Raw genomic sequence first — 115,343 nt, 5'->3', positions numbered from 1 at the left:
AATTAGCACTACGTTCTTTAGAGCCAATCAAGCCCAAGTTATCAAGCAGCAACGTGAGTGACCAACCAAAGGCTGGGTTAACCAATGCTGAAGCAAATACTACGATAGCAGCAGACTGCGTGGTTTTACCTTCACGCGTCATCTCCATACCAGCTTCTAGCAATGGAATAAACACCCCAACGATCAAGGCCACACACATCACTGGCTGCCAAATGGCCAAATCCATCGGATAGCCCCAAACCCCTGCGATAATACAGAATAGAGCTGTCAATAAAGCACCGGCAGGAATCGGACGTTTAGCAATCGCTGCAGGAACAATATACGTTCCCCACGATGACGCAAAGTTGGCACCGCCCAATACAGAGCCAACTACCTGACGAAATGAAGCACTGGTCATCGTGTCATCAATATCCATAAGCACTTTTTCAGTACGCTTAGGATAGCTGATTTTTTGGAATACCTGATGGCCCAAGAAATCTGGTGACCACATCGCCACAGCCAAAATAGCAAACGGCAATACTACAATGAAGCTTTCAATCGTCGGCAGACCTAGCATCCAACCTGTATTTTCGCCCCACCAATACATTGGATTCATGTTTGGTAGACCTGGTGCTGTTTTGAACTCAAAAGGTGCTCCCAATGCAAAGGCAAGACCACCACCCAACACACAGCTTAGCGGAACCGCGAGCCAGCGTTTTTGCCAATGCTCAAGCAATGCATACAGCAGGATAGTCGCCAGAATAATAAAGAAAGCGATATGCGACATGCCAATCCCTTCTGCCCAAGCAAAGAGATTTTTGACCTGCGAGGTGGTTCCGATAAAGCCCAAGTAAATCAAGAGGCCACCGCACACACCTTTACTGGTTAAGTTGGCTAGTAGACTTCCTCCTTTACTAATCGCAAGGAGCAGACCAAAAGCACCGATAAGCAAACCAAAGGCCATCGGGTGCCCACCAGCTGCTACCACAATAGGAATCAGAGGGATTAATGGGCCGTGAGTACCAGCAAGGTTGGCAGTCGGCAATAAAAAGCCCGAAAATAAAATAATAAAGAAGGAGACAATCAATAGCTCGTAGCGCACGTTTTCTAAGACAAACGCATCACCTAAGCCGAGTGGACCTGCAAAGGTTGCTGCAATGGCGCCCACCATAACAACTTTACCGATGGTCGCGGCCATTGCTGGAATAGTATCTTCGTATTCAAAACGGTAATCACGGAATGGTAAATTAGGACGCCAGCGTTTCGGCTGCATGATTTGTAATTCATGGTTTAAATAAGCATCACGACTGTCAAAACTAGAACTGGGCTTATGCAAATCTACATAACTGCCTTGTACTTGACTGTCGTGGTTTACGTTCGAGGTCGGCGTATTAGACCCTGAAGAGGGGGTCTGAGGGTTACTCATCACATTTCCTTGTGTCGATTACGTCTTTGATTGACTACACACGCTCTGCTCTAATGTCATAGACCAAAGCGCCTATTACAAACTGCGAACTATTGTATGCCAAGACTTGATGAAATGCGAACCTAAAACCATTTAAAGATACTATGTATCTCATTATAATATATAAACTAAAGTTTCTATTTGAGACAAAACTGACCTTAATAGAAAACCATGAGGAAAAAATCTCTCTTTTATAGACTTTGAATTAGAATAAGCGACCGTTTTATTGATAATGATTTACATCTAGATGATTTTTTATCACATAGATGAATAGCAAAGATAGTTATAATAAATAACGATCGTTACCTATAAGCGAGCATAAATATGTCATTTCGGTTACGCTTTAGAGCTAGCAGGCTGAGTACTTTTTAATTATGATAAATACTTTTTATCGATTTATTTCTCAGTAATACTGTGTAAAACCGCATTATTGATACAATCAAAAAATTGAGAAAAGGCAATAGGACAAGTTTATGAGTGTATTACCTACCAACCTTGAGACTTTGAAACGTCGGGCCAAGCAAAGCATCATGCCATTGCTGACACCGCATTTATTAAAGCTGCGCCTTAATACTTATGCACCATATATTGGCGCAGGTATCAAAATCGATCACATCAGTCTCGATCAGGGTTTGTGCGTAGTAAGCATGGGACTAAACACTCTGAACAAAAATATCGTCGGTACTCAGTTCGGTGGTAGCTTATATTCGATGGTTGACCCTTTTTATATGCTCATGCTGATGCATCAACTGGGTAGCAATTACGTAGTGTGGGACAAAAGCTCACATATTGATTTTGTTGCGCCTGGCAACAGCAAAGTAACTGCACGCATGAAAATACCTAGCTCTGAAATTATTACTATTCAAGAACTGGCAAAAAAGGGCGAAGCGGTATTTCGTGAATATAAAGTCGACATTGTGGATGAGCAGCAAAAGCTCATTGCGACCGTTACCAAGACTTTATACATTAGACTGCGCAAATACAGTAAGTCCAAAGAGCAAGTCAACCGCATCGATACGTTTGATGCTCAATAAGCTTTAGCTTATAACTAATAACTGATAACTGATAACTGATAACTGATAACTGATAGTATTAGAGCTGATAAAACTTAAATTATTAATGCTATACATACAAAAACCCCAATCTAGCTTTCGCATAGATTGGGGTTTCGTCTTTTTTGGTATGGCCCGCTTATTTATAAATAAACCTATGAATAAGGGCTTGTATCTACTATTACCTTGTCTTGAGCCAATCCTAACATTATAGGACTAACTCAAAACGGCAAACTTGTGCTTAGATACCAGGTGCAGTATCAACTGCATCAGGTACGCCAGCGTCAGTTTTTTTCTTAGCAACTGGACGAGCACCAAGTTTTTCGCGGATACGTGCTGATTTACCAGAGCGCTCACGTAAGTAGTATAGTTTCGCACGGCGAACAGCACCGCGACGCTTCACTTCGATGCTCTCGATGATTGGTGAATGCAATTGGAATGCACGCTCAACGCCAACGCCGCTTGAGATTTTACGTACGGTAAACGCTGAGTTTAAACCGCGGTTACGCTTAGCAATTACAACGCCTTCAAAAGCCTGTAAACGCTCACGCTCACCTTCACGTACTTTTACTTGTACCACAACGGTATCGCCGGGTGCAAAGCTTGGGCGCTCAAGCAATTGAGCGTTTTCGATGACCTGAACCAATGGATGCTTGTTGCTCATGAGAGTTATCTCCTCACATTAGATAATAGAGGCTTGACGCATATCACCTGTTTGTAATAATTAATCGCATCTCTTTATAGTGAGACACAACGTAAATGGGTTATAACCAACGGCCACTATGCTATGACTCGTTTTATTATTGCTCAAAATTCTGTTTCTTAACTGTTTATCAAACTTGCTAACGATAAAATTAGATTTTAAAAATCTACTTTTTATCTGCTTTGGCCAATGCTTTCAACCACTTTGCTTGCTCTACCGTTGGGGTAAACGCTTGCCATAAGTCTGGACGACGCGTTTGCGTACGACTGACTTGCTGACTAAAACGCCACTTGGCGATATTGGCATGGTGACCTGAGAGTAATACCTCAGGAACTGCCATACCCGCAAACTCATGCGGCTTAGTATAGTGTGGACAGTCAAGCAAGCCATCGACAAAAGAGTCTTGCTCCGCTGACTTGTCATCACCCATGATATCGGGCAGACGACGTATCACACTATCCATCAGCACCATTGCTGGCAACTCGCCACCAGTCAACACGTAATCACCTAACGATACTTCCATATCGACATATTGTGATAGTAAACGCTCGTCAATACCTTCATAACGACCGCATAATAAAATCATGCCATCGTAATCAGTCATATTGACTACGCTACTCTCACTAAGCGTCTGTCCTTGCGGCGACATATAAATCACCGGACAGTGCTCACTATCGACACGGCAACCATGCTGACTGGCACGCAATCGTGCATCCTCAATGGCTTTCGATAATGGCTCAGCCATCATCACCATCCCAGGACCACCCCCATAAGGGCGCTCATCAATACGGCGATAGTTATCGGTGGTATAATCACGTGGATTAATGCATTCAATCGTAACTTGCTCTTGAGTCACTGCTCGGCCCGTGATTCCAAATTCACGAATCGTGGCAAACATCTCAGGAAAAATACTAATTACGGCAAAATACATCTGATGTCTACTTGCGTTAAGGCTAAAACAATCGGTGTAAGTACTAACAACGTCTGACTAAAAAGCCAGAAACGCTATCAGTAATCACTCGGCCATGCCACAAGCACTGTTTTTTCAGTCATATTGACCTCTATCACAGTCTGCTTATGCCATGGAATCAGGCGTTCTTCATTGTCTAAACTGTCTGAATTTGCCGTTACGCGCATGATGTCATGGGCACCGGTTTCAAACATTTCAGTGATATTACCTAGATACTCATCCTGCTCGTTCATCACGCGCAGACTGACCAAATCCGACCAATAATATTCGTCTTCAGCTGTTTCAGGTAGGACGTTTTCTTCGACCCAAACGGTAACACCGTTCATCGTCTCAGCAACATTACGATCAGGAATCTGCTCAAATTGAGCCACAATTCCTGTTCCTTGCTCACGCCAAGCCTTCACAGTCAAAGGTTTCATGCCAGTGGCAGTTTTCATCCACCATGGCTTCATGTCGAATATCGCTGTACGGTCATCTGTATCACTGAATACCCAAAGCCAGCCTTTAATGCCGTAAGGCTTCTTAAGCTGACCAATTTTCATAAGGGCACTAGCGTTTGGAACAGATGACATAGCAGCTAACCTAACAATGATTAAAACAGCAATTGCAAAAACAATTGCGTCAAAAGCGATAAACAGTTAATGGCGCACCCTGGTCAGACCAGTTACGCTATGTATTCTAAAGTCTACTGAGTCATGTCATAGTTTTGCTACGAACGTCTCAGTAACAACCAAAACTTAAGCAGTTGCTTCAGTTTGAGCTGCAGACTTGTTGTAAGCTTTTGCTAATGAAGCAACGCGATCTGAAGGTTGTGCACCTTTTGCGATCCACGCATTGTACGCTTCCATGTTTAGGCGTACTGCTTCTTCAGACTCTTTAGCGAGTGGGTTAAAAAAGCCGATGTTTTCAATATAGCGACCGTCACGCGCGCGGCGTTGATCAGCAACAACTACTTGATAAAATGGGCGTTTCTTGGCACCGCCCCGTGCTAAACGAATAACAACCATGTGAATTCTCTCTTTCGCAGGTATACCAAAAAGGGCATAATTATATCACAGTCTTTATTTGTTGAAAACATAAACTGTGCATGTTTAATTATTTATTAACAATAGCTTAAATGACGACCTAAGTAAAATATAACTGATGATAATGGCTTATTTTTAAAGTTTTTTTTTAGATTCTATAGATTACTATCGCTCTCTCTGAAAAACAGATGATTGCTAAATATATTTATCCTTAAGCTTAACTTTATATCTATTCCAATAACTATCTCGCTCGCTCGTCGATTGCATACTGTATCAGTACTATTTATTGATTATGCTATTCTATGATATACCGCTATAAATTGATGCACGGACTAGCTTTAAGGCAATCGCAATTAGAGAGCTACACGCTATATCACACTAACTTTTCTTTTACTCTGTTGGACACATATGATCTCTCCGAACCCAAAGCCGCGTCGTAAAGGTTGGCTGCCACGCTCTTATTCCAACACTTGGCTAACGACCTTGATGGTTGCCTTTATCGTGCTTATCAGTGTGAGCTTATCAATTTTGTTCTTTTGGCGTAGTCTGTATCTGCCAGAGTTAAAAAACCATGCGCGCTATTTAACGAGTGAATTGCAGCTGATCAATAGTGTCAATAAAGACTGGCAAGGTCGTCCCGAAGTACGCCAATGGATCTACCAACACTCTCATGTCGTCGTGGTAAATAATCCGAGTGATTTCCCAGAGGTCGCTGATAAGCCATTCGTAAGCTTTTTTACTGACGTACTACAGCGTGAAATCGGTGCGCAGCTTGGTCGTCCTGTAGAGGTCTATTTTAAATTTAAGCCAACGCCGCAGCTATGGGTACAAGATAGCCGTGATGACAGTTTTTGGGTGCGTGAGCCTGTAGTTTACTATTCACAATATAGCCCAACGTTATTGGTGCTATTTTTGATCGGACTGCCTATCCTATCGCTACTCACAATTATTCTATTAGCGCGTCAGTTAAATCGCCCACTACGCTACCTACAACGTGCAGCTACTAACTATATTCGTCTTGGTCATGCAACCACACTGCCAACTCAGAAAGGCCCCACAGAAATACGTCAAGTTAATATGGCGTTTAACCGACTGTTTACGACCTTAAACCAAGCGCAAAAAGAGCGGACCATCATGCTCGCAGGCATTTCACACGATCTGCGGACACCGTTGACCCGTATGCGTTTGACCGCAGAAATGCTACCAGATGATTTTTTCCGTGAAGGGCTGATTTACGATATTGAGGATATGGATGCTATTTTGGAGCAGTTCATCTCATTTATGAAAGACGGTTCTGATGAGCCAGTCAGCTTGACCAACCTAGACACTATATTTAATGAAATTATGGTGCAGTTTGCGCCAATGAAGTTTGTATATGAGTCAGAATGCGACAAGGTCGTTCCCGTACGTCCATTATCCATCAAACGTCTGATTATCAACTTGGTCAATAATGCCAATCGTTATGGAAAACCACCTATTTATTTATCGGCAACGGTTGTACCGACATTTATAGAAACTGTCGAAGACGAAGATACGGATGTGGTCAGCGAAAATGTGGTGAACAAAGAAGCTCAAGAACAGCTAGTGATTTGTGTACGAGACTGCGGTGATGGCGTCGCTGACGATCAATTAGAGCGAATTATGCAACCGTTTGAACGTGGAGAGACGGCACGGACTACTCAAGGTAGCGGACTAGGTCTTGCGATTGTTGATCGTATTGCACGATTACATCATGGTACTGTTGAAGCCATCAACCACCCTGAAGGTGGGCTACAAGTATGCGTACGTATTCCCCTACTCTCTAAAGTCGCTGGAGATACTACGTTAGCGGCTGACGTAAAAGAGGTATCTGAGGTAGACAGTACAGCGCCAAATTTAAAATAGTGATAAGACTTCAATCTGAATAAGCAAAGATATCAAAGCTAGTCTTTGCTACCAATAGCCGGCGGGATATACTCAGCACTGTTAGTAAAAGCTAATGGCTGGGTAATTTCAGCCTGAGCTGCTTGTAGTGTTTGGGTCGTTGACGGCTGTTTTAAAAATAAATAATAGCCTAGTGTAATCGCATTCAACACTACCAAGCCACCAAATAAATATGGCATCCTATGCCCTCCTATGACATTGTCCAACTGTCTTAAAAATAGCGACAAGCGCGTCACCTAGCTATAAAGCGCTATCGTGTTATACCGTTAAGATGACGCCGATTATCTTTAGTATCATAACTAATAATTATGGCTTAGCCCTATAACTTGGTTTAGTCTGACAACTTAGTATCGAAGTCGCGCTCGCTTTTCTCTTGCGTCAATTCATCAGCAGCAAGAATCTGAGTCAATGGTTTGATAGGCCATGTCATCACAAACCTTGCGCCGCCTAACTCACGACTCTCATCTACTTTCATACTACCATTAAACCAAAAGGCAATGCGCGATACAATAGACAAGCCTAAACCATAGCCACCTGACGCGCGTGTACGACTATCATCTAAGCGTGAGAATGGAATGAATACTTTTTCGCGATCTGCCTCAGGAATACCATGTCCATCATCTTCAACACTAACGAAGGCATTACCTTTTTTGACACCTGCACTAATAATAATGGTTGTTTCTGCATAGCGTAACGCATTACCTGCAAGGTTCTGAATCACACGGTGTAAGTAGCGTCTATCTGCAACTGCCGTTACTTTGGCATTTGGCAAACTGGTTACTATTTTGATGGGTTTACCTAGCGCATTGGTTTCGCGCTCGATCTGCTCTAACAGCTCTCTTAAGTTTACTGGCTCTAAGTCTAACTTTGGTGACCCTTCCTCAAGCTTAGCATAGGTCAAAATCTCATCAATCAAACCATTAAGCGATTCAATATCTTCATCAATATAGTCACGCTGCATAAAACGTGAGTCTTCGTCATCCGTATCAGCAAGCATATCTACCGCAAATCGAATACGAGCCACTGGCGTACGCAGCTCATGTGAGACCGCTCGGGTAAGCTCTCGCTGTGATTCAATCAAACGCTTAATATGCGAGGTCATGGCATTAAAAGTCGCTGATAAACGCGCTATTTCATCTTGACCAATAACCTGTACTTGAATATCAAGGTTACCTTGGCTGACCTCATTTACACCTACCTGAATCAGTTGTAGCTTACGTTCAAGCGGGAAGATGAGCGCATACACACCCAAGCTAATTAAGAACATGCTGATAAGAATCATACTAATAATTAAGTTAAGCGGGAACCAGTTAAATAACGGTATAGGCCCAATCAAAATTGCCATATCATTGATTTCAGAGGGTACTATTACCCTAATCGCAGAGTTACTCGTACTACTGTTAGTATCTTGCAACGATATGACGACTTCGTCACGGCGCAGACGAGCCATCTGATCTGAATCTAACTCAAGCGTATTAACTGCTTTAAACGCTAAAGGAAAAGAAAACTTTTTCTCCAATTCAGCCAAACGTGCGCGCTTGTCCGATAGCGTCATGTGATAAGACAAATCATCTAATAAAAAGACCGCAATTGCTCGTACTTGCTGCTCGGTAACTTGAGAGATTCTCGCTGTTAACACACTCTTGTTGTCCGGCAAACGATAGTAAACATCTGCATATACAGGCTGGTTGAAATAACGTACAACGGTATTATCATTTTTAAAGCGTCGTAGCTCACTGGCACTAAAGTCTACTTCGTCAATAGGCAAGACTTTAAAAGTAGTACCAAACAAACTACTCGCATCTGATAACCAATATTCACGCTCTTCCTCGCTATTTTGGTGAGCAATTCCTTCACTCACCAAATGGAACGCCCCCATTGCCATATTTTCACGATAGGACTGCACACGCTCCTTATTAATGGTATCCATCAATAACTGCGCAAACAATGCCACACACAAGCAGACTATAAGTAGCCCGGCATAGATACGAACAAAAATACTGTGTTTTAAAGAAGAGACTAATGACATACGTGCCGTGACCAACTTAATAAATAGAGATTGTTAATATCATCAAACATATAGATAGTGCTATGTGTTTGATGGTATCGAGCATGATCGAATAGAGATAGACTTTAACTTTGAATTTTAATTACCGCATTTTAATTCATATGTGGCAATCATCCAAAGACTTATATGTATGACATATATTTAGTCAGCGTCTATAATAATGGGTTAATTAAACCACATAACACTGCATTTAAGTTTAAAAATTAGAATTTAGCCACAAAAAAACCAGCATCATTGCTGGTTTTTTCGAATAGTGATTAATAATTAATCAACCTATAGAAGCAACAATATTAGTTGCCTTCTTTTACGAATAGATAGCCTTTACTACGTACTGTCTTGATACGTTTTGGATTTTCTGGATCATCACCGATTTTTGGACGAATACGTGAGATACGCACATCGATTGAACGATCTTGACCATCATATTCGATACCACGTAGACGCTCAAAGATATCTTCACGAGATAGGATACGACCTGCATTAGAAGCAAGCAACCATAGTAAATCGTATTCAGCACTGGTGAAATCAACCAACTCATCACCTAGGTTAACTGAACGACCACCGTTATCAATTACTAACTCGCCAAACTCTAGACGTTGTGGCACATCTTCTGATGGTGCATTTTCTGAGCGGCGCAGTAGCGCACGAATACGGGCAAGCAATACACGTGGCTGAGCAGGCTTGGCAACATAATCGTCAGCACCCATCTCAAGACCCAATACCTGATCCATGTCTTCAGTACGTGCAGTCAACATCAAAATTGGATTTTGATAATGCGGGCGTACTTCACGGCATACGGTCAAACCATCGCTACCAGGTAGCATAACATCAAGTACAACCATATCTGGCTGCTCATTGACGATACGGCGAATAGCACGATTACCATCAGTTTCAATTGCCACTTCTAAACCATTTTTGACCAAGTAATCTTGAGTCAGCATGGCCAGACGCTCATCATCTTCAACAATCAAGATTCGGGGGGTGTTGTCTTCTTCATTCGTTGTCATTGTTATATCCTCTAATACATCTAATTTAAAAGCAGTAAAAGTAAGAGCGGTAAAATTAATAGCACCATATAGTGGCACAATTGATGTTCGTATAGCTGTTACAAACTTGGTAGCACAGTATACTATTAAATTATCAGCTTCCTATACTATAGCTGATAGTCGGTAACAAAACCTATAAACTACCCCTGTCAAAACTTTAGTTTGCGTCCAGAAATTACGTCAATTACTTCGTTAGTACATCGCAATTTGTATTATCTATCGGTTGCTAATTACCCAAACCATCGAGCCAACGTTATCGCGTACAGTTACTGCTCGTTGCTTCTAATACGTTATGTCTAATATAACCATATATTAACGTTGTCGCCAGTGTCTTTTTAAGAAAATTCCAATAGGCGATGATTCATTGATAATAAAAGATTTTTCTTGAGAATAGATTGAACTGCCATAAATAATAGACAAGTCATAACTATGCGTATTTACTGCAGAACAGTTAATTTCATAATGAATAGACATAAAAAAACAGCCCATATAATGGACTGTCTTTTTATTATTACTTTTAGCGATAACCCTAAATGATTAGCTAGAGCTATCAGTAATAAACTATGCGCGGTTTTTGTACTTACGAATAGTCTGTAATTGTCCTACTGACTCTGCAAGTGAGGCCAAAGCCGCATTGGTTTGTAGCGTATCAGACTGGTTAACTAGCATTTGCTCAGCTTTTTTACGTGCTTCGACGATTTTACTTTCGTCAAGATTGTGTGCACGCATAGCTGTATCAGCCAATACCGTAACCATCTTAGGCTGTACTTCTAATACACCACCTGAGACGTAAATTACTTCTTCTTCACCGTTTGGTGTTTGCACTCGCATTGCACCTGGCTTTAGCAAAGTAATAAGCGGTGTGTGACCTGGCAATACACCAATCTCGCCTTCGGTACCAGTAGCTATTAACATGCTAATTTCGCCTGAATACAACTCTTCACGAGCACTTACGACGCGACATTGTAACGTTGCCATACTTAATTCCTTACCATCAAAGCGCGATCAAAAAACAGTAAAACTGCGATGCGTTACTGAAGAGTAGATACAAGATTTATATTATATCTACTCGTTAGCTTATGCTCATACAACTTACGCTGACTTAGACTTCATTTTTTCAGCTTTAGCGACTACTTCATCGATGCTACCAGCCATGTAGAACGCCTGCTCTGGTAGGTCATCGTATTCACCAGCGATGATTGCTTTAAAGCTAGCAATAGTATCGCGTAATGGTACGTATTTACCAGGTGCACCAGTGAAGACTTCAGCTACGTGGAATGGCTGAGACAAGAAGCGCTGAATCTTACGAGCACGATAAACAACCAGTTTATCTTCTTCTGATAACTCATCCATGCCCAAGATAGCGATGATGTCTTTAAGCTCTTTATAACGCTGTAGAACTTCCTGAACACCACGAGCAACATTGTAATGATCTTCGCCGATTACTTGTGGATCTAACTGACGCGACGTTGAATCCAATGGATCAACCGCAGGATAGATACCTTGTGATGCGATATCACGGCTTAGTACAACTGTTGCATCCAAATGAGCAAACGTCGTAGCAGGTGATGGATCGGTCAAATCATCCGCAGGTACGTATACCGCCTGAACTGAAGTAATAGAGCCTGACTGAGTTGACGTAATACGTTCTTGTAGTAAGCCCATCTCTTCAGCTAGTGTTGGCTGATAACCAACCGCTGACGGCATACGACCAAGTAGTGCTGATACTTCTGTACCCGCTAGCGTATAACGGTAGATGTTATCGACAAACAATAGTACGTCACGACCTTTACCAGTAACAGGATCTTTGGTATCACGGAAGTACTCAGCCATGGTCAAACCAGACAGTGCAACACGTAAACGGTTACCCGGTGGCTCATTCATCTGGCCATATACCATTGCTACTTTAGACTTACTGAAGTCTTCAGTGTTTACAACGCCAGCTTCCTGCATTTCGTGATAGAAATCGTTACCTTCACGAGTACGCTCACCAACACCAGCAAATACTGACAAACCTTCATGTTTTAGAGCGATGTTGTTAATCAGCTCCATCATGTTAACGGTTTTACCAACACCAGCACCGCCAAACAGACCAACTTTACCACCTTTAGCGAACGGGCAAAGTAGATCGATAACTTTAATACCAGTTTCTAGTAGCTCAGTGCTGTTTGACTGATCCGCGTAGCTTGGCGCTTCACGGTGGATAGACCATTTTTCGTCAGCAACAACAGGACCTTCTTCATCGATAGGACGACCAAGAACATCCATGATGCGACCTAGCGTACCAGTACCAACAGGCACAGAGATAGGTGCGCCAGTATTAGTAACAGGTAGGTTACGCTTTAAACCTTCAGTTGAACCCATTGCAATAGTACGTACAATACCGTCACCCAGCTGTTGCTGTACTTCTAGGGTAGTTTCGGTACCGTCTACTTGCAAGGCATCAAAAATTTGAGGAACTTCATTACGGTTGAACTCAACGTCAAGAACCGCGCCAATAATCTGTACAATACGACCGCTACTCATTGCGTTCTCCTTGAACTTCTATATATAGGTGTAGTCAATTATGAAACAGCAGCAGCACCGCCAACGATTTCCGAGATTTCTCGGGTAATCGCCGCTTGACGCAGCTTGTTATAAACCAACTGTAAATCGTTAATAAGGTCACCAGCATTATCTGTTGCCGCTTTCATCGCAACCATACGTGAAGACTGCTCAGAGGCAATGTTTTCCATTACCGCTTGATAAACAATCGACTCAATATAGCGACCAAGCAATTCATCAATTAACGTCTTGATGTCAGGCTCGTAGATATAATCCCAGCTAAGTTCTGTCTGTAGACCACTGTCTTCATCATCAAATGACTGCTCTGGTAGAGGAACCAACTGATTGACTGTTGGTTTCTGAGTCATCGCATTGACGAATCGGTTATAGACCACATAGATACGGTCAATATTACCGTTACTATAGTCTTCAAGCATCGCTTGAACCGGTGCATTTAATTGTTCAAACGTTGGTTTGTCGCCATAATCGGTCACAGCCGATGTAACTTTACCACCAAAGTTTTTGAAGAAACTCACACCTTTGGCACCGATGACTGCAAACTCAGCTTGTACAGACTGATCTTGATAATCTTGGATACTTTTAGTTAGGGCTTTGAATAAGTTAATATTCAAACCACCCGCTAGGCCACGGTCAGAGGTAATGACAATATAGCCAACCTTATTGACTGGACGCGATACCATATACGGATGTTTGTAGTCTGATGAGGCATGCACCAAATGTGAAATAACCCGGCGCATACTATCAGCATACGGGCGACCCACTTCCATGCGCTCTTGTGCACGACGCATTTTACTTGCCGCTACCATTTGCATAGCACGAGTAATTTTCTGGGTGCTTTTAATACTGGTGACTTTGGCACGTATCTCTTTTAAGCTTGCCATAATGATTCCAATATAAGAGGGTTAAAAAGCATTGGCGCATGCGACAATCGTTTGATATACAACATCAATCCTACAGAATAACATTTTATATCTTGTGGCATTACGCGATCTAATACCGGTAATGGTTAAAACAGTGGCGCAAATATCTGGTCAGACAACGCGCCACTTTATCAGCTCTAAGCTACAGTTATAACCAATTCGGCTTAACCCGTTAAATTAATAACTGTGATTTTGTTTAAAGGTCTCTAGAGATGACTTTAAACGACCTGCGATATCATCATTGTAGTTCGCAGTGTCATCAATCTCACGCATCAATTCACTTTGCTCATCATGCATATAACGTAGGTACGCTTCTTCGAAAGAACCAATCTTTTCGACAGGTACGTCAGCTAAGAAGCCTTCGTTTGAAGCATAGATAACGGCTGCTTGCTCAGAGATTGACATCGGCTGATACTGCTTCTGCTTCATCAATTCAGTCACACGCTCACCATGATCAAGCTGCTCGCGAGTTGCGTCATCAAGATCTGATGCAAACTGAGCGAATGCTGCTAGTTCACGATACTGAGCTAGAGCGGTACGAATACCACCAGATAGCTTTTTGATGATCTTAGTCTGAGCGGCACCACCAACACGAGATACCGAGATACCAGCGTTTACTGCTGGACGGATACCTGAGGCGAATAAGCTAGACTCTAGGAAGATCTGACCATCCGTGATCGAAATCACGTTAGTTGGTACGAATGCAGATACGTCACCAGCTTGTGTTTCAATGATTGGTAGAGCGGTTAAAGAACCAGTTTTACCTTTCACTTCACCATTAGTGAACTTTTCTACATAATCAGCATTTACACGTGATGCACGCTCAAGTAGGCGTGAATGTAAATAGAATACGTCACCAGGATAAGCTTCACGACCTGGCGGACGACGTAATAGTAGTGAAATCTGACGATAAGCGACTGCTTGCTTTGATAAGTCATCAAATACAATCAGTGCATCTTCGCCGCGGTCACGGAAGTATTCGCCCATCGTACAACCTGAGTACGGTGCGATATACTGAAGTGCTGCAGGCTCTGATGCTGAAGCAACCACAACAGTGGTATATTCTAGTGCGCCAGTTTGCTCAAGCTTACGTACGACGTTAGCGATAGTCGAACGTTTTTGTCCGATAGCCACGTATACACATTTAATACCTGACGCTTTCTGTGCGATGATCGCATCGATAGCCATCGCTGTTTTACCAGTCTGACGGTCACCAATGATAAGCTCGCGCTGACCACGACCGATTGGAATCATGGTATCAACGGCTTTATAACCAGTCATTACTGGTTGATCTACTGATTGACGGTCGATAACGCCTGGAGCGATCTTTTCGACTTTATCAGTCATCTTGGCATCGATAGGACCTTTGCCATCAATAGGATTACCCAAAGCATCAACAACACGGCCTAACAGCTCAGGACCTACTGGTACTTCAAGAATACGACCAGTACAATAGGCTTTTTGACCTTCTTGCAGCTTTAGGTAATCACCAAGTACTACCGCGCCAACAGAATCACGCTCTAAGTTTAGAGCCATTCCGTAGATTTCGCCTTCAAACTCAATCATTTCGCCGTACATGGCATCTTCAAGACCATGAATCTGCACGATACCGTCAGATACTTTGACAATCGTGCCTTCATTCTTTGCAGTTGCACCCGCATCAAGGTCTTGAATACGCTGCTTAATCAGGTTACTGATTTCCGCTGGATTCAATTGTTGCATTGCCTTGTTTCCTTTAATTTATGATAACCCGCCCACTGACTTAATTGCTCTTATAATCATACAGTCAATATTTGACTGTATTGATGATTGGCATTAGGCAGTTAGCTGTGTTTTTAACTGTTGTAACTTGCCGCGCATCGAATCATCAATGACTTTGTCACCGACTTTGATTGTAGCGCCTGCCAATAGACTTGGATCAACTGATTCGTGAATCACTACACTAGCATTTAGCGAGGCAGCAAGACGCGTTTGTAGCGTTTGACGCTGTTCATCAGTCAATGGGTAGGCAGAGGTCACATATGCGTCAAGCTGCTTTAAGCTTATTGCCTTGTGACGGCGATAATGCTCATAAACTTCAGGAAGCAGCGCCAGACGCTCTTGTTCTGATAACTGTTTAACGAAGTTACTAAGTGCTACTGATACTTTTGGATAGCTTACGTTACTGTCAAGGCTAGTCCCTTGAGCTTCGCTTAATAACTGCTTAAAAGCAGAATCATTAGCGCTAGCTACTTGCGTATCATAAAGATCGACCAAAGCAGCTGACTTATGCTCAGCAGAAACAGCTGGATTGTCTAGCCAAGTACTGAACGACTTGTCATTGACAACAGTGCTAGCAACAAGTAAGAAGTTTTCCCACTCGTTGACTGCGCCGTTTTCGTTGGCATAGTCAAACGCGGCTTTAGCGTACGGTCGTGCTAAGGTTGATAAGTCAGCCATTATATCCTCACAATTACAGCTTCGCCGCCAGTTGGTCTAACATACTGGCATGTTTTTGCACATCGACTTTGTCTTGCAAAATCTTCTCTGCACCAAGTACAGCCAGTTCAGCAACTTGGGCACGCAATGATTCACGCGCTTGATTGATTTCTTGATCGATAGATGCTTGCGCTTGTTGACGAATGCGCTCGCCTTCCGCTTGGGCTTGCGATTTTGCATCTTCGACGAGCTGATTGGCACTCTTGTTCGCTTGCTCGATTAAAGCGGCAGCCTTGGTCTTTGCAAGATCAAGTTCCTGCTGGACATTTTGCTCCGCGGTCGCCAAATCTGCTTTTGCTTTTTCTGCGGCATTCAGACCTTCAGCAATTTTACGCTGACGCTCATTGATGGCACCGATAAGTGGTGGCCACACGAATTTCATGCAAAAAATCACAAATATTGCAAAAGCAATGGCTTGACCGACGAGGGTAAAATTGATATTCACGTGATCACCTCTTTGTTAATGAAAAATCAGTTTCATTGATCATGTTTGGTAGTCAAATCTTGACTATATTTGATAGAAAGTCTCCGAATACCAAACATTTACAACTGAGCTTTCGGATTAACCTGCTAGAGGGTTAGCGAACAACAATAGCATAGCAATACCAACACCGATCATCGGAATAGCATCAAGAAGACCTGCTACGATGAACATACGAGTTTGCAATTGTGAGCCAAGCTCTGGTTGACGCGCAACGCCTTCTAAGAATTTTCCACCTAGAATAGCAAAACCAATACCTGTGCCAAGTGCGCCAAGACCGATAAGTAGTGCTACTGCGATAACTGTGTAACCACCTAATACTGGATCCATTGATGTATCCTCATTTACCTATTGAATGTCTAATTAATGTTCAGTTGATGATGCAAGCGACATGTAAACTATCGTCAGCATCATGAATACGAACGCTTGAAGTGTAATAACTAAGATGTGGAAGATAGCCCACGGTACCGATAACGCCCATTGAATCCAAAACGGCATTAGAGCAATCAGTATGAAAATCAATTCCCCAGCATACATGTTGCCGAATAGACGCAAACCAAGTGATACAGGTTTGGCTATTAGAGTAACTGCTTCTAGGATGAAGTTGATGGGAATCAAAATCGCTTGTACGATTGGGTTTTTGGCGCCAAACGGATGCAGTGTTAACTCACCGATAAAGCCGCCCAAACCTTTTTCTTTAATGCTATAAAAGATAATCAGTGCAAAGACAGAGAACGACATGCCAAGCGTGATGTTAGGATCAGTCGTTGGAACAATCTTAAAGAAAACATGATGTGGATCATGGCCCATAGCGGCACCGATTTGCCCAGCAATACCTGGAATGAAATCAACAGGTATCAAATCCATCAAGTTCATCAAAAAGATCCAGACAAAAATGGTCAACGCCAATGGCGCAATCAGTTTTGATGTACCACTGTATGAATCACGAACGTTGTTATCAACAAACTCAACGATCATCTCAACTGCTGCCTGAGTTTTTCCTGGCACGCCTGAAGTGACTTTTTTGGCAACCATCCAAAAGACGGCGCAAAATAAGATACCTAGACCAATCGACCATAGCATAGAATCAAGATGGATAGCGTTAAAGCCCATTGCCCCTGCTTCTTCAGCAGTATGAGCAACTTTCCAACCTTCGCCCGGCAGATAGCCATACGTCCAATTCGTTAAGTGGTGAGAGATATATTCTGATGATGTTTGCTCGGATGCCATAATGTAAGCTTCTTATTAATCAACGATTTAATCAACTACCAAAAATATGGTTGTCATCTGATGAGGTGTAGTATGGATATCTATCTTGCTATTAAGCAGACAAATAAACCGTACTAAATCACTCATGTAACCAACAACATCCAACCCATAGTTCTATTACTAATATGCAATATTTGATAGCGTGAGATAAATTTTAGCTATCAAAAAAGGGCTTATGATAACTCAGTAATAGCCCTTGCATTTTTATACGCAAAATTATTATATATGTGCTTGCCCACTGACCGTTTTTTTACGATCGGCGCTTAATGTAGCGCTTATAAGCAAAATATTTAGCCGCCTATATTAATGCAGCGTTGTATTCGTGTAAAGTCAATTGTGATTTTTTTATCCACTGTATGAATAAGTTAGCCACCAGTTTTACTTGCTAATATAGCCACTAACCATAATCAGATAACAATACTCTAATTATCAGCAATACAGATAGTTGAATAACCCCTACCCTCTCACTGCATACTACGTCTAACATTGAGACTCATAGTGCGGTCTTTACAATCACTGGTGCTATCCTAAGACAGCGTTGTGCTTCGACTTTTCGAACTAGTCATAGAGAAGCTGGACGGCAGGGTGACTTGCCAGTACTATTAATAAACCATCTGTTTAGCGATCATTTATTAGCGCTAGCGTATATGCCACAACATCCAACTGTGACTAATTTGCATTACCATAAAACCGATAAACAGCGCTGGCGCAGATAGGGGTTGTACGGTAATAAAAATTAGTGCAAAACCAAACACGGTCAATAACCATTTTGACATTTGACCCCGATATAGCTGGCTAACGATGTGTTGGCGCGCGCGATATCCGGTGTACCAAAAAATAAAAAACGCAAATACTGCTTGAGTGATAAAACTTAGTAGCGCACCAATTGCAGCGCTTTTTGCTATCGTAAGCTCACTATGTAGCCAAATAGTATCTACTAACCAAGCAATGATAATAAGGATAAATAGTATCCATGCTTGTCGTTTAATATAGATGCCAATCTTGTCTTTTTGCGTGCGTTTGGCAGGCTTGGTCATCGGTATTCCTATAGCCCTTACAGCATTGGGACAATATATCATACTTATGATAATTTTATCCGTGAATGACTTACTCTACAGGCATTACCTTTCGGCCAAAATAAAACGCTACTTATTATAGGTAGAGCGTAACTATTAAGCAAGTAAAATATGACTTTTATCAGTCACCTAACGCATTTTGCTAAGATTATTATATTATTTAGTCTGTAATAAATGCTTGAAGCGAAGCTATACAACCAACTTAAACAATCCTAGCAAATTGCTGTTTTTGACTACATTAAGAGATACATTGATATATCTGTTTGGCCATACTCTGCCAACCGCTGATAAAATCATCGCTACTACTCATATCTTCTGGCTGTACCGTACTTTCCACTGGTTGTAACTTCGCAAGTAAGCCTTTCGCTGGCTCACTTGGACTAATCAAACACATTTGCTTGGCTGGGCGCTGCTCATTCAACCAACGGAGTTGGCTTGCTTTGGGTGATAGATGATGATCCACGCTAAGGCTACCGACGAGCGTTAAGTGTAAACTATCTTCGATATATTGATACGCATCATGATAAGCCCAATAAGGTCGTGTTTTTGAGGCACTCTGAATAGAGCTTTGCTCAAATGCAGTAACTTCTTTGTCTAGTTGCTGTGCAAAATTTTTCGCGTTGGCTTGGTATAGATCTTTATATTGTGGATTGGCATGGCTATGAATCACAGCCAATGCACGGGTAATGGCTTTGGCATTTTCAGGGTCTAACCAAATATGTGGATCTAGTGTACCCGCGATAGTATCGCCCTTTACGTCACGCAATGGATGGCGATTGAATGCATCAAACTCAAATAAAGCAATGGCATTTGGGGCTGTTTTTAGACTTGCTGCTAGATTGTTTTCTAGCGGCTCACCGAACCATACGACGAACTTGCTGTCTTTGATTGCCTTGATATCACCTGGGCTGATACTACCATGATGACCCACCTCCCCCGCTTGCAATAGTCGATTGGCTGATGGCGCACCTTCCGTTACCGCTTCACTTAACAAGAATAGCGGATAATTACTAACACTGACCGTTGCAGCTTGTGCATTCAGTGTGAAAGACCCTAGAACTATCAGTCCTGTCATTAGCAAGCGCTGTAATGTGATAAGCGAACGTACGGAGTAAGTAAAAACAGCGTTCATAGTAAGCTCTTTTATTGTTAGATAGCAATGTTGGATAACGAACGTATAAGTAATAGTGTCCTGCCCCACTCCTATGAAAAAGGTAGATATACAAGACTACTATAAGACAATTCACTCAGTTCTTATTTTAGTATGTTATACTATAACAATAAAAAACGCTATCATAAAAAACGTCATGCGATTACCATGCTATTTTTAGGAGCTTGTACCATGTCTATTACTTCATCGATCTGCGAACATTTGCATGATGTGCAAGATCTGACTCCGCATGATGTTCATGAACGCTTAGCAGCAGCTAAAGAGCATTGCCGTCTAAATGGCGCGCGCTTTACTCCTTTGCGTCAGCAGATATACCAATTGGTCTTAGAGGCAGATCAGCCGGTCGGCGCTTACGACCTAATCACTCAGTTGCAGCAAATGCGATTGTCTATACCTGATGATAGCGATACTCAAAAAGTAGCGAGCTCACCGACACTGTCAGTGGACACTAAGACAACCAAAAAACGCGCGCCGAAAAATGTCGCGCCACCGACGGTTTATCGCAGTTTAGAATTTTTGCTAAGTGAAGGGTTGATTCATCAATTAACCTCTATTAATGCTTATGTTCCTTGTTGTCATCCTCGCGCCCAGCATACAGCCGCCTTCTTGATCTGCGATCAGTGTCAACGAGTGCAAGAATGCAGCAGCCTGCCCGTTCAGGAAATGATGAGCTTCGCCGAGCAAGATGTGGGGTTTGTGGTTGAGCGTAGTGTCATTGAGCTTAGCGGTCGTTGCCAAGCTTGCCAGTAAAATTAAAGCTACTATGGTTTTTGTGAGCGTTTTAAGCATGTCTCGTCGATTGTCTATTTACCTATACGTTGTCATATTATGAATACCTCTACCCTACCTTCTAATCAGTCAAATACTGCTGTTGCGAATAGCAGTACTGTGAGTAATGCTGACAAATTATTGAGCTTAAACAATATCAGTTACCATATCGGGCCTCAACGCCTGATCTCTCACATAGATATCGACATTGCTGTTAATGAGACGGTCAGCCTTATCGGTCCCAATGGCGCTGGTAAGTCAACACTAGTCAAACTCATCTTAGGTTTGATTGAGTCAACTGATGGCTCTATGACAGCACATCAGCCGCTACAGCTTGGCTACGTACCGCAGCGATTTGCTGTGCCACCGATATTGCCATTGCGCGTTTGCGACTTGTTGGCGCAAGCAGATAAAAAACGTTTAACCCCTGAACAACGACAGTTTATCTTCGATAATTTATCATTAACGCATTTACTGTCACGGCAAATGTTGCATTTATCAGGTGGTGAGACGCAGCGCGTACTATTGGCCAGAGCGCTATTAGACAAACCCAACTTGCTTATTTTAGATGAGCCGATGCAGGGTCTCGATCCTGATACTGAAGTTTGGCTATATCAGTTTATTGATGAGCTGCCTGATTTCTTACGTTGCGCCATGCTAGTGGTGTCTCATGATTTACACTGGGTCATGAAAGGCAGCCGCCGCGTCATTTGTTTGAATAAGCATATTTGCTGTGAAGGACAACCAAGCGAGCTAGCTATTAGTACTGAATTTCAAAAGCTATTTGGTCATCATTATGAGCAGCCATACGTGCATCAGCCTCATGCCTGTGAACACCATGCTCCAAGCGAGCTATAGAATTAGTAATCAAAGCTCGAAATCGTCGAAATCCAGCTCATTAAAGCCGAAACTATTAAACATATAAATAATACGGCTCTACTCTATTTATAAAATTTTTACGGACATTCATTATGACTGCTTGGTTAGCCATCATTGCGCCTGCTTGGATCGCTGGCAGTATATTAGCATTATTATCAGCGCCGTTAGGTTGCTTGGTATTGTGGCGGCGCATGGCATTTTTCGCCGATGCCTTAGCCCATGGCACGTTATTAGGTGTAGCTTTGGCTGTATGGTGGCAATTGCCAATGGGTATCGGCATTGCATTAGTCAGTGTCATGGTCGTGCTAGGACTGGTCTTGATTGATGATGAGCGTTTGCCAGTGGATGCTGTATTGGCAGTCGTGTCGGTTTCACTCTTGTGCCTAGGCTTACTGGCTTTGACCCAATTGACTGACCAACAGGCCAATGTGCTCGGATTTTTATTTGGCAACTTGCTAGACCTTGATTGGGCAGATTTGCCTTTGCTTGCTGGTAGCGTATTAGCTGGCTTGGGACTGCTTATCTATATTTGGCCTGCGCAAATCAAGCTTGCAACACATGAAGCATTGGCACGTATTCAAGGTATCAACCCAACACGGCAACGACTGTTCTTTATGGGTGTACTGGCAGGGTTTTGTGCGATTGCACTACAAGCGGTTGGAAGTCTATTAATTAGCGGATTATTAGTGCTACCTGCACTGACCGCACGTCTATGGTCAGCATCGCCAAAACAAATGGTGATTATAGCGTTGATAATCGCTCAACTGGGTGTGACACTTGGTGTGTGGGGTAGTATCTGGCTAGATATTCAAACAGGTCTTTCTATCGTCTTGATATTAGCTGCTTTATTTTTTGCTGCACTCATTTTTTCAAAGCTAATAAAGATAAAACTTTAGTTAGCGTCACTGTAAATACGTTATAATAAATAAAACATGACTGTTTTTCGCTATCTTTTTGTTCGACTTTATTTTATTAATATAATGAATACTTTAGCTCAATAATACTATAAGTCGGCTCTAACTTTAAATTTGCTATTGCTAGTTGATAGTATAAATATCGTTGATTAGAATCAAAGTAAGCTCTAGGCAAACACTGTGCTCTTCTATAGTAGATTCATGATAATTATAAATACCCAGTGAAAAATAGTAGCTCATTTATCCATACTCGCGCTAACAATACTTATTGTTGTGATTCGATAAGGGACTGAACCAATGCCAAACTATCCTGCCAATAAGTTAAGCACCTCTGACCAAACGATAAATATCTTACAAATTACTGATTTGCATTTATCGACGCCTGTCTTTGTTGATGAGAATAATATCTATAGTGATGACGTGAATTGTCAGCGTAGCTTTGAAGCCGTACTTCAGCAGGCACTTAGTGAAGATATTCGCTGTGATTTGATTATTGTGACCGGCGACTTGGTTAATCGAGTAAAGTCCTCAATTTATGATCATATTTTTGATGTATTACAAGCGACTCAGATTCCTTTTGCTTGTATTGCTGGTAATCATGATGTGACGGACGAGAATGATAAAGACTTGCCGTTTTTTCAACGAGAGCTTGTCGCTCAGCCTGCTGACTCACGTTTGTTAAGTCGTCATGTCATTGAGACTGAATACTGGCAGCTGTTGTTATTAGACTCCTCCATTTCTGGTAAGGTCGCAGGCGAGATCACGCCCACTGATATCAATTGGTTATGTGAGAGACTCAGCACCTGTGATAAGCCCGCACTAATCGCCCTACACCACCATATTGTTCCAGTTGATTCTGACTGGATTGATACCCATATGGCAGAAAACACTGAGAGTTTTTGGCAGCATATGGCACCATTTGAACAGCTACAAGTGGTGATCAGTGGACATACTCACCAAGAGCAAGTTCGACTGCGCCAAGGCGTCACGGTATATAGCACGCCATCTACCTGCTATCAGTTCAAACCTTATGAAGATGATTTTTCTTATGATGAGCATGCTTTACCAGGATATCGCTGGTTGCAATTAGCCAACAATGGAACAGTTGCAAGCTGGGTTGAAAGACTGGATACTTGATGCCCAGAATTATTGGGAATAGTATAACCCTTAGCCCTTTATACTTATAGCTTTCGTCAATAATTCCTAATGAAAAATTCAGTGATGAACAAATAAAATATGCATTCAATATAAAAAATCACTTCATTATTATTACAAACAATGATACAACTTATGAAATAAAGCAAGGGTGGCCCAATATCTAATATGAAGCCACTGCACGATAGCTAGGATGGCCCATTAACCACAAGCTCAGTTTTCACAATCAATGACCTACGGCATGCTTTAGACAGTATTATTAAAACCGAAGTTTATATAACAACCTATCTAACAATCGGTATATAACTGTCAAAATATTAAGTCTACGATATTATTTGATCAGCTGTGTTACTTGTATTACCAAGTGGTGAAACGTTTGATAAAAGGACAAATTGTAGCGTTTGTAGCATTAATAACGTCTTGTCTTTTGATACGTCGTTTTATTGAATTAATTTGAAAAAGTAGGATACCCATATGAGCACCCTGACCACGAATCCGAGTGAAGTTAAATTTACTCCTTATGTGCCGGCCGAAGACGAAGAGTATATGTCTGATGCGCAGTTGGAGCACTTTAAGGCTATTTTATTGGATTGGAAAAACCAACTGATTGGCGAAGCGGATCGTACCAAAAACTACATCCAAGATGAGTCAAGCGCCATGCCAGACATCAATGACCGTGCCACTCAAGAAGAAGAGTTTGCATTGGCATTACGTACTCGTGACCGTGAGCGCAAACTTATCCGTAAAATCGACAAATCTATGTTAGAAATCGAAAATGATGACTATGGATTTTGCGAGACTTGTGGTGTAGAGATTGGATTACGTCGCCTTGAGGCACGTCCAACCGCTACCCAATGTATCGACTGCAAAACCTTATCTGAAATCAAAGAACGTCAAAACCAAGGCGCTTAGATCAGATATTGCAGATATAAATGTAAGCATAAGCGACCTTATAATAGGTCGCTTTTTGTATTTTAGACTGTCACTATTTTGCTGTATTACTAATTTTGCTCTGTAAAACACAATCGCTTGAATAATGACATGACTAACAAAACAATCTCATTTAATGAATATCTTTTGATACTTATATTTATTATTCTATCTTTATTACCTTTTATAGACAGCCATTTATTTTGAAAACAATGCCTACCGTCATGCCAACTCAAACGTTACCATCACAGCCCATTGGCCGCTTTGCGCCCTCACCAACGGGTGAGTTACATCTTGGCTCTCTAACCACTGCGCTTGCCAGCTTTTGCCATATCAAATCAATCGGTGGTAAATGGCTGTTGCGTATGGAAGATACCGATACTGAACGCTGTGACAGGCAGTTCACTGAGCAAATTTTGATGGATCTTGAGGCACTTGGATTGCATTGGGATGGTGATGTCATTTATCAGTCTGAGCGCATTGATATCTATAACGATTATCTATCATCATATCTGCGGCCGTTGACCTATGGCTGCCAATGCTCTCGTAAAGACTTAGAACAGTACTGGGCGCAAGAAGAGATAAGTAGAAATCATAGTCTTGCTAGCTTAGCTGCGCTGACCGACCAGACATCGTTAGACGAACAAATTTCACCAATTGATCAAGTACATTCAAATCGGCAGCGCTATCCGCGTCGCTGTGTGGCAACTAACCTTGATAGACAGCAGCATAAGCTACGTATTCAACTACCAGACTATCGGATTGGGTTCAATGATGGTATCCAAGGACTACAATGGGATAATCCGCAGCAGACATTAGGCGATATGGTCGCTCGTCGCCAAGATGGTATGATCAATTACATACTGGCAGCCAGTCTCGATGATGGTCTACAGCAGGTTACTCATATCATGCGTGGCCTTGATATTCTACCTATGACGACTGCACAGATCGGCATTATGCAAGCCGCCCGCCTACCCACTATTGACCAATGGTATCATTTGCCATTGATTAATAATGCTGACGGTCAAAAACTCTCTAAACAAAACCTTGCTCAACCAATCGACACATCAGATCCGAGTCAACTTATTGCTGAAGCCTTATCGCTATTACATCAAGCAAAGGTCGATGTCGATACCCCAGAAAACATGCTCAAACAAGCCATTGCTCAATGGGACAATACCCCACTACAAGGCAAGCAACAGTTAAACCTGTCCTATTAATAGGAGTTCAAAAGCTATAAGTAGACAATAAAAAGCGCCACTATGAGTGACGCTTTTATTGCAATAATGCTAGACACTATTTACCGAAACTCTGAATCTATGCAGAGACTGTTATATATAGAGCCTATTAGTAATAACGGCATTGGCTTTTTTCTATTTCAGGGCTTTCTTTATATATCTTCAATAATAGCGCGACCATAACCAAGCTAATCAACATAGACGAACCGCCATAACTAAAGAACGGCATAGTCAGACCTTTGGTTGGAATGGCGCCCATATTCATTGCAGCGTTAATAATCGTCTGGGCAATAAATACTACACCGATTCCGAAAGCGGTATAGCTCATACGCATTTGACGGCGTTTCAGCGCGTTGTAACTGATACGCATCGCACTACCGATGATCAACGCTTCAAGTATCAGCACCATGCTGACACCGACGAACCCTAACTCTTCACCCGTAATGGCTAATAAGAAATCCGTATGCGCCTCAGGCAAATGCGACAGTTTCTGTACACTTTCGCCATAGCCAACACCCGTGAACTGCCCACGACCAAAGGCGATCAAACTACGTGCCAGCTGATAATCAGTATCCTGCACATCGTCAAATGGATCCATAAACGACATCACACGCACCAGTCGGTACTCTGCCGTAGTCACCATCAATACAGCTCCGCCAACAGCAGCAGCACCCAATGCTAAGAAATGCTTATAAGGTGCCCCAGCGATATAAAAAATCGCGAACAGCGTACCAATAATGACGACAAAAGAACCAAAATCCGGCTGCGACAATAACAGTATCGTTATCAGTGCCACTACCAGCATAATTCGTAAGAAACCGTCTAGGCCATTACGAACTTCAAAAGATCGGCGCACCACAAAGTCAGATACAAACACAATCATGACCAGTTTGGCTAACTCGGCTACCTGAAAGTTAAAACCACCTACCGTAAGCCAGCGTTTGGAACCATTGATTGGTGTGCTAAACAACGTGGCAACAAGCAGTAGCCCTGTGATGCCTAACAAAGCAAACTGGGTCTCGGTCTTATATAGGGTGCGTAAAGACACGCCATAATAAGGAATGACCGCAACGATTAAACCAATCGTCATATACAACAGCTGATTTTTGAAAAAATACAGCTCTGTCATACCGCGGCTAAGCGCAAAAGGAATAGAAGCAGAAGCAACCATCAGCAGACTAAGCACCATCATACAGCCGACGCTTGATAATAAAATTGCGCGCGCTGATGGCATAGACAGAACACCATCTGAGCCAGAGGCTTGCTTGGTTTGGGGCGAGGAACGAAAAAAAGAAGAGAGCGCCATAATTTTATATACACTAACAAACGAAAAAACACGGCGTCTATGAAACGCCACCGTTTAAAAAATCATAAAATAAATCGTACTAAATAGATGGTGATAGAAAACCTGTAACCATCGGCAAACGCCTTAGCTAGCACCTATTTCAGTAATCAGGATTATATGCTTGACAGTAGCAGCAATCTATAAGCAAAACAATCATTTATCCAGAAAATACTGGCTGTTGCTAGAGAAGAGACATCTGCTATGCCAATCTATATAGCTGCTTAATATATTCGACTACCTATCGAGCTTCTGATTGTGCGGTATCTAATTGATTGACCAGTTGGCTAAAGTGGTCACCGCGAGCCGCATAACCACTATATTGGTCAAAGCTGGCACAGGCAGGTGACAACAATACAGCCTGCACTTGCGATAAGCTACTGGTAGTGACTTGTTGGATAGTCGCAAAGGCATTCTCTAACGTCTGACACTGATGTAGTGCGACATCATCACTCAATTTTGCAGCTCTGAGATGTTGTTCAATCTGCTGACCATCTTCACCAATAAACAAGACTTGGCTCACATATTGATTGATAAAAGGAGTCAATTCACCAAACTGTTGCCCTTTGCCTTGCCCACCTAAGATCAATAATAGCTTACCGTCTTTTGGCGCATAGACTGCACCCAAGCCTTCGATAGCGGCCATGGTCGAACCAATATTGGTGCCTTTAGAATCATTGAAATAATCAATACCAGCAGCATTAGCCACATATTGGCAACGGTGTTCAAGGCCTGAGAACTGCTGCAAAGTGGTCAGCATACTCTCTAGCGGTAATCCTGCCAGCTCACCAAGTGCCAGAGCCGCTTGCGCATTCAGTAGATTATGACGACCTTTAATCAACAGTTTGTCTGCCGACAGTAATCGTTCTGTACCACGAGCAAGATAAGTTTGGCCTTCTGTGTCGGTAATAAGACCATACTGACCTTTATCAGGAGCATGAATACCTGTACTAATTCTCGGTAGATTGTCCGCGACCAATGGACGAGTGAGCGCATCTTCACGGTTAATCATCACCGACTTGGCACCTTGGAATATACGGTGTTTGGCTTGATGGTAGCCAAGCATGTCTCCATGACGATCTAAATGATCAGGCGACATATTGAGCACAGTCGCTACTTTTGCGCCCAAGTTAGTGACGGTTTCTAATTGGAAACTAGACAGCTCAAGCACTGCAAGCTCCATATCAGAATTATCTAGCAATGTTAAAGCTGGCACACCGATATTGCCGCCGACACCCACATTAACGCCAGCATCAACCGCCATTTGGCCGACTAACGTAGTGACCGTACTTTTAGCGTTAGAACCTGTAATCGCTACGATGGGTGCGGTACACGCTTCGCAGAACAGTTGAATATCACTAACTACAGGAATATTGGCTTGGCGAGCAGCAGCCACAGCGGCAGTCTCAAGAGAAATACCTGGGCTAATAATAATACGTGCCGCTTGCTGCAATAAATCGGCATCTATCGCACCAAACTGACGAATCTCTATCTCGGCTGGCAACTGATCGGCCAATTTAGGGGTAACTTGAGCATCAGTGACTGCGACTTGATAGCCTTGCTTAGCCAGATAATGCGCGACGGACAATCCAGACTGCCCCAAACCGACCACGACTTGTAGACCACTACCCTTATGAAGTAAGGCTTCTGTTGCTGTATTAGTGGTCATATCTATTCCTTCTATTAAACGAGAAAAATTGCATCAAATAAGTATGCTATATAGCGACTCTAATCGACACCGCTAAGATGTCCAGCATCTTAACGCCATCGTTCAGATTTCGGTACTGATTTTTTATGACTTTATGCTATTATTCGCCTGTTTTTATATTAAGTGGCTAATGCTATAATAGTCAGCTTGATTAATATTTATCAGTATTTTGCTGAGCACATTGCTCAAGCATTTTAGTTTAGCATGTTGTCACATTTATCGCGCTATTGTCACGCCTCCTCATCAACGATTATTGTTGTAATAAGGGTGTATCAGACAATTTTGATAATTTGACGTGTGATATATCACCTTCTACTGCAGCAAGTGATTGCTGACTCTATATATTATTGTAGGTACATCTATCTAGTTGCCTATTTTAAGCAATCTTTTAAAAAATATTTTTAGGTAATTTACTGCCCTTATCATCGTATTGATTATTGATGAGCGTATTTTTGATACCAAAAAAATCAGTAGATACCTCGGTTGTTAGTTAGATATCTTGATTATTAGTTTCTCACAATCCAACACAGCAACATGACCTAGTGCATGTTGAAGTAAAAGAAAAATGAATAGCTATTATTAGCAACGCGATCATTTTATAAATGAGTAATGATTACTTTTTTTGCCTCTAACCCTATGTAGTTTACTTATGACATCTTTTATTGATAACTTGCGTGACGAGTGGTTTTCCAATGTTCGCGGTGACGTTTTATCGGGTTTGGTTGTAGCCCTAGCCCTTATACCAGAAGCCATTGCCTTTTCTATTATCGCTGGTGTTGATCCAAAAGTTGGCTTATACGCCTCATTTTGTATCGCGGTAGTGATCAGTTTTGTCGGTGGTCGTCCAGGTATGATTTCGGCGGCGACTGGCGCTATGGCACTGGTCATGGTCGACTTGGTTGCTGACCATGGTCTGCAATATTTGCTTGCCGCAACTTTGCTTTGCGGTGCCATTCAGGTCGTGATGGGCATTCTAAAGCTTGGTAATCTGATGCGCTTTGTCTCTCGCTCAGTGGTTATCGGTTTCGTCAACGCTCTAGCAATATTAATTTTTGCCGCGCAATTACCAGAATTGAACCCGATGACTGAGCGTGTTGGCATGACCGTTTATATCATGACGGCAGCTGGTTTGGCGATTATTTATCTGTTTCCACTTATTCCTAAAATCGGTCGCATCGTTCCTTCACCGCTTATTTGTATTGTAGGTTTGACCGCTGTTGCAATGTATATGAATCTCGATATTCGCAATGTTGGCAGCATGGGTGATTTGCCAGATTCATTGCCAGTATTCTTGTTACCTGATATTCCGTTAAACCTAAATACCTTGCTGATTATTGCGCCATACTCTATCGCGCTTGCCATCGTCGGTCTTTTAGAATCTATGATGACAGCGACGATCGTCGATGAATTGACCGATACACCAAGTGATAAAAACAAAGAGTGTCGTGGTCAAGGTATGGCCAACGTTGTGTCAGGTTTCTTTGGTGGTATGGCAGGCTGTGCGATGATTGGCCAATCAATGATCAACGTCAAATCGGGTGGTCGTACGCGCTTGTCTACTTTGATGGCCGGTGTCGTCCTTCTGATTATGGTCGTGTTCTTAAGTGAATGGGTCAGTCAAATTCCAATGGCAGCCTTGGTTGCAGTCATGATTATGGTATCGATTGGTACGTTTAACTGGCAATCTATTCGCGAATTTAAGACACACCCAATGTCGTTCAATATCGTCATGCTAGCGACTGTATTGACTACCGTCTTTACTCACAACTTAGCTTACGGTGTCGGCGTAGGTGTCTTACTATCTGCTTTGGCATTTGCCAATAAAATTGGTCAGTTCCTAACCATCTTTAGTGAATATGATGACAGCAGCAACACTCGCTACTATTATGTTCAAGGACAGGTATTCTTTGCCTCTACTACCCAGTTCTTACATAGTTTTGATACCAAAGAGGCTGTAGATAGTATTCAGATTGATGTAAGCCAAGCACATTTTTGGGATGTTAGCGCTGTTGATACCTTGGACAAACTAGTGATGCGCTTGCAACGTGAAGGCATTGATGTCAAAGTGGTAGGACTCAACAATGCGAGTCGAACACTGATTGATCGCTTCTCTGTTCATGACCGCCGAGACATTGGCTTGTTAGACTAAGCGAAACTGCTAAGCGAATCTACGCGGTTGCCATGTGGCTATATTATTAGTCTATGGCTAATATATCGGATATTAATAGACAGTTATATTGGTAAAAGGGTTGGATGTATTTTGCATACGCCAACCCTAAACTGAGATAGCCGATTTTTATTATTAAAATGATGTGGTCGTTTTATGAGTAATTTAAAACCAGATAGTGTGATTGCTTGCTTGGACTGTCCTGATCATGTTCAAGCGGTACTAGAAGCTAGTATGTGGGCTTCTATTCGCCTGCGCGCGCCTGTTGGCTTATTGCACTCGATGCCAAGCTTGCAGCAAAAAGCCGCTATTAATTATTCTGGTTGCCTCAATATTGATGACGAAAACGCTTTGCTCGAACAGTTCACATCCAAAGAGCATCTGAGTAACTGTGAGCTAAAAGCACAGGGCCGACTGTTACTATCTCAAGCGACCTCGTATTGTGAGCAACAACGCCATAAGCTAAAGACATATACACTACATCGTCATGAGAACCTCAACCAAAGCATTGATTACGTCGATGACCAAGCACAATTGATTGTTATAGGTCATCATGTCACCTGTAAATCAACGCTGAGCCAACTCATTCGAGTCAGTCACTGCCCCATTTTGGTGACACATGCACCATTTTTGCCCCCTACTACCGCTTTATTTGCGTTTGATAACAGTCCAACGTGCCATAAACTACTAAATTGGCTGTGTAAAACGCCACTGGTGCGTGCACTAACAGTTCATATTGTGATGGTTGGCAAGGAAACTTCTGATAACTGTGATGCGTTGCGTGAAGCCTATGCCAAGCTCAAACAGGCGGGTATCAAATCCAAAAAGACATTGCTTGACTGCCGTGATGTCGCGGCAGCTTTGAACTACTATCAAAACCAACATGATATCGGTTTACTTATGACTGGGGCTTTTGGCCAATCTCGTCTACGCGAATTACTACAAGGTAGCGACACTAAAAAGCTATTGGTCAGCACAAAAACCCCTTATCTACTATTTCCTAAAGCCTAACGACATATATATAAACAAGCCCAAACCCTTTATCTACCTAAGCGCCGGGGTCTGACTACTATGTTAGGCTCTGCCGCTTATCTCTATTTTCTCTCTACCTTTCCGCCATTCATCTTTGATACGCTTGCATGAAACGGCCAAGCTAACGACCAAACTCAAGTTAGCAAATCGTCACATGAAATAAAGGGATAGCTTCCCCAAGCACTCAAAAAGTTGGTTATAATAAAGTTTTCGTTAACCAAACGCTAAAGATTGATTCACCTTTATTATGCTTGTAGCAATGGCTCTAATCGTTGCATCGTAGCCCATACTCTATATTACTACTGTCATTACTTTTTAATGAACAACGCCAATTCTACCTCCCCCCTTGAGTAGGTTGGCACGGTTCTTGAATAACTTATAGTAAGCAAGGCAGAGATATGATGATGCACCATAGTACTTCTATCAATCTGCGGCATCACACAAATAAGGAATTTTTTATGAAGCTAATCACTGCGATCTTAAAACCGTTTAAGCTCGACGACGTGCGTGAAGCGCTTTCCGACATCGGTGTTAAAGGTGTCACTGTCACTGAAGTCAAAGGTTTCGGTCGTCAAAAAGGTCATACAGAGCTCTATCGCGGCGCAGAATACGTGGTGGACTTTTTACCTAAAGTAAAAGTCGAAGTCGCTGTGATCGACGAGATGGTTGAGCCCGCTATCGAGGCAATCACTCGTATCGCTAGCACTGGTAAGATTGGTGATGGCAAGATTTTCGTCACTGCACTTGAGCAAGTTATCCGCATCCGTACGGGTGAAACAGGACCTGACGCTATCTAAATTTGAAGACCTACCTACGGGCATAAACTTATAGGTACAGACTCTTACAGCATTTTTATCTATCGGTAATGCCGATATCTATATTATAAATTCAAGGGGGAATTTAAATGGAAAGTCAAATCTTTGAGCTCCAATATGCGCTCGATACGTTTTACTTTTTGATATGTGGTGCGTTGGTCATGTGGATGGCAGCAGGCTTCACTATGTTAGAGGCCGGACTGGTCCGATCAAAAAATACAGTCGAAATCTTAACCAAAAACGTCGCACTATTTGCAACGGCTAGTATCATGTATATGGTATGCGGCTATGCGATTATGTATGGTGGCGATTTATTCTTAAGCGGAATTGCAGGCGGTGATACGTTAGTAGAAGACGCCTTAGCAGCCTCTGCTGAAAATGGCTTCGGTGGCGACTCCGTCTACTCTGCCGCATCAGACTTTTTCTTCCAAGTGGTCTTCGTAGCGACCTGTATGTCAATCGTATCAGGTGCTGTTGCTGAGCGTATGAAACTGTGGTCATTCTTGTTGTTTGCTGTGGTCATGACTGGTGTTATCTACCCACTAGAAGGTAGCTGGACATGGGGCGGCAACGATGTCTTTGGCCTATTCAACCTAGGCGACATGGGCTTCTCTGACTTTGCAGGCTCTGGCATCGTGCATATGGCAGGTGCAGCAGCAGCTCTAGCAGGTGTATTGCTCTTAGGCTCACGTAAAGGTAAATATGGCCCTAATGGAGAGATACGCGCTATTCCTGGTGCTAACCTACCGTTGGCAGCACTCGGTACACTAATCTTGTGGATGGGTTGGTTCGGTTTCAACGGTGGTTCAGTGCTTAAATTAGGCGACATCGCTAGTGCTAATGCTGTTGCAATGGTATTTTTGAACACTAATGCTGCTGCTGCTGGTGGTGCTGTCGGTGCCTTAATCTTAGCTCGCATCATCTTTGGTAAAGCGGATCTAACCATGCTCCTAAACGGTGCATTAGCAGGTCTAGTTGCCATTACGGCTGAGCCTTCAACCCCTTCTGCATTACAAGCTACTATCTTTGGTGTTATTGCCGGTATCATTGTAGTGTTATCAATCTTAGCCTTAGACAAAATCAAGATTGATGATCCAGTGGGTGCAATCTCAGTTCATGGTGTGGTCGGTCTATTTGGTCTGCTAATTGTACCTATCACTAACCCAGCATCTACCTTTATCGGTCAGATTGTGGGCGCTGCAACCATCTTTGCTTGGGTATTCATTGCCAGCCTAGTGGTTTGGTCTATCATCAAGCTGGTTATCGGTCTACGTATCTCTGAAGAAGACGAGTACGAAGGTGCTGATATTGCAGAATGTGGTATGGAAGCTTACCCAGAATTTATAAGATAAGCTCCTTTTAAGTAAGCTAAAGATTGCTGTTAAATGCGCTGATACTACCTCCTGTAGTATCGGCGCTTATAATTTTAGTGTTTAGAAATCTCCCCTGTTGAAGCCATAAGCTTAAATCTAAAACGTAAAAAACCCGCGAGACCTTTCGGTAACGCGGGTTTTTTATGTATTACGCTGAAACTAGTCTTTTAGTTTATTTCTTTTTCCACTCTTGGCTACGAGAGAATGGGCCGATATAGCCTTTTAGCTTCAATGTGTTGCCACTTAAGCTTGCAGTCATACGATAGTCTTTACCTTTTGCTGGATCAGTAATCGTACCACCACTATATTTACCACCACCGTCAGCTTTTAGACCTCTAATAATAGTCGTACCAACGTGCTTTTTGCCTTTTGCAGTATTGGCAGCAATAAGAGTACCGGTCAGAACACCGTTTGACTCAGTGATTTTTACCGTACCTTTTGGTTCACCATCATCATATGTCTGCCAAGTAGTGTTGGCTAATGGGTCAGCGGCGAATGCCATGCTAGCAATACCAATACCAGCAACTGCTAAAGTGGTCTTTGTAAATAATTTCATAGATTGACTCCCTTCATACAATGATTACTCGAAACGTTATGTTTCTGTTGTCCTATGCTTATCCTTTGCTAGAACCTTTCATTACGAGCTTTACGGTTTCGACCTTTTTAAATGATAGTTACCATTACAACTTATAAGCTTTTGGTTAAAGATTCGAGCGACACAAGCGATGTCTTAACTCATTATAAGCAATTTTTAGGTTTTGCCTAGTAATTTTTTTACAGTTTCTTATTTCTGTAAAAATAAAACCATATCAAAGACTTATAGGAAAGGATTGTCGATATCTTTATCTAATTGGTCATCATTTTCCTTTGACTTAGCGTCATTCTTACTATATAGATTTTTATCTGCAAATGCTTGTACGATTTTCTCCGACAGCTCATGTAGCTGTTGGGCTTGCTCGTATCCTAACTCGTCAAAAGTGAGATCAATATCACCATATATAATAATCTTGTCTTTTTGATTTTCAATAACAAGATCACCAATCTGCATGCTTTGATGGTCGTTGGCGAATGGCTCAATCATTTAATTATCCTTATTATCAGTAACATTTATTTTTTTCAAAATGAGGTTATTTTTGGGTCTTACTGTCAAATTAAGCCTGCAACTGTGCAATTAACCATTCTAAAATAGCCCACACAAACAGCATCCACTCTGGCTCTTCTACTGGTGCCTCAGGGGTATCTGAGCTCTCACCTGCCTTCAATGGTAAATCAAACGCTTGAGATTTGGACTGACTATCTAGCATAGGCAATACATCGATACCAATCTCAGTGGTTAGCTCATCGATACTAATCACATCGATGCGTTCCGACTCATCATTTGGTGCGTAATACACGCCTGCTTGATTGGTTGCTGGGATATATACAGCTTTGAAGAAATGGCTAGGCACAAAGACACGATTAGCGAGCTGCTTGGTTTTTTTATCAGTAAATGCTACACCTGTGATGGTATACACCTCACCGTATTGCTGCGTTAAATACCGAGTGGCAGATTCGATATTACGCCAGATATAGCGATTGTTACGTGGTGACTGCGGGGCAATATTGGCTAAACTAAAACTATCATACTGCTGGCTGCGATTGGCCATATTGGCATTGGGTGCCAAATGCCCTCGATCATAGCCAGAACCTGAATAATCAGACAATGAGGCTCGTGCTGACTTTGGTAGCTTACTTTCTTCATGAAAGCTATCTTCACGATCAATCTGCTTAGCTTGTTGCAGACGTGTGCGATCGAGATATTCTGCTGACCATAGCGGTGTACGCGATACCCCTGAGTACATAACCGCAAAGCCATCCATGCATAATGCTTGTGTGTCTTTTTTTAGCTTGGTATTGGTAAATTCAGGATAAACACCACCATAAAAAGACTGGCTACACTGGGTTAGATCATCAGCGTGCGCTTGGGTAATACCCGTCGCGACAAGCAATACTGCCATCATCGCACTATTCTTACATCCGTACTTAAGCCTACTAAAACTTATCATTCAACTTTCAACCATTTATACTTGCCGTTACATACTTGCTATCCTAGCAGGCGCTTGCCAATAAAGAAAGATAGCGCGCAAGTCGTGACATTTTAAATGGTATCCGCTATACTTAGGCGTTCAAAAAACGGTGAAGTGGGTGAGTGGCTGAAACCGCACGCCTGGAAAGTGTGTATACGTTCATAGCGTATCGAGGGTTCGAATCCCTCCTTCACCGCCAATCTTATTCTGCTTAAGCAAAACCTCAGTTTTCTATCTTGTTCTACCCTTTTATACATACTCTTTATATTTTTTAACAGCTTAACAGTAAGACTTTCAGTCTATACTCATCCTCTGCTGCTGTCTGAAACATTCCTTTTGAGCCTCAATTTCATATGTCGTATGAGATCTAATAACTATATATCTAATTGAATAACACATTGATTGACCAAGCTAAAAATTTCTTACCGTGGGTTGAGAGTGACTCATAAAATGAGTAGATACTCTATTACGATTCGTTTTATTATCAGCTTAATTTTATCTCTAGACCCTTATACGAAAAGGCTTTGAGTTTTCCTGTGGCATTCAATCTAGCTTTGTATCTATATTTACCATCATTGCTATTCCGTACAAAAATGTAATCACAATAGGGTCTCTGACACTCGGCAGATGCCATTATCCAAAAATTGGATTATAGTAGATATCGGTAGTATTTATTTAAATAAACTAAAGGATACAACGATGAAAACACTAGGAATGTGTATCGCAGCAGGACTCGGATTGAGTGCTTGCGCTACTGGCATAGGCGGCACGGCAACAGGTAATACCAATCAAAATAACAACTCTGCTAACGTAGTCACTAAATACCCAGTTGAGACTGCCTTACTCAATATCTATACCAAACAACGTAGTGAAAAACTGGTCGCTACTGTGGGCGGCCAAAACGTAGCCGCAGATATTCAAATCACCCCTAAAGGCAGCATGCGCTTTAATAATAAAATGGTACAAGGCGCAGAAGTCAGCACAATCAACACAGTGAATCAGCAGATTACGGATCAGTCCGTCGCTATCAATTACTTTACGCTAAATCCATTGGTGTTCCATGGTTTTACGGATAGTACGGGTGAGTATTCAATCGCTAAACAAACGACTAGTATCCCTCAAATGGCTACTGTAGGCGACTCAAATCAGCTCATCACTGAAAACGTATATGCTGACAGCAGTATGCGTCAGAAAACCGCCACTTATAAGCAGGACTGGTCGCTCACACAAGATACAAATAACACGGCGTGGCTCTGTATAAAAACTTCAGGCAATCTACTTTTGACTTCTGATGCTGCAGGTACGTCTTCAGAGTGCTATAAAATCAATGCCAAAGGCGATGTTTTAAGTAGTAAAGTCACACTCACTCAGCCTAATAAAAGCGGCATATCCAAATCAATGACGTTTATCAGTCAGTAGCATTTGCTCAATTAGTAACGATCAATAGTGTCATATAAGAACAAAAAAAATAGCGCCTCATTAAGGCGCTATTTTTGGATAGTAAAATCGGGTTTTTACGAGCGACGGTCATGGTTATTTTTGTCATGATTGTTTTTGTCGTGGCTGTTTTTAGCATGAACATTTTTGGCTATTGCTTTGTGCTTAGCAGCCACTACGTTCGCTTTGTGATGTGACTTTGCTGCCTTAGCTTTGGCATGCTTATAGTTATTACTCGCTTTATTGCTGCTGTGTTTTTGTTGCTGTACTTGAGCTGAATGATGCTTATCAAAATTAGGTGCAGCATTGGCTTGACCCACCATCGACAAACAAGCAGTAGCGGCTAAAATCGAACTAACTAGTATCTTTTTCATCATTTTATTCCTTTGAATTCATATTTAGAGTCGTTATAGATAATTCACTTAGTGTTAAATGAACTATCGTGATAAAGCTTTACTCTATCGACAAAGAGAATGATAAATGGTTCTAGTATTAAGTAGATTTATGAAACTTGAAGAAAGGTTGCGATTGTTACGAGGGCATGCGTGCTCAAAGGCCTGTTAGGTATTGGCGTAATATTTGGTTAAATGATAGCGTATTTACGATTCATCGGTAAGCATCGTAGACAGGATATTTATAAAAACGCGAATGACTAGCTGATTGTTGAAGAATGCAAATACGGACACGGTGAAGTTGCTGCCTAATGTTTAAAACGAGCATAGCAATACCCCATACTGCTATGCTCTAAATGTGCTAAACAGACGTTTTCTGCAAAATATAAACCACAAACTTTGCATCTGTGCTAAATGCTGCTGTTTCTACAGCTGCCAGTAGTGCTTGCCTTTTTTCGCTGCGGGCACGGTACGCATAAGGTGTCATCGTCATCAAATCAGCCAAATCATCTGCGGATAATGTCAGATCCGTACTGACACGGCAGGTCTCAACCAACATAAAATATGGTGCCAATTCTTGCAAGAATTTGTCAGAATCATGCTCACGCACATCATCAAATAGCGCATCACGCATCGTTGCCAAATGCCCAACATCAGGTTTGGCAATAATCAGATAGCCACCATCCATCAATACATTATCAAATGCCTCGGGCAAAATGGGGCTAAAGATACTACTAATACCCGTCATACTGTGCGGGCGTAATGGTAGATGTGCAGCACTGGTCACTAATGGATAGACCGCTGTCGTCTTGGCAGTATCTTCTTTACGCGGCTGATACCATAGACGACCTGCTAGTTTACTGACTTTAGCCAGCTCAACCACTGCAGGCTTACTGATGTCAGCAGCTATCAGCGTATCTATAACATCCGAGCCCGTTTGCGCCATTGCCTGTGTGTAATAGCCTTCTCCGCAGCCAATATCGAGCCAATTGACCGGCTTGCTATCTTGCTTATCTATTAACTCATCGTTAGACAGCAACTCTGTCATTTTTTGGCTAATTAGTTTCTGGAGCGCTGCATAATGACCATGATTCAAAAACCGTTTACGCGCATCGATAGACTCTTGGCTATCACCGGGGGCTTTGGACTTTTTCTGTTGTACTGGCAGCAGGTTGACATAGCCTTGACGCGCCACATCAAAGGGATGTGAAGTCTGTTTGGGATGCAAACTACCATCACAGCGCCAAGTATCTGCGGCGGGCTGTAGCGGTGACTGACAAAGTGGACAAATAAATAAAGACACGGGCATCTCAAAGTGATAGCAATATGCTTCGCATTTTAACAAAATTCATGGGTCTTGAGCGACAAAAAGCCATCTCAATCATGATTGAAACGGCTTTTTGGATTTTTGCAAATTGATATCTATATAGATATTTGGCGGTTATAGCTTAACGCAGTTTTAGCGTCATTAACCCAAGGATGACAAGAATAATGGCAATAATCCAAAATCTCGCCACCACTTGCGTTTCTTTCCAGCCAATTTCTTCGAAATGATGATGCAGCGGTGCCATACGGAAGACGCGTTTTTTGCGCAGTTTGTACGAGCCAACTTGCAACATCACCGATAGCGCTTCTGCGACAAACAAACCGCCCATAATCGCGAAGGCAATCTCTTGACGGGTCATCACAGCGATAGTACCTAACATTGCACCCAATGCTAGCGCGCCAACATCACCCATAAAGACTTGTGCTGGATGCGCGTTGAACCATAAGAAACCAAGACCTGCTCCGACCATTGAGCCACAGACGATGATGACTTCGGAGTTATAAGGAATATAAGGCACATGCAAGTAGTCAGCAAAGCGTACATCGCCTGATACATAGGCCATCGCGCCCAAACCTGCAGCGACGAGAACAACTGGCAAAATCGCCAAACCATCCAAACCGTCGGTTAGGTTGACTGCGTTAGAAGCACCATTAATCACAAAATAGGTAAAGATGATAAAGCCAATACCAAATGGCACCGCTGAAAATGGAATCATCCAGTCTTTGAATACTGGCAATAGCAAATCCTGCATCTCGCGCGTGGTATTGATATCGGGTTGTAGCGTGGCGATATAATACAAAGACACACCGACAAACAGTGCGCCCATAGATAACCAAAAATACTTTTTGCGAGCGATTAAGCCTTTTGGATCTTTGTACTTAATTTTTAGCCAATCATCAGCCCAACCTACGGCACCGAAGATAACCATAACCACGAGCAAAATCCAAACATAAGGATTGTTTAATCGTGCCCATAGTAGCGTCGATATGCCAATGGCGCTTAGGATCAATACCCCGCCCATGGTTGGCGTACCAGTCTTAGCCAAATGCGATTGAGGCCCATCATTACGAATGGCCTGACCATATTTGAGCGAACGTAGGTGCCGAATGACACGGCCACCAAACATCATGCTAAACATAAGGGCGGTAACAACGGCAAGCAATGCTCGCAGTGTCAACGAAGAAACCGCAGAAAACGGCGTATAATACTGGCCAAGCCAGCCGAACAACCAAACTAACACCGCCTACTCCTCTACTAGCGCATGAATAAGTGTTTCCATTCCCATGGAACGAGAGCCTTTGAACAACACAGTACAAGGCTTAGCTTGTTGCGCTTGCAAATACGGCTGTAAATACTGTAATAAACTGTCTTTGTCGGCAAAAGCATGAGCACTGATATCAGATACCTCTTGTGCACCCGCAACGGTATAAGGGGCATATTCGCCAACACAAAGCAGCACGTTGATACCTGTAGTCGCAATAGTACGGCCCAAGCTCTGATGCTCACTAATAGCCGCCTCTCCTAGCTCACCGATATCGCCCAATACCATAACTTGCGTACCTGTTTGCGCAGCCAATACTTTGGCGGCGGCACGTACTGAATGAGGGTTGGCATTATAAGTATCATCAATAAGACGATGCATACCAAGTATCTGACTATTTAGACGACCTTTAGCAGGACGCGCATTTTCGAGCCCAATGACAATGTCGCTCACCTCAATATTCAGCGCATGTGCACAGGCAGCAGCGGCCAAGGCATTATTGACATTGTGCTCACCTGCCAATGGCAAGTTGATATCATGGACTTGGTTACCGATATGTAGCTTAAATTCACTACGCTCAGGCTCTACGTCTAAATGGCTTGCGCTTACATCCGTATTACCAAAGCCAATCACATGTGAGGTATGCTTTTCAGCGATACGACGCAACTGATTGGTAAAATCATCCTTATCGGGAACGATTGCAAACTGTGCGTCCGTCAACGTATGGTAAATCTCAGCCTTGGTTTGGCAGATGCCTTCACGGCTACCAAACTCACCCAAATGTGCTGTACCGATGTTTAAGATACAGGCCACATCAGGCTGAACAATTTCAGTCGTATAAGCAATCTCACCAATATGGTTTGCGCCCAACTCCAAAATAGCATAACGATGATGATCTGATAGCTCAAGCAACATCATTGGTACACCCAAATCGTTATTGAGGTTACCACGAGTGATCAAGGTCGGTGCCAATCTACCAAAAATACTGCCTAGCATTTCTTTGCAAGTAGTCTTACCACTAGAACCCGTAATAGCAATCACGGTTAAATCTGTATGCTGCTGACGACGATACGCTGCCAATTGACCTAGCGCCAAACGGGTATCGCTGACCACCAATTGCGGAATAGCATTTGGGCCGGACAACGAGATAGGACGCGAGACAACAGCGGCAACAGCGCCTTTTGATATTGCTGTCTCGATATAATCGTGACCATCGAAATTATCGCCGCTTAACGCCAAAAATATATCACCTGGCTTTATCGTGCGGGTATCAGTGGCTATACGCTTACTGGACAAGGCAGTCTGCTCTGCTGTATGGCCTTGTGGTAGTTGCCACTGCCCATCGAGCGATGCGGTCGCTGCGAGCATATTGTCCATTTGCCAGACGTAGAGCCCTTGCGTCTGGGCAGTATTATCGGTGTCGGCTGTCATAATGATTACCTTATATGATGACTACTTAATTTTTATATTTAATGATCAATTTTTACTAATGCATGTATCGCGAGTCAATCAACTATACACGGCCAGCTTGACTCAATGCCTGCTGCAAAATAACACTGTCATCGAAATCATAACGAACGTTGTTAATCTCTTGATAGGTCTCATGACCTTTGCCTGCGATGACCACGATATCATCCACACCTGAGTGACTAACTGCATATTCAACGGCTTTTTGGCGGGCAGGTTCAATATAGGTTCGTTGATATTGCTCAGCGGTCATACCAGCCTGCATATCTTGCAAAATTACATTTGGGTCTTCGGTGCGTGGATTATCCGCGGTCAAAACAACTTGATCGGCACCTGCCAGACCTGCTTGCGCCATCAATGGTCGCTTGCCTGCATCACGATCTCCGCCGCAACCAAATACTGCCCATAGCTGACCTTTACAGTGGGTTTTTAAGCTTGCCAGCACTTGGCTTAGCGCATCTGGAGTATGCGCATAATCAACGATAAAGCAGCCATCATTTGACGGTACACGCTGCATACGCCCAACCGCACCTTGCAACTGTGCAACAGCAGGCGCAATACGCTCGATATTCATAGCCAAGTCAGTATCAAGTGCTACGACGGCTGCTATCGCTGCGAGCAAATTGGCTACATTGAAGCGACCTAATAATGGACTGACAATCTCTATGTTGTCAGCTTTCTCATCACCAAAATCAGTACGCAGATTTATTTTGACGCCTTGCAGACTCGGCGTAATATCAGCGGCAACAAAAGTAGCAGCTTTTAATGAATCCAAACTGTATGTCCATACCGTCAAACCGCTAGCGTTTGCCGTATCTAACATAACCTGAGCGTGCTCATCATCGATGTTGATAATGGCATGGGTCAAATCTGGGAAATGCGCTTTATCAAATAGCTTGGCTTTGGCAGCGGCATATTCTGCCATATCAGCATGATAGTCTAAATGGTCACGACTCAAATTGGTATAAAGCGCTACAGTGACTGGCATCCCTTGTAGACGTTGCTGATCCAACCCATGAGAGCTAGCCTCTAATGCCAATATCTCAGCCTTTTCTGCTCCCATTTGATATAAGAACTGTTGGACAGCTAACGCATCGCCCGTGGTATGACTGGCTTGCACCAGAGCGCCAAGTCTACCATTACCTGCCGTACCCATCACCGCGCTACTCTGACCCATCATCTGAATAAGCTGTGCTACTAACTGGCTGATGGTTGTTTTACCATTCGTACCAGTCACCGCAACCACGGTCGGTAGGGTCACTGGCTGCTGATATTGCAGGCGCGCTTGAATTAAGCTACCCAAAAAGTCGCGAATATTAGGAACGTACAATACAGGGCATGGTAATGCTGCTAGTTGCTGAGGTGCATTAGCAATACTATCTGTCTGCGGTTCACTACTGGTATTTGAGTGATTGTTTGCTTCGCTAAGCAAAACGCTAGGGTCAATCTCTGAGAGAATAAACGCGGCTTGTTCAGCGGCTTGCAATAAATAATCGCGACTTTTTTCAGAATTGGCTGTTTGACTTTTTAACAGGACAAATACGTCATTCGCTTCCAATTGGCGATTATCCAAGCGAAACTGTTGAAAAGGAATATGGGCAATAGATTGAGCTTGATCTAAACTCGCTTGATTGGATGCTTCCTGAATCGATGTTGCTATCATCGCTGTAAGCTGCTCAGCCAGTTTTTGCTGCTGGCTTTTATTGGCATTTATAAGCTGTTGTAAAGTAACAGTAGCGCTATCTAGCGATGATATAGTCATAGATAAATCCTAAACAGTTAAAACGTGTCAGCTCAGTAGAACTGAACATTTAAAATAATTGAACGCTTACTGCGCTTCCGTTTTTAGTGGCTTATCCAAAGGCACATTATACAATCGCAATGCTTCTTTCATCACATTATGGAAGACAGGGGCGACTGTTAGACCAGCATAAATCTGACCACGTGGGTCTTCGATAAGCATTACGCCTACCAGCTTTGGATTGGATGCAGGTGCCATGCCAGCAAAGACATTACGATACTGATCAGTATAGTAACCACCATCTGGATTGATACGGCGTGACGTACCTGTCTTACCTGCCACGCGATATCCATCAATAGCAGCGGCTTTCGCCGTACCACCGGGCTCAGTCACGCTCTCAAGCATCTGTACAATCGACATTGCCTGCTCATGCGCCATAATACGTTTGCTTGGCTGCGACTTGTCATCTTTAATTAAAGTTAATGGATGCATGACCCCACCTGCTGCTAGGGCTGAATACGCCTGTGCAACCTGTGCCAATGTCACTTGTAGACCATAACCATAACTGACCGTCGCGCGGCGCGAGGTTTCTTTTTCCTTCGGCGTAACGATTAGACCACTGCCCTCACCTGGGAACTGCAAAGGTGTTTTTGAGCCAAAGCCAAACTGTCGTTGCATATTACTAATAGCATCGGCTGGCAGTGATAGCGCAATCTTGGTAGAGGCAACGTTACTAGATTTCTGTAGTAGCGTGGCCATGTTAATCATGCCCAAATTATTATGATCTCGAATGGTATAGCCACGTACGCGAATCGAACCGGGATTGGTATCAATCAAAGTCGTTGGCGTATATTTGCCCGAGTCTAGCGCTGCAGCCACGGTAAACGGTTTCATCACCGAACCTGGCTCAAACACATCTAACAATGCGCGGTTACGCTGGTTTTCACCCGTCATCTCGTTGAGGTTATTTGAGTTAAACGATGGCCATGTCGATAGTGCTAATACTTCACCAGTCTGTACATCAACGATCATACCCGTGGACCAACGTGCTTTTTGCAAACGCCCAGCTTTTTCTAACTCTTTATATAGCAAATACTGTAAGCGTGAATCGATCGTCAATGCCACATCTTTACCGGGTACTTCTGGCTCGATTTGTTTGATTTCTTTTAGGCTGTTTTGTTTGGCGTCTTTTAGAACTAGAACTTTTCCATCATCACCTGCCAGATCTTTTTCGTACTGACGCTCAATACCAGCACGGCCTCCGTAACCGCCTTCAGGATCTTTGGCGTTTTGACCCATAAATCCTAGCAATTGTGCATTAGACTGTGGCTGCGGGTAATAACGCTGAAAGAAATTCTTTTCGTAGACGCCAGGGAAATCAAGCGAGCTGACGCTTTGGGCAATCTCAGGCGTGACCTTATTAAGTAGTGGCAAATAGTGTGAGCCCGCACCAGATGGCAAAGCAGCTTTTACGGCTTTCTCATCGGTCACATCGATACTGTCATCAATGGCCGTGACTTTTTTCAACTCATCGACTGAGATATTGGCAGCAGCGGCTAGCTTTGTCAGGTCCATATTATCCAGACGCTTTTGCATACGCGCCTGTAATTGGGGACTGCTAGGATTGGTAATGATAATGCGCTTTAGCTCGTAATATTCACGCGAATAATCATGCGGACTAAACGAAACCGTTGCGAGCGGTGCGCTGACCGCAAGCGGTAGATTATTGCGATCGGTAATCATACCGCGATAAGACTTTTGGGTGCGCTCACTGGTAATGAGCTCATTGCCTTTGTCTTGATAAAACTGTGCGTTGGCAACCTGAATATAATAAGCGCGGCTAATCAGTAGCGCTAATATAACCAGCGCTAGACCCCAGACCATACGAAAACGGTTTTTGTCTTGTTCGAAACCACCGAGAGCTGACGCACCTGACGCTTTGCTCGAAAAAACCATTTTACTTTTGCGATTTTTTACACTGGTATAAGCGCCTTGGGTGTCACTTTTTTTGATGCGACCAAACAATTTGGCCTTACGATTACTTGCAGCTTTATCAGGCTTACTGCTCGTCTGTCCAGATTTAGCAGCACTGGCTCGGCGGAGAGGTTTGGTTACCTTGCCGCTGGCTGGTTTCTTGCTGGTATTTTTTGCGGTGGATTTAGGCTTTTTCTCACTCATTGTCCTGCCTCCGTCGCTGGCTCTTCAGGAGAGATGTCCGTAGAGGCACGTGGCCCAATCACGTCAGACATATCTTCCTCTGAGTCTTCCGTAACCACTGGCACCAATGCAGTAGCGACACCAGGTTGGATAATCAGCTTATCCTTTAATGTTGGCGAATACATGCCCAATTCAGCAACCGCTCGACTGGCAATCTGCGGCGTGGCGCTAAATGTTTGTTGCTCAATCAATAGACGCTGATGCTCTACTTGCAGCTTACGTTCTTGTTTTTTCATGTCTTGCAAGGTTTTGTAGTCCTGATGATATTGCTGAACTTCTTCGGCAGTTTTGATACCACTCCATACAATCGTGGCTGCCAATAGCAGTAGCACGACTACATAAATGCTCACCACATTAAACCGGCGCACGAACAGCTCGCCGACATCGGTATTATAAGGTGTAGCAGTGCGGCGATTCGCAGGTTTGTCAGATATTGCCATGACGATCTCAAAAAGGTGAACGTAAACGATAGAGTAGATAACGGATTGCGAAAGATGAACGTGTCATTATTCGGTCATACCATCGATAAATATAAAACCAAAGACACTTATAAATGTAAAAACTAAACCTAAAAAACCGAACATAGAAAATATATTCGATAGCTAATATATTTAGGAGCCATAAATCATTACAACTTATGGCTATCAATATGTCATACCAAAACCAAACACGTTGCATGGCTATACTACATATAAAGCCATACAACTATCATGCAGATAAAAACCAACTGCTGAGCCTAACAGACAATATTTACAGATTTTTAACAGTGGCGTAGCCATTAGGACATTTGCGCATCATTTAGACAAGTATTAGCAATCTTAGACTACTCAATAATCATATTCGACTATGACTTGCGGCGTCATGTTGTTCTATGATGTTGTTGTCTGCTCATAAGTTGTGTCAGTACGCGTTGCCATACGCAGCCATGCACTACGCGCGCGCGGATTCTGACTCGTCTCAGCTTTACTTGGGCCAACACGTTTTGGCTTGCTAAAATAGCGCGGGCGATTCGGCGGCATTGGCAGGTTTTCGTCTTCTGGATACTGCCCTTTACTATGTCGCTGCAAAAACTGCTTGATACGGCGATCTTCTAATGAGTGAAAACTAATGACCGCTAACTGCCCACCTGACTTTAAGATAGGAATGCTTTGCGCTAAAAAGTCGTCAACATCGCCCAGCTCATTATTAATAAAAATACGCATGGCCTGAAAGCTTTGTGTGGCTGGATGTTTACCGCGTTGCCAGTTGGGATGCGCTACTTTAATTACTTCTGCCAACTCAAGCGTAGACTTGTAGCTTTCCATCTGTTTGATAGCGCGCGCAATACGGCGACTGTGACGCTCTTCGCCAAAATCGTAAAGCACATTGGCCAACGTTTCATCATCGACTTTCTCAAGCCATTCGGCCACTGATTGGCCTCGACTGGTGTCCATACGCATGTCTACTGCCCCGTCACGCATAAAGCTAAAGCCGCGACTACCGTCGTCGATCTGCGGTGATGAGATGCCCAAATCCGCCATTAAGCCATCAACTTCAGTGATGCCCATAGTAGCCAGACTGTCGGTCAACGTCGCAAAACTATCGTGAACCACACGCACACGGCTGTCTTTGCTTGCCAGCTCTTGCGCCACGCTGATGGCTGTCGGATCTTTGTCGAAGACAATCAGTGTGGCGTCATCGGCGAGTTGACTTAATAGTAGCCTGCTATGGCCACCACGGCCAAAGGTCGCATCAACATAGATACCACTTATACTTAAGCTATTTTGGTCGCCTTCTTTTTGCTTGGGCAAGGATTTTACACCTAGTACTGCAGCGACAGTCTCTTGCAGCAGCACTGCATCATGGACAAAACTTAATTCATCAGACGTGATATCGCCCTCATGACTGGCGTGAGTAACATCCAGATCGACATCTTGCGTAGACGCATCCTTTACAGCAGAAGGATTAGACGTTGACTCAGAGAGATCAGCGGCGGCAGAAGGACTGGCTTTCGATTTTGGCTTAGACTTTGATAGGGACACAAACAACTCAATAGATGACGACCATACTGGCCAGTAATTAGATGAAAATAAACAAGTTATGACTTGCTTAGCATTATTATCGCAAGGATACACCTGTAGTCAAGCACTAGAAGGGCTTTTCATTAAAAATATCACATGTCTCTGTTATACTAGCGCTATATTTTACGCTATTTCTTAACATCGACTTCATATCTTTCATCGCTATTTATACTGATAGCTTATATCGATAGCAAACTTTGAGACTTTTATCATGCAAACCTCTACTGACAGCACGCGCCCTGTACGTACGCGTATCGCCCCATCACCAACTGGCTTCCCACACGTAGGTACTGCCTATATTGCACTATTTAACTTGGCTTTTGCCAAAGCGCATGGCGGCGAATTCATCTTACGTATCGAAGACACTGATCAGACTCGCTCGACTGAACAATCGGAACAAATGATTTTGGATGCCCTACGCTGGGTTGGTCTGGATTGGAGCGAGGGCCCAGATATTGGCGGCCCACACGCCCCTTATCGTCAGAGCGAGCGTAGCGATATCTACAAAAAACATGCCGAGATACTCATAGAAAAAGATCATGCGTTCCGCTGTTTTTGTACCAGTGAAGAGTTGGATGCCATGCGCGCTGAACAAATGGCCAATGGCGAGACCCCTCGTTATGATGGTCGCTGCGCCCATCTTGCTCCAGAAAAAACCGAGCAATTGGTAAGCGAGGGAAAGCCGCACGTGATTCGTATGCGTGTACCGACCGAAGGCACTTGTCAGGTACAAGACATGCTACGTGGCACCGTTGAGTTCCCTTGGACTCAAGTCGATATGCAAGTACTGCTAAAAACAGACGGCATGCCAACCTATCATTTAGCCAACGTCGTCGATGACCACTTGATGGAAATCACTCATGTGATGCGCGGTGAAGAGTGGTTGAACTCTGCGCCTAAGCATCAACTGCTATATGATTATTTTGGTTGGGAAATGCCGACCCTTTGCCATATGCCGCTATTGCGTAACCCTGATAAGTCAAAGCTGTCTAAGCGTAAAAACCCAACCTCTATCACCTACTATCGTGATGCAGGCGTGCTACCTGAAGCATTGTTAAACTATCTCGGTCGTATGGGCTACTCAATGCCTAATGATGCCGAGCAGTTTACGCTAGAAGAAATGATTGCCAGCTTTGATATTCAGCGTGTGTCGCTTGGTGGCCCTATCTTCGATATCGAAAAATTAAACTGGCTCAATGCAGAATGGCTACGTGCGCTTAGCCCTGAAGAGCTAAAGAATAAAATCCTTGAGTGGGCTAGTAACAGTGATAAGCTAACGGCTATCGCAGCGGCGATTCAGCCACGTATCGAGCTATTGTCTGATGCGGTTAATTGGGGTGGTTTCTACTTCCAAAACCTACCTGATATCAATGCTGAAAGCTTCACTCATAAATCGCTCAACCCTGAGCAAATTATCGAGATGCTGCAATTAGCGCTTTGGCAATTAGAAGTCTTGCCGACGTGGTCAGAAGAAAACATTTATGCCACGCTAAAAGGCCTTGCCGCTCATCTTGATATCAAGATGCGTGACTTTATGGCGCCGTTCTTTATCGCTATCGCTGGTAGCACCTCATCGACGCCAGTCATGAACTCTATGGCGATTATAGGTGCTGACATGACATTGACTCGCTTGCGTCATGCCGTTGATGTATTAGGCGGCCTTGGCAAAAAGAAACTGAAAAAACTTGAGAAACAAGCGGCAGAATTGCCAGATTTCTTAGCTGCTGCTGAATAGTTTAGAAGCTGAATAACTTATCTGCTGAATGGTCAGCTGGCTAAACTTGTCGAATGTAAAAGGGTCAGGCCATCTCTGACCCTTTTTTCGTTGTTAATAAGTACTACTACTCTCAGAATATAAAAACCTCTTAATCAATATTTTAATTGGAAACAAACATGGCCACCAAAACCGTCACAATAGAAAGCAAAGATTATGTCTTTAACACACTAAAAGAAGCACAGAAATATTATGATGCCATCGTAAAGGAGCTGTTTGATGCAACTTTGACCCTGACCAAGGGCCAAGACTTCGAAGATTTAAAATGGATATACAGCACTTACTGTGGTTACACCAAGCATAATCTAGATAAATTGGGCGAATATGACATCATTGGCGTCAAAGGCATAAGAACAATCAGAGAAAAAGGCGGTCAATATATACCAACTGAATGCTGTGCGATCATTTTTTTTGATGGTAGCGAAGAAGAGTTTTATACCGATAAAGCTATTAAAGAGATCGCGCTTAAGCAAAATCCACGCTAATTTGGGCTTGTTGAGCCTTTAAAATAGGCTAAATCACTTTTTTTTGCATATTTATGCATTATTTTTAAAATAGTTGTTGACAAGACTGCCGCTCTTACATAAAATACGCACACTCTTAGCGAGGGGCTATAGCTCAGTTGGTAGAGCACTTGCATGGCATGCAAGGGGTCAACGGTTCGACTCCGTTTAGCTCCACCATACTTATTTATAGCAACGCTCAGTATTACTGAAACGTAATAATAAATACTCGCTAGTAGGACGATATCAGCACCTAGGCAATGCTTATTTAATAAGCTATCTGATATTGTGAAGTACCGTTGTAACCACTGGTTATAACACTCTATGCGTCCCCATCGTCTAGAGGCCTAGGACACCGCCCTTTCACGGCGGTAACGGGGGTTCGAATCCCCCTGGGGACGCCACTATTCGGCGTCACTTATTAGCACTTTTGCTTAGCATCAGGTTAGACTAATAAGCGAACAATAAAAAAGCCCAGTCATCATCCGGTGACTGGGCTTTTTTATGTCTGTCATTTCTCAACATCCTCTATTCTATTGTCGTTAGCTTATTATTAATCGCTGCTAGCTTACTGTTGATAGCACTATTGCCAACCTATCTAATACTCGTTAATATCGACCCAACGAGCGTATTTATAAAGTGCAGCCACATACTATAAATGATGGGGCTTAGCGTGATTAAAGGGAAGTGATTACGATGTTTGGTATCGAGAATTATCTAGGGTTTATCTTGGCGGCTATTTTGTTAAACCTAACGCCAGGTACGGATAGCATGTACATCATCACCCGTAGTATTTCACAAGGACAAACAGCAGGGTTTTATTCTGTTCTTGGCATTACTTCGGGTATTTTGGTACATACGTTATTGGCGGCGCTAGGATTGTCCGTATTACTTGCCAACTCCCCTATCGCTTTCATGATTGTTAAATATATTGGGGCCAGCTATTTGTGTTATTTAGGCTTTAAGATGCTGACGAGTAAAAACTCTAACTCGATAGCAAACAATTTATCCAAAGATCAGAACGTGACTAGCCAAAAGGCTGTAGATGGTTGGCAAATATATAAGCAAGGTGTGTTAACCAATACTTTCAACCCAAAAGTCGCTTTATTCTTCTTGGCGTTCTTCCCGCAGTTTATCGATACTAGTTATGCTTATGGCATGCTGTCATTTTTGATATTGGGGCTGACTTTTGCCACCACAGGCTTTATATGGTGCTTGAGTTTGGCGATGTTGGCGTCAAAGTTCAGCAAAAAGTTAAGAGAGAATCCAAAGATTGAATCCATGATGAATAAAATAAGTGGTGTCGTATTTATGGGGCTAGGAATTAAGCTGTTGACTGAAAAAGCGTAGAGTAAAGTAACAAGAAGAAAAAACGTCTTCCATAGAAAAGCCCAATCCCCTACTTTGAAGGAGATTGGGCTTTTTGTCATATAAAACTTAACTAACTACTAGCCAGCTTCTTTGCTCTCAGCTGCCAGTTGACGTAGTACATAGTGCAATACGCCGCCATGACGCACATATTCGCGCTCTTTTGGCGTTTGTAGACCGACATTTACCTCAAAGGTTTCTGCCGTTCCGTCAGCACGCGTAGCCGTAACCGTGGCTGTTTTACTCTCGCCATTGTCCAGACCTGTGATGCTCAGCACTTCAGAACCATCTAGTTTGTAGGTCTCTGCATTTTGACCATCTTTAAACGTCAATGGCAACACGCCCATACCGACTAGGTTTGAACGGTGAATACGCTCGAACGAGCTGGTCAACACCGCTTTTACGCCGAGTAGGATGGTACCTTTAGCTGCCCAGTCACGGCTCGAACCAGAACCATACTCTGCCCCGCCCAGTACCACTAGCGGACGCTTATCTTCTTTATACTTCATTGCTGCATTGTAGATGGGCATTTCTTCGCCGTCTTGTAACGTAGCGCTGTCATCTTTGAAGTAATAGGTATAGCCGCCCTCTTTGCCACCCATCATGGTATTTTTGATACGGATATTGGCAAAAGTACCTCGGGTCATAACCGCATCATTACCACGGCGTGAGCCATAGCTGTTGAAGTCCACCTCCATCACACCACGCTCTTGCAAGTACTTACCTGCTGGTGAGTCTGGATCGATATTACCTGCTGGTGAGATATGATCGGTCGTGATTGAATCACCGAACAGACCTAAGATACGTGCGCCTTCGATATCAGGGATACCTTCTGGCTCCATGGTCATGCCATCAAAGAACGGTGGGTTTTTGATATACGTCGATTCTTCATCCCATGGATATAGCTGGCTATCCGCTGAGCTAATGGCGTTCCATGCGGCACTACCGTCGAAAACTTCGCCGTAGTTTTTGCGGAACATGTCAGCATCGATATTGTTGGCAATTAACTCGTTAATTTCTTCTGAAGTTGGCCAGATATCTTTTAGGAATACATCATTGCCATCTTGATCCTGTCCGAGCGGATGAGTCGTCAAGTCAATATCAACAGTACCTGCCAGCGCATAAGCAACGACCAATGGTGGTGAGGCTAAGTAACTGGCTTTGACATGCGAGTGAATCCGACCTTCAAAGTTACGGTTACCAGACAGTACAGCCGCTGCGACTAAGTCGTTTTCCTCAATGCCTTTTTCGATCTCTTCTGATAATGGCCCTGAGTTACCGATACAAGTCGTACAACCATACCCTACTAGATAGAAGCCTGTTTTTTCTAGCTCATCCATTAGATGGGTTTTCTCAAGATAGTCGGTGACCACTTTAGAACCCGGTGCAAGCGATGTCTTAACCCAAGGCTTGGCTTTAAGACCTTTGGCAGCCGCTTTTTTGGCCACTAGACCTGCACCAATCATTACCGCTGGATTGGAAGTGTTAGTACAAGAAGTAATGGCAGCAATAACTACCGATCCGTCTCGTAGTTTGTGTTGTTTGTCATCGATGCTGACATTTGAGAAGACATTGTTTGCTGGCGCATAACTTGCATTGTCATCACTGGTATCAACTTCGATATTCGGCTCAGCAGCTAAGTGTTCAGCTTGCTCTTGCTCACCGCCTTCTTGATCAAAGCGTACTTTGCCTTCTACTTCTGACTTGCGATCTTTGGTCATTTTTTCTAGCGTTTCGCCAAACTTCTCATGCATATCAGACAAATTAATACGCTGCTGTGGCAAGTTCGGACCAGCAAGTGCTGGCTGTACTGACGACAGATCTAGTTCTAATTTGCTTGAATAAGTCGCCGCAGGTGTATCGGTATCGTGCCATAAGCCTTGCGCCTTAGCATACTTTTCAACCAGCTCAATCTGCTCTTCATCACGGCCTGATAGACGCAGGTAATCAATCGCCATTTGGTCAATTGGGAAAATACCACAAGTCGCACCGTACTCTGGTGACATGTTAGCAATGGTAGCGCGATCCGCTAGCGGCATACTGTGTAAGCCTTCGCCATAAAACTCGACGAACTTGCCTACTACGCCATGTGCACGCAGCATTTCAACGACACGTAGTACCAAATCGGTCGCCGTGACGCCTTCGGTTAGCTTGCCTTTTAGCTCAAAGCCGACCACTTGTGGAATCAGCATCGAAGACGGTTGGCCTAGCATCGCGGCTTCAGCTTCGATACCGCCCACACCCCAACCAAGCACGCCAATACCGTTAATCATCGTAGTATGGCTATCTGTACCAAATACTGTATCTGGATAAGCCGTCAGCTCGCCATCGACGTCTGCTGCCATCACGACACGGGCTAAATACTCAAGGTTGACCTGATGCACGATACCTGTCGCTGGCGGTACGACGACGAAGTTTTCAAAGGCTTGCTTGCCCCAATGCAAAAACTCATAGCGCTCATTGTTACGCTTAAATTCAATTTTTTCGTTCAAATCTAGCGCATCTTCGCGACCATAAGCATCGACCTGTACAGAGTGATCGACGACCAGCTCACTAGGGATAAACGGATTGATCTGCTCAGCCTTTCCGCCAAGCTCGACCACTGCATCACGCATCGCAGCCAAATCAACCACCGAAGGTACGCCAGTGAAATCCTGCAATACCACACGCGCTGGCATAAAGGCGATTTCTTTTGACGCTTCAGCGCCTGCATCCCAGTTAGCAACCGCTTCGATATGGTTTTTACCAACTGACTGGCCGCCGTCTTCGTTACGCAATAGGTTTTCTAATACCACTTTCATACAAAATGGTAGTGTCTTGATATGCTCATAAGTTTCGGTCAGCTTTGGCAGGCTGTAGTAGGCATGCTCCTTGCCAGCAACCGAAAGGGTGTCTTTTACATCAAAAATATCACTCATGATAGCTTCCTTATCGTTGTTATAAATCCTGGACATAAATTATTATAAGTTTATGTATGACTGGTGGCTCAATAAATGATTGATCTGTTTTGAATCAATATCGCAGTTTCGCAAAACTGTCTGATATAAGTCCGTGTTAACAAAAGAGATAATCATATCTGTAGTGATTAACAGAAACTCCCTTTTACCATAACAAACATACAAGGCTTTGTTAACGTCTGGACGTTGTCGAATCGTGGCACAATCGTAAACGTAACAACGGTTTAGCGAGCTATTTTTAACCAATCCCTTCCTATTTATTTTTTGTCTTTTTTACGTCGCCCACTGCGGAATACATAGCTGTCTTCATAAAAGCCAGTATCGGCATTTTCTGCCCAAAAATGCGGTACACCTAAAATTGGTAAAGGCGCAAGCTGGCGCGGTTTGACATCATTATTTGATAATAATGTATCCATATATTCGGCAACTTTGTCATCCAAATAGCTCATACGTCCAGCTAACGATAAGGTAAAGAATTCTTGTGCAACGTGAATGACAATGCTGTGAGCGCATAGAGGTTTGCGTGGGTGTACCAACTGCTCAAGCAAGGCATGCCCAAAGATATAGACTGCGGCTTGAGCGCTGTTATCAGGCTGGGTTGGGTTGTCCCATTTAGCACGTGGTTTCACCAAACTTGCCTGCCAGTCAAAATCAACCAACGCCTCACCGATACTAGCATCAGAAGTCACTAGCACTGCGCCATTCTCATCAAAGACAGTAATAGTGTCGCGCACACGCCCTCGACGCTCATTAATGCCTTGTTTGGCGATTTCTAGCATATGGTAGTAATTGAGCATAGCTTTAGTCTTCGGAAAGGTCAGCCAAATACTGCCATTAAACAAGTCATGTAAGTTATCACGCGTCGGGATATTGCCAGTTGTGCCGATAAATTGCTCGTAAGCTTCCCCTTCAGGCAATGCATTCTGAGAGACGAACTGTAGTGTCTGCGGCTTGTTATCATGAGCTGGTATGGTCTGTGGTAACGGCTGCTCTAGATGATTTGCCTGCTGCATCATCGCCGTTTTTAAGACTTTAGTAATCGTGTCAGGCGTATTGATGTCAGAAGCATTTATATCGTGCTCATCTAGGCTTTTTGCATTATCCAAATTATCTAAGCTATTTCTCTGTGATTTCGAGCGACTAAGCCATTCAATCGTGTTGCTGATATAACTCAATTGAGTAATATGCGATAACCAAGGCACTTGCCAGTCAATGGCAGCAAAGATGTTATCAAGCTGACCTTCTACTACAGGCAGCTGCTTAGTATGAGTATCAGAGTTAAGTATGGCGGGTAAATCACTGGCAGGCATAGAAGCTCTCTCTTACAGGCTATCTCTATTAGACGTATGGACGGTCTATGGTATCATGGTGCGCTTTTTTACTGCTAGATACGCCGCTCGAAAGGACTTTTTGAGCGCTATGGATGAATGAGTTTTATGGCAAATTTTAATACCCACTTAAATGTCGCATTTATGGTCAGCGGCACACTGAGTTTGACGGTTTATAAAGCGGGATTGATTGATGATTCAGGATTTTTGGTGTGCGTAGCGCTTGGTACTATTGGTGGGTTGCTGCCAGACTTAGATTCTGATAATTCAACACCGATTAAGCTCGGTTTTAATATCACCTCGTTTATCTTTGCCTTTGGGCTGGTCATGCATTGGCGTAGTGATTTGAGCTTACTGGCACTGATAGTATTGTGGCTGGCTGGCTACGGTTTTATGCGTTATGTGGTTTTTCATATTTTTACTACTATGACGGTGCATCGCGGCGTCATCCACTCTGTGCCGTATATGGCGATACTGGGATTGGGTCTGACGTGCCTAAGTTATTATGGCTTGCACCTACCACTGACGACCAGTTGGTTTTATGGTCTGTTTTTATTTGGTGGCGCAATGGTGCACTTATCATTGGATGAGCTATATAGCGTCAACTTGTCCAATATGAAAATGAAACGTTCATCGGGCACGGCAATGAAGTTTTATCAGCCAAAAGACAAATGGTGGTATTTGCTCTTATATACTATCCTTGCACTACTGGTATACGCCGCCCCACCTTTTGAGATGTTTTGGTCACGATTAAGTGATCCTTCCGCATGGGCGCAGCTCAAAGTCGGTATATTGCCAGAATTAATAAAAAGCATGCTGCAATAAAATTATCATAAGACCATTAAGCCTAAACGAATGAGTCCAAACAAAAATTAGAGTAAAACATGCAATCTTACCCAGATACTTGCCCTTGCCAAATCAATCCAACAGCAGAGACGACAGACGCGCAGCTATCCTATCAAAACTGCTGCCAGCCTTATCATGATGCTTTTTATAATGATGAGGTTGACAAAGCAGATGGTATAAAAGCGGAGACAGCCGAACGGCTTATGCGCACGCGCTATAGTGCCTTTGTGCTCATAAAACCAGAGTATATCGTCAAGACCACAGTGCCTGCTCAGCAAGCATTACTTGATGTTGTAGCGATTGACAGTTGGGCAAAAGAGACAGATTGGGCAGGACTAGAGATTGTAGAGCACACGCCAAAACTGGGTAAACGTCATGCACAGGTTGAATTTAAGGCTTACTTTAATGCCAAAGATAATGCAGTTGATTTAGCAGAAAAAATACAGGCGCATCATGAACTGTCTACTTTCGTAAAGGTAAAAAGCAAAGCTAATCAAGATGCACTTTGGTACTTTTTAGACCCGACGGTTGCGATGACTATGACGCAAAAGCAACCATGTACTTGTGGTTCTGGAGAAAAGTTTAAGCGGTGTTGTGGGGGTTATATTTAAACAGTATTGGATATTCATTAACCTTTAAACACTCGCTCCAACGGCTCGTGCAATCGCAATACCTTCATCAATCGTTAAAAACTTGCGCTGGCTTGGGCTGTCTTTATAAATGACCTCACCATCTTGAAAGATTAAGCATTCATTGACAGCCAGTTGTTGCCATTTTTCATTTTCAGTCAATGGCACAGTGACTAAAATAGTGACTTTATCCGTGTCCGTGGTCACATCACCAAAGTTAATCGCCATATCATCATCAGCGAGCTTCGCTTCACCAAATGGCGCTTTGCGCGTGAGATAAAACAGTAAGCTACCTGCATAAGCCAGCTGCCATCTGCCATTCGATATTAAGCAATTAAATAACCCATTGGCAGATAGATAACGACATTGCGTAGTCAAAAAATTAAACAGCGTCTTGTCATCAGGACGCGATTTAAAGCTACTTTTTAGACGATTGACCAGATAGCAAAATGCCATTTCTGAGTCAGTATTGCCAACTGGCTGACAGTGTGAGGCATTGCCATTGTCTTGTAAGCGCTGACAGCGTTTGATAAATTCGCTATTCATCTGTCCATTGTGCGCAAACACCCACTGCTCGCCCCATACTTCACGGACGAATGGATGGGTATTGGCCAAACAGTTCTGCCCTTGCGTCGCTTTACGGATATGTGCAATGACATTCATGGCTTTGATTGGATAGTTATTGACCAAATCGGCGACTGGCGACAGATGACTGGGACGATTATCATGGAACAGACGCAGACCCGTTGAGTCATTTGCCGTCTCATCGTTGGTTTTGTCATTATTACTGCATTCGCTGCGCTCAAAAAAGGCAATACCAAAGCCATCTTCATGACTGTCCGTCATCCCGCCGCGCTTGCGAAACCCTGCAAAGCTAAAGCCAATATCCGTTGGGGTATTACAGTTCATTCCTAAGAGTTGACACATTTAATCATTACCGCCGTTATTGTCGTCTATTATCGAGTTACCTTGAGTAGGATTGCTTTGAGCAGCAGATAGCGCCTCAAAGTCAGCATCACTCATCTCATCCAGCAAGGCCGCACCATCGGTTGGAATGGTCGCTAAGATACGCTGAGCTTCTACCAAATCCGTATCCTCTACCCAAAGAACAATACCAGAATTCATACCTGGGATAGCGCTAAGCGGCTGCAAGGACACGGTAATGCCGTTATTACGTAGTAGGTTGGCGTGCAGCTCACCCTGCATATTGGTATCGTAGCGCGCCAGTTTGTGCCAGTTATCAATTTGATCGGTCATGGGGTCGCCTCTAAGGTTTCGGTACTAAAATTAGTACTAGCATTGGTACTAGCATAAATGAATAAGCAATGCTTAAGACAATTGATCTAGCGTATATTCTTTAATTGCAAACTCACTACTACTTAATGTTTCCTGCGCTTGTTCGGCTTGGGTGATACTGCTAAATACGCCGACTATTTGATTGTCTGGTTTGCTTAATAGTACAAATACGGTATTTTGCGACTTTTCAACATGCGCCCAATGATAAGCAGCCAGACGTTTCATCAAGTCAGGATTCTTAACCATGATGTTATCACCCGTACGACCTTCGGTACGATTGTAGTGAATCACGTTTAGTCGTAATAACCAGAATATCACCGCGGCTTTTGCCAGCATAACAGGTAGTGCACGGTTTTCGTCGTTATTTAACGGGCGGATCGATTCATAACCTTGTAAGAACGCTGCCATTTTACTGCGATCAAAGTTAACGGATTCGCCTTGTTCTGCAACGCCCCACGTGGTACAAAAATCATTGATAGTAATGGCAATATCCATCACGTAATGCTCGACACTGACTTCGGTGAAGTCCAATAAACCTGTCAAACGCGCTTCGCCTTTTTGTAGATTCCATAAGGTATTGTCGGCGAACATGTCTAAATGGCACAGACCTTTTGGCAAGGTTGCCAGTGGCAATTCTGAATAAGAGCGCCAGATATCGCTCATCAGCTTGGCTTCGTCACCTGGCATGAACTGCATTTCACGGTCGCGCACATCTGCCCATGGGTACAAAGGCACGCCGTACTGCTCACTTGGCTGCAATGCTTGTAATGTCTCATGCAGCATTGCTAATGCCGCGCCAATGTCATGACACATCGCTTGCGTGGTTTGATCCGGATGTGAGCCCGCTAAGCATGGCACTAGCGTAATCGCTTTGTCTTCATAGTGGATGACATAGCGCTTATCGTCGCCATCCGTTTGCGAACCATTTGATTCAATAACGGCTAGCGGCGCGGCGACTGGTAGCTTGCCATTTAATTGATTAAGAATAACGGCCATTTTTTCGATATCAGCAGGCGGACGCTCTTCAAATAAAGTGAATACGTAAGAGTATGTACCATCTACATCGTCAGTCGTTTGAATAAACCAGTTTGAGTTTTTAATGCCTTGAGTGATCGGTATCGCGCGGGCAAACGACACACCAAAGCTTTGGCAAAAGGCGGCAAACTGATCATCGGTTAACTGGGTATAGACGGACATGACATCTCACTTTTGGCAATTGAATAACAAGTTAAATAGAATAGATTTAGGCGGTAATCACAGCAATTGTACCGCGCATGATAAAACTATGGTGAAAAGCGTAATAATCTTGCGAAAACCTGCCTGAAATAGCAGTGATTTTGCTAGACTAGCGCCTATGAATTGATTATAAGGTGAAAGACCCTATGTTAGCAAAGCGTATCATTCCTTGCTTGGACGTTGACAATGGCCGCGTGGTCAAAGGCGTGCAATTTTTAAATATCAAAGACGCAGGCGATCCTGTCGAAGTAGCCAAACGCTACAACGAACAGGGCGCTGATGAGATTACTTTTTTGGATATTACTGCGACCAATGATGAGCGCGATACCACTTATCATACTGTTGAGCGCATGGCAGAAACGGTATTCGTTCCGCTGACTGTTGGTGGCGGCGTGCGTAAAATCGCTGATATCCGCAATTTGCTCAATGCTGGCGCGGATAAAGTGGCGATTAACTCAGCAGCCGTATTTACGCCGGAGTTCGTTGGTGAAGCCGCGCAGAAATTTGGCAACCAGTGTATCGTCGTTGCCATCGATGCCAAACGCGTCGCTGATATCAACGTCGATGGTATTATCGTACCACGTTGGGAGATTTTCACCCATGGTGGCCGTAAGCCAACGGGTATCGATGCCGTTGCTTGGGCGAGCAAAATGGCAGAGCTGGGCGCTGGTGAATTACTGGTCACCTCGATGGACGGTGATGGCACCAAAAAGGGCTACGACTTGGCGCTCATGCAGCAAATTACGAGCCGTGTTAATGTACCAGTTATCGCCTCAGGCGGCGTCGGTAACCTGCAACATTTAGCAGAAGGCGTACTAGAAGGCGGCGTAGATGCCGTACTTGCCGCCAGTATTTTTCACTTCGGCGAATACACGGTATTGGAGGCCAAAGAGTATATGGCAGCGCAAGGAATACAGATGCGTCTTTAGCACGCTCGTAATATACAAATAAAACCTAAAAAAATGCTATCATAGCGCTAACCATTTATTTTCGTTCAATTAACTAGAGCAACGCCAAAATAATAGGCGACCGAGTCGATTGAACGCATCAGACTATTTAGCTACTTATTGACGCCTATATTTCAATTGAACGCTTATTAAGCAAAGGATTTTTTATGTCGAATTTACAACAGCAGCGTAACGACGTGACTCATATCGATGGTAACCTACATCAAAACGCTGATGCTCGCATTGGTATCGTTGTCGGTCGTTTTAACGGTTTTGTCGTTGAGTCATTGGTTGATGGTGCAATCGACGCCCTACTCCGTCATGGTGTATTGGGTAGCAACATTACTGTTATTCGTGTGCCTGGCGCATTTGAGCTACCACTTGTGGCCCAACGTGCTGCTGAATCAGATCGTTTTGATGCAATTGTGGCATTGGGTGCAATCATCCGTGGCAGCACGCCGCATTTTGATATTGTAGCTAGCGAGTCGGCCAAAGGTTTGAGCGCTGTGGCAATGGATTATAATATCCCTGTTGCTAACGGTATCATCACCACTGACAGCATCGAGCAAGCTATCGAGCGCTCTGGTACTAAAGCGGGCAACAAAGGCTCTGAAGCTGCGATGGTCGTACTAGAAATGATCGCTGTTTTGTCACAGCTAGATATTGATGATAGCATCGATGAAGCGTAAGCTTTAAAGCTCAAGTTTATTAGTTTACCTTGTGCTGCTATCTAGTAATAACAGCACCTCATAGCACTAGCCAGCTATCGAAACAATTGGCTACTTTTTGAATTTTCGCCGTATTTCTATACCCTTTAAAGCTTTGAATCAGCAAAGTTAAAAAGCTACTTTGTTAATTTATATTTTGACTGGGTATCATCTCAAAAATTTAGGTACAGACCCCCTATGACTGACCAACTCAAGCGCGCTATTAGCGCTGCGAAAACCGCACAAGCCAACGATGGACAAGCTGAAGCTACCCGTATAGCGAGCAGTAGTGCGGGTGATCAAACATTCGATATGAGTGAGTCTTCTTACAAGACCAGTCACACTGCTATCCGTAAGGCACGTCGCTTTGCGATGCAGGGCCTATACGAATGGCTCGTTACTGATCGCCGCTTTGATGTAGATGGTAAGCTTGGCTGGAAAGCCAATGCTCCGCATGATATTGCTGCTCGCACGCGTGCAACCAATGCCATGCATACCGTCCATATCGGTTATTATCATGAAATGATGCGCGACATCCCAGAGCAGATTGAAGCACTCGACGCGCTTATCAGTCAGCATCTCGATCGTGAGGTTGATAAGTTAGATACGGTTGAGCACGCTATCTTGTTGATTGGCGCGTATGAGCTGCAAAACCGTGTAGAGATTCCTTATAAAGTCGTGCTTGATGAAGCAATGAAGCTAAATAATCACTTTGGGGCGACTGATGCTCACAAATTGATTAATGCGGTACTGGATAAAATGGCCGGTGATCTGCGCGCAGTCGAAGTGCAAGCAGACACTAATGCCAATCTACGTACGTCACAAAAAGCGGCGGCTAAACAGTCTGAAGCAAATCCAGTGGATAGCATCGAAACTGCTGCTGAAACAGAAAGCGCGATCGTCGATGAGCCGACTGTATCAAACAAGCCGCGCATCAGTGCTAACAAAGCTAACGTTAAACGCAGTAGTGCCAGTAAAGCCAGTGCAAATATTAGTGACTTTAAGGCGAGCAAGAAAAACGCTAGCGATACTAAAGACTAAGATTAACCATGAACGAGTTTGAGCTGATTGAGCGTATATTCTCACAGATGCAGGCCACGCATGCACCATCAACTGGTATCGAAAAAGGTATCGGTGACGACGCGGCTGTGATGGCATTGCCAGCAGGATCATGCTTGGTTAGCTGTATTGACACACTGGTTCAAGGTCGTCACTTTCATGCTGACTGGCAAAGAGTTAACGAATTAGCATTTGCGATTGGTTATAAAGCCGTGGCTGTTAATGTCTCAGACATTGCAGCTATGGGTGCGACGCCGCATAGCATTATGCTAGCGCTAGCATTACCTGAACGTTTGGCAAATCACGAATGGCTCACTGAATTTGCCAAAGGGCTGTTTCATGCGTGCCAGCTGTTTGGCGTGACGCTGGTCGGTGGTGATACGACACGCAGCGAGCGCTTAGTACTCAGTATCAGTGCTCAGGGATTGCTGTCCGCAGATACACCTGCCATTTATCGCTCAGGTGCACAAGTGGGTGATAAGGTTTATGTCTCAGGCACACTTGGTGATGCCGCTTTCGCCTTGCAACATCCTGACAGCGCACAAGGTATCGAGTTGGCACATCGTCTACATATGCCAACGCCGCGTATTGCGCTAGGTGCAGCATTGGCAAAGATGGGTGCCACAGCGATGATAGATATCTCCGACGGTCTTTACCAAGATCTTGGGCATATCTGTCAGCAAAGCTCTGTCGGCATACGAATCCATTTAGATAAGCTACCGAGTAGCGAGTCATTATCTACTGTCGATTTGTCTGATCGCTTATTAGGTCAGCTAGCGGGCGGCGATGATTATGAACTGGCATTTACTTTGCCTTCACATATCAAACCGCCTACTGGCAACACACCTGTCACTTGTATCGGCGAGGTAATTGCACTAGCAGATCCGATAGCGACAGATACCAAGCCTTCTGATAACTCACGTCTTGAACTGTTTTATAAAAATCAGCCAGTGACACCTACTCAGCCCGCACCGTTTTTAACGTGGCCCAATCTTACTGGCTACCAACACTTTACAGGCTAATCCATGACTGATCACGACTTATCTAAGCCTGACATCCGTAAAGCAAATGACTGTCCACCCTTACCGGTCGGTGCTAGCATGCTTGACCGTGTGGTTTATTGGCTCGGTATCGGTTTAGGGAGCGGTCTTCCGCGCCGTGCACCTGGCACTTGGGGTACCGTTGGTGGGTTAATCATTGCCATACCATTGTTGAGTTTGGGTTTTATACCTTTTCTCATTCTGACAGTTTTATCTTGTATTTTTGGTGTTTGGATTTGCGGACACACTGCTGATCTGATGCAAGGTCATGACGATCCGCATATCGTTTGGGATGAGTGGGCAGGTATTTGGATTACCCTACTACCATTGTCTTATATGGGGATTGCTGACGATAACTTCTGGCAAAATGTGTCTCAAGAGCTTTCTATTTTCGCCATTGTTTTCGCTTTTATCTTATTTCGATTTTTTGATATCGTTAAGCCGCCACCGATTGGATGGGCTGATAAAAGGGTTGCTGGTGGGTTAGGCATTATGCTTGACGACATCATCGCCGGTATCATGGCAGCAGTAGCATGGGTAGCTGTTATGTTTGGTGTGCTGTTATAAGCTACCTTAACTACTTCGATACTGAATTGGCTACTCTACAACCGCTAATCCCAGCAACGTTATCAATTTGAACGCTACTCTCCTGCATAGACAATTGATTTATTGTTAGCAGGTTGTATTACAAAGCCTGCACATCACAGCATTTTTATAAATGAACATTTGCGCTATAATCAAATATTATATTTTGTTACATTTGTGAGCCTATTATGACATCTCCTCTTTCTGTAATTATTTTAGCTGCCGGTAAAGGCACACGTATGCAATCGGCAAAGCCAAAGGTATTGCAGACCCTAGCTGGGAAGTCTTTGTTAGGCCATGTACTAGATACTTGTCATCAGTTAACTGTTGATGAAACTATTATTGTTCATGGCTTTGGTGGTGATCAAGTAAAGTCAGAGATTACCAATCAATATACACAAGCATCGATTACTTGGGTTGCTCAAACTGAGCAATTGGGAACTGGCCATGCGGTCAAAGTGACATTATCTGATTTACCCAAATCAGGACAAAGTCTTATTCTTTACGGTGATGTGCCATTGGTAAGCTGTCAGACATTGACAGCATTAAAAACTGCCAATACTGATGGTATGTCGATGCTGACATTGACTGTCGATAATCCATTTGGCTTGGGTCGTATTAAACGCGACCAAGTAGGTAATATTGAAGCCATCGTTGAGCAAAAAGATGCTGATGCTGAAGAGCAAAGTATTAAAGAAATTAACAGCGGCATTTACTGTGTCGATAATGCGCTACTACACAAATACTTGCCTGAGCTCTCTAACGATAATGCACAGCAAGAATATTATCTGACGGATATCGTCAAAATGGCTGTTGCCGATGGTATTACTATCGCGGCGATTGAGCCTGAGCATACGTTTGAGATTGAAGGGGTTAATAACCGTCAACAGCTTGCTAGTCTAGAGCGCACTTGGCAACGTAAGCTAGTTGCTGACTTACAAGAAGCTGGCGTACAGTTCGCCGACCCTACTCGTGTCGATATTCGTGGTACGTTAACCGCTGGTCAAGATGTGTTTATTGACGTTAATGTAGTGTTTGAAGGTGACTGTGCCTTGGGTGATAACGTCTATATCGAAGCGGGATGTGTCATCAAAAATGCTAAGATTGGTAATGCCTGCTACATCAAACCGTATTGCGTGATCGATCGCGCTGATATTGGTGCTGGTGTTGATATCGGGCCTTTTGCGCATCTGCGTCCTGATACCGTACTATCTGATAACAGCAAAGTTGGTAATTTTGTCGAAATTAAAAAATCGACTATTGGTCAAGGCAGTAAAGTAAATCACTTAAGCTACGTCGGCGATGCGACTGTCGGTACAGGCGTGAATATCGGTGCTGGTGTCATTACTTGTAACTATGACGGTGCTAATAAGTCGCAAACCATCATTAAAGACAATGCATTTATCGGCTCTAATGCCAGTCTAGTTGCACCAGTGACGATTGGCAATACTGCTACTGTGGCCGCTGGTTCTGTGATTACCAAAGACGTTGACAGTAGTGCGTTGGCATTCGGTCGTGCGCGTCAGGTACAAAAAAATGACTTTCAACGACCCACTAAAAAATAATTGCTCATTGATGGTTTAGCCAACTTCAGTCATTTTTGAACCAATTTAAGCAGTACAGCAATCTTTGTGGTACTGCTTCATTATATTTGTCGTTTGATGACTCATCATTAATGTCCGACCAGATTATTTGATCTTGCACTATTATATATTGAACTACTAAAATTTGAATCTAAGGAATAGCCATGTGTGGAATTGTAGGCGCCGTTGCTGAGCGAAATATCGCTAATATCTTACTTGAAGGCCTAAAGCGTTTAGAATATCGCGGCTATGACTCAGCTGGTCTGACTGTTATTCGTGATGGTGAACTACATCGTGAGCGCCAAGTAGGTAAAGTACAGGCACTGGTTAATGCCGTCGCTATCAACCCAGAGTTTTTTGATGGTCATATTGGTATTGCTCATACGCGCTGGGCAACTCATGGTGAGCCAGCACAACGTAATGCGCATCCACACGTGTCAGGCAAAATTGCGGTCGTTCATAACGGTATCGTCGAAAACTACGCTGAACTAAAAGAAGAGCTAATAGCCAAAGGCTACGTGTTTACTTCACAGACAGATACAGAAGTTGTGGCGCATCTAATCCATGATATTTACAAAAAAACGCCTGACTTGTTGGAAGCAGTACGCACCATCATTCCGTTACTGCATGGTGCTTTTGCATTGGGTATCGTACACGTAGATTGCCCTGATGAGCTCATTACTGTACGTCTAGGCTCACCTTTGGTTATTGGTGTCGGTATCGGTGAGAACTTTATCGCATCAGATCAGTTGGCTTTGCTACCGGTGACTAACCGCTTTATGTATCTAGAAGAAGGTGATATCGCCAAATTAACTCGCAATAGCATTCAAGTTTATGCAGATGGTGTTGAAGTCCAACGTCAGATACATGAAATTGATGCAACCCAGCACAATGCCGATAAAGGCGAGTTCAAACATTATATGCTCAAAGAAATTTATGAGCAGCCAGATGCCGTCGCTCGTACGATAGAGATGGCTTTGGATAATGGTGAAACGACTAAACTACGCGACGATTTTTTACAGCGTCATGAGACACTGTTGTCAGGTATTCGTCATGTACAAGTGATTGCTTGTGGTACCAGTTATCACGCTGGTATGGTCGCAAAATACTGGTTTGAGAGCCTTATCCGTATACCTTGCTCGGTCGAGGTTGCCAGCGAATTCCGCTATCGCAATCCTGTCGTCGTCGATAATACTTTGGTCATCTGTATTTCTCAATCTGGTGAAACGGCTGATACCTTATCAGCGTTACGTGATATCCAGAAGCAAATGCCAGCAGGCTTAGTCAGCTTGGCACTATGTAATGTACCGACGTCATCGCTGGTACGCGAAACAGATATTTTCTTGCCGACATTGGCAGGACCTGAGATTGGCGTCGCCTCTACCAAAGCATTTACCACTCAGCTTGTGGCATTGATATTGTTAATATTAAAAGTTGGCGTCACGCAGAAGCGCATGACTGACGAACACTTAAATACGTTATTAAGTGAGTTACATCAATTACCAGGACAACTCTACGCCAGCTTAAACCTTGATGGTCCTATTAAGACCATGAGTGAAAGCTTTGAAGATAAGAAAAGCTGTCTATTTTTAGGTCGCGGGCTACAGTTCCCGATTGCGCTAGAAGGCGCGTTAAAGCTAAAAGAAATCTCTTACATTCATGCAGAAGGTTATGCGGCAGGCGAGCTTAAACACGGTCCATTGGCATTGGTCGATAAAGACATGCCCATCGTCGTACTAGCGCCCAAAGACAGTTTGTTTGATAAATTAAAAGCCAATATGCAAGAAGTGCATGCGCGTCATGGCGAGCTATTTGTATTCGCTAGCGAAGCCAGTCAAATGGTCGCGGAAGATAGACTACACTTAGTATATGTACCCGATGTTTGCGAGACGCTTGCCCCTATCGTCTACAGCGTGCCTGTGCAGCTGTTGTCATACCATGTAGCAGTGATGCGTGGCACAGACGTCGACCAGCCACGCAATTTGGCAAAATCAGTCACGGTAGAATAAGAAAAACTACTCTACACTAATCTGAAAAAGACAAGTATTTACCCCTGCTATTGTGAACTCAATAGCAGGGGTTTTTTATAATTTTAAAACGACCTACTAGCAGTTTAGAAAAAATTAGTAAGAACTACATCAGTAAATGATCAAATAAAAATACTTAAACCCAGTTCCAAATAATCCGCATATTTTAAAAACTGATGAAAAGTAGAATTACAATACAAAAGAATAGTGACACTCTATCTATTAATTGGAGTATCACTACTATTGTGCTTATTTAGTGGCTACATTTAGTCGCCTATAGAGACGTTTAGTCTCTCTCTAGCACCACTCTATAACGAGCATTACCACTCTCTAATCGCTCAAACGCTTCATTAATCTCAGACATTTTGTATGTTTCAGTGACTGGCTGAATATTATGTCGCGCAGCAAAATCTAACATTTTACGCAGCGTCGCTGGTGAGCCAACTGGCGAGCCTGATAGACTGTTCTGAGCCATAATCATTGGCGCAGCCGATATCTCTAGTGGCGCTTCTAACAGTCCAACAAAATGCAGCTTACCTTTTGGTCTTAGCGTCTTGATCACGACATCCCAGTTCATATCAACGTTCACTGTTGAAATGATTAGATCAAAAGAACCTGCAGCTTTTTCAATTTCGCTATCGTCTCTTGAGTTTAGTGAATGGTGAGCGCCCATCTCTTTTGCTTCTTCCATTTTTGATTCACTGGTAAATGCCGTCACTTCACAGCCCCACGCATTGGCAAACTGCAATGCCAAATGACCCAAACCACCAATGCCAATTACAGCCACTCTAGAAGTTGGTTTGATTTCATACTGCATAAGTGGGTTAAACACTGTGACACCGCCACATAACAGTGGTCCTACCGCGTTAAAATCAAGCCCTTCAGGTATCTTGATGACGCTAGTATCTTTTGCGCGTACTTTATCTGCAAAGCCGCCATGATTACCAATGATAGTACCTTCTTGCTCAGGGCATAGGTTGTGGTCTCCATCGATGCATAGATCGCAGACGTTACAGTATCCTTTATGCCAGCCAAGTCCGACTTTATCGCCCAACTCTAAATGCTTGACGTGCTTGCCTTTATTGAGGACTTTACCTGCAACCTCATGACCACCGACAAACGGATATTGAGTCATACCCCATTCGTTTTGCCACATCGATAAATCACTATGGCAGATGCCGCAGCTATGTACTTCGATTTCTACTTCGTGATCGCCTAAAGCACCTGGGTCATATTCATAAGGCTCAAACTTGCCACCTTTCTCTTTTGCTGCATATGCGTTAATCATAGTTATTCCTTATTTTTTAGTTCTTTAGGGATTAGTTTGTAGAGATTGGTTTATCGTTCTAGTATCTATTAATATGTTAGTAAAATTAAAATAGTGCTGTAAGAGATAAACAATTTCTTCAATTAATTTGATTGGACAGACTATAGCAAAGACTGGCCCAACTAATCCATTCAACTTACCAGTTTTAGACTAACGTCATACAAAGAGTCATACTTAATAGGCAGTCACTCATCAAAAATACTGCTCGTTATCAGCAATATTGTTTTGCTAATTGTTTGATTACTTATATAGTGCACGTCTTCTTCGATAACCTGTCAGTTTTGGCGTCTTTATTACTTGCAGTAAGAGACAGATTATCATGAGTGACATGCCTAGCCAGCCGATAGGAGAGAATGTTTCACCGATTATAATGATAGCCAATATAGTGGCCACAATAGGTTCTAGTAACGTGATAAGCGTCGCTTTGCTCGCCTCAATTACTCTCAACGCTTGACCAAAAAGTAAATAACCAAAGAACATCGGCGCAATTGCCAGATATAGGGCAACGCTTATATGTTTTGCATCTAAAAACAGGTTTTCCCCTGTTAATAATAATGATGGCAACAATAAAATCGCCGACAGACCAAACATACTTGCCATCGCTGATTTCGAGTTTACCCCGTTCTCTATCATCTGACGTGCTGTCCATGAGTATGTGGCATAGGTCAATCCTGCAACTAACCCTAACAGCACGCCTAGTATTCGATTATTTGCTTGTGCGTTTATATCCAAATATTGGGTTTTCCCTAAAGTCAGCAAAATAACGCCAACCACACCAAATATAAAACTTACCACCCATCGACTAGTGACTCTTTTATTGCTAATCAGACGCTCCATGATAATAGTGAAAAATGGCGCGCTAGCAATTGAGATCACTGTACCAATAGCGACACCTGCCAATCTCATAGAGGAATAAAAAGCTAAAGGATAGATAGCAACGCATAGGCTACCGATGAATAAGAGACTGGGTTTAGAAAGTAGTTTCTGTCTATCGCTTAATAAATTATTCTTAGCATTCAATACTAGCAATACACCGCCTACCCCCATGGAAAATGCACCAACGGTTAATGGACTAACGTCAGGTATAAAAGCCGAGGCTGTACCTGTCGTTCCCCAAAGGATACTGGCAGCTATCACACATAAAATAGCACTTAGACTAGATTTATTCTGCAGCATAGTAGCTACTTCTAACGTTATAATGAATAACATTATTATAGAGAATTACAGAATATAATTTTTGCAGATTAGACGGTTTGCATGTCTGGTTAGACGTGTTTTAATTTGGAAGGGGCAATACCGAAATATTTAGAAAAGCGGCGGCTAAAAGCACTAACATCCGTGTAACCAACCAATTCGGCTATGATAGCGATAGGTGAATCAGTATGTAGTAACAAAGCTTGCGCCTTTTGCATTCTGATCCTTGTGATGTATTCAGTGACGGTTTGGCTTGTTTGCGATTTGAAGTTCTTTTTAAACTGTGTGGCACTGAGGCAAGAGATATCCGCCAATACTTCAACAGAAAGGTTGTTAGAAAAATTGTGGTGAATATATGCTACGACTTCTCTAATTCGAGCGTCGTATTGCACAAATAGATTTTGTTGTTCTAGAATTTTATAAAAGGTATCAAACATCAGTCTCTCGACTTCAGGATTGATTTGATACCTTAACTGACTTTCTGAAAACTCCAAAAATGCCAACAATGGCGAACTGATAGAAAAGACAATTTGTGATGAATGAAGCACATCTTCTGGCAATAAATCTGTATCCACAACGATAAACTTTGCATTCTCCTCAGCGCTGAAATAGTGCTTTTCATTTGCCTTGACCACAACACATTCGCTCGGGATAACTTTTCCAGTATAGCTCCCAACTTCAATATTGATTGCACCTCGCAAAGGCAAAACAATCTGATGAAAGTCATGAGAATGTCCTCTAGTCTGACGAGTGTATGACCTAATTGAGAGCGTGTTAATCATACAGCGTTTTCCAGATTGCTATTATTGTGTCGTGTCTTGGCCAACTGTTTGGTTAGCTATTTGGCTCTCTATGAGAAGTGACTATTAGAGGTCACTAGGCTTACCATGTGGAGCCAGCCATTTAGCAAACCATCCAGATAAATCATCCATCAAGGTATAGACGACAGGAATGACAACCAAGCTCAATAGCGTAGAAGTTACCAGACCACCCAACACCGCTGCTGCCATCGGTCGCCTAAAAGTAGGATCTGCATCGCCCCAACCAAATACCAATGGCAACATACCTGCACCCATCGCAATGGTCGTCATGATAATAGGCCGTGCACGCTTGCGGCATGCATCTACGATAGCTTCAAAGCGTGCCAGACCTCGGCGCTGGGCAATCAACGCGTAATCGACCAGCAGGATTGAGTTTTTGGTCGCAATACCCATGAGCATAATAAAACCAATCATCGAAGGCATCGATAAGCTGCTATTAGTAATAACCAAGCCAACAAAGGCACCACCAATAGATAATGGCAACGCCATCAAAATAGTAAAAGGCTGCAATAAACGCCCAAACAGTAAAATCAGTACGCCTAAAATACAAACCACACCGACTGACATCGCAATGATAAAGCCACTAAAAAGGTCTGCCATGTTTTCAGCTTGGCCCTGATCGATGATGGTAATCGAAGGCGGCAGTTGCTGCATGGTCGGCACTGCTTTGACCGCTTGTACCAAATCGCCAAGCTCGCCACTCGCAGGTTGTACCGTGATACTAATGGCACGCTCTCGATCCAGTCTACTAATCTGCGCAGGCCCAGTGCCAAAGTCTAGCGTAGCTACCTCACCGACGCGCACGCCTTGACCAGCAGGCATAGTACTCGGCACGTACAAACCTTCTAGTTGGCTAACATTTTGCTTAGCTACATCTGGTAGACGTACCACGATTGGTACTTGGCGCGTATCAAGATTGAGCTTGGACAATTGCTGCTCGTAGTCGCCTACAGTCGCCACACGTAGGGTCGTAGCGATATCTTGCGTAGTCACCCCTTTGTCAGCCATTGCCAATCTATCTGGCGTTACCGTTAGCTCTTGGCGTGGTAGACTGCGATCACTCGTCACAGCGCCTGCACTTGGTAGCCCTCGAATCTCAGACATGATTTTTTGTGCAGTTTGTTCAAGCAATTGCGGATTGGTACTGGTTAATGAAAAGTTATAGCCACTCTCACCACCACTCGATAGACCGACAGTAAACCGTGCTCCTGGCACTTCTGTCATTAGCTTACTAATTTTGCGCTCTATCTCTTGCTTGGTGCCTCGTTCTGCACGCGGAGCAAGCACGATATCCAAACCGGCAATGTTTTCAGCCTTACCGCCGCCACCATCTGACGCACCCATCGACGCCTGCGCCTCTCCCACTGAGGTAAAGATATTGGTCACCTCAGGCATGGCCAAGATACGTGCACTTGCTAACGCCGCCACGCGCTCAGTATCTGCCAATGACACGTCAGGTGTCAGCTCAATAGCCACTCGCGTTTGATCGATATCATTATCAGGGATAAATGACGTGGGTAGCAGCTTAACCAGAGCTAATGAGGCTACAAATAAAACAAGTGTTGCACCCATGGTTATCCAGCGATGATGTAGAGTCCAAGACACAATCTTAAGATAGTATTTCATCATCGCGCTTTGTTTTTCGACGTGCTTTTTCTCAGGTCGCAAGATATAAGCTGCCATCATAGGGGTAATCAGGCGCGCTACCATCAGCGAGGCAAAAATTGATAAGGCAGCCGTCCAACCAAACTGACGGAAAAACTGTCCAACGATACCGCCCATAAAGGCCGTTGGTAAAAACACCGCAATCAAAGTAAAAGTGGTGGCGACAACGGCGAGACCGATTTCATCAGCGGCTTCCATCGCCGCTTCATAGGGCGTCTTACCCATGCGTAGATGGCGTATGATGTTTTCGACCTCAACGATTGCATCATCGACCAGCACCCCAATGACCAATGATAATGCCAGTAGCGAGATGATATTAAGACTAAAGCCAAACAGATACATACCCAAAAAGGTTGGAATCACTGATAACGGCAAAGCGACCGCGGCAACGATAGTCGCTCGAATATTGCGCAAAAACAGGAAGACTACCACTACAGCCAACAGCCCACCTTCGATGAGCATTCTCAATGAGGCTTCATAATCTTCTGCAATGGGTGTCGCTCGGTCATAGACTTTCTCAATACTGATATTACCGACATCAGCGGTCAGCTTAGCAAGCTCCTCATCAACCAGCTCCATCACATCGACTTCACTGGCACCGCGCGAGCGAGTGATGTTAAATGCCACTACGGTTTGTCCGTCTAGCTTGGCAATCGAGCTTGGATCTGCTGCGCCGTCAGTGATTTCTGCCATCCGACCTAAAGCCTGTGCACCCCCTGTAGGGACAGCCACTTGCAAGTCGTTTAGCTCATTTGCTCGCTCAACGGCACCGAGAACACGGATGGTCTGAGTCGTATTGCCAACTTCCGCTTCCCCGCCAGAACTGTCTTGTTGGATACCAGCGATTTGCTGCGATAATTGCGAAATAGAAAACTTTAGACCACTTAACGCAATCGGGTCGGCAGCAACCGTGATTTCACGCTGCAACCCGCCAACACGGCTCACGGTACTAACGCCTGGTATATCAGATAGCCGCTTAGTAACGGTATCATCAACAAACCAAGATAAATCCTCCACGCTCATATTTTCAGCAGCGACAGAGTACGTAACCACTGGAAACCCAGCAGTAGATACTTTGGTAATAATAGGATCGTTAGCTGCAGCTGGCAGATCACCACGTACTTCGCCGACTGCTGACCGCACATCGTCTACCGCTTCTTGAATGTCTTTTTCTAAGGTAAATTCAGTGGCAATAGTCGCCGCACCCGTTTGTAGCGTGGTGCGAATATGACTCACGCCTTCGATACTGGTCAGTTTGTTTTCAATCTTTTTGGCGATATCGTTTTCAAGCTGTGAAGGCGCAGCACCCGGTAGCGTGACCGTGACTACCACCGCTGGCAAATCTATGTCCGGAAACTGCTGGACTTTCATTTTCATGAAACCGTAAATGCCGCCCAACGTCAGCAGTACAAACAGCAAGATAGCAACGAGCGGGTTCTTTATCGAATAAGCGGAGACGTTTAAGCTCATGGTTGTGCCTGCACTGGCTTACTGGTTTGAGTTACACCATTAACAACACGCACTAGGTCACCGTCATTTAAGAAGCTACCGCCCTGTTTTACGATACGACTGTCACTTGGCAAGGGCTCTAACACTGCTACGCTCTCACCCAATCGCTCACCCAATGTCACTCGCTGCTGCTTGATACGTCCCATCGACCGATCATCTCGAGTAGTCGATTCGGTAACGAGCATCACATAATCATAACCATCATTACTGACTACTGCGCTATTAGGAATCGTTTGCGTACTGGTACTTCCTAATAGGAATTCGCCTGTTTGATACATGCCTGCACGTATCTTTGAGTTGGCAGCTAGGCTAGCATAAATCGTAATTTGACGGTTGTTGTCTGCGGTTGGTGCGATGCGGTTTACTTGCCCCATCACTGTATCACCACCCGGCAGACTGACTTGTACAGGCGTACCGACATTTATATCACCGACAAGCTTAGGATCTATATCTGCTCGCCATTCCAAAACCCCGCCTTTGATAATCGTAAATAGTGGATCCCCGCCTGCCACTTGACCGACTTCTACCAATTTTTCACTGATAATGCCGCTGACAGGAGCGACGACTTTTGCGTTCTCTAATGTCAAACGCTGATTGCTCAAACGGGCTTTGGATGCTTGCAAAGAAGCTCTGGCACGGACTTCCGAGGTACGGTAGCGATCGGCCTCTTGTTTGCTGATGGCATCGATATCGATCAATGGCAGCACACGTGCAGCGTCAGCGCTGGCATTGGCAAGGGTGGCTTCCGCTTCTGCGACATCTGCTTGCGCCTGTAGCACTTGCTGTTCCATAGCATCGGTATCGAACACGGCTAAGACTTGACCTGCTCTGACGCGGTCGCCTTCTTCGACCAAGATACGCTCAATAGCCACACCATTGACTTTTGCACTGACGTTCGCAGTGTCTTTAGCATTGATGGTTCCATCGGCACTGAGCGTGCTACCGATATCATCTTGGCTTGGACTGACTGTTTCTACTGAGAGTACTGATTGCTCAATACTGGCATCACTACCAGTTACCTGATCGTTTGCGACAGAATTAGAAGTTGCTGACTCATCTGTAGCTGCATTACTATCATTGCCCCAATATTTGCCAAGCAGCACCCCAATAACTAGAACGGCTGCCAATACGGGCCATAACCATATTGGTGGTTTCGCAGATGGCCTTTGAGATAAAGTGTCAGGTTGACGATATGGCGGCAACTCAGCTTCAGCTGACGGCTTAGAATGGGTTTCTTCAAAATCGCTCATGATAACTCTCTGTAGGTACAGTCAATATTGAAATACTCGATATAGAATGACTAAAAATATCAATCATTCACAGCAATAATAAAAAGTGGCACGCAATCGAAGCAATGTTTGGATAGCCTGATATAGGGCTATGAGCGTTACTTACAGAGAGTATTACGATGTTCTCTAAAGCACTGTTTATTATTATAATAGTCCATCAAATTATCGAGAATAGCATATATTTAGTCATCATCTTATTTTTATATATAGCGTCTAGCGTTCATAAACTTAATTGAAACTTAGATCGAATACATATGCAATATTCAAGGCATATCGACCTATTTAAAGAAATAAGATCGCGTATAGCCAGTCGCTGAATATCCGATGTATTCAGTGACTGGCTATGGATGGAGTGTTGTCTATAAAAGAATTTTAACGTTGTGGCCATACTGTTTGATTATATCCAGAGCTAGGTTCAATGACGCACTGAACCCACTTGCCGATACCGATACTAAGCACTAAGCATTGATTACTAGACACTGGGTACTAAACACTGTTTACTAGGCACTAGGCATTGGTATAGCGACTTGCTTCAGGCATCCAGCGATGAATCAATTGACTAACATCTGCTTTTCGCGCAGGGTCTGCTATCAAATGCTTCGCTAACCGCTGAGCAATGGCAAATAATTGCTCATCACGGATCAGATCAGCCAGATAGTAACCAACGTTACCCGTTTGACGTTTGCCTAGCAGCTCTCCTGGCCCACGTAGCTCTAAGTCTTTTTGAGCAATGACAAATCCATCAGTACTATCGCGTAGGACATTTAGTCGCTCTGTGCCAGTCTCTGATAGCGGCTTTTGATACAACAGTACACAGAAGCTTTTGGTCGAGCCACGTCCCACTCGCCCGCGCAGCTGATGCAATTGTGATAGTCCCAAACGCTCCGCATTTTCGATAACCATGAGCGAGGCATTAGGCACATCGACTCCTACCTCGATGACAGTTGTCGCAATCAGTAAGTCCAAACTACCTGCTTTGAACTCCTGCATAATGGCTTGCTTATCAGCAGACTTCATCTTGCCATGTACCAGTCCAATACGAATATCTAGACGTTCATTTAAGTCCTCATAAGTGGCTTCAGCTGCCTGCGCATCTAAGACACTAGACGCCTCTACCAATGAGCATACCCAATATGCTTGCCTGCCCGCTTCGCAATTAATCGCAATACGTTTTATGACTTCATCGCGTCGATTGCGATCGATGGTTACCGTCGTAATTGGCGTACGCCCCGGTGGCAATTCATCAATGATTGAGGTATCCATATCGCCATAGACGCTCATCGCTAAGGTTCTTGGAATCGGTGTTGCAGTCATGATTAGCTGGTGAGGTGTGCTATTAGCCACGCCTTTATTGGTCAATGCCATACGCTGCTCAACACCGAATCGATGCTGCTCATCAATGATAACTAAGCCTAATTTAGCGAACTGAACTTGCTCTTGAAACAATGCATGAGTACCGACCACCACTTGCACGGTATTTTCTGCGACTGCTTCCAATGCTTCGCGGCGCTGTTTGGCCGTTTGCTTACCTGCGAGCCAACCGACACCAATGCCTAATGGCTCAAACCATTGCTTAAAATTCAGTAGATGCTGCTCTGCTAAAATCTCAGTCGGTGCCATTACCGCGACCTGCCAGCCACTATCGAGCGCATAACCCGCTGCCCCTGCTGCCACCAACGTCTTGCCAGCACCCACATCTCCCTGTACCAGTCGTAGCATCGGAATTGACGTTGCCATATCAGCAGTGACGTCTTTCATCACTCTCTTTTGCGCACCTGTTAGATCAAAAGGCAATGCAGAAAACAGCTTGTCAGCAAGAGGACTGTTGGTAGTGCATTTGGGCGCTTTATGCTGATGTAACTGTTGGCGACGATATAGCAGACTGAGCTGATGCGCAGTCAACTCTTCAATAATCAAGCGCTGGCAGGCGGCATGCGTACGGGCACTGAGTTGAGTGAATAGTTTGTATTGCTGAGACGCGCTGGTATAAGTAGGCGGCGTATGCAGCAGTACCAATGCTTCAAATATCGTTAAATTATAGACATTGTGCTGAGCAATACTGGCAGCGACGTTATGTATGTCATTATCTGCCTGATAGGTAGAAGGACTGGGCTTATATACGCTATTGCCAATCGCATTATCAGGCACACTGCGTGCTAACGTCGAAAAAATATCTTCGGTATATTCGGCCTCTGACACCGCTGATTTAGATGGCTCAAAAGGCACTAATGGTAAATCGGATACAACTGCAAAATCTTCAGCCGTAAACAATGTCATGGGCAGACCTTGGCTTCGAACTGTTTGCAATGCTAGCTTAATTAAAGTGCGCAGCTTGTTTTGATGTAAGCCTTTGACAGTAGGATAAATAGGCTGCAATCCCGTATCGGTCATGACTGTATTATCAGTGATAATTTGATATTCAGGATGATGTATCTGCTTACCGTAGCGGCTGACTTTGACCTCACCAAATAGCTGTAAGCGCGTTCCCAAATTCATGGTCTGTACCAGACCACGATAGACCTTAAAAAACCGTAACGATATCGTACCCGTATCATCGTCCACCGTCACAGTCATCCCACTGCGCTTAGTATCGACATGGACGATATGACCGGTAATTAGCGCTGACTGTCCATGCTCTACATCGGCGATTGATACCAGTCGACTACGATCCTCATAATCACGAGGCAAATGTAATAGCAAATCGAATATCCGCTTGATATTCAATTGCGCCAACTGCTCTGCGACTTTTACCCCTACACCTGCTAGTGCAGATACTGGCATATCTAGTGCTGATAGCGGTATGTCAGATCTAAAGTGATCTGACGAGTTGGCTGAGGCATGACTCTCCGATATTGGCATTAAAGATCCTAACAATATTATTTTTAATTTTCGTATGCTAAATCGAGCATTTTTAATAGGCTGTACATGATGACTTGTACCACAGAGTAGCGATAACGATAGTACATATAAAAATTCGACTCATTTCATTATAGCTGACAATACAATTGCTTATGCTAGGCTATTTAGTAAAATAGCATCTATACAGTCCATCTACTATAGACAAACCGCTTCTTCTCATCATACCAATAACTGATGTCTAATTTTTTGAATTCTGGCAATTTCATAAGGTGTTTTTCTATGCTTATTTCTATTTTGCCTCGTCAGTTTCGTCACAACCTAATTCGTCATAATCTAAAGCTACTGAGGTTGAGCTTAATAACCGTTCTCGGTTTGTATATTAGTGCCTGTAGCACATTACCATCGACTATTCCTGCCACACCAGAGCCTGTTATTAAGACTCCTACTGTCGCACTGGTATTGGGTGGTGGCGGTGCGAAAGGGTTTGCCCATGTGGGTGTCATTAAGGCGCTAGAAGAAAACGGTATCAAACCAACATTGGTGGTCGGGACGAGTGTGGGTAGCTTGATTGGTAGCTTATACGCCAGTGGTTACACGCCTGCACAGCTTGAGCAATTGGCATTGACCACTACTGATAGCCAGCTCACAGACTTTACCTTGTCCAATCAAGGTTTTATCGAAGGTATTAAGTTAAAAAACTTTATTAATAGCAAAGTGAATGCGCGAGTCATAGAGGATTTCCCCATTGCTTTTGCAGCAATCGCAGCAGAAAAACACACTCTGAAGAAAACAGTCTTTACCACTGGCGATGCTGGGCTTGCCGTGCAAGCGTCCTGTAGCGTGCCTAATATTTTTATTGCCCCGCGCATTCCTGAAAAGGTCGGTAAAAAATATATCGATGGCGGTGTGGTCAGTTTAGTACCCGTAGATAGCGCCTATGACTTGGGTGCTGATATTGTCATTGCTGTAGATGTGACGGGATCTCAAGGCAGTGATAGTACTAATAATCAAATACCGACTATGAACTCATTGAGTGACTTTTGGGGCTTTCTAGAAACCAATATTCTAGCTACCAACCTGACTGCTAATCGCTCCGCATCAAACCAGAGCGAACGAGATCGAGCGGATATTGTTATTACTCCCAATGTCGGTCGTAACAGTTCAATAGATACTAGGCAGCGGCGCAGTCTAATACAAGCAGGTGCTCAAGCTACAACGCCGCAAATCAATGCAATTAAACAACTTATCCAAGAGAAATCTAATAGCAAATATGCCACGCTATAATTAAGTATTATTAATTACTTATCAGTAAAATTATCAAACGCCCTAACACATCATAAAAAAAGCACCGCAGCTATAAACTGTGGTGCTTTTTTATTAGTAGCTTTCAGTACTAAATGGATAGTTTTCGGTGCTAATTGTATCAATGCTAGCTAAATTCTAATCCAAACATTCAGGACTATTTAACGCGCGCGCGATATTTTACAGCGACGGTATCATTTAGACCTACGCCTTCTAGGTCCCAACGTACCGCTTTATAGTACTTAAGCGCGACGTCTTGCAATTGATTATCTACCTTGGTACGTAATGGCATACGAGCAAAATTACTGCCATCTACACTGCCATATGGGAATTCAGGAGCAACCGTTTTTAATAGTTCTACTTGCTCTGGAATACTCATCGTAACGGTCATTTTACGTACGCGATCTGCATTAGTATTGGTAAAGTATCCTTGATACTCCAATACATTACCTGACTGCAAGCGAGTATTGGTATCTACAGGGACAAGCACTTCTTGACCATTAGCATCAACGCTGACCAGTGACGCTGTGATTCTACTATTAACGGCCTGAGCACTTGAGTTGCTGCTCTTGTTGGCATTTGCTTGAATAGCCATCGAGCTATCAACCGCTTGCTCCGGTGTTGGCAGCATCGCTGAGGCTTGTGTAACGACCATTGCACCGATGAGCGTACCGGCAACAACGTGAAATAAGCGGTGGCCGCTCCAAGCACTGAACGGGCTAGCAAACTGGTTACTTTTTTTCATGATTTTCATTATCCCTGGTTGATATATCGGTAAAACACAGATGGTGCAACTTAAGTTATTTTTATAATTTGTTCAACAGATAAAAAGCATTACGATGTACATAAGATATCGCTGTGAAATAGTTCATGCAATCTATCAAACACACGAACTCACTTATATAACCTGATTATCTTCGCTCAGCATCTGTAAAGCAATAGCGCTTAGCATAACAAAAAGCATTTGTGCGTACATTAACCCAGTGTTGAGGTTGTGTATATCAGCGATTGGCAATCAGAATGCTTGAATACAGCTGAAATAAAAGATAGCTCATAACCGCGTTTTTTGCTATGGTAAATCTTTAGCGTTAGGCATTTTTTTGCTGCGCCCCTTTTCTTATTCTAACGACTACTGCTCCCATTATGACTACTAGCTCCATGCCCCAGATCAACCCTGAATACGTCCATTGGTTCCGTAACTCTGCACCCTACATTAATACCCATCGCGGCAAAACTTTCGTGATCATGTTTGGTGGTGAAGCGGTCAATCATGCGAACTTCAGCACACTTATTCATGATTTTGCCTTGTTGCATAGCTTGGGTATCAAGCTAGTACTGGTACACGGGGCACGACCGCAAATCGAGAAGAACTTAAAAGACGCTAACATTGAATCGCCGCTACACCAAGACATCCGTATTACGCCACGTGCAGCGATGCCATCTATCTTACAAGCCGTTGGTGCCATTCGTTTACAGATTGAAGCTCAGCTATCAATGGGGCTGGCCAACTCTCCGATGTATGGTTCGCGTATCGATGCGATTTCAGGTAATTTCGTGACAGCGCGCCCATACGGTATCCGTGAAGGTATTGATTATCAAATGACGGGTGAAGTGCGTTCTATCGATGTGGAAGCCATCAAAAATAACCTACTTCATGACCATATCGTTGTACTAGGCTCGATGGGCTACTCTGCAACTGGCGAAGTATTTAACTTGTTGGCGGAAGATGTTGCCCTAAGCGCTGCCGTAGCACTGGGTGCTGACAAGCTTATATTCTTAGGTGAAGAAGCGGGTATCAACGACGATGATCGTTTATTACGTGAAATGATTCCAAACGAAGTTGATCGCTTCTTACGTGACCGTGATTTAAATTGCGAAATCAATTATTTCTTGAACTGTGCAAGTTTGGCCTGTCGTCAAGGTGTGCATCGCACGCATATTATCTCGTATGCCAAAAACGGCGCATTACTAGAAGAACTATTCACACGTGATGGTTCTGGCACGCTGATTAGCCATGATCCTTATGAAGAAATTCGCCGTGCCAATATCGATGACGTAGTCGGACTTATTGAGCTGCTGTCACCTCTAGAAGAGCAAGGTATCTTGGTCAGTCGTTCGCGCGAGCGCTTGGAGCAAGAGATTGATAATTATAGTGTGATTGAGCGTGATGGTATGATTTTGGGCTGTGCAGCATTGCATACGCTAGATTCAGAGTCAGCAGAAGTCGCCTGTGTTGCCGTACGTCCTGAGTATCGTAGTGGTAGCCGCGGTGCAGATTTACTAGCGTTTCTAGAACAGCAAGCGCGCAGTCATGGTTTGTATAAGCTTTTTGTTTTGACTACTCGTACCGCGCATTGGTTCGTTGAGCAAGGCTTCGCTGAAGTTGAAGCCAGCGCTTTACCTGAAGCACGTTTAGAGAAATACCATAATGGCCGTAACTCTAAAGTCTTTCAAAAGAATCTATAATTTATCGCCAACTTGATATTTGCTTTGTAAGCTCGATATCAATCTGAGGTAAAATATTAGTCGTAAAAAAGCCTTCATAATTATATGAAGGCTTTTTTGTAGGCTAAGCGCCTAAACTGAATAATTTTTGCTTTAGATACTTATTTTACTTTTAATAGCTCAACAGTAAAGATAAGCGTGCTGTTAGGCTCGATACCAGCGTTACCCGCTTCGCCATAAGCGATGTCTGATGGGATATAGAACTCGTATTTTCCGCCTTCTTTCATCAACTGTAGACCTTCAGTCCAGCCAGCGATTACTTGGTTTAGTGGGAACTCGATTGGCTCACCGCGCTCATAAGAGCTGTCAAATACTGTACCATCAAGCAATTTACCTTCGTAGTTCACTTCAACCACGTCAGTTGCTTTTGGTGATTTACCAGTACCTGCTTTGATAACTTTATACTGTAAACCAGACTCTGTTTGCTTCACGCCTTCTTTTTTAGCGTTTTCTGCTAAGAACGCAGTACCAGCGGCTTTATTTTCTGTCGCCTTAGTTTCCATGTCTTTAACAAACTGCTCTTCTTGCTCTTTTTGATAGTCCATCAATACTTGTTGCATTTGCTCTTGGGTCAATGCTGATTCATTGCCTTCGTAGCCATCACGGAAGCCTTTTTCAAAAGTATTTAGGTCTAAATCTTTGACAGCGTCTTTGTTGCCTTCTGCCATCATGAAGCCTAAGCTATAACCTACTTTTTCACTAGCTGAGCTTTGTTCAGTAATGGAAACGCTTTGAGCGGCTGTTTCTTGATTGCCATTGTTGGTGCTACAGCCTGTTACTAACAACATAGCGCTAGCAAGTGCACTAACGCCTAAAGTAGTGATTTTTTTCATAAAGTACTCTCTAATTGTAAGAATAGTGGCGAGATGTCACATTCCTCTATAATAACAAATCTTAGTTTTGGGAACCACGCTTTGCACGAAATTATCGGGTCAATGTATAGTCTATGTTAATATCTTCTATCATAATAACAAGTTATCACACAAATATAGTAACAGGTAAAGCTTTCTGTCTTTAAATCCATCAATACATCAGCTAAGCTGAATTAGTTAAGGAGATAAGTAACCGAGCGTTAATTTTTATCAAAAATAAGCAGATATCGATAGCGAAGTCACTGTAATATAAATAAGAGATACTGCTGATAATAATTTATGCTCAAAAACGATAATATCTCTATATAACTGATTCTAAAAATACTATTTATGACAACCATCTGTATGTCTTGCTCATTAATCGCTGTATGAACATTGTTTTTGGCGAGTTATATAAGATGCTTCAAGGAGGATAAGATGAACCCAATGTACACATCTTTTAACGGCTATCTCGGTGGACCTATCGGTTCCATCATTGGTGCTATTTTGATATTCGTTATTGGTTGGCTAGTAGCCCTTGGTATCGCAGCACTGGTACGCGGCGTACTCTCTAAAGTTAATCTCAATCAGCGTATGAACTCTTCAACTGGTAAGACCTACGACCTTGAAGGTATCATCTCCAAAATTGTTTTCTGGTTTATTTTCATCATTGCTATCTCAGGCGCACTTAGCCAATTAAACTTAAACTCTATCTCAGCACCATTCGCAAATATGGTTAATCAAGTATTGGCATTTATCCCTAATCTTATCGGCGCTATCGCACTTGGTGTGATCGGTTGGGTCGTGGCTACTGTTGCACGCACAGCGATCAACGCAGCTCTTGCGAAAACCTCTATGGATGAGCGTTTAAGTGCACAAGCTGGTGTAAAACCAATGAGCAGCACGATTGCTGATATGGTTTACTGGTTCATCTTATTGGTTGTATTGACCATGGTACTTGGTCAATTAGAGCTTGATGGTTTGTTTGCACCACTGACTAATATGGTCGACAAAATCTTTAGCTTCATCCCTAATATCTTGATTGCTGGTGTGGTCTTCGTCGTTGGTTATATCATTGCCAAAGTCGTACGCGGCATCGTTACCAACCTTGTTTCTACTTTTAATGTACAAGAATTGGCATCAAAAGCAGGTTTGAGTGAGCAAAACAGCTTACCTAACATTGCAGGTTCATTAGCATTTTTAGTGGTTATTATTCCAACCATTATTGCTGCTCTAAATGCACTAAAAATCGAAGTGATTGCTCGCCCTGCGACCAATATGCTTAACAAAATCATGGAAGCCTTGCCAAATATCTTTATGGCAGTCGCTATCCTAGTAGTAACTTTCTATGTTGTACGCATGGTTGCCAACATCATCAAAGGTTTGATTGAGAACACTCAAATCAATCAACTACCTGCGAAAGTTGGTTTACAAGAAACCATGGGTGATAAGAAAATCTCTGACCTAGTTGGTTATGCGATTATCTTCTTCGCTATGCTATTTGCCGCTATTGCAGCTGCTGACTTGTTAGGTTTCGAGCCTATCTCAGCTATTATTACGATGTTTATCGCATTCGGTGCAAATATCATCCTAGGCGCAATTATCCTATTCATCGGATTCTGGCTTGCCAATATCATTGCAGGCGTGGTTGAACGTTCTGAGCAAGGTTCACAATTCCTAGCAAACATCGTACGTGTATTAATCATGGGCCTAGTATTAGCAATGGGTCTAAAAGCAATGGGTATTGCCGATTCAATCGTTAATCTAGCATTTGGTTTAACACTAGGCGCGGTAGCCGTTGCCTTTGCTCTATCATTTGGTCTTGGTGGTCAAGAAGCTGCAGCTCGCTTCCTACGTAAAATGCAGGATAAGATGGATCATGAACGCACTGAAGCGAAGGCAAAGTCTGCGCTACAGCCAAGTTCATCAACTCAAGAAAAAGTTGCTGATTCAGTTCGTGAAAACACGCCCTCTACTGCTAGCACACCTACCACTGATTTACGTACCGATGTAGTTGATACACCACGTGTTGATACTAATGACATCTACAACAGTGATAACGTACTTCCTGGTAGCGGTCTCAATGAAGACCTCAATAAATAAGTATTTTTTGATTGTTTAGTTTAGATACGAAAAAGACAGCCTAGGCTGTCTTTTTTTATGTCAGTAATTACATTAATAAATCTGTGATTTTTATTGTCAAAGTTCATTCAAACAATTTCACGCTATAATTTACTACTTATCTTTACGTGCTGGAATCGTTAAGCTCATCTGTACTTGAGGCAATTTTTCTTTTTGCGCCTTTGTAGGTTTACCATCTTCCACGCTATTAGCAAGTGGTGTATTTTTCTTATCTAACTCTTGTTGTTTTAGCTTTTGCATTTGCTTAGTAAGTTGGCGCTCCCTTTGAGTCATCGCATCAACTGGCTGAATCCACAAATCAATATCGAAAAAATTCTCATTATTCTCAGTGATAAAGTCGATACCAAGCACAACTACATGATGTAGCTCAATAATCGGCAAACGTGTGGCAACGTCCTGTGCGATCTTTGCTAGCTTTGGTTGGACTGCGGCTTTACTATTGGGCCCTTTTGACTCTTGTCCATAAAACACCAGTACATAATGTCGTCCCAAACTTTCATAAGAATGTTGATGTACTACATAGCCATCTTTTTGCAGCGCTGCGCTCTGTTTAGGATGTCTATATAACGTACGGATAAGCTCGTGACGTGAAAACAAAGACTCATCTAGCAGTTGTTGTTGCCAGTGAGCGAGCGGTGTTTCTGTCTGTTCGTCGTTATTAGCTACGTGCTTTTTACCATGCGTATCTATCATCTGCATACTTAGCTGAGACCATATAGTGGCTGCTTGTATCATATGCTGATGGTACATCTGAGCAGTTGAACTTTGGTTCTTGTAGGCAAGCGTGATGGCGACCAATGCTGAGTTAGGTTTGTCTTGTACTTCATTTTTGATGAGCGCATTATCAACTACAATGGCAGGGGCAAATAAATCTGGACTTTGTAAGAAGCGCTCAACCAAAGCGTCTTCCGATTCAAAACTTGGAATATGGTTTACAGCCGACTGCTGTAGTTGCTCCAGATGATAAGCTAAGAAACGCCATAATTCACATGGGGTGCGTACTGCTGCTGCTATCGAGTACCAATCATCCCAGCTAAATACTTGTAGCTGCTGCATGCTTTCGCTCATGTCGACAACTAAGTCTTCTAAAAAGTAACGAACCCCAAAATTGTGTTTAAGCCGTTGTAGAGCACTGTTTGAATTATTTGCACTGTCACCGTTATCACCTTGATTAAGACTGCTACTTCCTCCGACAAGCTGAATGTCAAAGATCATAGCTTCATAACCAACTGAAGTATTGTCTTCATCTTGAGACGATAATGACTTGTACCATGTAAGTGCTGACTTGACCGCAGTCATACGCACAGACTCAATGTCAGCTGATTCTGTATCATAGGGTAAATACAGTGTCAGCTCCAACAGCTGTAGCTTGCCAAGTGGTAACTGATATTGATAGTGACGAGCGATGTACTGAGCATTGTATTCATGCTCAATCGTATGCATGCCTGCTAAAGTCACTGCCATAGCATCTGCTTGTAAATAACTGACTAGCTCGGTCGTCAGATAGCCCCAGTCGGGCATAGGAGTAATCGAATGGGACACAAGTTCCAACCTTTTATTATCGTATGGTGAATATCGCACATGCCAGCTCATGATAATAACAACATCATTATCGCGTATTACAAATATCTGAATGATGCAAAATTATGCTACATAAGCACTATCAGAGACAGTCGCTTTCAAAGCAATCACTTGTTATGATGATATCAAAGCAGTATTGCTTGCGTGCAAGTTTATGGATGACAAACTGTACTTAGTTGTATTTATCGAAACCGTAGTCATTGAAATTTTAATCATCGAATTTTTAATGACTATTATATAATAATAAGGATTAAACATTATGAAGCGTTTTAAAGAAAAGACCGTCGTGGTAACGGGTGCAGGTTCTGGTATTGGCCGTGCGACTGCCATTCGCTTTGCCGAGGAAGGCGCTAGCGTGGTTCTAGTAGGACGTACGGCAGCAACACTAGAAGAAACTGCCAAAGAGTTGCCGCAAGATCGTACTTGGATTCATACCGACAATTATCTCATTATTACATGCGATATCAGTGTCCAAAGCCAAGTACAAGAAATGATTGAGCGCGCTATCGACAAATTTGGCAAAATTGATATCTTGGTAAATAATGCTGGTAAGGCAACCCAAGGTAAAATCACCGAATTGTCTGCTGATGATTGGCGCTCTGCTATCGATGTAAATCTAAACGGGACCTTCTACGTCTCTCAAGCGGCTATGCCTCATTTGATTGCATCAAAGGGTAATATCGTCAATATTTCATCGCTCTCGGGCGTAGGTGGTGACTGGAACATGGCTGCTTACAATGCTGCTAAAGCGGGTGTGACCAATTTGACCCGTACATTAGCATTAGATCATGGTTCAGATGGTGTTCGCGTCAATGCGGTTAATCCAAGTGTCACCAAAACTGATATGACTACGGCTATTCAAGACAATGAGTCTAAGACGGATAAGTTCTTAGCTCGCTGTCCGCTTGGACGTTTGGCAACCCCAGAGGATATCGCCGCTGCCATTACCTTCTTAGCAAGCGATGATGCCTCCATGATTACTGGTGTCAATCTACCTGTCGACGGTGGTGTTAGTGCTTCTAACGGCCAACCACAGTTTTAGACTTTTTCACTGATAAACATTCAAATATTATTCAAAAAAAGCCCCTGATATCATCATATCAGGGGCTTTTTCAACATCAATTATTAGAACTTAGTTGTAGGTAGCTGTTAGCCTGCGTACCCGCAATACAACCAGTTCTGTTAACTTAACTAATTGAACTAATATTTATACCATTTGGCTTATTCAGCTGCATTATTGATGTCTTGTAGTGGCTGCGACAAACGCTCAAGGTGTCTTGGTAGCACCCCTTTATACTGAGTATATATTTTTGGTAAATCTGCTTCGATATCACCTGTAGGATAAACCAGCGACATAAACCGTATTTCTTTAGTATTGTAGTCCATCGCTACTGGCAAAATCGGTACACCAGCACCCACCGCTAAATAATAAAAACCTGTCTTCCACGACTCAGTATATTGCCGTGTACCCTCTGGCGATAATCCCAAAAATAATGGTTCGCCAGTTTTGAACTTATCAATACTGGCTTGCAGTACAGAGCCTTTGTTACCACGATCGATAGGAATAACCCCTATCCAATTTAATAATTGCGCAAACACAGGCACTTTAAATAGCGTGTGCTTGCCCATAATGCTAATTTTAATGTCTAATGCAAACAGACTTGGAATCGCATAAATACCATCCACATTAGAAGTATGTGGTAGAGCAAGCACTACAGCTTGTGAGATATTTGGAATCTCGCCTACCGTACGCCAACCTGACGCCTTTAACAGCGCGGATGCAATAACAGGCGCAAACTTGTTACCACGCTTAGGAACCTTGTCTCCCAAATGCTTTTTGCTAAGTTTTGGGAGTACTTTGGAACGCGCAGGTTTAGAAACAACAGACTTAGAACGGTTAAAAATCTTCGGTATCATGACAGCACAATATAATGAAAGGTACTGACATAATACCATTAAGCCTTTGTGGCTAGGCTAAATTTTGCGTGCTTTTATTATGTGATAGATCGTTTAGCCATAAATATAAGTAATGACCTATTTCGATATTATGCACACATATTTCTTTAAATTTACTGCTAATTCTTAAGAAATATCGGCCAAATCACCTTTGCTCTCAAGCCACGACTTACGATCAGAGGCACGCTTCTTAGCCAGTAGCATATCCATTACGCTATTGGTTAGTACCATGTCATCCATATCTAACTGTACTAGGCGGCGTGTATCACGGCTCATCGTCGTCTCACGTAATTGCTCAGCGCTCATTTCACCAAGTCCTTTAAAACGTGTAATCTGGGCTTTTTTATTACCCGGTACGTTAGCCAAGATATGTGCAAGCTCTGGCTCATCCAATGCATAATGAACTTCTTTACCTACATCTACTCGATATAATGGCGGCATGGCCACAAACAAATGACCCGCATCTACTAGCGCAGGGAAATGCTTCACAAACAGTGCGCAGATCAATGTCGCAATGTGCAACCCATCAGAATCAGCATCCGCTAAGATACATATCTTGTCGTAACGCAGCTCGGACAAATCATCAGAGGCAGGATCAACACCGATAGCAATGGCAATATCATGAATCTCTTGGCTTGATAGCACCGTATCTGAGGATACTTCCCACGTATTTAGAATTTTGCCACGTAGAGGTAATATCGCCTGATAATGACGATCTCTTGCTTGCTTAGCACTACCACCCGCAGAGTCACCCTCTACTAAGAACAACTCAGCGCCATCACGCAAATCACCACGGCAGTCTGCCAATTTACCAGGCAATGCGGGTCCCTGAGTAATCTTTTTACGAGCGACTTTTTTGGCCGATTTCAGACGACGACCTGCTTTATTAATCGCCAATTCAGCGATTTGCGTGCCCATGTCCGCCTGCTGGTTTAACCATAGGCTAAAGGCATCTTTTGCCAATGTCTGTACAGCGCCCGCAGCCTCTCGACTAGATAAGCGCTCTTTGGTCTGTCCAGAAAACTGTGGCTCAGAGAACTTCAGAGACAAGATATAGTTTACTCCGTCCCAGACGTCTTCTGCGGTTAGCTTCACACTACGTGGTAGCAAATTATGAATGTCACAGAACTCTCGCAATGCCTCTAAGATACCCGTACGCAGTCCGTTGACGTGTGTACCGCCCTGAGCTGTCGGAATAAGGTTCACATAGCTTTCTTGGATCGGCGTACCACCATCAGGCAACCAAGACAAGGCAAAGGTAATAGCCGCTCGTTCGCCTGCTTTCGCATCATAATTATAATAAAACGGTGCTTCAGGCAATGTTTCCAGACCATCTAATTGTTCGCTTAGATACTCGACTACCCCATCCGTAAACTGCCAAACGACCTTTTCATCATTGATATCATCAGTGAATTCAATCGTCAGTCCAGCGGCCAAAACAGCCTTTGCTTTTAAATTATGCTTGAGCTGTTTTACATTGAATTTGGGCGTATCGAAGAAACTACCATCCGCCCAAAAATGTACTCTGGTGCCACGTTTGCGTTTGTTTGAGCTGACTGCTTCCGTTAATGGCGTAACTGGTGCGCCATTTTCAAATGCCATATCAAACTGTGTGCTATCACGCCATACCGTAACCTCAACGCGAGTTGATAGCGCATTGACGACAGAGATACCCACTCCATGTAGACCGCCTGATACTTCATAATTAGAGGTCGAAAACTTTCCACCTGCATGTAAGCGAGTTAATATCAGCTCAATACCAGATTGACCAAACTCAGGGTGAATATCAGTTGGCATACCGCGCCCGTCATCTTCGACAGACAACGATCCATCACTATGCAATTGCACCTTGATGGTTTTCGCGTAACCAGCCAACGCTTCATCTACTGAGTTATCAATGACCTCTTGCGCCAAATGATTCGGGCGCGTGGTATCGGTATACATACCTGGACGACGACGGACTGGCTCAAGACCTTCTAAAACTTCTAACGATTGCGCATTATATTGACTCACAAATGCATCCTTAACTGTTCGCGTGCGTTTAATTCTATTAAACCATTATAACGAAAAATAGCGACGTTAACGTCAATACTCCATCGCTTACGTCATATAATGTCGTCTATTTAAGGCTGTACTAAACTCTGTAAGATATTCATCACCATGGGCAACTGCTCATCAAAGTCACTGAACCGATGATCGCCACCCTCTTGCACAGTTACCGATGCGCCCTGACCTTGATAAAAAGCTTTAGACAATTCAGAACTTAACAGCTCGTCGCCTTCTTTTAAAAGCACAGCAACTTTATTAGGATAATTTACTGATAAAAGCTGATGATCTGCAAACCACTGTAAATCTGCAGGCATAATACTCCAGCCACCCGCTGTCGTATGCAGGACTTTGCTAGTAGATGACTCATTTAAATTATCTTGACTTGATACTGGTTGATTAGAGAAACGCTGTAAGGTGATATGGGGCTGGATACTAGGGTTAAGCAATAAAACTGGGCAACCTATCTGATTGCTTATCACAGTAGAAAAATACCCACCTAGCGAGCTACCGATTAATACCGTATTTGATAACTCATTCTGCTTATCTGCTGATTTTCTATCTTTACTATTATTTAGCGCTTTGATTAAAGACAGTAATTGCTCACACACTTGTACAGGGGTTTTATTTAAATCAGGACGCAGCACATTAATATCAGGATGATGAAGCTGGCAATATTTTTCTAACAACATCCCTTTGGTCGAGTTGGCATCACTGTCCAATCCATGGATATAAATCAAGTTCACGTATCATCTCACTTATTAATTTTGTTATGATTATCTTATAAAGGCTATCAAAGCTAAGCATAGCACCCGCTAGACGAAAATAATAACAATAAAATGGCACACTATTAGTCAGTATTTGCGACATAATAATGGTGTACAGTGATTTTATGCAGGTCAAAGGAATGACGATAGTCATTATGGAGGAGTCATGAATCAACAGTTTGAGCTGTTCGAGATTGCCAACCCATGTATTGGTCTTTGTCAAAGCAATAAGAAGGGTTATTGCTTTGGTTGCCTGCGTAGTCGAACGGAGCGCCAGTTATGGCATGAGATGACGACAGAGCAGCAACGCGAGGTGCTACGGCTTATCGCAGGTCGTAAGCTGCGTATCGAGCAGATGCGGCAGCGTAAGGATGAGCAGTTAGGATTTGATTTTGAAGAGATACCTGAGATAGGTGAGTTATTTTAAGAAGCAATTGATCAGGCTAGACATGCTAACAGTATTCTTAGAATGCATTAAATTTGGCTAAAATATATGCCCAATAACTTAACAGTAGAATCAGTAGTCCCCACGATATGGCAAAGCACCAATAATATAAGTCGCTAGTAGTAAATACGTAAAAATAAACAGCCATTCCAACACTGATTACAAGTGAAGCTGCATATCCGATCAGTAAGGTAAAGAGAATATTATTCTCAATTTTGGTTAAGCTTGGGCTTCCCTCTGCACACATATAGAAAAGAAACCCGAAGGCAAAAGCCCCGCCAATAGTAATATGCATAAATGATATTAGAACTAGCAACCAAATTGACACGTATACTTCCTTATTAGTCTAATATCCATTTCAAAAGATTGTCAGAAATTTTTTATTTCTTAGGGTCGGTACTAAAATTCAATGCTTTAACGCTCTGTAACTCAATAAAATTAGAAGGAAGCTTTTCGAACACTTCATCTAAGGTATCATTGAACACTTTTAATTCAAAATTCGTTTTCATACCTTCTTGCCAATTATTCCAAGTCTTCTTACTAACTCGGTCAGACATACGTAGATAGATTTGTTCGTTGCATAAGTCCATATAATTATATATTTCATTATTAACAGCATTAGCTTCAGATAAAGGAACTTCATCACCAATTAACACTTTATAAGGTATACGCTGGCTTATATCTCGATATTCTTTGTTGATTGAATCTTCGAACATTACTCTCTGTTGTATATTACTTCGCCTTATTTGGTAAGCAGCAACACCTACACCAAAGACAGTGGCATACGGAACTAAAGTATTCAGGACTTCAATAATAAAAGTTATCAAGTTGATAATAATGAACTCCTAGAAATATAAAGAACAAAGTTAATAAAAAAATATAACTAAGCAAATTATAAGTAAAACTGTCCGTTATCATAATGATTTATTATTTAAAGGCTAGCAAACTATAAATCTAACAATACGATAGAAAAGTGCCGTTAACTATTCTTTGATTTCTATGAATAAAGCATGTGAAAGATAATATCTTTAAAAATATACTCCTAAACATAAAGGAAAATATTACGCACAAAGAAAATCCCCCGGCTAGATAACTAGTCGGGGGATAATCAGGAATAGAGAGCTGACGATGACCTACTCTCACATGGGCGAACCACACTACCATTGGCGCTACGATGTTTCACTTCTGAGTTCGGGAAGGGATCAGGTGGGGCCATCGCGCTATTGTCGTCAGCAAAGGGGGTTAGATATGAGTCTGTTATTGTTTTTATTGACATCAAGTTTGAGCTTGTTGTCGATCAACTTGTAACCTAACTGAATCAAGGTTAAAGGTGATATCGAAATGTTCTTTCTTTATTCTATAGCCTGAGCTATACAAGATAGATTAATTAGACTTGTATACAAACCACTTGGGTGTTGTATGGTCAAGCCAAACGAGCAATTAGTACAGGTTAGCTACACGCATCGCTGCGCTTCCACACCCTGCCTATCAACGTCCTAGTCTTGAACGGCTCTTTAGGGAAATCTAATCTTGAGGTGGGCTTCCCGCTTAGATGCTTTCAGCGGTTATCCCATCCGAACGTAGCTACCGGGCAATGCCACTGGCGTGACAACCCGAACACCAGAGGTTCGTCCACTCTGGTCCTCTCGTACTAGGAGCAGATCCTCTCAAATTTCCAACGCCCACGGTAGATAGGGACCGAACTGTCTCACGACGTTCTAAACCCAGCTCGCGTACCTCTTTAAATGGCGAACAGCCATACCCTTAGGACCTGCTTCAGCCCTAGGATGAGATGAGCCGACATCGAGGTGCCAAACACCGCCGTCGATATGAACTCTTGGGCGGTATCAGCCTGTTATCCCCAGAGTACCTTTTATCCGTTGAGCGATGGCCCTTCCATACAGAACCACCGGATCACTAAGACCTACTTTCGTACCTGCTCGACTTGTGGGTCTCGCAGTTAAGCGCGCTTTTGCCTTTATACTCTACGACCGATTTCCGACCGGTCTGAGCGCACCTTCGTACTCCTCCGTTACTCTTTAGGAGGAGACCGCCCCAGTCAAACTACCCACCATACATTGTCCTCGGTATTGTTATACCTGAGTTAGAACCCCAACATGACCAGGGTGGTATTTCAAGATTGGCTCCACCGAGACTAGCGTCTCGGCTTCAAAGCCTCCCACCTATCCTGCACAAGTCAGGTCAAAGTTCAATGTAAAGCTGTAGTAAAGGTTCACGGGGTCTTTCCGTCTAGCCGCGGGTACACAGCATCTTCACTGCGATTTCGATTTCACTGAGTCTCTGCTGGAGACAGCGCTGCCATCATTATGTCATTCGTGCAGGTCGGAACTTACCCGACAAGGAATTTCGCTACCTTAGGACCGTTATAGTTACGGCCGCCGTTTACTGGGGCTTCGATCAAGAGCTTCGCTTACGCTAACCCCATCAATTAACCTTCCAGCACCGGGCAGACATCACACCCTATACGTCCACTTTCGTGTTTGCAGAGTGCTGTGTTTTTAATAAACAGTTGCAGCAGCCTGGTATCTGCGACTGCCAACAGCTCAAGGAGCAAGTCCTATCACCATCAACAGCGTACCTTCTCCCGAAGTTACGGTACCATTTTGCCTAGTTCCTTCAGCAGAGTTCTCTCAAGCGCCTTGGTATTCTCTACCTGATCACCTGTGTCGGTTTAGGGTACGATTCGTTTATAACTATTGCTTAGAAGCTTTTCCTGGAAGCATGGTATTTGCCACTTCGCTGTACAAGTACAGCTTGCTATCAGATCTCGGTATAGAATAGCCCGGATTTACCTAAGCTATAAACCTACATCCTTTCACCTGGACAACCAACGCCAGGCTGACATAACCTTCTCCGTCCCTCCATCGCATTATAAACAAGTATCGGAATATTAACCGATTTCCCATCGACTACGCCTTTCGGCCTCGCCTTAGGGGTCGACTCACCCAGCCCCGATTAACGTTGGACTGGAACCCTTGATCTTCCGGCGTGCGAGCTTTTCACTCGCATTATCGTTACTCACGTCAGCATTCGCTCTTGTGATACCTCCAGCATGCTTTACAACACACCTTCACAGGCTTACACAACGCTCCCCTACCACTTGAAAACAAATTCAAATCCGCAGCTTCGGCTCCTAGTTTGAGCCCCGTTACATCTTCCGCGCGGGCCGACTCGACTAGTGAGCTATTACGCTTTCTTTAAAGGATGGCTGCTTCTAAGCCAACCTCCTAGCTGTCTATGCCTTCCCACCTCGTTTCCCACTTAACTAGGAATTTGGGGCCTTAGCTGGCGGTCTGGGTTGTTTCCCTCTCCACGATGGACGTTAGCACCCACCGTGTGTCTCCCGGATATCACTCATCGGTATTCGGAGTTTGCATCGGTTTGGTAAGTCGGTATGACCCCCTAGCCGAAACAGTGCTCTACCCCCAATGGTGTTCGTCCGAGGCGCTACCTAAATAGCTTTCGGGGAGAACCAGCTATCACCGAGTTTGATTAGCCTTTCACCCCTATCCACAAGTCATCCCCTGGCTTTTCAACGACAGTGGGTTCGGTCCTCCGGTGCCTGTTACGGCACTTTCAACCTGCTCATGGATAGATCACTCGGTTTCGGGTCTATACCCTGCAACTAAACGCCCTATTAAGACTCGGTTTCCCTACGGCTCCCCTAAACGGTTAACCTTGCTACAGAATATAAGTCGCTGACCCATTATACAAAAGGTACGCGGTCACCCAACAAGTGGGCTCCCACTGCTTGTACGCACACGGTTTCAGGTTCTATTTCACTCCCCTCACAGGGGTTCTTTTCGCCTTTCCCTCACGGTACTGGTTCACTATCGGTCAGTCAGGAGTATTTAGCCTTGGAGGATGGTCCCCCCATCTTCAAACAGGATTTCTCGTGCCCCGCTCTACTTAATATGTTAACTCTAATGTTTCGAATACAGGACTATCACCTACTACGGTCAGCTTTCCCACGCTGTTCTTCTACATTAGAATTAATCGGCTTCTCCCCGTTCGCTCGCCGCTACTAGGGGAATCTCAATTGATGTCTATTCCTAAGGGTACTGAGATGTTTCACTTCCCCTCGTTCGCTTCCTAATAAATTAGGATACCTACCTTATGGTAAGTGGGTTTCCCCATTCAGAAATCTCCGGATCACAGGATATTGCCGCCTCCCCGAAGCTTATCGCAGGCTGTCACGTCTTTCATCGCCTCTGACTGCCAAGGCATCCACCATGTGCGCTTCATTACTTGACCATACAACCCCAAGTAGTCTTTCGACTTCTAAGTGTCATACAATCTAATTATGATAACGATATCACCTATGTTTATACGCTTGATTCAGTTCTCTTTACTTTTTTTAATAACTCACCCCTGGGATAACAACTGATGTCGTTAAGAGGTGAGTTATTAAGGTTAAGAAGTGCGCGTGAACACGCTCTTCTTAACCCAGACTCATATCTATGTTTTTAAATAGTCTCTATGCTCTCGTCGAGTCACAGATTCTGTATAAAACAGAAAGAAGTAATCATTAACAATCACTTGTTTCTATTTAATACCTATTTATTTATTGGCATCTAAAGCTTACTTAACCGTCTTAGTAGTGGTGGAGCCAAACGGAGTCGAACCGTTGACCTCCTGCGTGCAAGGCAGGCGCTCTACCAACTGAGCTATGGCCCCATTGTAAAATGGTGGGTCTAGGTGGACTTGAACCACCGACCCCCGCGTTATCAACACGGTGCTCTAACCAGCTGAGCTACAGACCCTAATACGTTTGTTAAAAACGTAAGCTTAAACTAAAGAACAACTTGTTGTGAATTCTTGCTGACCGAATGCGTCTATAAGGAGGTGATCCAGCCGCAGGTTCCCCTACGGCTACCTTGTTACGACTTCACCCCAGTCATCAACCACACCGTGGTGAACGCCTCCCCGAAGGTTAAGCTATCCACTTCTGGTGCAATCAACTCCCATGGTGTGACGGGCGGTGTGTACAAGGCCCGGGAACGTATTCACCGCGGCATTCTGATCCGCGATTACTAGCGATTCCTACTTCATGGAGTCGAGTTGCAGACTCCAATCTGGACTACGATAGGCTTTTTGAGATTCGCATCACATCGCTGTGTAGCTGCCCTCTGTACCTACCATTGTAGCACGTGTGTAGCCCTGGTCGTAAGGGCCATGATGACTTGACGTCGTCCCCGCCTTCCTCCAGTTTGTCACTGGCAGTATCCTTAGAGTTCCCGGCTTAACCCGCTGGTAACTAAGGACAAGGGTTGCGCTCGTTGCGGGACTTAACCCAACATCTCACGACACGAGCTGACGACAGCCATGCAGCACCTGTATTCTAATTCCCGAAGGCACTCCCGCATCTCTGCAGGATTCTAGATATGTCAAGACCAGGTAAGGTTCTTCGCGTTGCATCGAATTAAACCACATGCTCCACCGCTTGTGCGGGCCCCCGTCAATTCATTTGAGTTTTAACCTTGCGGCCGTACTCCCCAGGCGGTCTACTTATTGCGTTAGCTGCGTCACTAAGTCCTCAAGGGACCCAACGACTAGTAGACATCGTTTACGGCGTGGACTACCAGGGTATCTAATCCTGTTTGCTACCCACGCTTTCGAGCCTCAGTGTCAGTATGATGCCAGGAAGCTGCCTTCGCCATCGGTATTCCTTCAGATCTCTACGCATTTCACCGCTACACCTGAAATTCTACTTCCCTCTCACCTACTCTAGCCTAACAGTTTCAGATGCAGTTCCCAGGTTAAGCCCGGGGATTTCACATCTGACTTATCAAGCCACCTACGCTCGCTTTACGCCCAGTAATTCCGATTAACGCTTGCACCCTCTGTATTACCGCGGCTGCTGGCACAGAGTTAGCCGGTGCTTATTCTGCAGCTAATGTCATCGTCTCCGGGTATTAACCGAAGAGTCTTCTTCACTGCTTAAAGTGCTTTACAACCAAAAGGCCTTCTTCACACACGCGGCATGGCTGGATCAGGGTTTCCCCCATTGTCCAATATTCCCCACTGCTGCCTCCCGTAGGAGTCCGGGCCGTGTCTCAGTCCCGGTGTGGCTGATCATCCTCTCAGACCAGCTACAGATCGTCGCCATGGTAGGCCTTTACCCCACCATCTAGCTAATCCGACTTAGGCTCATCTAATAGCGAGAGCAGTAAACTGCCCCCTTTCTCCCGTAGGTCGTATGCGGTATTAATACGAGTTTCCCCGTGCTATCCCCCACTACTAGGTAGATTCCTAAGTATTACTCACCCGTCCGCCGCTCGACGCCTGGTAGCAAGCTACCATCGTTTCCGCTCGACTTGCATGTGTTAAGCCTGCCGCCAGCGTTCAATCTGAGCCATGATCAAACTCTTCAGTTTAATCTTGCTATGAAGCTCTTTAAAGAAGCTTCTAAACTTGGCTCATCTAATCTGGCAAAATCGCTAAAAATTATGTTCGTAATGAATTAACTTTGAGTTTTTCTGCTGTCTTAAATGATAATTTTTATAGTTAATAATCTTCCCGAAAAGAAAAGATAGTCAACTTTATTTTTTAGCATTCTGAATCAGCAAAAATCCACACAAGTTGTTCTTTAGTTATGCTTTTAAATAATGTCTGACACTGTCGTCCAGTGCTAGTATTTCAAACTAAACAAGTCAACCAATGTGGCTTATCCTATTTAGCGAGCTGACCATCATATCATGTTTTAATAGTCTGTCAACTTCTTTTTTTAATTTGTTTCAACAAGTTAACTGGGTTATTTATATGTAAATGACATATAAGCTTTCCAGCTCGTCTTGATGAGGTGCGTATTATAGACGCTATATTTATTTAGTCAAGAAGTATTTTATATTTAATTTAAACAATTTACATCATCCAAATCAGTAATCCACTTCCCTTTCGACTGGGTGGCATTATACGCTTGTTTGAGGCTGGGTCAAGGTTAATTGAGCTTTTTTTATAATTATTTTACTGAACGAGATTGGCGGCTATTGATCGAAGAATCCGTCACCAAACTGCGCGCAAAGAAAATCCCCCGGCTAGATAACTAGTCGGGGGATAATCAGGAATAGAGAGCTGACGATGACCTACTCTCACATGGGCGAACCACACTACCATTGGCGCTACGATGTTTCACTTCTGAGTTCGGGAAGGGATCAGGTGGGGCCATCGCGCTATTGTCGTCAGCAAAGGGGGTTAGATATGAGTCTGTTATTGTTTTTATTGACATCAAGTTTGAGCTTGTTGTCGATCAACTTGTAACCTAACTGAATCAAGGTTAAAGGTGATATCGAAATATTCTTTCTTATTCTATAGCCTGAGCTATACAAGATAGATTAATTAGACTTGTATACAAACCACTTGGGTGTTGTATGGTCAAGCCAAACGAGCAATTAGTACAGGTTAGCTACACGCATCGCTGCGCTTCCACACCCTGCCTATCAACGTCCTAGTCTTGAACGGCTCTTTAGGGAAATCTAATCTTGAGGTGGGCTTCCCGCTTAGATGCTTTCAGCGGTTATCCCATCCGAACGTAGCTACCGGGCAATGCCACTGGCGTGACAACCCGAACACCAGAGGTTCGTCCACTCTGGTCCTCTCGTACTAGGAGCAGATCCTCTCAAATTTCCAACGCCCACGGTAGATAGGGACCGAACTGTCTCACGACGTTCTAAACCCAGCTCGCGTACCTCTTTAAATGGCGAACAGCCATACCCTTAGGACCTGCTTCAGCCCTAGGATGAGATGAGCCGACATCGAGGTGCCAAACACCGCCGTCGATATGAACTCTTGGGCGGTATCAGCCTGTTATCCCCAGAGTACCTTTTATCCGTTGAGCGATGGCCCTTCCATACAGAACCACCGGATCACTAAGACCTACTTTCGTACCTGCTCGACTTGTGGGTCTCGCAGTTAAGCGCGCTTTTGCCTTTATACTCTACGACCGATTTCCGACCGGTCTGAGCGCACCTTCGTACTCCTCCGTTACTCTTTAGGAGGAGACCGCCCCAGTCAAACTACCCACCATACATTGTCCTCGGTATTGTTATACCTGAGTTAGAACCCCAACATGACCAGGGTGGTATTTCAAGATTGGCTCCACCGAGACTAGCGTCTCGGCTTCAAAGCCTCCCACCTATCCTGCACAAGTCAGGTCAAAGTTCAATGTAAAGCTGTAGTAAAGGTTCACGGGGTCTTTCCGTCTAGCCGCGGGTACACAGCATCTTCACTGCGATTTCGATTTCACTGAGTCTCTGCTGGAGACAGCGCTGCCATCATTATGTCATTCGTGCAGGTCGGAACTTACCCGACAAGGAATTTCGCTACCTTAGGACCGTTATAGTTACGGCCGCCGTTTACTGGGGCTTCGATCAAGAGCTTCGCTTACGCTAACCCCATCAATTAACCTTCCAGCACCGGGCAGACATCACACCCTATACGTCCACTTTCGTGTTTGCAGAGTGCTGTGTTTTTAATAAACAGTTGCAGCAGCCTGGTATCTGCGACTGCCAACAGCTCAAGGAGCAAGTCCTATCACCATCAACAGCGTACCTTCTCCCGAAGTTACGGTACCATTTTGCCTAGTTCCTTCAGCAGAGTTCTCTCAAGCGCCTTGGTATTCTCTACCTGATCACCTGTGTCGGTTTAGGGTACGATTCGTTTATAACTATTGCTTAGAAGCTTTTCCTGGAAGCATGGTATTTGCCACTTCGCTGTACAAGTACAGCTTGCTATCAGATCTCGGTATAGAATAGCCCGGATTTACCTAAGCTATAAACCTACATCCTTTCACCTGGACAACCAACGCCAGGCTGACATAACCTTCTCCGTCCCTCCATCGCATTATAAACAAGTATCGGAATATTAACCGATTTCCCATCGACTACGCCTTTCGGCCTCGCCTTAGGGGTCGACTCACCCAGCCCCGATTAACGTTGGACTGGAACCCTTGATCTTCCGGCGTGCGAGCTTTTCACTCGCATTATCGTTACTCACGTCAGCATTCGCTCTTGTGATACCTCCAGCATGCTTTACAACACACCTTCACAGGCTTACACAACGCTCCCCTACCACTTGAAAACAAATTCAAATCCGCAGCTTCGGCTCCTAGTTTGAGCCCCGTTACATCTTCCGCGCGGGCCGACTCGACTAGTGAGCTATTACGCTTTCTTTAAAGGATGGCTGCTTCTAAGCCAACCTCCTAGCTGTCTATGCCTTCCCACCTCGTTTCCCACTTAACTAGGAATTTGGGGCCTTAGCTGGCGGTCTGGGTTGTTTCCCTCTCCACGATGGACGTTAGCACCCACCGTGTGTCTCCCGGATATCACTCATCGGTATTCGGAGTTTGCATCGGTTTGGTAAGTCGGTATGACCCCCTAGCCGAAACAGTGCTCTACCCCCAATGGTGTTCGTCCGAGGCGCTACCTAAATAGCTTTCGGGGAGAACCAGCTATCACCGAGTTTGATTAGCCTTTCACCCCTATCCACAAGTCATCCCCTGGCTTTTCAACGACAGTGGGTTCGGTCCTCCGGTGCCTGTTACGGCACTTTCAACCTGCTCATGGATAGATCACTCGGTTTCGGGTCTATACCCTGCAACTAAACGCCCTATTAAGACTCGGTTTCCCTACGGCTCCCCTAAACGGTTAACCTTGCTACAGAATATAAGTCGCTGACCCATTATACAAAAGGTACGCGGTCACCCAACAAGTGGGCTCCCACTGCTTGTACGCACACGGTTTCAGGTTCTATTTCACTCCCCTCACAGGGGTTCTTTTCGCCTTTCCCTCACGGTACTGGTTCACTATCGGTCAGTCAGGAGTATTTAGCCTTGGAGGATGGTCCCCCCATCTTCAAACAGGATTTCTCGTGCCCCGCTCTACTTAATATGTTAACTCTAATGTTTCGAATACAGGACTATCACCTACTACGGTCAGCTTTCCCACGCTGTTCTTCTACATTAGAATTAATCGGCTTCTCCCCGTTCGCTCGCCGCTACTAGGGGAATCTCAATTGATGTCTATTCCTAAGGGTACTGAGATGTTTCACTTCCCCTCGTTCGCTTCCTAATAAATTAGGATACCTACCTTATGGTAAGTGGGTTTCCCCATTCAGAAATCTCCGGATCACAGGATATTGCCGCCTCCCCGAAGCTTATCGCAGGCTGTCACGTCTTTCATCGCCTCTGACTGCCAAGGCATCCACCATGTGCGCTTCATTACTTGACCATACAACCCCAAGTAGTCTTTCGACTTCTAAGTGTCATACAATCTAATTATGATAACGATATCACCTATGTTTATACGCTTGATTCAGTTCTCTTTACTTTTTTTAATAACTCACCCCTGGGATAACAACTGATGTCGTTAAGAGGTGAGTTATTAAGGTTAAGAAGTGCGCGTGAACACGCTCTTCTTAACCCAGACTCATATCTATGTTTTTAAATAGTCTCTATGCTCTCGTCGAGTCACAGATTCTGTATAAAACAGAAAGAAGTAATCATTAACAATCACTTGTTTCTATTTAATACCTATTTATTTATTGGCATCTAAAGCTTACTTAACCGTCTTAGTAGTGGTGGAGCCAAACGGAGTCGAACCGTTGACCTCCTGCGTGCAAGGCAGGCGCTCTACCAACTGAGCTATGGCCCCATTGTAAAATGGTGGGTCTAGGTGGACTTGAACCACCGACCCCCGCGTTATCAACACGGTGCTCTAACCAGCTGAGCTACAGACCCTAATACGTTTGTTAAAAACGTAAGCTTAAACTAAAGAACAACTTGTTGTGAATTCTTGCTGACCGAATGCGTCTATAAGGAGGTGATCCAGCCGCAGGTTCCCCTACGGCTACCTTGTTACGACTTCACCCCAGTCATCAACCACACCGTGGTGAACGCCTCCCCGAAGGTTAAGCTATCCACTTCTGGTGCAATCAACTCCCATGGTGTGACGGGCGGTGTGTACAAGGCCCGGGAACGTATTCACCGCGGCATTCTGATCCGCGATTACTAGCGATTCCTACTTCATGGAGTCGAGTTGCAGACTCCAATCTGGACTACGATAGGCTTTTTGAGATTCGCATCACATCGCTGTGTAGCTGCCCTCTGTACCTACCATTGTAGCACGTGTGTAGCCCTGGTCGTAAGGGCCATGATGACTTGACGTCGTCCCCGCCTTCCTCCAGTTTGTCACTGGCAGTATCCTTAGAGTTCCCGGCTTAACCCGCTGGTAACTAAGGACAAGGGTTGCGCTCGTTGCGGGACTTAACCCAACATCTCACGACACGAGCTGACGACAGCCATGCAGCACCTGTATTCTAATTCCCGAAGGCACTCCCGCATCTCTGCAGGATTCTAGATATGTCAAGACCAGGTAAGGTTCTTCGCGTTGCATCGAATTAAACCACATGCTCCACCGCTTGTGCGGGCCCCCGTCAATTCATTTGAGTTTTAACCTTGCGGCCGTACTCCCCAGGCGGTCTACTTATTGCGTTAGCTGCGTCACTAAGTCCTCAAGGGACCCAACGACTAGTAGACATCGTTTACGGCGTGGACTACCAGGGTATCTAATCCTGTTTGCTACCCACGCTTTCGAGCCTCAGTGTCAGTATGATGCCAGGAAGCTGCCTTCGCCATCGGTATTCCTTCAGATCTCTACGCATTTCACCGCTACACCTGAAATTCTACTTCCCTCTCACCTACTCTAGCCTAACAGTTTCAGATGCAGTTCCCAGGTTAAGCCCGGGGATTTCACATCTGACTTATCAAGCCACCTACGCTCGCTTTACGCCCAGTAATTCCGATTAACGCTTGCACCCTCTGTATTACCGCGGCTGCTGGCACAGAGTTAGCCGGTGCTTATTCTGCAGCTAATGTCATCGTCTCCGGGTATTAACCGAAGAGTCTTCTTCACTGCTTAAAGTGCTTTACAACCAAAAGGCCTTCTTCACACACGCGGCATGGCTGGATCAGGGTTTCCCCCATTGTCCAATATTCCCCACTGCTGCCTCCCGTAGGAGTCCGGGCCGTGTCTCAGTCCCGGTGTGGCTGATCATCCTCTCAGACCAGCTACAGATCGTCGCCATGGTAGGCCTTTACCCCACCATCTAGCTAATCCGACTTAGGCTCATCTAATAGCGAGAGCAGTAAACTGCCCCCTTTCTCCCGTAGGTCGTATGCGGTATTAATACGAGTTTCCCCGTGCTATCCCCCACTACTAGGTAGATTCCTAAGTATTACTCACCCGTCCGCCGCTCGACGCCTGGTAGCAAGCTACCATCGTTTCCGCTCGACTTGCATGTGTTAAGCCTGCCGCCAGCGTTCAATCTGAGCCATGATCAAACTCTTCAGTTTAATCTTGCTATGAAGCTCTTTAAAGAAGCTTCTAAACTTGGCTCATCTAATCTGGCAAAATCGCTAAAAATTATGTTCGTAATGAATTAACTTTGAGTTTTTCTGCTGTCTTAAATGATAATTTTTATAGTTAATAATCTTCCCGAAAAGAAAAGATAGTCAACTTTATTTTTTAGCATTCTGAATCAGCAAAAATCCACACAAGTTGTTCTTTAGTTATGCTTTTAAATAATGTCTGACACTGTCGTCCAGTGCTAGTATTTCAAACTAAACAAGTCAGCCAATGTGGCTTATCCTATTTAGCGAGCTGACCATCATATCATGTTTTAATAGTCTGTCAACTTCTTTTTTTAATTTGTTTCAACAAGTTGACTGGGTTATTAATGTGTAATCACACACTAGCTACTTCCAGCTCGTCTTGATGAGGTGCGTATTATAGACGCTATATTTATTTAGTCAAGAAGTATTTTCTATTTAATTCAAACAATTTGCATCGTCCAAATCAGTAACCCACTTCCCTTTCGACTGGGTGGCATTATACGCTTGTTTGAGGCTGGGTCAAGGTTAATTGAGCTTTTTTTATAATTATTTTACTGAACGAGATTGGCGGCTATTGATCGAAGAATCCGTCACCAAACTGCGCGCAAAGAAAATCCCCCGGCTAGATAACTAGTCGGGGGATAATCAGGAATAGAGAGCTGACGATGACCTACTCTCACATGGGCGAACCACACTACCATTGGCGCTACGATGTTTCACTTCTGAGTTCGGGAAGGGATCAGGTGGGGCCATCGCGCTATTGTCGTCAGCAAAGGGGGTTAGATATGAGTCTGTTATTGTTTTTATTGACATCAAGTTTGAGCTTGTTGTCGATCAACTTGTAACCTAACTGAATCAAGGTTAAAGGTGATATCGAAATGTTCTTTCTTTATTCTATAGCCTGAGCTATACAAGATAGATTAATTAGACTTGTATACAAACCACTTGGGTGTTGTATGGTCAAGCCAAACGAGCAATTAGTACAGGTTAGCTACACGCATCGCTGCGCTTCCACACCCTGCCTATCAACGTCCTAGTCTTGAACGGCTCTTTAGGGAAATCTAATCTTGAGGTGGGCTTCCCGCTTAGATGCTTTCAGCGGTTATCCCATCCGAACGTAGCTACCGGGCAATGCCACTGGCGTGACAACCCGAACACCAGAGGTTCGTCCACTCTGGTCCTCTCGTACTAGGAGCAGATCCTCTCAAATTTCCAACGCCCACGGTAGATAGGGACCGAACTGTCTCACGACGTTCTAAACCCAGCTCGCGTACCTCTTTAAATGGCGAACAGCCATACCCTTAGGACCTGCTTCAGCCCTAGGATGAGATGAGCCGACATCGAGGTGCCAAACACCGCCGTCGATATGAACTCTTGGGCGGTATCAGCCTGTTATCCCCAGAGTACCTTTTATCCGTTGAGCGATGGCCCTTCCATACAGAACCACCGGATCACTAAGACCTACTTTCGTACCTGCTCGACTTGTGGGTCTCGCAGTTAAGCGCGCTTTTGCCTTTATACTCTACGACCGATTTCCGACCGGTCTGAGCGCACCTTCGTACTCCTCCGTTACTCTTTAGGAGGAGACCGCCCCAGTCAAACTACCCACCATACATTGTCCTCGGTATTGTTATACCTGAGTTAGAACCCCAACATGACCAGGGTGGTATTTCAAGATTGGCTCCACCGAGACTAGCGTCTCGGCTTCAAAGCCTCCCACCTATCCTGCACAAGTCAGGTCAAAGTTCAATGTAAAGCTGTAGTAAAGGTTCACGGGGTCTTTCCGTCTAGCCGCGGGTACACAGCATCTTCACTGCGATTTCGATTTCACTGAGTCTCTGCTGGAGACAGCGCTGCCATCATTATGTCATTCGTGCAGGTCGGAACTTACCCGACAAGGAATTTCGCTACCTTAGGACCGTTATAGTTACGGCCGCCGTTTACTGGGGCTTCGATCAAGAGCTTCGCTTACGCTAACCCCATCAATTAACCTTCCAGCACCGGGCAGACATCACACCCTATACGTCCACTTTCGTGTTTGCAGAGTGCTGTGTTTTTAATAAACAGTTGCAGCAGCCTGGTATCTGCGACTGCCAACAGCTCAAGGAGCAAGTCCTATCACCATCAACAGCGTACCTTCTCCCGAAGTTACGGTACCATTTTGCCTAGTTCCTTCAGCAGAGTTCTCTCAAGCGCCTTGGTATTCTCTACCTGATCACCTGTGTCGGTTTAGGGTACGATTCGTTTATAACTATTGCTTAGAAGCTTTTCCTGGAAGCATGGTATTTGCCACTTCGCTGTACAAGTACAGCTTGCTATCAGATCTCGGTATAGAATAGCCCGGATTTACCTAAGCTATAAACCTACATCCTTTCACCTGGACAACCAACGCCAGGCTGACATAACCTTCTCCGTCCCTCCATCGCATTATAAACAAGTATCGGAATATTAACCGATTTCCCATCGACTACGCCTTTCGGCCTCGCCTTAGGGGTCGACTCACCCAGCCCCGATTAACGTTGGACTGGAACCCTTGATCTTCCGGCGTGCGAGCTTTTCACTCGCATTATCGTTACTCACGTCAGCATTCGCTCTTGTGATACCTCCAGCATGCTTTACAACACACCTTCACAGGCTTACACAACGCTCCCCTACCACTTGAAAACAAATTCAAATCCGCAGCTTCGGCTCCTAGTTTGAGCCCCGTTACATCTTCCGCGCGGGCCGACTCGACTAGTGAGCTATTACGCTTTCTTTAAAGGATGGCTGCTTCTAAGCCAACCTCCTAGCTGTCTATGCCTTCCCACCTCGTTTCCCACTTAACTAGGAATTTGGGGCCTTAGCTGGCGGTCTGGGTTGTTTCCCTCTCCACGATGGACGTTAGCACCCACCGTGTGTCTCCCGGATATCACTCATCGGTATTCGGAGTTTGCATCGGTTTGGTAAGTCGGTATGACCCCCTAGCCGAAACAGTGCTCTACCCCCAATGGTGTTCGTCCGAGGCGCTACCTAAATAGCTTTCGGGGAGAACCAGCTATCACCGAGTTTGATTAGCCTTTCACCCCTATCCACAAGTCATCCCCTGGCTTTTCAACGACAGTGGGTTCGGTCCTCCGGTGCCTGTTACGGCACTTTCAACCTGCTCATGGATAGATCACTCGGTTTCGGGTCTATACCCTGCAACTAAACGCCCTATTAAGACTCGGTTTCCCTACGGCTCCCCTAAACGGTTAACCTTGCTACAGAATATAAGTCGCTGACCCATTATACAAAAGGTACGCGGTCACCCAACAAGTGGGCTCCCACTGCTTGTACGCACACGGTTTCAGGTTCTATTTCACTCCCCTCACAGGGGTTCTTTTCGCCTTTCCCTCACGGTACTGGTTCACTATCGGTCAGTCAGGAGTATTTAGCCTTGGAGGATGGTCCCCCCATCTTCAAACAGGATTTCTCGTGCCCCGCTCTACTTAATATGTTAACTCTAATGTTTCGAATACAGGACTATCACCTACTACGGTCAGCTTTCCCACGCTGTTCTTCTACATTAGAATTAATCGGCTTCTCCCCGTTCGCTCGCCGCTACTAGGGGAATCTCAATTGATGTCTATTCCTAAGGGTACTGAGATGTTTCACTTCCCCTCGTTCGCTTCCTAATAAATTAGGATACCTACCTTATGGTAAGTGGGTTTCCCCATTCAGAAATCTCCGGATCACAGGATATTGCCGCCTCCCCGAAGCTTATCGCAGGCTGTCACGTCTTTCATCGCCTCTGACTGCCAAGGCATCCACCATGTGCGCTTCATTACTTGACCATACAACCCCAAGTAGTCTTTCGACTTCTAAGTGTCATACAATCTAATTATGATAACGATATCACCTATGTTTATACGCTTGATTCAGTTCTCTTTACTTTTTTTAATAACTCACCCCTGGGATAACAACTGATGTCGTTAAGAGGTGAGTTATTAAGGTTAAGAAGTGCGCGTGAACACGCTCTTCTTAACCCAGACTCATATCTATGTTTTTAAATAGTCTCTATGCTCTCGTCGAGTCACAGATTCTGTATAAAACAGAAAGAAGTAATCATTAACAATCACTTGTTTCTATTTAATACCTATTTATTTATTGGCATCTAAAGCTTACTTAACCGTCTTAGTAGTGGTGGAGCCAAACGGAGTCGAACCGTTGACCTCCTGCGTGCAAGGCAGGCGCTCTACCAACTGAGCTATGGCCCCATTGTAAAATGGTGGGTCTAGGTGGACTTGAACCACCGACCCCCGCGTTATCAACACGGTGCTCTAACCAGCTGAGCTACAGACCCTAATACGTTTGTTAAAAACGTAAGCTTAAACTAAAGAACAACTTGTTGTGAATTCTTGCTGACCGAATGCGTCTATAAGGAGGTGATCCAGCCGCAGGTTCCCCTACGGCTACCTTGTTACGACTTCACCCCAGTCATCAACCACACCGTGGTGAACGCCTCCCCGAAGGTTAAGCTATCCACTTCTGGTGCAATCAACTCCCATGGTGTGACGGGCGGTGTGTACAAGGCCCGGGAACGTATTCACCGCGGCATTCTGATCCGCGATTACTAGCGATTCCTACTTCATGGAGTCGAGTTGCAGACTCCAATCTGGACTACGATAGGCTTTTTGAGATTCGCATCACATCGCTGTGTAGCTGCCCTCTGTACCTACCATTGTAGCACGTGTGTAGCCCTGGTCGTAAGGGCCATGATGACTTGACGTCGTCCCCGCCTTCCTCCAGTTTGTCACTGGCAGTATCCTTAGAGTTCCCGGCTTAACCCGCTGGTAACTAAGGACAAGGGTTGCGCTCGTTGCGGGACTTAACCCAACATCTCACGACACGAGCTGACGACAGCCATGCAGCACCTGTATTCTAATTCCCGAAGGCACTCCCGCATCTCTGCAGGATTCTAGATATGTCAAGACCAGGTAAGGTTCTTCGCGTTGCATCGAATTAAACCACATGCTCCACCGCTTGTGCGGGCCCCCGTCAATTCATTTGAGTTTTAACCTTGCGGCCGTACTCCCCAGGCGGTCTACTTATTGCGTTAGCTGCGTCACTAAGTCCTCAAGGGACCCAACGACTAGTAGACATCGTTTACGGCGTGGACTACCAGGGTATCTAATCCTGTTTGCTACCCACGCTTTCGAGCCTCAGTGTCAGTATGATGCCAGGAAGCTGCCTTCGCCATCGGTATTCCTTCAGATCTCTACGCATTTCACCGCTACACCTGAAATTCTACTTCCCTCTCACCTACTCTAGCCTAACAGTTTCAGATGCAGTTCCCAGGTTAAGCCCGGGGATTTCACATCTGACTTATCAAGCCACCTACGCTCGCTTTACGCCCAGTAATTCCGATTAACGCTTGCACCCTCTGTATTACCGCGGCTGCTGGCACAGAGTTAGCCGGTGCTTATTCTGCAGCTAATGTCATCGTCTCCGGGTATTAACCGAAGAGTCTTCTTCACTGCTTAAAGTGCTTTACAACCAAAAGGCCTTCTTCACACACGCGGCATGGCTGGATCAGGGTTTCCCCCATTGTCCAATATTCCCCACTGCTGCCTCCCGTAGGAGTCCGGGCCGTGTCTCAGTCCCGGTGTGGCTGATCATCCTCTCAGACCAGCTACAGATCGTCGCCATGGTAGGCCTTTACCCCACCATCTAGCTAATCCGACTTAGGCTCATCTAATAGCGAGAGCAGTAAACTGCCCCCTTTCTCCCGTAGGTCGTATGCGGTATTAATACGAGTTTCCCCGTGCTATCCCCCACTACTAGGTAGATTCCTAAGTATTACTCACCCGTCCGCCGCTCGACGCCTGGTAGCAAGCTACCATCGTTTCCGCTCGACTTGCATGTGTTAAGCCTGCCGCCAGCGTTCAATCTGAGCCATGATCAAACTCTTCAGTTTAATCTTGCTATGAAGCTCTTTAAAGAAGCTTCTAAACTTGGCTCATCTAATCTGGCAAAATCGCTAAAAATTATGTTCGTAATGAATTAACTTTGAGTTTTTCTGCTGTCTTAAATGATAATTTTTATAGTTAATAATCTTCCCGAAAAGAAAAGATAGTCAACTTTATTTTTTAGCATTCTGAATCAGCAAAAATCCACACAAGTTGTTCTTTAGTTATGCTTTTAAATAATGTCTGACACTGTCGTCCAGTGCTAGTATTTCAAACTAAACAAGTCAACCAATGTGGCTTATCCTATTTAGCGAGCTGACCATCATATCATGTTTTAATAGTCTGTCAACTTCTTTTTTTAATTTGTTTCAACAAGTTAACTGGGTTATTTATATGTAAATGACATATAAGCTTTCCAGCTCGTCTTGATGAGGTGCGTATTATAGACGGTTTAACTTTTGTGTCAACCCGTTTTATTAATGTTTTTAATCTTATTTTAGTAGATGAATAAATCTTTATTTTTTTCAATGGGTTATAAAATTGAGGTTCTCTACTTTCTTTAATACTAGTGCGCAATGCGATTTAATTCACCAATTTTCAATAAAGATAAGCTTGTTTGATCTTCATAACTCGACTTATTTGTCCTGTCATTCTTGAGTATTCTCCATAAGCAGATTATCTCTAATATTTCTCAATGTTGATATTCATATAATTAGCACTATATAGAAGCTAAGTTATTCGGGATTATATGACGCTTTCAATATATTGTCTTACATAGTGCAGTATCTGATACTACCTTTATCATAAGATATGGCTCTTATATTAGTCGTCGCGCAATCCCTTGATATCTAGTGTTGAGAGACGGTTTTTGCTATAATAGGTATTTTGCTGCATTACTTATATATGTTGGCTGTTATATTGCTTCTATAGCGAAATGCGTTTTACTGCAATGCTATTGATTAACTGGCTTTAGGCCTTACATTGGTCCTAGCGTATATAGTCATAGTAAGACTCTAGGTAATGCATCCCTCTCACAACATATCACGATGATTAGATATAATTGATGTGGTCTCACGGTTATATGATTGATGGTTGCAATCATCACTGCCAACGGACCCAATAATAGGCGAATAGATTATGGTAGCGATTACTTTACCCGATGGTAGTGTAAAAGACTTTGAAGGTCATACAACAGTCATGGAAGTGGCGCAAAGTATTGGGACAGGACTCGCTAAAGCGACGGTTGCTGGACGTGTAAATGGTCATCTAGTAGATGCACATGATCCTATCGTCGCTGATGCCAATGTTGAAATCGTAACGCCAAAAGATGACGACGGTGTTGATATTATTCGTCACTCATGCGCTCACCTGTTAGGTCATGCTGTTAAGCAGTTATATCCTGATGTGAAGATGGTCATTGGTCCTGTCATTGATGATGGTTTTTATTACGATATCTTTAGTGAAACGCCATTTACGCCTGAGCATATGGAAGCGATTGAAAAACGCATGATGGAGCTGATCAAGCAAGATTATGACGTTATCAAAAAAATGACGCCACGTGCCGAAGCGATTGAGATATTTGAATCACGTAATGAAGACTATAAACTAAAACTTATTAATGATATGCCAGGTGAAGAAGCGTTTGGCTTGTATCATCACCAAGAATACGTCGATATGTGCCGTGGCCCGCATGTGCCAAACACACGCTTTTTGAAAGTATTTAAACTGACCAAAATGTCAGGTGCTTATTGGCGCGGCGATGCGAAAAACGAGCAGTTACAGCGTATCTATGGTACTGCGTGGGCTGATAAGAAACAGTTAAAAGCTTATATCCAGCGCATCGAAGAAGCAGAAAAACGTGATCATCGTAAAATCGGTAAAGCGCTGAACCTATTTCATATGCAAGAGCAAGCGCCAGGTATGGTGTTCTGGCATGCCAATGGTTGGACGATTTATCAAGTACTTGAGCAATATATGCGCAAAGTACAATACGATAATGGCTACGAGGAGATTAAAACTCCTCAAATCGTTGATCGCAGTTTGTGGGAGCGCTCAGGACATTGGGGCAACTATGCAACCAATATGTTCACGACTTCTAGTGAAAATCGCGATTATGCGGTAAAACCAATGAACTGTCCTTGTCACGTGCAAGTGTTTAATCAAGGTCTAAAATCTTATCGTGACTTGCCACTGCGTATGGCTGAGTTTGGTTCTTGTCATCGTAACGAGCCATCGGGTTCACTGCATGGTTTGATGCGCGTACGTGGTTTTACTCAAGATGATGCGCATATCTTCTGTACACAGGCACAAATTCAACAAGAAGTTGCTGACTTTATTAAGCTAACGCTTGCTGTCTATGAAGATTTTGGCTTTGATAACATTATTATGAAGCTTTCTACTCGTCCTGAAAAACGTGTCGGTAGCGACGAGTCTTGGGATTTTGCAGAAAAAGCGCTAGCAGATGCGCTTGATAGCTCAGGACTAGACTGGGATTACTTACCTGGCGAAGGTGCATTCTATGGTCCAAAGATTGAGTTCAGTCTAAAGGATTCTTTAGGACGTATTTGGCAGTGCGGTACCATTCAAGTTGATCCAAACATGCCTGAACGTCTCGATGCTGAGTTCGTTAATGAGCAGAACGATCGTGAAGTACCTATTATGTTGCACCGTGCAATCTTAGGTTCATTTGAGCGCTTCATCGGTATTTTGATCGAAAACTATGCCGGTTGGATGCCAGTATGGCTAGCACCGCAGCAAGTTGTGGTCATGAATATCACCGATAAGCAAGCTGATGCATGTGAAAACGTGGTTAGCGAGCTTAAAAATGCAGGTTTGCGCGCTATTAGCGACTTGCGTAACGAAAAGATTGGATTTAAGATACGAGAGAAAACATTAGAACGTATTCCCTATATGCTAGTATTAGGGGATAAAGAAGTCGAATCGGGCAGTGTTAACGTCCGAACTCGCGAAGGTGAGAACCTTGGCGTGATGAGTGTTTCTGAATTTATTACATTAGTACAGACCGCTGTCAGTAACAAAGGCCGACAGACCCCAAAAACAGATGAGGAGTAATACCTATTAAACAGTCCAACCGTTTGAACATCAACGAAGATATCAATGTCAAAGAAGTCCGTCTCGTTAAAGAAGATGGCGAGCAAATGGGCGTGGTTGATATCGCAACCGCGATGAAAGCGGCACGTGATGAAAATCTAGATTTGGTTGAATTAGTTCCTGAAGCTAAGCCGCCAGTATGTAAGATCATGGATTATAAGCATTTCCTCTATGATCAAAAGCAAAAGGCTAAAGAAGCTAAGAAAAACCAAAAGCAGACTCAGCTTAAAGAGATGAAGCTACGTCCTAGTACCGAAGAGGCCGATTATCAGGTTAAACTGAGAAAAATCGTGAGCTTCTTGGAAGATCAAGACAAAGTTAAAATTAGCATCCGTTTCCGCGGACGTGAAATGGCGCACCAAGATATCGGTCGCAAACAACTTGATCGTATCATTGAAGATACTGCTGATATCTCAAACGTCGAACAGTACCCTAAGATGGAAGGTCGTCAGATGGGTATGCTGCTTGGACCCACTAAGAAAAAGTAATCTGTCTATTGGATTGCTTTGAGTGGTGGCTGTTAGTCTATATAGCTATTTATAACTCTAACCATCAATATGCTGCGGGATATTGATGGTTTTTTATTATGTGGACTCAAAAAATACTGTAATGAACATAAATAGCCTAGCATCATTGACTGACGCTATTTTACAAAATCCACCTTCTCAACTTTCTGATTACACGGTAATCTAAAGGTCTAGTTATATTTACTAGTTAGTATTTAGCAGTAACTAGTGATTATTTGATAGAAGTTAGTACGAGCTAAAGACAAATCTATAAGTGTGTAAAAGCTAAGTGTATAAATAAAAACAATGTATACCACGACTGTCAGAGTCGTTGACAAAAAACACTTCCCTTCTCCGATATCAGAGGATATTTCATGCAAGAATTGACACCACCAGAAAACGCTACAACTCCCAGTATCTCTCTAACAGCACCTGAACCTGTTAAAGAAATACAGAAAAGTGAAGCAGATCAGATGGTCAAATTGGATGAAAGCCAAATTCCTGAGCTCGATGCCAAGGTTGATGCTTTTGTTGATCATGTGATTACCAACTCTGTGAATAGCGATGAGTTTCGACAGAACGTGCAGTCTATTCATAATCTAGGTACCAAAGAGATTCGCGAATCTGCACAAGTATCTAACCGAATGTTAGATTTGCCCGCAAAAAGTCTTAATGACAGCTTATTTGATAATTCCCCTATCGCCAAATCGTTGACAGAACTACGCGGGATTGTCGAAGACTTAGATCCGAGCAAAAAAGAGCTGAC

Annotated in this window: 81 protein-coding genes, 9 tRNA genes, 9 rRNA genes and 1 pseudogene (2 of these 100 running past the window's edge); 36 read left to right on the top strand and 64 right to left on the bottom strand. The window is 43.8% G+C overall.

Going from position 1 to position 115,343, the window contains the following annotated elements; all coding sequences use genetic code 11:
- Positions 1-1,405, bottom strand: the 5' portion of a protein-coding gene (locus tag ACTXGF_RS14610; protein WP_347163565.1) for a DUF3360 family protein. The gene continues 119 nt to the left of window position 1, outside the view; only the first 1,405 of its 1,524 coding nucleotides appear in the window; the start codon lies at positions 1,403-1,405; the stop codon falls past the left edge of the window.
- Between the two features lie 512 nt (positions 1,406-1,917).
- Between ACTXGF_RS14610 and ACTXGF_RS14605 the strand changes: the two genes are divergently transcribed.
- Positions 1,918-2,478, top strand: coding sequence for a DUF4442 domain-containing protein (locus ACTXGF_RS14605; RefSeq protein ID WP_443534986.1), 561 nt, complete (start codon positions 1,918-1,920; stop codon positions 2,476-2,478).
- A 259-nt stretch (positions 2,479-2,737) separates the two neighbouring features.
- Here the strand turns inward: ACTXGF_RS14605 and rplS are convergent, their stop codons facing one another.
- The 4 genes from rplS to rpsP all read right to left on the bottom strand — a co-directional run bounded on the left by rplS (position 2,738) and on the right by rpsP (position 5,176).
- Positions 2,738-3,160 (bottom strand): 50S ribosomal protein L19, encoded by a 423-nt coding sequence (gene rplS, locus ACTXGF_RS14600; protein ID WP_057761981.1) that lies wholly within the window; start codon positions 3,158-3,160, stop codon positions 2,738-2,740.
- Positions 3,161-3,365: 205 nt separating this feature from the next.
- Positions 3,366-4,130, bottom strand: coding sequence for a tRNA (guanosine(37)-N1)-methyltransferase TrmD (gene trmD, locus ACTXGF_RS14595; RefSeq protein ID WP_102092093.1), 765 nt, complete (start codon positions 4,128-4,130; stop codon positions 3,366-3,368).
- Positions 4,131-4,207: 77 nt separating this feature from the next.
- Complete coding sequence (gene rimM / locus ACTXGF_RS14590; RefSeq protein ID WP_443534987.1) at positions 4,208-4,741, bottom strand: ribosome maturation factor RimM; 534 nt, start codon at positions 4,739-4,741, stop codon at positions 4,208-4,210.
- A gap of 165 nt (positions 4,742-4,906) precedes the next feature.
- Positions 4,907-5,176, bottom strand: coding sequence for a 30S ribosomal protein S16 (rpsP, locus tag ACTXGF_RS14585; RefSeq protein ID WP_021812802.1), 270 nt, complete (start codon positions 5,174-5,176; stop codon positions 4,907-4,909).
- Between the two features lie 426 nt (positions 5,177-5,602).
- Between rpsP and ACTXGF_RS14580 the strand changes: the two genes are divergently transcribed.
- A complete protein-coding gene (locus tag ACTXGF_RS14580) occupies positions 5,603-7,078 on the top strand; it encodes an ATP-binding protein (RefSeq protein ID WP_443534988.1) in 1,476 nt (491 codons plus the stop codon).
- Positions 7,079-7,116: 38 nt separating this feature from the next.
- Here ACTXGF_RS14580 and ACTXGF_RS14575 read toward each other — a convergent pair whose 3' ends face one another.
- From ACTXGF_RS14575 to ACTXGF_RS14515, 13 genes are all read right to left on the bottom strand, one after another.
- Positions 7,117-7,296, bottom strand: coding sequence for a hypothetical protein (locus ACTXGF_RS14575; protein WP_201548390.1), 180 nt, complete (start codon positions 7,294-7,296; stop codon positions 7,117-7,119).
- Between the two features lie 152 nt (positions 7,297-7,448).
- Positions 7,449-9,146, bottom strand: a complete 1,698-nt coding sequence (locus tag ACTXGF_RS14570) for an ATP-binding protein (protein WP_414559455.1) — start codon at positions 9,144-9,146, stop codon at positions 7,449-7,451.
- Between the two features lie 329 nt (positions 9,147-9,475).
- Positions 9,476-10,192, bottom strand: a complete 717-nt coding sequence (locus tag ACTXGF_RS14565) for a response regulator (protein ID WP_057761994.1) — start codon at positions 10,190-10,192, stop codon at positions 9,476-9,478.
- A gap of 600 nt (positions 10,193-10,792) precedes the next feature.
- Complete coding sequence (locus tag ACTXGF_RS14560; protein WP_057761996.1) at positions 10,793-11,209, bottom strand: F0F1 ATP synthase subunit epsilon; 417 nt, start codon at positions 11,207-11,209, stop codon at positions 10,793-10,795.
- Positions 11,210-11,323: 114 nt separating this feature from the next.
- Positions 11,324-12,757: a F0F1 ATP synthase subunit beta gene (gene atpD, locus ACTXGF_RS14555; RefSeq protein ID WP_057761998.1), complete on the bottom strand. Its 1,434-nt coding sequence runs from the start codon at positions 12,755-12,757 to the stop codon at positions 11,324-11,326.
- A gap of 38 nt (positions 12,758-12,795) precedes the next feature.
- Positions 12,796-13,677, bottom strand: a complete 882-nt coding sequence (gene atpG, locus ACTXGF_RS14550) for a F0F1 ATP synthase subunit gamma (protein ID WP_102093132.1) — start codon at positions 13,675-13,677, stop codon at positions 12,796-12,798.
- Between the two features lie 216 nt (positions 13,678-13,893).
- On the bottom strand, positions 13,894-15,438 hold the full coding sequence (gene atpA / locus ACTXGF_RS14545; RefSeq protein WP_057762002.1) for a F0F1 ATP synthase subunit alpha: 1,545 nt from the start codon (positions 15,436-15,438) through the stop codon (positions 13,894-13,896).
- Between the two features lie 93 nt (positions 15,439-15,531).
- Complete coding sequence (locus ACTXGF_RS14540) at positions 15,532-16,155, bottom strand: F0F1 ATP synthase subunit delta (protein WP_057762004.1); 624 nt, start codon at positions 16,153-16,155, stop codon at positions 15,532-15,534.
- A 13-nt stretch (positions 16,156-16,168) separates the two neighbouring features.
- Positions 16,169-16,639, bottom strand: a complete 471-nt coding sequence (locus ACTXGF_RS14535; RefSeq protein ID WP_101205956.1) for a F0F1 ATP synthase subunit B — start codon at positions 16,637-16,639, stop codon at positions 16,169-16,171.
- A gap of 117 nt (positions 16,640-16,756) precedes the next feature.
- A complete protein-coding gene (gene atpE / locus ACTXGF_RS14530; RefSeq protein WP_010197960.1) occupies positions 16,757-17,005 on the bottom strand; it encodes a F0F1 ATP synthase subunit C in 249 nt (82 codons plus the stop codon).
- 33 nt (positions 17,006-17,038) lie between these two features.
- Positions 17,039-17,905 (bottom strand): F0F1 ATP synthase subunit A, encoded by an 867-nt coding sequence (gene atpB / locus ACTXGF_RS14525; RefSeq protein WP_101205957.1) that lies wholly within the window; start codon positions 17,903-17,905, stop codon positions 17,039-17,041.
- Positions 17,906-18,582: 677 nt separating this feature from the next.
- Entirely contained in the window at positions 18,583-18,981 is a 399-nt protein-coding gene (locus ACTXGF_RS14520; RefSeq protein ID WP_057762011.1) for an ATP synthase subunit I, read from the bottom strand.
- A gap of 277 nt (positions 18,982-19,258) precedes the next feature.
- Positions 19,259-20,152, bottom strand: coding sequence for a metal ABC transporter solute-binding protein, Zn/Mn family (locus tag ACTXGF_RS14515; protein WP_443534994.1), 894 nt, complete (start codon positions 20,150-20,152; stop codon positions 19,259-19,261).
- Between the two features lie 210 nt (positions 20,153-20,362).
- Here ACTXGF_RS14515 and ACTXGF_RS14510 point away from each other — a divergent pair, with 210 nt between their 5' ends.
- The 6 genes from ACTXGF_RS14510 (at position 20,363) to gluQRS (ending at position 26,057) form a co-directional block, all read left to right on the top strand.
- Positions 20,363-20,941: a Fur family transcriptional regulator gene (locus tag ACTXGF_RS14510; RefSeq protein ID WP_443534996.1), complete on the top strand. Its 579-nt coding sequence runs from the start codon at positions 20,363-20,365 to the stop codon at positions 20,939-20,941.
- Between the two features lie 78 nt (positions 20,942-21,019).
- Complete coding sequence (locus ACTXGF_RS14505) at positions 21,020-21,817, top strand: metal ABC transporter ATP-binding protein (protein ID WP_443534998.1); 798 nt, start codon at positions 21,020-21,022, stop codon at positions 21,815-21,817.
- Between the two features lie 113 nt (positions 21,818-21,930).
- On the top strand, positions 21,931-22,734 hold the full coding sequence (locus tag ACTXGF_RS14500) for a metal ABC transporter permease (RefSeq protein ID WP_290178523.1): 804 nt from the start codon (positions 21,931-21,933) through the stop codon (positions 22,732-22,734).
- A 315-nt stretch (positions 22,735-23,049) separates the two neighbouring features.
- A complete protein-coding gene (locus ACTXGF_RS14495; protein WP_443535001.1) occupies positions 23,050-23,889 on the top strand; it encodes a metallophosphoesterase in 840 nt (279 codons plus the stop codon).
- A 492-nt stretch (positions 23,890-24,381) separates the two neighbouring features.
- Complete coding sequence (gene dksA, locus ACTXGF_RS14490) at positions 24,382-24,819, top strand: RNA polymerase-binding protein DksA (RefSeq protein WP_443535003.1); 438 nt, start codon at positions 24,382-24,384, stop codon at positions 24,817-24,819.
- 242 nt (positions 24,820-25,061) lie between these two features.
- Positions 25,062-26,057, top strand: coding sequence for a tRNA glutamyl-Q(34) synthetase GluQRS (gene gluQRS, locus ACTXGF_RS14485; RefSeq protein WP_443535005.1), 996 nt, complete (start codon positions 25,062-25,064; stop codon positions 26,055-26,057).
- A 127-nt stretch (positions 26,058-26,184) separates the two neighbouring features.
- Here gluQRS and ACTXGF_RS14480 read toward each other — a convergent pair whose 3' ends face one another.
- On the bottom strand, positions 26,185-27,381 hold the full coding sequence (locus ACTXGF_RS14480) for an FtsW/RodA/SpoVE family cell cycle protein (RefSeq protein ID WP_180958148.1): 1,197 nt from the start codon (positions 27,379-27,381) through the stop codon (positions 26,185-26,187).
- Positions 27,382-27,658: 277 nt separating this feature from the next.
- Entirely contained in the window at positions 27,659-29,086 is a 1,428-nt protein-coding gene (gene murD, locus ACTXGF_RS14475) for a UDP-N-acetylmuramoyl-L-alanine--D-glutamate ligase (protein WP_443535007.1), read from the bottom strand.
- 688 nt (positions 29,087-29,774) lie between these two features.
- Here murD and ACTXGF_RS14470 point away from each other — a divergent pair.
- The 4 genes from ACTXGF_RS14470 to amtB all read left to right on the top strand — a co-directional run bounded on the left by ACTXGF_RS14470 (position 29,775) and on the right by amtB (position 34,491).
- Complete coding sequence (locus ACTXGF_RS14470; protein ID WP_057762027.1) at positions 29,775-31,274, top strand: SulP family inorganic anion transporter; 1,500 nt, start codon at positions 29,775-29,777, stop codon at positions 31,272-31,274.
- A 174-nt stretch (positions 31,275-31,448) separates the two neighbouring features.
- The gene (locus ACTXGF_RS14465; protein WP_102092102.1) at positions 31,449-32,303 is read left to right on the top strand and encodes a universal stress protein; all 855 of its coding nucleotides are present in this window, start codon (positions 31,449-31,451) and stop codon (positions 32,301-32,303) included.
- Between the two features lie 479 nt (positions 32,304-32,782).
- A complete protein-coding gene (locus ACTXGF_RS14460; RefSeq protein WP_010197981.1) occupies positions 32,783-33,121 on the top strand; it encodes a P-II family nitrogen regulator in 339 nt (112 codons plus the stop codon).
- Positions 33,122-33,228: 107 nt separating this feature from the next.
- Positions 33,229-34,491, top strand: a complete 1,263-nt coding sequence (gene amtB / locus ACTXGF_RS14455) for an ammonium transporter AmtB (RefSeq protein WP_057762031.1) — start codon at positions 33,229-33,231, stop codon at positions 34,489-34,491.
- 193 nt (positions 34,492-34,684) lie between these two features.
- Here the strand turns inward: amtB and ACTXGF_RS14450 are convergent, their stop codons facing one another.
- The 3 genes from ACTXGF_RS14450 to ACTXGF_RS14440 form a co-directional block, all read right to left on the bottom strand.
- Positions 34,685-35,068 carry a DUF2147 domain-containing protein gene (locus ACTXGF_RS14450; RefSeq protein ID WP_057762037.1) on the bottom strand — a complete coding sequence of 128 codons (384 nt, stop codon included), beginning with the start codon at positions 35,066-35,068 and terminating at the stop codon, positions 34,685-34,687.
- 261 nt (positions 35,069-35,329) lie between these two features.
- Positions 35,330-35,593, bottom strand: coding sequence for a hypothetical protein (locus ACTXGF_RS14445; protein ID WP_057762038.1), 264 nt, complete (start codon positions 35,591-35,593; stop codon positions 35,330-35,332).
- Between the two features lie 70 nt (positions 35,594-35,663).
- On the bottom strand, positions 35,664-36,512 hold the full coding sequence (locus ACTXGF_RS14440; RefSeq protein WP_443535011.1) for a DNA/RNA non-specific endonuclease: 849 nt from the start codon (positions 36,510-36,512) through the stop codon (positions 35,664-35,666).
- 174 nt (positions 36,513-36,686) lie between these two features.
- On the opposite strand from ACTXGF_RS14440, the gene ACTXGF_RS14435 reads away from it, so the two are divergent.
- Positions 36,687-36,777 (top strand) — tRNA-Ser (locus ACTXGF_RS14435).
- 500 nt (positions 36,778-37,277) lie between these two features.
- Entirely contained in the window at positions 37,278-37,997 is a 720-nt protein-coding gene (locus tag ACTXGF_RS14430; RefSeq protein ID WP_443535012.1) for a hypothetical protein, read from the top strand.
- 95 nt (positions 37,998-38,092) lie between these two features.
- On the opposite strand, the gene ACTXGF_RS14425 is transcribed toward ACTXGF_RS14430, so the two are convergent.
- The 8 genes from ACTXGF_RS14425 to rsmH all read right to left on the bottom strand — a co-directional run bounded on the left by ACTXGF_RS14425 (position 38,093) and on the right by rsmH (position 48,324).
- Positions 38,093-38,389: a hypothetical protein gene (locus tag ACTXGF_RS14425; RefSeq protein WP_201569271.1), complete on the bottom strand. Its 297-nt coding sequence runs from the start codon at positions 38,387-38,389 to the stop codon at positions 38,093-38,095.
- A gap of 379 nt (positions 38,390-38,768) precedes the next feature.
- Positions 38,769-39,716 carry a putative RNA methyltransferase gene (locus ACTXGF_RS14420; RefSeq protein WP_443535014.1) on the bottom strand — a complete coding sequence of 316 codons (948 nt, stop codon included), beginning with the start codon at positions 39,714-39,716 and terminating at the stop codon, positions 38,769-38,771.
- A 139-nt stretch (positions 39,717-39,855) separates the two neighbouring features.
- Positions 39,856-40,974 (bottom strand): phospho-N-acetylmuramoyl-pentapeptide-transferase, encoded by a 1,119-nt coding sequence (gene mraY, locus ACTXGF_RS14415; RefSeq protein WP_057762045.1) that lies wholly within the window; start codon positions 40,972-40,974, stop codon positions 39,856-39,858.
- 3 nt (positions 40,975-40,977) lie between these two features.
- A complete protein-coding gene (locus ACTXGF_RS14410) occupies positions 40,978-42,426 on the bottom strand; it encodes a UDP-N-acetylmuramoyl-tripeptide--D-alanyl-D-alanine ligase (protein ID WP_443535016.1) in 1,449 nt (482 codons plus the stop codon).
- Positions 42,427-42,508: 82 nt separating this feature from the next.
- Positions 42,509-44,224 carry a UDP-N-acetylmuramoyl-L-alanyl-D-glutamate--2,6-diaminopimelate ligase gene (locus tag ACTXGF_RS14405; RefSeq protein WP_443535018.1) on the bottom strand — a complete coding sequence of 572 codons (1,716 nt, stop codon included), beginning with the start codon at positions 44,222-44,224 and terminating at the stop codon, positions 42,509-42,511.
- Positions 44,225-44,290: 66 nt separating this feature from the next.
- On the bottom strand, positions 44,291-46,381 hold the full coding sequence (locus ACTXGF_RS14400) for a peptidoglycan D,D-transpeptidase FtsI family protein (RefSeq protein WP_443535020.1): 2,091 nt from the start codon (positions 46,379-46,381) through the stop codon (positions 44,291-44,293).
- Positions 46,378-46,860 carry a cell division protein FtsL gene (locus ACTXGF_RS14395; RefSeq protein WP_298810153.1) on the bottom strand — a complete coding sequence of 161 codons (483 nt, stop codon included), beginning with the start codon at positions 46,858-46,860 and terminating at the stop codon, positions 46,378-46,380. The genes ACTXGF_RS14400 and ACTXGF_RS14395 overlap by 4 nt, the downstream gene beginning before the upstream one ends.
- Before the next feature lie 429 nt (positions 46,861-47,289).
- Entirely contained in the window at positions 47,290-48,324 is a 1,035-nt protein-coding gene (gene rsmH / locus ACTXGF_RS14390; protein ID WP_443535085.1) for a 16S rRNA (cytosine(1402)-N(4))-methyltransferase RsmH, read from the bottom strand.
- Positions 48,325-48,688: 364 nt separating this feature from the next.
- On the opposite strand from rsmH, the gene gltX reads away from it, so the two are divergent.
- The 5 genes from gltX (at position 48,689) to ACTXGF_RS14365 (ending at position 52,107) form a co-directional block, all read left to right on the top strand.
- The gene (gene gltX, locus ACTXGF_RS14385; protein ID WP_443535087.1) at positions 48,689-50,215 is read left to right on the top strand and encodes a glutamate--tRNA ligase; all 1,527 of its coding nucleotides are present in this window, start codon (positions 48,689-48,691) and stop codon (positions 50,213-50,215) included.
- Positions 50,216-50,373: 158 nt separating this feature from the next.
- Positions 50,374-50,739, top strand: coding sequence for a hypothetical protein (locus ACTXGF_RS14380; protein WP_443535022.1), 366 nt, complete (start codon positions 50,374-50,376; stop codon positions 50,737-50,739).
- A gap of 122 nt (positions 50,740-50,861) precedes the next feature.
- Positions 50,862-50,937, top strand: a tRNA-Ala gene (locus tag ACTXGF_RS14375).
- Between the two features lie 148 nt (positions 50,938-51,085).
- Positions 51,086-51,161, top strand: a tRNA-Glu gene (locus ACTXGF_RS14370).
- 292 nt (positions 51,162-51,453) lie between these two features.
- Positions 51,454-52,107 (top strand): LysE family translocator, encoded by a 654-nt coding sequence (locus tag ACTXGF_RS14365; RefSeq protein WP_443535023.1) that lies wholly within the window; start codon positions 51,454-51,456, stop codon positions 52,105-52,107.
- A 98-nt stretch (positions 52,108-52,205) separates the two neighbouring features.
- Here ACTXGF_RS14365 and acnA read toward each other — a convergent pair whose 3' ends face one another.
- A complete protein-coding gene (acnA, locus tag ACTXGF_RS14360) occupies positions 52,206-55,043 on the bottom strand; it encodes an aconitate hydratase AcnA (protein WP_443535025.1) in 2,838 nt (945 codons plus the stop codon).
- 296 nt (positions 55,044-55,339) lie between these two features.
- Positions 55,340-56,392, bottom strand: coding sequence for a DUF3025 domain-containing protein (locus tag ACTXGF_RS14355; RefSeq protein ID WP_443535027.1), 1,053 nt, complete (start codon positions 56,390-56,392; stop codon positions 55,340-55,342).
- 126 nt (positions 56,393-56,518) lie between these two features.
- On the opposite strand from ACTXGF_RS14355, the gene ACTXGF_RS14350 reads away from it, so the two are divergent.
- On the top strand, positions 56,519-57,235 hold the full coding sequence (locus ACTXGF_RS14350) for a metal-dependent hydrolase (RefSeq protein ID WP_101205981.1): 717 nt from the start codon (positions 56,519-56,521) through the stop codon (positions 57,233-57,235).
- Positions 57,236-57,294: 59 nt separating this feature from the next.
- The gene (locus tag ACTXGF_RS14345) at positions 57,295-57,867 is read left to right on the top strand and encodes a YchJ family protein (protein WP_443535029.1); all 573 of its coding nucleotides are present in this window, start codon (positions 57,295-57,297) and stop codon (positions 57,865-57,867) included.
- Positions 57,868-57,891: 24 nt separating this feature from the next.
- On the opposite strand, the gene ACTXGF_RS14340 is transcribed toward ACTXGF_RS14345, so the two are convergent.
- The 3 genes from ACTXGF_RS14340 to ACTXGF_RS14330 all read right to left on the bottom strand — a co-directional run bounded on the left by ACTXGF_RS14340 (position 57,892) and on the right by ACTXGF_RS14330 (position 60,378).
- Positions 57,892-58,812, bottom strand: coding sequence for a class II glutamine amidotransferase (locus ACTXGF_RS14340; RefSeq protein ID WP_443535031.1), 921 nt, complete (start codon positions 58,810-58,812; stop codon positions 57,892-57,894).
- A complete protein-coding gene (locus tag ACTXGF_RS14335; RefSeq protein ID WP_443535032.1) occupies positions 58,813-59,142 on the bottom strand; it encodes a hypothetical protein in 330 nt (109 codons plus the stop codon).
- Between the two features lie 72 nt (positions 59,143-59,214).
- Complete coding sequence (locus tag ACTXGF_RS14330; protein WP_443535034.1) at positions 59,215-60,378, bottom strand: homoserine kinase; 1,164 nt, start codon at positions 60,376-60,378, stop codon at positions 59,215-59,217.
- A 185-nt stretch (positions 60,379-60,563) separates the two neighbouring features.
- Between ACTXGF_RS14330 and hisF the strand changes: the two genes are divergently transcribed.
- From hisF to glmS, 7 genes and pseudogenes are all read left to right on the top strand, one after another.
- Entirely contained in the window at positions 60,564-61,346 is a 783-nt protein-coding gene (hisF, locus tag ACTXGF_RS14325; RefSeq protein ID WP_443535036.1) for an imidazole glycerol phosphate synthase subunit HisF, read from the top strand.
- A gap of 185 nt (positions 61,347-61,531) precedes the next feature.
- Positions 61,532-62,053, top strand: a complete 522-nt coding sequence (ribH, locus tag ACTXGF_RS14320; RefSeq protein WP_075106501.1) for a 6,7-dimethyl-8-ribityllumazine synthase — start codon at positions 61,532-61,534, stop codon at positions 62,051-62,053.
- A gap of 216 nt (positions 62,054-62,269) precedes the next feature.
- Positions 62,270-63,091, top strand: a pseudogene (nusB, locus tag ACTXGF_RS14315) (transcription antitermination factor NusB); the annotation flags it as partial.
- 29 nt (positions 63,092-63,120) lie between these two features.
- The gene (gene thiL, locus ACTXGF_RS14310; RefSeq protein WP_443535039.1) at positions 63,121-64,152 is read left to right on the top strand and encodes a thiamine-phosphate kinase; all 1,032 of its coding nucleotides are present in this window, start codon (positions 63,121-63,123) and stop codon (positions 64,150-64,152) included.
- 3 nt (positions 64,153-64,155) lie between these two features.
- Positions 64,156-64,737, top strand: coding sequence for a phosphatidylglycerophosphatase A family protein (locus tag ACTXGF_RS14305; RefSeq protein ID WP_443535040.1), 582 nt, complete (start codon positions 64,156-64,158; stop codon positions 64,735-64,737).
- 206 nt (positions 64,738-64,943) lie between these two features.
- A complete protein-coding gene (glmU, locus tag ACTXGF_RS14300; RefSeq protein WP_443535042.1) occupies positions 64,944-66,320 on the top strand; it encodes a bifunctional UDP-N-acetylglucosamine diphosphorylase/glucosamine-1-phosphate N-acetyltransferase GlmU in 1,377 nt (458 codons plus the stop codon).
- Between the two features lie 182 nt (positions 66,321-66,502).
- Positions 66,503-68,347: a glutamine--fructose-6-phosphate transaminase (isomerizing) gene (glmS, locus tag ACTXGF_RS14295; protein WP_443535044.1), complete on the top strand. Its 1,845-nt coding sequence runs from the start codon at positions 66,503-66,505 to the stop codon at positions 68,345-68,347.
- A 304-nt stretch (positions 68,348-68,651) separates the two neighbouring features.
- Here the strand turns inward: glmS and ahr are convergent, their stop codons facing one another.
- The 6 genes from ahr to recG all read right to left on the bottom strand — a co-directional run bounded on the left by ahr (position 68,652) and on the right by recG (position 79,029).
- Positions 68,652-69,653, bottom strand: coding sequence for an NADPH-dependent aldehyde reductase Ahr (gene ahr / locus ACTXGF_RS14290; protein ID WP_443535046.1), 1,002 nt, complete (start codon positions 69,651-69,653; stop codon positions 68,652-68,654).
- A 279-nt stretch (positions 69,654-69,932) separates the two neighbouring features.
- Entirely contained in the window at positions 69,933-70,868 is a 936-nt protein-coding gene (locus ACTXGF_RS14285; RefSeq protein ID WP_443535048.1) for a DMT family transporter, read from the bottom strand.
- 89 nt (positions 70,869-70,957) lie between these two features.
- Positions 70,958-71,668 carry a helix-turn-helix domain-containing protein gene (locus ACTXGF_RS14280; protein ID WP_443535050.1) on the bottom strand — a complete coding sequence of 237 codons (711 nt, stop codon included), beginning with the start codon at positions 71,666-71,668 and terminating at the stop codon, positions 70,958-70,960.
- An 84-nt stretch (positions 71,669-71,752) separates the two neighbouring features.
- A complete protein-coding gene (locus ACTXGF_RS14275) occupies positions 71,753-74,842 on the bottom strand; it encodes an efflux RND transporter permease subunit (RefSeq protein WP_443535052.1) in 3,090 nt (1,029 codons plus the stop codon).
- Positions 74,839-76,131 carry an efflux RND transporter periplasmic adaptor subunit gene (locus tag ACTXGF_RS14270; protein ID WP_443535054.1) on the bottom strand — a complete coding sequence of 431 codons (1,293 nt, stop codon included), beginning with the start codon at positions 76,129-76,131 and terminating at the stop codon, positions 74,839-74,841. The genes ACTXGF_RS14275 and ACTXGF_RS14270 overlap by 4 nt, the downstream gene beginning before the upstream one ends.
- 546 nt (positions 76,132-76,677) lie before the next feature.
- On the bottom strand, positions 76,678-79,029 hold the full coding sequence (recG, locus tag ACTXGF_RS14265) for an ATP-dependent DNA helicase RecG (protein WP_443535056.1): 2,352 nt from the start codon (positions 79,027-79,029) through the stop codon (positions 76,678-76,680).
- 279 nt (positions 79,030-79,308) lie between these two features.
- Here recG and ACTXGF_RS14260 point away from each other — a divergent pair, with 279 nt between their 5' ends.
- A complete protein-coding gene (locus ACTXGF_RS14260; RefSeq protein ID WP_443535058.1) occupies positions 79,309-80,313 on the top strand; it encodes a patatin-like phospholipase family protein in 1,005 nt (334 codons plus the stop codon).
- Between the two features lie 175 nt (positions 80,314-80,488).
- On the opposite strand, the gene ACTXGF_RS14255 is transcribed toward ACTXGF_RS14260, so the two are convergent.
- Positions 80,489-81,076, bottom strand: a complete 588-nt coding sequence (locus ACTXGF_RS14255; RefSeq protein WP_443535060.1) for a hypothetical protein — start codon at positions 81,074-81,076, stop codon at positions 80,489-80,491.
- Between the two features lie 398 nt (positions 81,077-81,474).
- On the opposite strand from ACTXGF_RS14255, the gene argA reads away from it, so the two are divergent.
- Positions 81,475-82,797 carry an amino-acid N-acetyltransferase gene (gene argA, locus ACTXGF_RS14250; RefSeq protein WP_057762129.1) on the top strand — a complete coding sequence of 441 codons (1,323 nt, stop codon included), beginning with the start codon at positions 81,475-81,477 and terminating at the stop codon, positions 82,795-82,797.
- A 140-nt stretch (positions 82,798-82,937) separates the two neighbouring features.
- Here argA and ACTXGF_RS14245 read toward each other — a convergent pair whose 3' ends face one another.
- Positions 82,938-83,669, bottom strand: a complete 732-nt coding sequence (locus ACTXGF_RS14245; RefSeq protein ID WP_057762133.1) for an FKBP-type peptidyl-prolyl cis-trans isomerase — start codon at positions 83,667-83,669, stop codon at positions 82,938-82,940.
- A gap of 456 nt (positions 83,670-84,125) precedes the next feature.
- On the opposite strand from ACTXGF_RS14245, the gene ACTXGF_RS14240 reads away from it, so the two are divergent.
- Positions 84,126-85,790 (top strand): mechanosensitive ion channel, encoded by a 1,665-nt coding sequence (locus ACTXGF_RS14240; RefSeq protein ID WP_443535063.1) that lies wholly within the window; start codon positions 84,126-84,128, stop codon positions 85,788-85,790.
- 132 nt (positions 85,791-85,922) lie between these two features.
- On the opposite strand, the gene ACTXGF_RS14235 is transcribed toward ACTXGF_RS14240, so the two are convergent.
- On the bottom strand, positions 85,923-87,371 hold the full coding sequence (locus ACTXGF_RS14235; RefSeq protein ID WP_443535065.1) for a hypothetical protein: 1,449 nt from the start codon (positions 87,369-87,371) through the stop codon (positions 85,923-85,925).
- Between the two features lie 298 nt (positions 87,372-87,669).
- Here ACTXGF_RS14235 and budC point away from each other — a divergent pair, with 298 nt between their 5' ends.
- Complete coding sequence (budC, locus tag ACTXGF_RS14230) at positions 87,670-88,452, top strand: meso-2,3-butanediol dehydrogenase (RefSeq protein WP_160023455.1); 783 nt, start codon at positions 87,670-87,672, stop codon at positions 88,450-88,452.
- A 179-nt stretch (positions 88,453-88,631) separates the two neighbouring features.
- On the opposite strand, the gene ACTXGF_RS14225 is transcribed toward budC, so the two are convergent.
- The 3 genes from ACTXGF_RS14225 to ACTXGF_RS14215 form a co-directional block, all read right to left on the bottom strand.
- Complete coding sequence (locus ACTXGF_RS14225) at positions 88,632-89,327, bottom strand: lysophospholipid acyltransferase family protein (protein ID WP_443535067.1); 696 nt, start codon at positions 89,325-89,327, stop codon at positions 88,632-88,634.
- A gap of 165 nt (positions 89,328-89,492) precedes the next feature.
- Complete coding sequence (gene parE, locus ACTXGF_RS14220) at positions 89,493-91,379, bottom strand: DNA topoisomerase IV subunit B (RefSeq protein ID WP_443535069.1); 1,887 nt, start codon at positions 91,377-91,379, stop codon at positions 89,493-89,495.
- A 110-nt stretch (positions 91,380-91,489) separates the two neighbouring features.
- Positions 91,490-92,158 (bottom strand): YqiA/YcfP family alpha/beta fold hydrolase, encoded by a 669-nt coding sequence (locus ACTXGF_RS14215; RefSeq protein WP_443535074.1) that lies wholly within the window; start codon positions 92,156-92,158, stop codon positions 91,490-91,492.
- A 187-nt stretch (positions 92,159-92,345) separates the two neighbouring features.
- On the opposite strand from ACTXGF_RS14215, the gene ACTXGF_RS14210 reads away from it, so the two are divergent.
- On the top strand, positions 92,346-92,606 hold the full coding sequence (locus ACTXGF_RS14210) for a DUF1289 domain-containing protein (protein WP_201572773.1): 261 nt from the start codon (positions 92,346-92,348) through the stop codon (positions 92,604-92,606).
- A 398-nt stretch (positions 92,607-93,004) separates the two neighbouring features.
- Here ACTXGF_RS14210 and ACTXGF_RS14205 read toward each other — a convergent pair whose 3' ends face one another.
- The 16 genes from ACTXGF_RS14205 to ACTXGF_RS14130 form a co-directional block, all read right to left on the bottom strand.
- Positions 93,005-93,340: a hypothetical protein gene (locus ACTXGF_RS14205; protein WP_443535076.1), complete on the bottom strand. Its 336-nt coding sequence runs from the start codon at positions 93,338-93,340 to the stop codon at positions 93,005-93,007.
- Positions 93,341-93,744: 404 nt separating this feature from the next.
- A 5S ribosomal RNA gene (gene rrf / locus ACTXGF_RS14200) occupies positions 93,745-93,858 on the bottom strand.
- A 185-nt stretch (positions 93,859-94,043) separates the two neighbouring features.
- Positions 94,044-96,899, bottom strand: a 23S ribosomal RNA gene (locus tag ACTXGF_RS14195).
- A gap of 347 nt (positions 96,900-97,246) precedes the next feature.
- Positions 97,247-97,322, bottom strand: a tRNA-Ala gene (locus ACTXGF_RS14190).
- 9 nt (positions 97,323-97,331) lie between these two features.
- Positions 97,332-97,408: transfer RNA gene (locus ACTXGF_RS14185), tRNA-Ile, on the bottom strand.
- Between the two features lie 75 nt (positions 97,409-97,483).
- Positions 97,484-99,022: ribosomal RNA gene (locus ACTXGF_RS14180) — 16S ribosomal RNA — on the bottom strand.
- A gap of 695 nt (positions 99,023-99,717) precedes the next feature.
- Positions 99,718-99,831, bottom strand: a 5S ribosomal RNA gene (gene rrf, locus ACTXGF_RS14175).
- 184 nt (positions 99,832-100,015) lie between these two features.
- Positions 100,016-102,871: ribosomal RNA gene (locus ACTXGF_RS14170) — 23S ribosomal RNA — on the bottom strand.
- Positions 102,872-103,218: 347 nt separating this feature from the next.
- A tRNA-Ala gene (locus ACTXGF_RS14165) sits at positions 103,219-103,294 on the bottom strand.
- Between the two features lie 9 nt (positions 103,295-103,303).
- Positions 103,304-103,380 (bottom strand) — tRNA-Ile (locus tag ACTXGF_RS14160).
- Between the two features lie 75 nt (positions 103,381-103,455).
- Positions 103,456-104,994: ribosomal RNA gene (locus ACTXGF_RS14155) — 16S ribosomal RNA — on the bottom strand.
- 696 nt (positions 104,995-105,690) lie between these two features.
- A 5S ribosomal RNA gene (gene rrf / locus ACTXGF_RS14150) occupies positions 105,691-105,804 on the bottom strand.
- Positions 105,805-105,989: 185 nt separating this feature from the next.
- Positions 105,990-108,845 (bottom strand): 23S ribosomal RNA (locus tag ACTXGF_RS14145).
- A gap of 347 nt (positions 108,846-109,192) precedes the next feature.
- Positions 109,193-109,268, bottom strand: a tRNA-Ala gene (locus ACTXGF_RS14140).
- Between the two features lie 9 nt (positions 109,269-109,277).
- A tRNA-Ile gene (locus ACTXGF_RS14135) sits at positions 109,278-109,354 on the bottom strand.
- Positions 109,355-109,429: 75 nt separating this feature from the next.
- Positions 109,430-110,968, bottom strand: a 16S ribosomal RNA gene (locus ACTXGF_RS14130).
- Together the 16S, 23S and 5S rRNA genes with 6 tRNA genes alongside form the textbook arrangement of a ribosomal RNA operon.
- A 1,129-nt stretch (positions 110,969-112,097) precedes the next feature.
- Between ACTXGF_RS14130 and thrS the strand changes: the two genes are divergently transcribed.
- From thrS to ACTXGF_RS14115, 3 genes are all read left to right on the top strand, one after another.
- Positions 112,098-114,032 carry a threonine--tRNA ligase gene (gene thrS, locus ACTXGF_RS14125; RefSeq protein WP_443532966.1) on the top strand — a complete coding sequence of 645 codons (1,935 nt, stop codon included), beginning with the start codon at positions 112,098-112,100 and terminating at the stop codon, positions 114,030-114,032.
- Between the two features lie 23 nt (positions 114,033-114,055).
- On the top strand, positions 114,056-114,559 hold the full coding sequence (infC, locus tag ACTXGF_RS14120) for a translation initiation factor IF-3 (protein ID WP_057762155.1): 504 nt from the start codon (positions 114,056-114,058) through the stop codon (positions 114,557-114,559).
- Between the two features lie 392 nt (positions 114,560-114,951).
- A protein-coding gene (locus ACTXGF_RS14115; RefSeq protein ID WP_443532968.1) for a toxic anion resistance protein crosses the window boundary here: on the top strand, positions 114,952-115,343 show its 5' end (the start). The gene runs 853 nt beyond the window's last position; only the first 392 of its 1,245 coding nucleotides appear in the window; the start codon lies at positions 114,952-114,954; the stop codon falls past the right edge of the window.

This window comes from Psychrobacter sp. 1Y6 (assembly GCF_052258385.2).
Lineage (GTDB): Bacteria > Pseudomonadota > Gammaproteobacteria > Pseudomonadales > Moraxellaceae > Psychrobacter.
Note: the sequence above shows the minus strand (reverse complement) of the source record. Positions and strands in the feature narration are given on the sequence as shown.

What these genes read in the sequence shown, in the direction of transcription:
- ACTXGF_RS14605 (WP_443534986.1), top strand. Translation starts at nt 1,918, where the DNA reads ATGAGTGTATTACCTACCAACCTTGAGACTTTGAAACGTCGGGCCAAG.
- rplS (WP_057761981.1), bottom strand. Translation starts at nt 3,160, where the DNA reads ATGAGCAACAAGCATCCATTGGTTCAGGTCATCGAAAACGCTCAATTG.
- trmD (WP_102092093.1), bottom strand. Translation starts at nt 4,130, where the DNA reads ATGTATTTTGCCGTAATTAGTATTTTTCCTGAGATGTTTGCCACGATT.
- rimM (WP_443534987.1), bottom strand. Translation starts at nt 4,741, where the DNA reads ATGTCATCTGTTCCAAACGCTAGTGCCCTTATGAAAATTGGTCAGCTT.
- rpsP (WP_021812802.1), bottom strand. Translation starts at nt 5,176, where the DNA reads ATGGTTGTTATTCGTTTAGCACGGGGCGGTGCCAAGAAACGCCCATTT.
- ACTXGF_RS14580 (WP_443534988.1), top strand. Translation starts at nt 5,603, where the DNA reads ATGATCTCTCCGAACCCAAAGCCGCGTCGTAAAGGTTGGCTGCCACGC.
- ACTXGF_RS14575 (WP_201548390.1), bottom strand. Translation starts at nt 7,296, where the DNA reads ATGCCATATTTATTTGGTGGCTTGGTAGTGTTGAATGCGATTACACTA.
- ACTXGF_RS14570 (WP_414559455.1), bottom strand. Translation starts at nt 9,146, where the DNA reads ATGTCATTAGTCTCTTCTTTAAAACACAGTATTTTTGTTCGTATCTAT.
- ACTXGF_RS14565 (WP_057761994.1), bottom strand. Translation starts at nt 10,192, where the DNA reads ATGACAACGAATGAAGAAGACAACACCCCCCGAATCTTGATTGTTGAA.
- ACTXGF_RS14560 (WP_057761996.1), bottom strand. Translation starts at nt 11,209, where the DNA reads ATGGCAACGTTACAATGTCGCGTCGTAAGTGCTCGTGAAGAGTTGTAT.
- atpD (WP_057761998.1), bottom strand. Translation starts at nt 12,757, where the DNA reads ATGAGTAGCGGTCGTATTGTACAGATTATTGGCGCGGTTCTTGACGTT.
- atpG (WP_102093132.1), bottom strand. Translation starts at nt 13,677, where the DNA reads ATGGCAAGCTTAAAAGAGATACGTGCCAAAGTCACCAGTATTAAAAGC.
- atpA (WP_057762002.1), bottom strand. Translation starts at nt 15,438, where the DNA reads ATGCAACAATTGAATCCAGCGGAAATCAGTAACCTGATTAAGCAGCGT.
- ACTXGF_RS14540 (WP_057762004.1), bottom strand. Translation starts at nt 16,155, where the DNA reads ATGGCTGACTTATCAACCTTAGCACGACCGTACGCTAAAGCCGCGTTT.
- atpE (WP_010197960.1), bottom strand. Translation starts at nt 17,005, where the DNA reads ATGGATCCAGTATTAGGTGGTTACACAGTTATCGCAGTAGCACTACTT.
- atpB (WP_101205957.1), bottom strand. Translation starts at nt 17,905, where the DNA reads ATGGCATCCGAGCAAACATCATCAGAATATATCTCTCACCACTTAACG.
- ACTXGF_RS14520 (WP_057762011.1), bottom strand. Translation starts at nt 18,981, where the DNA reads ATGACCAAGCCTGCCAAACGCACGCAAAAAGACAAGATTGGCATCTAT.
- ACTXGF_RS14515 (WP_443534994.1), bottom strand. Translation starts at nt 20,152, where the DNA reads ATGAACGCTGTTTTTACTTACTCCGTACGTTCGCTTATCACATTACAG.
- ACTXGF_RS14510 (WP_443534996.1), top strand. Translation starts at nt 20,363, where the DNA reads ATGTCTATTACTTCATCGATCTGCGAACATTTGCATGATGTGCAAGAT.
- ACTXGF_RS14505 (WP_443534998.1), top strand. Translation starts at nt 21,020, where the DNA reads ATGAATACCTCTACCCTACCTTCTAATCAGTCAAATACTGCTGTTGCG.
- ACTXGF_RS14500 (WP_290178523.1), top strand. Translation starts at nt 21,931, where the DNA reads ATGACTGCTTGGTTAGCCATCATTGCGCCTGCTTGGATCGCTGGCAGT.
- ACTXGF_RS14495 (WP_443535001.1), top strand. Translation starts at nt 23,050, where the DNA reads ATGCCAAACTATCCTGCCAATAAGTTAAGCACCTCTGACCAAACGATA.
- dksA (WP_443535003.1), top strand. Translation starts at nt 24,382, where the DNA reads ATGAGCACCCTGACCACGAATCCGAGTGAAGTTAAATTTACTCCTTAT.
- gluQRS (WP_443535005.1), top strand. Translation starts at nt 25,062, where the DNA reads ATGCCAACTCAAACGTTACCATCACAGCCCATTGGCCGCTTTGCGCCC.
- ACTXGF_RS14480 (WP_180958148.1), bottom strand. Translation starts at nt 27,381, where the DNA reads ATGGCGCTCTCTTCTTTTTTTCGTTCCTCGCCCCAAACCAAGCAAGCC.
- murD (WP_443535007.1), bottom strand. Translation starts at nt 29,086, where the DNA reads ATGACCACTAATACAGCAACAGAAGCCTTACTTCATAAGGGTAGTGGT.
- ACTXGF_RS14470 (WP_057762027.1), top strand. Translation starts at nt 29,775, where the DNA reads ATGACATCTTTTATTGATAACTTGCGTGACGAGTGGTTTTCCAATGTT.
- ACTXGF_RS14465 (WP_102092102.1), top strand. Translation starts at nt 31,449, where the DNA reads ATGAGTAATTTAAAACCAGATAGTGTGATTGCTTGCTTGGACTGTCCT.
- ACTXGF_RS14460 (WP_010197981.1), top strand. Translation starts at nt 32,783, where the DNA reads ATGAAGCTAATCACTGCGATCTTAAAACCGTTTAAGCTCGACGACGTG.
- amtB (WP_057762031.1), top strand. Translation starts at nt 33,229, where the DNA reads ATGGAAAGTCAAATCTTTGAGCTCCAATATGCGCTCGATACGTTTTAC.
- ACTXGF_RS14450 (WP_057762037.1), bottom strand. Translation starts at nt 35,068, where the DNA reads ATGAAATTATTTACAAAGACCACTTTAGCAGTTGCTGGTATTGGTATT.
- ACTXGF_RS14445 (WP_057762038.1), bottom strand. Translation starts at nt 35,593, where the DNA reads ATGATTGAGCCATTCGCCAACGACCATCAAAGCATGCAGATTGGTGAT.
- ACTXGF_RS14440 (WP_443535011.1), bottom strand. Translation starts at nt 36,512, where the DNA reads ATGATGGCAGTATTGCTTGTCGCGACGGGTATTACCCAAGCGCACGCT.
- ACTXGF_RS14430 (WP_443535012.1), top strand. Translation starts at nt 37,278, where the DNA reads ATGAAAACACTAGGAATGTGTATCGCAGCAGGACTCGGATTGAGTGCT.
- ACTXGF_RS14425 (WP_201569271.1), bottom strand. Translation starts at nt 38,389, where the DNA reads ATGAAAAAGATACTAGTTAGTTCGATTTTAGCCGCTACTGCTTGTTTG.
- ACTXGF_RS14420 (WP_443535014.1), bottom strand. Translation starts at nt 39,716, where the DNA reads ATGCCCGTGTCTTTATTTATTTGTCCACTTTGTCAGTCACCGCTACAG.
- ACTXGF_RS14410 (WP_443535016.1), bottom strand. Translation starts at nt 42,426, where the DNA reads ATGACAGCCGACACCGATAATACTGCCCAGACGCAAGGGCTCTACGTC.
- ACTXGF_RS14405 (WP_443535018.1), bottom strand. Translation starts at nt 44,224, where the DNA reads ATGACTATATCATCGCTAGATAGCGCTACTGTTACTTTACAACAGCTT.
- ACTXGF_RS14400 (WP_443535020.1), bottom strand. Translation starts at nt 46,381, where the DNA reads ATGAGTGAGAAAAAGCCTAAATCCACCGCAAAAAATACCAGCAAGAAA.
- ACTXGF_RS14395 (WP_298810153.1), bottom strand. Translation starts at nt 46,860, where the DNA reads ATGGCAATATCTGACAAACCTGCGAATCGCCGCACTGCTACACCTTAT.
- ACTXGF_RS14380 (WP_443535022.1), top strand. Translation starts at nt 50,374, where the DNA reads ATGGCCACCAAAACCGTCACAATAGAAAGCAAAGATTATGTCTTTAAC.
- ACTXGF_RS14365 (WP_443535023.1), top strand. Translation starts at nt 51,454, where the DNA reads ATGTTTGGTATCGAGAATTATCTAGGGTTTATCTTGGCGGCTATTTTG.
- acnA (WP_443535025.1), bottom strand. Translation starts at nt 55,043, where the DNA reads ATGAGTGATATTTTTGATGTAAAAGACACCCTTTCGGTTGCTGGCAAG.
- ACTXGF_RS14355 (WP_443535027.1), bottom strand. Translation starts at nt 56,392, where the DNA reads ATGCCTGCCAGTGATTTACCCGCCATACTTAACTCTGATACTCATACT.
- ACTXGF_RS14350 (WP_101205981.1), top strand. Translation starts at nt 56,519, where the DNA reads ATGGCAAATTTTAATACCCACTTAAATGTCGCATTTATGGTCAGCGGC.
- ACTXGF_RS14345 (WP_443535029.1), top strand. Translation starts at nt 57,295, where the DNA reads ATGCAATCTTACCCAGATACTTGCCCTTGCCAAATCAATCCAACAGCA.
- ACTXGF_RS14340 (WP_443535031.1), bottom strand. Translation starts at nt 58,812, where the DNA reads ATGTGTCAACTCTTAGGAATGAACTGTAATACCCCAACGGATATTGGC.
- ACTXGF_RS14335 (WP_443535032.1), bottom strand. Translation starts at nt 59,142, where the DNA reads ATGACCGATCAAATTGATAACTGGCACAAACTGGCGCGCTACGATACC.
- ACTXGF_RS14330 (WP_443535034.1), bottom strand. Translation starts at nt 60,378, where the DNA reads ATGTCCGTCTATACCCAGTTAACCGATGATCAGTTTGCCGCCTTTTGC.
- hisF (WP_443535036.1), top strand. Translation starts at nt 60,564, where the DNA reads ATGTTAGCAAAGCGTATCATTCCTTGCTTGGACGTTGACAATGGCCGC.
- ribH (WP_075106501.1), top strand. Translation starts at nt 61,532, where the DNA reads ATGTCGAATTTACAACAGCAGCGTAACGACGTGACTCATATCGATGGT.
- thiL (WP_443535039.1), top strand. Translation starts at nt 63,121, where the DNA reads ATGAACGAGTTTGAGCTGATTGAGCGTATATTCTCACAGATGCAGGCC.
- ACTXGF_RS14305 (WP_443535040.1), top strand. Translation starts at nt 64,156, where the DNA reads ATGACTGATCACGACTTATCTAAGCCTGACATCCGTAAAGCAAATGAC.
- glmU (WP_443535042.1), top strand. Translation starts at nt 64,944, where the DNA reads ATGACATCTCCTCTTTCTGTAATTATTTTAGCTGCCGGTAAAGGCACA.
- glmS (WP_443535044.1), top strand. Translation starts at nt 66,503, where the DNA reads ATGTGTGGAATTGTAGGCGCCGTTGCTGAGCGAAATATCGCTAATATC.
- ahr (WP_443535046.1), bottom strand. Translation starts at nt 69,653, where the DNA reads ATGATTAACGCATATGCAGCAAAAGAGAAAGGTGGCAAGTTTGAGCCT.
- ACTXGF_RS14285 (WP_443535048.1), bottom strand. Translation starts at nt 70,868, where the DNA reads ATGCTGCAGAATAAATCTAGTCTAAGTGCTATTTTATGTGTGATAGCT.
- ACTXGF_RS14280 (WP_443535050.1), bottom strand. Translation starts at nt 71,668, where the DNA reads ATGATTAACACGCTCTCAATTAGGTCATACACTCGTCAGACTAGAGGA.
- ACTXGF_RS14275 (WP_443535052.1), bottom strand. Translation starts at nt 74,842, where the DNA reads ATGAGCTTAAACGTCTCCGCTTATTCGATAAAGAACCCGCTCGTTGCT.
- ACTXGF_RS14270 (WP_443535054.1), bottom strand. Translation starts at nt 76,131, where the DNA reads ATGAGCGATTTTGAAGAAACCCATTCTAAGCCGTCAGCTGAAGCTGAG.
- recG (WP_443535056.1), bottom strand. Translation starts at nt 79,029, where the DNA reads ATGCCAATATCGGAGAGTCATGCCTCAGCCAACTCGTCAGATCACTTT.
- ACTXGF_RS14260 (WP_443535058.1), top strand. Translation starts at nt 79,309, where the DNA reads ATGCTTATTTCTATTTTGCCTCGTCAGTTTCGTCACAACCTAATTCGT.
- ACTXGF_RS14255 (WP_443535060.1), bottom strand. Translation starts at nt 81,076, where the DNA reads ATGAAAAAAAGTAACCAGTTTGCTAGCCCGTTCAGTGCTTGGAGCGGC.
- argA (WP_057762129.1), top strand. Translation starts at nt 81,475, where the DNA reads ATGACTACTAGCTCCATGCCCCAGATCAACCCTGAATACGTCCATTGG.
- ACTXGF_RS14245 (WP_057762133.1), bottom strand. Translation starts at nt 83,669, where the DNA reads ATGAAAAAAATCACTACTTTAGGCGTTAGTGCACTTGCTAGCGCTATG.
- ACTXGF_RS14240 (WP_443535063.1), top strand. Translation starts at nt 84,126, where the DNA reads ATGAACCCAATGTACACATCTTTTAACGGCTATCTCGGTGGACCTATC.
- budC (WP_160023455.1), top strand. Translation starts at nt 87,670, where the DNA reads ATGAAGCGTTTTAAAGAAAAGACCGTCGTGGTAACGGGTGCAGGTTCT.
- ACTXGF_RS14225 (WP_443535067.1), bottom strand. Translation starts at nt 89,327, where the DNA reads ATGATACCGAAGATTTTTAACCGTTCTAAGTCTGTTGTTTCTAAACCT.
- ACTXGF_RS14210 (WP_201572773.1), top strand. Translation starts at nt 92,346, where the DNA reads ATGAATCAACAGTTTGAGCTGTTCGAGATTGCCAACCCATGTATTGGT.
- ACTXGF_RS14205 (WP_443535076.1), bottom strand. Translation starts at nt 93,340, where the DNA reads ATGTTCGAAGATTCAATCAACAAAGAATATCGAGATATAAGCCAGCGT.
- thrS (WP_443532966.1), top strand. Translation starts at nt 112,098, where the DNA reads ATGGTAGCGATTACTTTACCCGATGGTAGTGTAAAAGACTTTGAAGGT.